The following is a 113,576-nucleotide window of genomic DNA, read 5'->3' as shown; positions in this document are numbered from 1 at the left end:
CGGAGATTGCCGCGGCCGTCGGCGAGGTTGCCGCGCTGCCCGAGGAGAAGCGGCAAGTGGCGCTGGCCGATTCAGCTCTGCAGGCGCCGCATTGGCCCCCGCCGTACGGGCGCGACGCGTCGCCGGCCGAGCAACTGCTGATCGATCAGGAGCTGGCTGCGGCCGGCGTGGAGCGTCCGGACCTGGTGATCGGCTGGTGGGCGGCGCCGACCATCCTCGAGCACGGCACGCCGGAGCAGATAGAGCGCTTCGTCCCGGCCACCTTGCGCGGTGAATTCCTTTGGTGCCAACTGTTTTCCGAGCCGGGAGCCGGTTCGGACCTGGCGTCGCTGCGCACTAAGGCCGTGCGGGCCGAGGGTGGCTGGCTGCTCACCGGACAGAAGGTGTGGACATCGGCGGCGCACAAGGCGCGATGGGGAGTCTGCCTCGCGCGCACCGACCCGGACGCACCGAAGCACAAAGGCATCACCTACTTCCTGGTGGACATGAAATCGCCCGGAATCGAAATCCGGCCGCTGCGGGAGATCACCGGCGACTCGCTGTTCAACGAGGTGTTCCTGGACAACGTGTTCGTTCCCGACGACATGGTGGTCGGCATGGTGAACGACGGCTGGCGGTTGGCCCGCACCACGCTCGCCAACGAGCGCATCGCGATGGCCACCGGCACCGCCCTGGGCAACCCGATGGAAGAGCTGCTCAAGGTGCTGGCCGAGCTGGACCTCGACGCCGCCGATCAAGACCGGCTCGGGCGGCTGATCGCCACCGCCGCCACCGGCGCACTGCTCGACCAGCGGATCGCCCAGCTGGCGCTTGGCGGTCAGGACCCGGGTGCGCAGTCCAGCGTGCGCAAGCTCATCGGCGTGCGCTACCGCCAGGCGCTGGCCGAATACGCGATGGACGTGTCCGAGGGTGGCGGCCTCGTGGAAAACCGCGCCGTACACGACTTCCTCAATACCCGCTGTCTTACGATCGCCGGCGGCACCGAGCAGATCCTGCTCACCGTCGCCGCCGAGCGGTTGCTCGAATTGCCGCGCTAGCGATCTCCACCTAGAGACATATCCATGGGCTTCGAGTGTGTACTGACGGTTTTCGGTGTGAACGTAGGGCTTTCAGCGTGAGCGTGGGGCGGGAGTCAGCGCTGGATCTGCGCCCAGGCTGCACACCCAAAGCCCACGATTCACGCCGAAAGCCAAACCCTAGGAGAAATTCGCCTGCGCGCAAGTGCTCGGCGAGGTGATGTTGACCCCCGGGTAGACGACCTGGATGTGGGTGCAGAGGAAGACGTTGATGTCGGTCTTGGGCTGGCCGGTCGACCAATCGGTCGAGTCGATGCGGCCGCTCGTCTGGTATTTGTCCGGCGGTCCGTCACCGAAGTAGACGGTGGTGATCTCGTCGCTCCCCCCCGACTTGTTGACCCGCTCGTACTGGCCGTTCGCATGGACGTCCAGGTAGGCCAGCCGGTTCGACGAGCGGACCTCTGTGGTCTGGCGCGCCCAAAGCCCGGACGGGAAGCCCGTCACACCGTCGGGGGTTTGCATGTCGGCTCCGACGGTGAAGTCGCAGCTGCCGTTCGCTTTGATGCAATTGATGAAGGCGTGCGTCTCCAGCTGGTTCGGGCCGTCCAGCGGAAACAGGGTGGTGGCGGTGTTACTCGCCGCATGAGCTGTTCCGGCAGGTGCGAACGGGAACATAAGTCCGACGACAGCAAACCCCATCACCAGCCGCTTCATCATGCTTGCCTTCCCCTGCAATCCCACTGCCGACCTCAAGGAGAACTTAACGCTTGCGGCTATTCGTCGTAGGTCACTTCCACCGAATCGGTTTCCGGGTGCGACTGACAGGCCAATATCAGCCCGTCGTCGAGGTCCTGCTGTTCCAGCACGTCGTTGACTTCCATGCTCACGTTGCCGCCGCGCAGCGTGCACGCGCAGGCACCGCAGTGGCCCTCTCGGCATGAGAACGGCGCGTCGAGGCCGGCGGCCAGCAACACGTCGAGCAGCTTGGCGTGGCGCGGCCATGACACGGTGCGGGTCTCACCGTCCAACTCCACGACCGCGGTGGCAGGGGGTTCGTCGCCGGCGTCTTCGATCTTCACCGCGGCGAACGGATCCGAATCCAGCGACTTGAACACCTCGATGTGCACTAGCTGGGCAGGAACGTCGAGCGCGGTCAACGCTTCCCTGGACGCCTGCATGAACGGGCCGGGCCCGCAAATGTATGCCGGCCGCCCGATATAGGGGGCGGCCAGCTTCGCCAGCGCGGTCGCGCTCGGCAGACCCTGCAGCGACTCCAGCCAGTGCACCACGGTGAGCCGGTCGGGATACTTGGCAGCCAGCTCACGCAGGGCGTCGCGGAAGATCACCGAGCGGTCGTCGCGGTTGGCGTAGAGCAGCGTTACGTGACCACTGCCCTCGGAAAGCGCCGATTTGCAGATCGCCATGATCGGAGTGATCCCGCTACCCGCCGCGAGCAGTAGGAAGTCGTCGTCCAGCGTTTTGGGCACGAAGTTGCCCGACGGCGCCAGGACGTGGATCCGCATGCCCTTGTGGGCGTTGTCGCACAGCCAGTTGGACGCGTATCCATCGGCGGTTCGTTTGACCGTGACGGTCAGCGCGTCGTCGGTGTAGGGCGAGCTGCACAGTGAGTAGCAGCGGGCCACCGAGCCGGTGCGGTCGCTGGGAACTCGCAGCGTCAGGAACTGGCCGGGCGCGTAGCGCAGCCGCTCCGCCGGGATATCCGGGTCGTTCGGGCCGTCCGGCACCGCGAACACCAGTGACCGCGCCTCGTCGGTCTCGGCGACGACGTCGGCGATCTGCAGTTCAAGGACGTGGTCGCCGAGTGGCTCGTCGGGAATCGCGTCGGTCACCGCCCGTCCTTTCTCCGTCACGGCCCGCTGCGATCGGCTGCGCCGATCCTGCGATCGCCACGGGTCACAACTAGAACATGTTACAGAAAACCCGATTGGTATCGCTACCAGCCGCAGGAATACCCTGCTCGACACAAATCGGAACGTGTTCTAGTCTTTCGGGTAATCCACTCGGTAGGTCTGGCCCAGGAGGCAAACGTAAGTGACGTCCATTCAACAGCGTGACGCGCAGTCGGTGTTGGCCGCCATCGATGATCTGCTTCCCAAGATTCGGGAGCGCGCCCAGGCAACGGAGGACCTGCGCCGGCTGCCCGAAGAGACGGTCCAGGAGCTCGACGAGGTCGGCTTCTTCACCCTGCTGCAGCCCGAGCAATGGGGTGGCCTGCAGTGCGATCCGACGCTGTTCTACGAGGCGACGCGACGTATTGCGAGCGCGTGCGGCTCGACCGGCTGGGTGAGCTCGATCGTCGGCGTGCACAACTGGCATCTGGCGCTGTTCGACCAGCAGGCCCAGGAGGAGGTGTGGGGCGAGGACCCCAAGACCCGCATCTCGTCCTCGTACGCCCCGATGGGTGCCGGCGTCGTGGTCGACGGCGGATACCTGGTCAACGGATCGTGGAACTGGTCGTCTGGTTGCGACCACGCCTCCTGGACGTTCGTGGGCGGCCCGGTGATCAAGGACGGCCGCCCGGTGGATTTCGGCAGCTTCCTGATTCCGCGCACCGAATACCGCATCGACGACGTGTGGCATGTCGTCGGTTTGCGCGGAACCGGCAGCAACACGCTGGTGGTCAAGGATGTCTTCGTGCCGCGGCACCGGTTCCTGTCCTACAAGGCGATGAACGACGGCACCGCCGGAGGATACCGGACCAACACCGCCCCGGTATACAAGATGCCTTGGGGCACGATGCATCCCACGACCATCTCGGCCCCGATCGTAGGTATGGCCTACGGCGCATACGACGCGCACGTCGAGCACCAGGGCAAGCGGGTGCGCGCGGCATTCGCCGGTGAGAAGGCGAAGGACGACCCGTTCGCGAAGGTGCGAATCGCCGAGGCGGCCAGCGACATCGACGCCGCATGGCGACAGCTGATCGGAAACGTCGGTGACGAGTATGCGCTGTTGGCGGCCGGCAAGGAGATTCCGTTCGATCTGCGGGCCCGCGCTCGTCGTGACCAGGTGCGGGCGACCGGGCGAGCGATCGCTTCGATCGACCGGTTGTTCGAGGCGTCGGGCGCCACGGCGCTGGCCAATGACCAACCGGTGCAACGCTTCTGGCGCGACGCGCACGCCGGCCGGGTGCACGCGGCCAACGACCCCGAACGGGCATACGTGATCTTCGGAAACCACGAGTTCGGGTTGCCGCCCGGCGACACCATGGTGTAGCCCGCCGGCGACGATGCAGAACGAAGTGATGAGGAGGAGCGGCGCATAGTGACTGTCGGCACCGAGGAATTGACGTTCGAATCCACCTCGCGCTTCGCCGAAGTGGAGGTTGACGGACCGCTGAAGCTGCACTACCACGAAGCGGGTGTCGGCAATGACCAGACGGTCGTCCTGCTGCACGGCGGTGGCCCCGGCGCGTCGAGCTGGACGAACTTTTCCCGCAACATCGCGGTGCTAGCTCGTCATTTCCACGTGCTGGCCGTCGACCAGCCGGGCTACGGTCACTCCGACAAGCGGGCCGAGCACGGCCAGTTCAACCGGTACGCAGCGCGGGCGCTCAAGGGGCTCTTCGACCAGCTGCAGCTGGGTCGCGTTCCGCTGGTTGGCAATTCGCTGGGCGGTGGCACCGCGGTCCGCTTCGCGCTGGACTATCCGGACCGGGCCGGGCGGCTGGTGCTGATGGGCCCGGGCGGGTTGAGCGTCAACCTGTTCGCGCCCGACCCGACCGAGGGCGTGAAGCGGCTCGGCAAGTTCTCCGTGGAGCCCACCCGCGAGAATTTGGAGGCGTTCCTGCGAGTGATGGTCTACGACCAGAAGCTGATCACCCCCGAGCTGGTGGATCAGCGTTTCGAGTTGGCCAGCACGCCGGAATCACTGACCGCCACCCGGGCGATGGGAATGTCGTTCGGCGGGGCCGATTTCGAGCTCGGCATGATGTGGCGCGAGGTGTACAAGCTGCGCCAGCCGGTGCTGCTGATCTGGGGCCGTGAGGATCGGGTCAATCCGCTGGATGGAGCGCTGGTGGCGCTGAAGACCATTCCGCGTGCGCAACTGCACGTCTTCGGGCAATGTGGACACTGGGCGCAGGTGGAGAAGTTCGACGAGTTCAACAAGCTCACGATCGATTTCCTGGGAGGTGCGTGATGAGCATTCGCTCGCTGGGCTGGCTGCGCATCGAGGCCACCGACATGGCGGCGTGGCGCGAGTACGGCTTGAAAGTTCTCGGCATGGTCGAGGGGAAGGGCGCCACCGAGGGCGCTCTCTATCTGCGGATGGACGACTTTCCGGCTCGGCTCGTGATCGTGCCCGGCGAGCAGGACCGTCTTGCGGAGGCAGGCTGGGAATGCGCGAATGCCGAAGGCCTGCAAGAGATCCGGAACCGGCTCGACGTCGAGGGCACGCCGTACAAGGAGGCCACCGCCGCCGAGCTCGCCGAACGGCGAGTGGACGAGATGATCCTGTTCTCCGACCCGTCGGGCAATCCGCTTGCGGTGTTTCACGGTGCGGCTCTGGAACACCGCCGGGTGGTCAGCCCGTACGGCCACAAGTTCGTCACCGGCGAGCAGGGCCTGGGGCACGTGGTGCTCACCACCCGCGACGACGCCGAGGCGCTGCACTTCTATCGGGATGTACTGGGATTCAAGCTGCGTGACTCGATGCGGATGCCACCGCAGATGGTGGGACGCCCCGCCGACGGCGCGCCGGCGTGGCTGCGCTTCTTCGGCTGCAACCCGCGTCACCACAGCCTGGCCTTCCTGCCGCTGCCGACGCCCAGCGGGATCGTGCACCTGATGGTCGAGGTGGAGAACGCCGACGACGTGGGCCTGTGCCTGGACCGCGCGCTGCGCCGCAAGGTGCCGATGTCGGCTACCCTCGGCCGCCACGTCAACGACCTGATGCTGTCGTTCTACATGAAGACGCCCGGTGGGTTTGACGTCGAATTCGGTTGCGAGGGCAGGCAAGTCGAGGACCACGACTGGATCGCCCGGGAGAGCACCGCCGTCAGTCTGTGGGGCCACGACTTCACCGTCGGCGCGCGCGGCTAACTTGAAGCGAAATGGCTGCCGCGCCGATTGACCCGCGCACGTTCCGCAGCGTGCTCGGTCAGTTCTGCACCGGAATCACGATCATCACCACGGTGCACGACGACGTCCCGATCGGCTTTGCGTGCCAGTCCTTCGCGGCGCTGTCACTTGACCCGCCGCTGGTGCTGTTCTGCCCGACCAAGGTGTCGCGATCCTGGAAGGCCATCGAGGCCAGCGGGCGGTTCTGCGTCAACGTGCTGACCGAGCAGCAGAAGGACGTCTCGGCCCGGTTTGGGTCCAAGGAACCCGACAAGTTCGCCGGAATCGATTGGCGCGCTTCGCCACTGGGTTCGCCGATCATCGATGGCTCGCTGGCGTACATCGACTGCACGGTGGCCTCGGTGCACGACGGCGGGGACCACTTCGTGGTGTTCGGCGCGGTTGCTTCGCTATCCGAGGTTCCTAAGATCAAGCCGCGGCCGCTGCTGTTCTATCGCGGCGACTACACCGGCATCGAGCCGGACAAGACCACGCCCGCTCAGTGGCGTGACGACCTGGAAGCCTTTCTCACCACTACCACGCAGGACACCTGGCTTTAGTCAGCCGATGATGCGCGGCGTGAGCGCTGCGTGTTTCATGAGTCTCATCCGTCACAGAATTCCGGGCGGGTGTGTTTTGTCCAACTCGCAGCGACAGTCGTTGCGCGGCAAGCCAATTTGTCGCGCTGAGGTGGACAAAAGACATAGTCCTCTTCTCCGGTGACGGGAGTGACCGGTGTGTCCAGGCCAATCGGCCGGGCCGTCGCGAGCGTCGTATGTTTGCGAGCCCGCGATTCGGCAATGCTTCGACACATGCAGGCCACACGAGCGCTTGCCGGCTACCTGAATACCCAGATCGATCAGATAATGGCCGGGGACCTCGGCCTGCGTCGTGGGCAGGACCCCATTCACGACACGCGAGTGGCGATCCGGCGGTTGCGAAGCACGCTGCGTGTATTCGGCAAAGCTTTGGATGAGGCAGCGGTCGGCGACCTCGACACCGAACTGATGTGGTGCGCCGGTCTGCTCGGCGAAGTCCGCGATTGCCAAGTGCAGCAACGCCGGTTCACCGACGCGCTCGACAAGATGCCCGACGAACTGATCCTCGGTCCCGTCACCGCACGGATCCGCAACCATCTGCAAGGCATCGAGCTGCCGGCGCGCACTCGGGTAAGTGAGGCGATGGAGACCGAGCGCTACGCGAGCATCATAGCGGCGTTGCGCCAATTGCGCGTCGAACCGCCCGTCAACCGCGGCATCAGCTCCAAGGACCTGCGAAAAAGAGCTTGGCGTGCACAGCGGAAAGCGGATCGCCGCCTCGCAGAGGCCCTTCAAACAAGGGACGGCGCCTTGCTGCACCGCGCACGGAAAGCCGCCAAGCGTGCCCGCTACGCCGCCGAGCTGTATAGGCCGCTGGACAAGTCCGCGAAACGAACAGTCAAGCGTTACAAGCACATTCAAACTGTGCTCGGCGATCATCAGGACACTGTGGTCGCCGCTGAGATACTCCGGCAGCTGGGGATCACCGCGGGGACTGCCGACGGCGAGAACGGCTTTACCTACGGCCTGCTGTATGCGCGCGAGCAAGAGATCGCTCGCCGCTGCCGTCAAGAGGTCCGACGTTATAGCCCGGGGTCGTGAAGCTACTGCGAAATATCAAAGGGGGAAATTTCGCAGTAGCCTCACGCGCAGAGCCAAGCTCAGGTGGATGGGGCGCGATGGTCGTGCCCGCCCGCCTCCGCATCGGTCGTCGGTTCGTATGATTCGTCGCCCGGCACCTCGTGGCGGCCCGGCACCGACCGATCCCGGTCTTCACGCGCTTCCTTCTTGACCTTCGGGTCGATGCTGTCCGCGCGATTCCACTGCTCGTCAAGTTGTTCACGCGACGCGGCGGTTTCGGTTTGATGCTTGGCCGCCCGTTCCTGCAGCCTGGCGGCTTCGGCGGCCTTGACCTCGGCTTCTGCTTGCGCGGCACGCGCCTTGGCGGCTGTCTCGTCGGCCAGCGCCTCACGACGTTCGAGCTTGGCCGTCTCGAGCCTGGCCTGTTCGCGGATTTGTTCGGCCTGCCGCTGACGGCGGCTTCTGGATGCCCGGCTGGCCGCGAAGACCAGGGCCGCGATGACCAAGATGGCCACTACCGCGGCAATCACGATCCAGACGGTATTGCTGGTATGCATATTGAGCTCCGTTGACGGACGGTTTTGGTTGCTGGCTGCAGCCGTCCATACCGGATCCCCATATTCGACATAACTAAAACTAGGAATGCCGACAGTGCAAAGAGCTTGCCAAAAGCTACATGAAGTCCAACGCTTCGACGGTCGCGATCGGGCCTTCATGTGATGGCCGGTTTGCTCCGCCGATGACGTAGACCGTATTGCCAACCGTTGCGACCACCTCCGCATGACGCGAGGTGGGCATGGGGGCGAGGGTGCTCCACTTGTTGTCGGCAATGTCGTACATCTCGACCACGTTCACGACCTGAGTGGGCAATTCGCCGCCGACCGCTACGATCCGGCCGTCGATATACGTCGCGCCGTAGCTGCCCCGCGGGGTCGGCATGCCCACCAGTTTGGTCCATGAGCCCGACGCCGGATCAAACCGCTCCAGCGCCGCGGTGTTCTTGGAGGCGGACAGGAACCTCCCGCCAACCGCGTAGACGTAGGTGCCGTCCGAGACCGCCGCCAGGTGCTCACGCGGGGTCGGCATGTCGGCGGCATCCTTCCACGAACTGCCGTCGAAGACCTCGGTCTGCGGGACGAGTTGCTTGGCGCTCTGCCCGCCGACGGCCACTAGTTTGTCCCCGACCACTGCTGCCGCCGGCGCCACGCGGGCATGCTTCAGGCTCGCCAGCTCCACCCAACTGTTGCCACGCAGCGCGAACACCTTGTTGGTCCCGTTGCCGATGTTCTTTTCGCTTTCGCCCCCGATTACCACGACCTCGCCGCGGTAGGTCGCGGCTGCGGCGTGATGCAAGGGGATGGGCAAGGGCGGCCCAGGTTGCCAGACCCCCGTCTTCGGGTCGTAACTCTCGACCGTCTGCAGTGGCACGCCGTTGCGCAGGCCACCCATGATCCAGATCTTGTCGTTGAGCACGGCCCAGGCCATCATCAGCCTGGCGGTCGGCGCGTCCGGAAGCGAACGCCACTGCGACGCGGGCTGAATCTTGCGAGGCGGCAAAGTCAGCACCTCTGCCGTGGCGACCACCTGGCCATCTCCGGCAGCGGACGACCCGCCGACCGCGTACACGGACTTGTCCACCGCATCGACCGCCATGCCGTGCCTGGGGCTCGCCATGTCCGGCAACGCGTCCCAGGTCTTCGTCATCAGATCCAGCACCGAAACGCTCTTGAGGACTTCTCCATTTGACACACCGCCGACGGCCACCACGCGCCCATCGGCGAATGCCACGCCGAGGTCACTGCGCGGCTGCGGAAGCCCGGCCAGCGCCGTCCAAGATTTCGCGGCGGGGTCATACGCCTCGACGGTCGACAGGTCCGCGGTTCCGTTGTTGCCGCCAACGGTGTACATCAGCTTTCCGTCCGACGCTGCGCCCAGCATCTGCCGCGGGGTCGGAATCGGAGCGCCGAGCGTCCACGAGGTGCCGTCGAAGATTTCGGTCGTATTCAGCGGCGCGCCGTTCGCGTCCACGCCGCCGGTCACGATGATGCGTTCGGCAGGGGTGTTCGGGGCGCCGACCGTTGCGGCCGCGCCCGCGGCCCGTGGCTGCAATAGATGTGGCAACTCCACCCATTGACCGTTGACTACTCGCCAAACCTTGTCGGTGGCGACTTTCTTGCCGCTTTCCGTCTTCAAGCCGCCGAGCACAATCGGGTTGTCCTGCCACGTCACCGCCATGGCGCGCTGGACGGGGGCCGGTAGGTCTGCGCCGGCCTTCCACGCGTCCACCACCGGGTCGTAACCCTCGTGCACAGCGGTGACAGCGCCGTCGCTCCGGATGCCGCCGAAGATCCAAATCGTGCCGTCGGTCTGGGTGGTTGCCGCCGCGTCGCGCGCGATCGGCGCATTGGTAATCGGTTTCCACACAACCGGCGCTTGGGTGCTGGGCTGGCTGGCGACTTTGTGGTCGTTCTTGTTGTTTCCCGTCAGCAGATAGATACCGCCGACGACCAACAGGACGACCACGAGGGCCGCCGCGCCGGCCATAGCCATCCGATTCCGTTTCTTTCCCGGCTCCGCGAACCACCCCGCCAGACCCGTTTTCCTGCCGCGGGGCGGGACGGGACTCGATGGACCCGGTGACGGTGGGACGCTGGGCGGCGCCGAGGGCGGTGGTGATGGGGGGCCCGATGGCGTTGAGATGCTGGTGGGGTCGGCGTATGGCGGGATTACGTGAGTTGCGCCCGTCGGGGGCGGTGGCGGTTGGGAGCCGCCCCCGCCACGCAATACGTTGGTCGCTTGCGAGAACTCATCGCGACCGGCAGGTCCTGCCTCCGGACCCATTGGCTGCCGGACGGAGGAGGTGGCGCCGATCGGATCCGCAAGATGTTGTGTCGACCCATGCATGCTCGACCCAGCAGAGGTCGCAGAGTGCGCAGCTGTCTGCGCGCTGGTCTGCCCGGTGGGCGGTCGAGTGGCACCTGCCGGCGTGACTACTGTGTGGCTCGAACCGGTAGGGGTGTTGGTGATTGCCATCGAATCGGGTTTGAAGCCGCTGCTGCGCTGCGCGGCCTGCAGTTCGCGGCCGAACTGCGCCGCAGATTCCGGCCGTCCCGCAGGATCGATCGACATCGCCTTCTCGATCGCCGAGCACACCGCATCCGGGATTCCCTCCGGACGCATGTCCGGCACCCGGTTGGTGCTGATCCGCAGGTACTGAGCGATGAGATCTTCACCGCTCTTACGCTCGTGCGCTGCACCGCCCGCAATGAGCGCATAAATAGTTGCGCCAAGTGAGTAAAGATCGGATGCGACCGTTGCCGGATTCCCGGTCATCACCTCGGGCGCGGTGTAGTCAATTGTGCCGGAGAAAAAACCGGTGGCGGTTTCATAGCCGCCTTCGATATGGGCGATTCCGAAATCACTCAGAAGCGGTTCGCCGTAATCGTTTATAAGCACGTTTGCGGGCTTGATATCGCGATGCAGCGTGCCGGTCTTATGTGCGGTTTCCAATGCACCGCAGAGCTTTACGCCGACCCGCAAAGCCTCGGGCCACGGCAGCGGGCCTTCCTGGCGCAACCGCACCGCCAGCGAATCCGCGGCGTGGTAAGGCATCACGATGTACGGTTTGCCACTCGGGGTCACCCCGACGCGCAGGATGTGGACGATGTTCGGATGCCCGGAGAGCCCGCCCATCGCGTAGCCCTCTCGCAGAAAACGTTCCCGGCTCTCCTCGTCGAAATGTGACGGCAGGACTTTTACTGCGACGTTTCGGCCGAGCGCCGTTTCGAAACAGCGGTAGATCACTCCCGCGCCGCCCCGCGCCACCTGTTGTGCATTCTCGAATCCGGCCTCGGCCAGCTCTTCGGCGAGCCCGCTCGACGGGCGTGCTGGGCCGGTTGTGGGTCCGTCAGCCATATCTTGGCCTCACCCTCCAATGCGATAGGTCGTTCGCGAGGTCAAGACTAGCGAAACGTCAACTCAGCGGGACCGGTTTGGCGAACGTTTCAGGGCGCCCTGCGAAATACAAATTTCGCCCGGGCCAGAATGGCCGTATGGCACTCGATCTGACCCGATACTTCGACCGCGTCGACTATCAAGGCGCCGTCGAGCCGAGCCTGGAAGTACTGCAGAGTCTCGTCACCGCTCACACCAAATCCATTCCGTTCGAAAACCTGGATCCGCTGCTGGGCGTGCCGGTCGACGACCTGAGTCGCGAGGCGCTGTTCGACAAGCTGGTGCAACGGCATCGGGGCGGCTACTGCTACGAGCAAAACGGCCTGATGGGTTACGTGCTGGAGGAAATCGGCTTTGGGGTGCGCAGATTGGCCGGCCGCGTGGTCTGGATGATGCCGCCCGGCTCCCCGTTGCCGGCGCAGACCCACACCGTGCTGGCGGTCACCTTCCCCGGTTCGCAAGGGTCGTTTCTCGTCGACGTCGGTTTCGGCGGGCAGTCGCCCACGTCGCCGATTCGGCTGGAAACGGGCAGCGTCCAGCAGACCACGCTCGAACCGTTTCGCCTCGAGGACCGCCGCGACGGGCTGGTGTTGCAGGCGCAGCTGCGCGACCAATGGCAGCCGCTGTATGAATTCACCACGAGGACGGCGCCGATGATCGATCTGAAGGTGGGGAGCTGGTACGTCTCGACCCACCCGTCGTCGCATTTCGTGACCAACCTGATGGTGGCGAGGGTCACCGACGACGCCCGCTGCAACCTGGCCGACCGCAACCTGACCATTCACCGAAAGGGCGAGACCGAGAAGATCCGACTGGAAGATGCGGCAGGGGTGATTGAGGTGCTCACTGACCGGTTCGGGATCAACGTTGCGGATGTCGGCGAGCGCAGTGTGCTTGAAGCCCGCATCGACCGGCTACTGGACGCTCAACCAGCGCCCGATTCGTCGTAGGCCTTCTTCGATGTCGCTCGTCGGCCCGGCGAACGACAGCCGGACAAATTGATTGCCGCGCGCCGGATCGAAGTCGATACCCGGTGCGATCGCAACGCCGGTGTCACCCAACAGCTTTGAGCAGAACGACAGCGAGTCATCGGTGAAGTCCGAGACGTCGGCGTACACGTAGAAGGCCCCGTCGGTGGGTGCCAGCCGGTCGATCCCGATCGCGCGCAGCCCGTCGAGCACCAGCGAGCGGTTGCTCGTGTAGTGCTGTAGGTTGCCGTCGGCCTCGGCGGTCGATTCCGGGGTGAACGCGGAAACCGCGGCGAATTGCGACAGCACCGGTGGGCAGATGGTGAAGTTGCCCGTCAGGCAGTCCACGGCACGACGCAGCCCGACCGGAACCAGCAGCCAGCCCAGCCGCCAGCCGGTCATCGCGTAATACTTGGAAAAGCTGTTGACTACGACAGCATTTCGCGAGGTCTGCCATGCGCAGCTGGTCGGGGGCGCCCCGGGGTAGACCAGGCCGTGGTAGACCTCATCGCTGATCAGTCGCACCCCGGAGGCGTCACACCACGACGCGATCGCGGACAACTCGTCGGGTGGGATGACCGTCCCGGTGGGATTGGCCGGGCTGGCGACGACGACGCCCTGCACCGGCGGGTCGAGTTCAGCGAGCTTCTGGGCGGTGGGCTGAAACCTGGTCTCTGGGCCGCATGGGATCTCTACGACCTCACATCCCAACGCCGACAGGATGTTTCGGTAGCAGGGATAGCCGGGGCTGGCCAACGCCACCCGATCCCCGACGTCAAAGCAGGCCAGAAAGGCGAGCAGGAAACCACCCGACGATCCGGTGGTGACAATCACCGCGTCGGGCTCGACCGCGATTCCGTACTGGCGCTGGTAATCCGTCGCGATCGCAGACCGCAGTTCTGGAATGCCAAGTGCGACAGTGTAACCCAGTTGGTTGAGATGCAGCGCGGCGGCGGCCGCGGCGCGAACAGGCTCAGGGGCGCCCGCGCTGGGCTGGCCCGCCGACAGGTTCACCAGATCGCCGTGGGTGCGCTGTCGCTCGGCGGCCGCCAGCCAGACATCCATCACATAAAACGGCGGAATGCCGGCACGCAGGGCCACCCGGTCGTTCACGGGGTGGGTACCGCCGTAAAGACTTCTGCTTCCAGTCGGCGCAGCAGTTCCTGTGGGGTGGCAAGCAGCTGCGAACTGCCGTGCGCGCGTTTGAAATACAGATGCATGTCGTGTTCCCAGGTGATCGCAATGCCGCCGTGTAGCTGAATGGCCTCGGCGGCCACGGTGGACAGCGTCTCGCTGGCGGCCAGCCGCGCAGTCGCCGCGTTGGTGGGCGTGGGCTCGTTGCACGCGTCGTCGACGACCGCCCGGGCCGCGGCGACTTTGACATACAGGTCGGCCATCCGGTGTTTGAGGGCCTGAAAGCTGCCGATCGGCCGGCCGAACTGCACTCGGCTCTTGGCGTATTCGACGGTGAGCTCCAGGCACCGTTCGGCGGCGCCGATTTGTTCGGCGGCCAGCAGAATGGCCGCGGTGTCGGCCAAGCCCGGGTCGGCTCCCAGCACTTCGGTGTCGTCGGGCCGCACCTTGGCCAGCCTGCGAGTGGGGTCCATGGTGGCGACGGGCTGGGCGGTGAACCGCGTCCACCTGCTCAGCTGGCCGTCCGTGGCGGCGACAACGACGTCGGCGATATCACCGTTGACCACGTAGTCGGGGTCGAGCACCAGTGCTCCGACCGAGGTTCCGCCGGCCAGCGCTTCCAACGTCTCGGCGTCTGGTTCTGGCGTTGCGAGCAGGGCCAGTTCGGCGAGCGTGGTGCCCAGCAACGGGGAGGGCACCAGTGCCCGTCCCAGCTCCTGCAAAACCGTTGCGGCATCGGCCAGTTCGCCACCAGCGCCGCCCAGCTCCTCGGGTATCACCAGCGCGGCTGCCCCGACCTGCTCGCAGAGCAGCTGCCACAGCGACTCATCGTAGCCGCGGTCGGACTCCATTGCCGCACGCACGGCCGACGGATTCGCATGCTTGGCTACCAGATTCGCGACGGTGTCGCGCAGCATCTCCCGTTCTTCAGTCATTAGAACGCCTCCAGCACTCGCCGCCGGTGCTCCTGCGGCGTACCCCACGCCGACCGCAAAGCCTGCACCCGCAGCAGCCATAGTGACAGGTCATGTTCCTGGGTGAATCCGATGGCGCCATGAGTCTGTAGTGCAGAGCGCGCGGCCAGCAGGCCCGCGTCCGACGCCGCGACTTTCGCGGCACTCACGTCACGAGGTGTCAACGACAAAGCGGCGCCGTAGACCAGCGGGCTAGCCAGCTCGATGGCGATGTGCACGTCGGCGAGCTTGTGCTTGATCGCCTGATACGAGCCGATCGCCCGGCCGAACTGAGAGCGCTGCTTGGCGTAGTCGACGGCCGCGTCAAGTAGCGACTGTGCTGCACCGACGAGCTGGGCCGCGGTGGCCAGCACGCCCAACTCGTAGGCACGTTCGACTTGTTCCTTCGGGGCCCGCCAGCTCTTACCCGTTGCCGCGACGTCGTAGAGGCGGCGGCTGGGGTCGACGGACTCATGCTCCGTATCGGCTTCGGCTTCGGCCTCGGCGATTGTGCTGCCGTCGGCCAGTAGCACCAATCCGGCGGTATCGGCGTCGACAGCGCGCGGCACCTGCGGTGGCATTGCGACGGTGGCGATCAACTCCCCGGAAGCCAGCTCGGCGCAGCGTTCGTCTTCAGCGAGCAAAACCGGTGCCACGGCGAGGGATTCGGCGACCGGGCCGGGCACGCACCAGCGGCCGAGACGTTCGAGGGCCACCACCAGGTCGACCGGATGAGCCTCGATACCGTCGAACTTCTGCGGTACCAGCAGGGCGGTGACGCCAAGGTTGGCCAGCTGTTCCCAAACCTTGCGGCCGGGTGTGACGTCACCCGCCGACCACGCCCGCACCGCGCCGGGCAGGTCCGCGGCGCCGAGCGCGGCGTCGATGCTGGCCGCGAAGTCGCGTTGCTGTTCGTCGAGTGCGAATTCCATCAGCGTTTCTACCCCTTCTTTTCTCGAGGCAGACCCAGCAGCCGTTCCGAAATGATATTGCGCTGGATTTCGTTGGTGCCGGCATAGATGGGGCCGCCCAGTGCGAACAGCAGGCCTTCGGTCCACCGGTCGGCGAGCTCCCCGTGGGCGCCGAGGAGGTCGAGCGCGGTCTGATGAAGTTCGACGTCGAGGTCGGACCAGAACACTTTGGTCACCGACGATTCGGCGCCCAACTCTCCGCCGCGGGCCAGCCTGGTCACCGTGCCGAAGGTTTGCAGCCGGTAGGCCTGCGCCTTGATCCACCCGTCGGCAACCCGCTCGGCGAACTCCGGGGGCGAGCCACGGTCCTTCCACAGCTGCACCAGCCGTTCTGCCACGGCGAGAAAGCGGGCCGGGCTGCGCAGCGACATGCCGCGCTCGTTGCTCGACGTGGACATGGCCGCGCGCCAGCCGTCGTTCGGGGTGCCGATGACGTCCTCGTCGGGAACGAAGACGTCGTCGAGGAAGATTTCACCGAATCCGGTGTCGCCGCCCAGCTGCACGATCGGGCGCACCGTGATGCCCTTGGCCTTGAGGTCGAACATGAAATATGTCAGCCCATTGTGTCTTTCGGCTGCGGGGTCGGACCGGAAGAGCCCGAAACCCATCTCGGCGAAGGGGGCTCGGGAACTCCAGATCTTCTGCCCGTTGAGCAGCCAGCCGCCGCCCGTCCTGGTCGCGGTGGACCGCAGCGACGCCAGGTCGCTGCCGGATTCGGGCTCCGACCAGGCCTGGGCCCAAATCTGTTCGCCGCTGGCCATTTTGGGCAGGATGCGGTCTCGCTGTTCCTCAGTGCCGTGCGCGAACAGCGTGGGTGCCAGCATCGAAGTGCCATTGGCGCTGGCCCGGCCCGGTGCGCAGGCGTGGAAGTACTCCTCCTCGAACACCACCCAGTGCAACAGCGGGGCGTCGCGGCCGCCGTACTTCTTCGGCCAGGTGATGACCGATAGGCCGGCGTCGAAAAGTATCCGGTCCCAACGGCGGTGCTGGGCAAAGCCTTCCGCGTTGTCGTAGGACTTGGTGGGGATCGACTCCCGGTTTGCGGAGAGGAAGTCGCGGACCTCGGCCTGAAAGGCCAGGGTCTCGTCGTCGAATGCCAGGTCCATTTCGTCCGTTTCAGTCCAGTTCTCGCAGTTGGGGTTTGACCACTTTGCCACCGGCATTGCGGGGCAACTCGTCGAGGAACCGCACCGACCGCGGAGCCTTGAAGTTCGCCAAATGCTCACGGGTGTAAGCGATTACCGACTCCTCGTCGAGGGCGGCGCCTGGATGGGCGACCACGAACGCACGGCCGACTTCGCCCAGTCGGTCGTCGTGAACTCCGATCACCGCGGCGTCGGCCACGCCGTCCATCCGAGCCAGCACCTGCTCGACCTCGGCGGGGTAGACGTTGAACCCGCCGCAGATGTACATGTCCTTGAGCCGGTCGGTGATTCGCAGGTTGCCGGCTTCGTCGACGGTCCCGATATCGCCGGTGTGCAGCCATCCGTCGGCGTCGATGGCCGCGGCGGTCGCCTCCGGGTCGTCCAGGTAGCCCAGCATCACGTTCGGTCCGCGCAGCAGGACTTCGCCTGTTTCCCCGATGCGCAATTCGAAGTCTGCGAAGGGCCGCCCGCACGTCGTGGCGACGGTCACCGCGTCGTCGTCGGCGCGGCACATGGTTCCCATGCCGTTGGCCTCGGTCAGTCCGTAGGCCGTCAGCACGATGTCGATGTCGAGTTCGGACTGCATGCGTTCCACCAGCACGACGGGCACGGTGGCGGCGCCGGTGACAGCGAAGCGCAGCGAGCTGAGGTCGTAGTCGTGACGCGCCGGGTGGTCGAGCAGCGTCTGATAGATGGTCGGCGGCCCGGGCAGCACGGTGATGCGATGTCGCTCGATGGCCTGCAGCGTGCGCAGCGGATCGAACGTGAGGTGCGGGATCAGCGTCGCCCCGGTTTGCAGGCAGGCCAGAATGCCGGCCTTGTAGCCGAAGTTGTGGAAGAACGGGTTGATGCACAGGTAGCGGTCGTCGCTGGTGATTTTGCCGTTGGCCGCCCAGGACGCCGAGCCGGCCAGCGACTGCCGGTGGGCGCACAGCACACCTTTGCTGCGCCCGGTGGTGCCGGAGGTGAAGAGAATGTCGCTGATGTCGTCGGGTGAGACGGTAGCGGCTCGGGTGGTTACCTCGTCCAGGTCGACAGCGTTGGCCATGAAGTCGTCCCAGGTCCCGTCGTTGTCCTCGATGGGAATCCGCACAATGTGCCGCAGCGCGGGCAGGGCACCGCGGTCCAGGTCGCCCGTCCGGTCGGAGCCCAGGAACCGGCCCGCCGCGAACAGCACCGGCGCACCGGTCCGGGCCAGGATGTCGGCGGCTTCCCCGGCCGTATAACGCGTGTTCAAGGGCACCATGGCGGCTCCGGCATGGTGGATCGCCAGGCAGGCCACCACCCAGTGCCAGGTGTTCGGCGACCAGATAGCCACCCGGTCTGCCGGCTGCACACCGAGGGCGATCAGTGCAGCGGCCGCTCGGTAGACCTCATCGCGCAGGTCTGCGGCGATGAAGCTGCGATCGTCGGTGATCAGCGCGTCGTGGTCGGGTAACCGGCGCGCCAAACGATCAAGCGCCGCGGGCACGGTGCGGGGATCGCTCGACATTGGTGACGCTCCTGGGCTAACAAAGCAAGTGCTTGGTAGGTTAGCCTACAGGGCATGCAGGACGTCGAGGAGTTCCGGGCGGAGGTCCGTCATTGGCTGGCCGACAATCTCGTCGGCGAATTCGCAGCTCTCAAGGGTCTCGGCGGGCCTGGGCGGGAACACGAGGTTTTCGAAGAACGGCGGGCGTGGAACCAGCATCTGGCCAAAGCCGGACTGACCTGCCTGGGCTGGCCGGTCGAACACGGCGGACGCGGACTGTCGACCGCGCACCGGGTGGCCTTCTACGAGGAGTACGCCCGCGCCGACGCGCCCGACAAGGTCAACCACTTCGGCGAGGAATTGCTGGGGCCAACCCTGATCGCGTTCGGCACCCCCGAGCAGCAGCAGCGATTTCTGCCGCGCATCCTCGATGTCACCGAGCTGTGGTGTCAGGGGTATTCGGAGCCGGGAGCCGGTAGCGACCTGGCCAACGTGTCGACCACCGCGGAACTCGACGGCGACCAATGGGTGATCAACGGCCAGAAGGTGTGGACCTCGCTGGCACACCTGTCGCAGTGGTGTTTCGTGGTCGCCCGCACGGAGAAAGGCTCCAAGAGGCATGCGGGGCTGTCGTATCTGCTGGTGCCACTAGACCAGCCCGGTGTCCAGGTCCGCCCGATCGTCCAGATCACCGGCACCGCGGAATTCAACGAGGTGTTCTTCGACGATGCGCGCACCGACGCCTCGTTGGTGGTCGGGCAGCCCGGCGACGGGTGGCGGGTCGCGATGGGAACGCTGACGTTCGAGCGCGGCGTCTCGACGCTGGGCCAGCAGATCGTCTATGCCCGTGAGCTTTCCAATCTGGCCGAGCTGGCGCAGCGTAACGGCGCGGCCGAAGATCCGTTCATCCGGCAGCGGCTGACGCGGGCGTGGACCGGGCTGCGCGCGATGCGCTCCTATGCCCTGGCGACCATGGACGTTGAGCAGCCGGGCCAGGACAATGTGTCGAAGTTGTTGTGGGCCAACTGGCATCGTGATCTGGGCGAGCTGGCGATGGACGTGGTCGGTAAACCGGGGATGACCCTGGCCGATGGCGAATTCGACGAATGGCAGCGGCTGTATCTGTTCACCCGAGCCGACACCATCTACGGCGGATCCAACGAGATCCAGCGCAACATCATTGCCGAGCGGGTGCTCGGCCTGCCGAGGGAGGTCAAGGGTTGAGTTTGTCGGAGGCGCCCAAAGAGATTGCCGGACATGGCCTTTTGGAAGGCAAGGTGGTGGTGGTGACCGCGGCCGCGGGCACCGGCATCGGTTCGGCGACCGCGCGCCGCGCCCTGACCGAGGGTGCCGACGTGGTGATCTCCGATCATCACGAACGGCGGCTGGGGCAGACGGCCGAAGGGCTTGCCGCGATGGGGTTGGGCCGCGTCGAAAGCGTGCTGTGCGACGTGACATCCACCGCCCAGGTTGACGCGCTCCTCGAATCGACCACCGCTCGCATGGGCCGCCTCGACGTGCTGGTCAACAACGCCGGGCTGGGCGGGCAGACTCCGGTGGCCGATATGACCGACGAAGAATGGGACCGCGTCCTTGATGTGACCCTGACATCGGTGTTTCGAGCCACGCGTGCGGCGCTGCGCTACTTCCGCCAGGCGAAGCATGGCGGTGTGATCGTCAACAATGCCAGCGTGCTCGGCTGGCGCGCGCAGCACTCGCAAGCGCACTATGCGGCCGCCAAGGCCGGCGTCATGGCGCTGACCCGTTGCAGCGCAATCGAAGCCGCCGAGTACGGCGTTCGAATCAACGCGGTGTCGCCCAGCATCGCGCGGCACAAGTTCCTGGACAAGACCACGTCGGCGGAGTTGCTTGACCGGCTGTCGGCCGGCGAGGCCTTCGGGCGCGCCGCGGAGCCGTGGGAAGTCGCGGCCACCATTGCGTTTCTGGCCAGTGACTACTCCAGCTATCTCACTGGCGAGGTGATCTCGGTATCGAGCCAACATCCATGACCGCTCGTAGGTGGCCAAGCAAGCGCTTGGTTGATACCCTGATCGGATGGACCGAGTGACCGGTTCGGCCAACAGCCGACGAGACGAGTTGCTGGAACTCGCCGCGTCGATGTTCGCCGAACGCGGGTTGCGGGCCACCACCGTACGCGACATCGCCGATGGTGCCGGCATCCTGTCCGGCAGCTTGTACCACCACTTCTCCTCCAAAGAGGAGATGGTCGACGAGTTGCTGCGCGGATTCCTGGACTGGTTGTTCGCCCGCTATCGGGAGATCGTCGACGGCGAACCCAATCCGCTCGAGCGGCTCAAGGGGTTGTTCATGGCGTCGTTCGAGGCTATCGAGCATCGGCATGCGCAGGTCGTCATCTATCAGGACGAGGCCCAGCGGCTGTTGGCGCAGCCCCGGTTCTCCTACATCGAGGACATGAACCGGCAGCAACGCAAGATGTGGGTCGAGGTGCTCAATCAGGGCATCGACGAGGGGTACTTCCGGTCCGATCTCGACGTCGACCTCGTCTACCGTTTCATCCGCGACACCACCTGGGTGTCGGTGCGCTGGTATCAACCCGGCGGACCGCTCACCGCCAAACAGGTAGGGCGGCAATACCTCGCCATCGTGCTAGGCGGGATCACGAAAGAAGGAGTCTGTAAAGATGCCTGAGGCGTACGTCATCGACGCTGTACGTACCGCGGTTGGTAAGCGGGGCGGCGCACTGGCCGGGGTACATCCCGTCGACCTCGGTGCCCTAGCCTGGCGCGGTCTTTTCGATCGGGCGGACGTGGACCCAGCGGCAGTCGACGATGTGATCGCCGGTTGTGTCGACGCCATCGGAGGCCAAGCAGGCAACATCGCCCGGCTGTCATGGCTGGCCGCGGGATATCCCGAGGAGGTCCCGGGAGTTACGGTGGACCGGCAGTGCGGCTCTAGCCAACAGGCGATTTCCTTTGGGGCACAAGCGATCATGTCCGGCACCGCCGACGTCATCGTGGCCGGTGGCGTACAGAACATGAGCCAGATCCCGATCTCGTCGGCGATGACGGTCGGCGAGCAATTCGGCTTCACCTCGCCGACGAGCGAATCCAAGCAGTGGCTGCATCGCTACGGCGATCAGGAGATCTCTCAGTTCCGCGGCTCGGAATTGATCGCGGAAAAGTGGAATCTGTCCCGCGAAGAGATGGAGCGCTACTCGCTCACCAGTCACGAGCGCGCGTTCGCGGCGATCCGGGGCGGCCACTTCGACAACGAAATCCTCACTGTCGAAACGGGTTCCGGGCCGTTCCGGGTGGACGAGGGTCCCCGCGAGTCGTCGCTGGAAAAGATGGCCGGTCTCAAGCCGCTGGTCGAGGGGGGCCGGCTGACGGCGGCGATGGCCAGTCAGATCTCCGACGGCGCCAGTGCTGTACTGCTGGCGTCCGAGCAGGCCGTCAAAACCCACGGGCTGACACCGCGGGCTCGCATCCACCACATCAGTGCCCGCGCCGCCGACCCGGTGTTCATGCTGACCGGGCCCATCCCCGCCACCCGCTATGCGCTGGAAAAGACCGGCCTGTCCATCGACGACATCGACACCGTCGAGATCAACGAGGCCTTCGCACCGGTAGTTCTGGCCTGGCTCAAGGAGATCAAGGCCGATCCGGAGAAAGTCAACCCCAACGGCGGCGCCATCGCCCTCGGACATCCCCTGGGCGCCACCGGGGCGAAGCTGTTCACCACGATGCTCAACGAGCTCGAGCGTACCGGCGGTCGGTACGGGCTGCAGACGATGTGCGAGGGTGGCGGCACCGCCAACGTGACCATCATCGAGCGCCTCTAGTACAGCCGCGAGCCGACGTAAAATCCCCTCAAAACCCTTGGTTTGAAGGGATTTTGCGTCTGCTCGCGCTTCACGTCCGCCCTGCCGATTCCCGCGGATGTTTCCTTTTCCGTGCCGCGGCTATGTGTGCGGTATGACTTCACGCAGCAAGGATAAAAGTGCCCCGCAGCTAGCAGGCTGGCTGCCGTCGGACCAAGAGGATTTGGAATCGTGGCTGGAGGGGCACGGTGAGCGGACGGAGCGCCGCGGCGAGGACGTTGCGTTGCATCCGGTACTTACCGAGTTTCAGGAGTTGATCGACACCGATCCGGTGGTACGGCTCTACCTCAATGAGATGATCGCCGAGGTTCCTCAGCGCAAGCCTTACCAGAAGCGTCACCTGCACGACGTGCCGCAGCTCCTGCGCATGATCAACGAGGTGCTGACCATGGCGCCCGAGTTCGGTGATAGCGCGGTGACCCTGCCGCTCAACGCGATCCTGGACTGGACGATGGGCACAGTCACCGGATTCGCCGCCTACCGCGATCCGCGGATCAACGCAATGTTGAAGAAGATCCTCAATGCGTGGTGTGAGTTCCTCAGCAGTGCGGACTCGCTGTATGTGCTCAACGATTCGCCGTCAGGCTGGAAGAGCGAGGCCGCAAGACGTGCGGTGGGCATCGAGGAGTTCGTGCACGATCCGACTGACGAGCATTGGGGCTTCAAGTCGTGGAATGACTTCTTCACCCGACGCTTCACCGAAGACGCCCGTCCGGTCGCATCCCCCGAGGACGACAAGGTGATCGTCAGCGCCTGCGAGTCCACGCCGTACCGCATCAGCACCGGTGTGCAACGTCAGGACCGCTTCTGGATCAAACGCCAGCCCTATTCACTCAACGACCTGCTGGCGAACGACGACGCTGTGGATCAGTTCGTCGACGGCACGGTGTATCAAGCATTTTTGAGCGCGACTAACTACCACCGCTGGCATAGCCCGGTCGCCGGCACCGTCGTGCGGGCGTTCGTCAAGGAAGGTACGTACTACTCCGAGGACGACTCGGAGGGTACCGAGGCGTTAGACCCCACGACTTCCCAGTCCTACCTGGCCCATGTCGCTGCACGCGCCATCATCCTGATCGAGGCAGACGATCCGGGCATCGGCTTGGTCGCCTTTCTGGGCCTGGGCATGTCCGAGGTGTCCTCCTGCATCATCAGTCCGGGAGCCCAACCCGGCTGTCACGTCGCGAAGGGTGATGAACTGGGATACTTCCAGTTCGGCGGCTCTACGGAGTGCCTCATCTTTCGCCCCGGCGTGATCGCCGACTTCAATCTGGCCGCCATTCCCCAACCACAGAACCCCAACCCGCCGCTGGTGCGCGTTCGATCCAGACTCGCGGTGGCCGCTACTACCTAGGACCCGCCCTACCTACTCCACCAGCGCCGACGCCGCCTGCAGATGCTGTATCGCGTCCTGCACGATCGACTCGATCAGCTCAGCGCACGACGGCAGGTCTTCGATGATGCCGGCCACCTGTCCGGAGGCCAGCACGCCGGCGTCGGTATTGCCCTCGACCAGCCCGGCCTTCAGCAACATCGGGGTGTTGGCCGCCATTACCACCTGCGACCAGCTCAGGTCCTTGCCGTGCCGCATGGCCAGGCCGTCCTGGATCATCGACCGCCAGGTCATCTGCGACATCCGCTTGAACTTCGCGGCATTGCGCACCGCGGCCGTGAAACCCCGTGCCCGCGAACCGCTTTCCAACTTCTCGACCAGCCCGGTGCGCAGCACCCGGTGCGGCATCCCGTCGACCCGCGTGGTGACCACGGTGCCGTCCAGCGCCGCCTCCAGATACCGTCGCTTGATCGCCTCGGGCACAGTGGAATCCGAGGTCAGCAGAAATCGGGTGCCCATCGCAACCCCGGCAGCACCGTACGACAGCGCCGCGGCCAGGCCGCGCCCGTCGAAGAAGCCACCCGCGGCGACTACCGGAATTCCGTTGCCCTGTACAGCATCCAATACCGATGGCAACAACAGCGTCGTTGCAACGGGGCCGGTGTGCCCGCCCCCTTCGCCGCCCTGCACGATCATCGCGTCGGCACCCCAGCCCGCGACCTTGCGCGCATGCTTGGCCGCGCCGATGGACGGAATCACCACCGCCCCGGCTTCTTTCAGCCTGGCTATCAATTCCTGCTTGGGCGCAAGCGCAAACGACGCCACCTTCACGCCTTCGCGGATCATCAGCTCGACGCGGTCGCCCGCATCGGCCGCGTCGGCGCGAATGTTCACCCCGAACGGCTTGTCGGTGGACGCCTTGACCTTGCCGATAGCCGTCGCCAGCTCGTCCAGCGTCATCGTGGCCGACGCCAAAATGCCCAGCCCGCCGGCATTGGCCGTGGCCGACACCAGCCGGGCGCCGGCCACCCAACCCATCCCGGTTTGCACCACGGGATGCTCGATGCCGACCAGCTCGGTCAGGGGTGTTCTGAGCCTCACATCCACCGCCGACGATGCAGTGGGGGCGCCCCCAGCCGCGCAGCGGCGAGGGGGACGAAGCGATGAGGAGGAGGTGGAACAATCATTGGCGGATCTCTCTGTCCCGCAGTGCTTTCGGATCGATCACTTCGCGGATCAGCCGCAGCTCGTCGTCGGTGGGCAGCCTGGATTCCTCGGCCTCGTCGAGACCATGGATGTCGAACGACGTCGCTTCGCGCACGTCGTCGGGCGACACACCCGGGTGCCGGCTCAGCGCGCGCATGGTGTGGCCTGGGCCGCCGAAGTCGAACACCCCGAGGTTGGACACCACCCGGTAGACGTTGACGAATCGGAAGGCCGGGTTGTCCGGGTCCACCTTGTCGTAGCCGATTCCGGAAACGATGTCGACGGCGTTGGTGAACACCCGCTTGGAATGGTTGCCCACCCAATAGCTGGTCGCATGGTTGATGGTGTTGCCCGGTGAGCCGCGGACACCGAACATCTGCCGGGTCGGCTGCTGCAGTGGTCCGAACGCCGAGATGTTCTGATTCCCGTGGCGGTCAACCTGATTGGCGCCCATCACCACATGTCGGCGCCCCCACGCAAGGGTTTCGAACACGCGGCCGAACGGCATCCAGCCCTCGACGGCTCCCGTCTTACCCAGGGCCGGAGTATCAGCCAGGAGTTGGGCTTCGCCGTCGGTCAGCAGGATGTCAGGGGAGAAAGTCAACCGCGCCAGACGGGCGCCGACGGACGCCATGTTGGTCATCGGGCTGATCATGATCTCGCCTGCGCCCCTGAAAAGTTCGGCGCACGCGACCGCGCATACTTCGGCCCTGGTGGTCACTTCCGCCGTCATGCAGAATCCTCCTCACCGAATGCGCGCACGGCTGCTTGATAGTCGTCTTCGCTGCCTGACAGATAGGTTTGTACGAACCGCTGCCAGCCCTCTTCCGTCGAAGCGGCCTCGGCGTAATGGCGTTGGAACTTCTCGTCGCGGCCGTAATCCGGTGCCGCGGTGGTGAAGTGGGCACCACCGGGAGCTTCCACCACAGCGTCGACCATCATCCGGTTGATCAGCAACGCCTGCGGCGGCACCGCTTTGACCAGCTCCTCGGTAGAGACGATGCGTTCCACCGACAAGAAGCGTTTTTCGGCGGCCATCAGGAACAGGTCGTCGAAGTAGGGATCGATACCGGTGTAGGCCGCATTTCCTTGACTGTCACCAAGATTCAAGTGGGCAAACGCCGCGTCCAGCCGCAGCGCGGGCATGGCGATCAGCGTCTCGTGTCCGCCCTCGGGCGCGGGGTACGGGCTGGTGACCGTCTGCAGTTCGCCCTCCCAGAAGTCGGGCACCGAACTGCCCAGCCCTGCGCGGATCGGCAGGAAAGGCAGCCGCTGTGCCGCTGCCTGCAGTCCGCAGCGCAGCATCCCCTCATCCATCTCCCGGGCTTCGACGGCTCCGCTGGTGCGGGCCTTGGCGAACCACGGGTCGTAGAAGGGCGGCGAGTCCAGGGAGACGAACCCGTAGTAGACGCGCTTCACCTTGCCCGCCGAGCACAGCAGGCCCAGATCGGGTCCGCCATAGGTGACCACAGTCAGGTCGGTGAGGTCGGTGCGCAGGAGAGCCCGCACGAACGCCATGGGCTTGCGGCGCGATCCCCATCCGGCGATGCCGATGGTCATGCCGCTTTGCAACTGCGCGACCACGTCGTCGAGAGTCGTTCGCTTGTCGCTCATGACTTCTTCACAAACGCGTCGCGGTGCTCGTCGGAAACACCGGCCAGGTTGAGCTCGAACGTAAAGCCTTGCTCCATGCGGTAACTCGCGTTGACCCGTTGCACGTCGATGAAGTTGAGCGCTTCCTTGGCCGCCCGGATGACGCGGGTGTCCTTGGCGGCGATGTCCCGGGCAACGCGTAATGCGGCCTCGTCGAGTTCGTCGCGGGGCACCACCTCGTGTACCGAGCCGAAGTGATGCAGGGTTGCGGCGTCCACGGTGGCCGCGGTGAAGAACAGCCGTCGCATCAGGTGCTGTGGTACCAGCCGGGACAGATGGGTGGCCGCGCCGAGCGCGCCGCGTTCCACCTCCGGCAGGCCGAAGGTGGCGTCGTCGGAGGCGACGATGACGTCGGAGTTGCCCACCAGTCCGATGCCGCCGCCGACGCAGAATCCGTTCACCGCGGCGACGACGGGCACGGCGCACTCGTAAACCGCGCGGAACGCGGCGAAGCAGCCGCGGTTGGCGTCGATCAGCGCGGTATAGCCTTCGGCGCGCTGCATCTCCTTGATGTCCACGCCGGCGTTGAAGCCGCGGCCCTCGGCGCGCAGGATCACCGCGTGGGTTTCCAGGTCGTCGCCAGCCGCGGTTATGGCATCGGCCAACTCGAACCACCCGCGCGATGGGATGGCGTTGACGGGCGGGTAGTCGACGGTGACCGCGACTATGCCCGGTTCGGTTTGAGTGGTTGTGATGGTCATGGCACTTCCTGTGGGACCCAGCTACCTAAGCAAGCACTTGCTTGGTACGCTAGCACAGTGACACGCGCCGAAGGAGGCCCCCTTGCTGGAGAGGCCATCAAGCTAGGGCTGGCCGGGCGGGTGGTTCTGGTAACTGGCGGGGTGCGGGGCGTAGGTGCCGGCATCAGTTCGGTTTTCGCCGGGCAGGGCGCGACCGTGATCGCCTGTGCGCGACGAGCCGTCGAGAATTTTCCGTACGAGTTCCATGCCTGCGACATCCGCGACGAGGATGCGGTGGCCCGGCTGATCGCGGCCATCCGCGAACGCCACGGCCGCCTCGACGTGCTGGTCAACAACGCCGGCGGATCGCCCTACGCCCTGGCCGCCGAGGCCACACACAACTTTCACCGCAAGATAGTCGAGCTCAATGTGCTTGCCCCGCTGCTCGTTTCGCAGCACGCGAACGCGCTCATGCAAAAGCAGGACAACGGCGGGTCGATCGTCAACATCTGCAGTGTCAGTGGCCGCCGGCCTACCCCTGGAACGGCTGCCTACGGTGTGGCCAAGGCGGGTTTCGAAAACCTCACCACCACATTGGCGGTGGAATGGGCTCCGAAGGTCCGGGTCAATGCGGTGGTGGTCGGCATGGTCGAGACCGAGCAGTCCGAGCTGTTTTACGGCGACGCCGAGTCGATCGCCCGGATCTCAGCCACCGTGCCACTCGGCCGATTGGCCAAACCCAGCGATATCGGCTGGGCCGCAGCATTTCTCGCGTGCGATGTGGCCTCGTATGTCAGCGGGGCCACCCTAGAGGTGCACGGCGGCGGCGAGCCGCCGCAATATCTGGCCACCTCGAGCGCCAACAAATAACGAGTAAGGAGCAATCAGTATGGGCCTGGTTGACGGCCGAGTAGTCATCGTCACGGGAGCGGGCGGCGGTATCGGCCGCGCGCATGCGCTTGCCTTCGCCGCCGAAGGGGCGCGCGTCGTGGTGAATGACATCGGGGTGGGCCTGGACGGGTCGCGGGCAAGCGGAGGCAGCGCCGCGCAGAGCGTCGTCGACGAGATCACCGCGGCCGGCGGCGAAGCCGTCGCCAACGGATCCGACATCTCCGACTGGAATCAGGCGGCCGGACTCATTCAGAGCGCTGTCGACACCTTCGGCGGCCTGGATGTTCTTGTCAACAACGCCGGGATCGTTCGGGACCGCATGATGGCCAACACCAGCGAAGAGGAGTTCGACGCCGTCATCGCCGTACACCTCAAGGGCCACTTCGCCACCATGCGGCACGCCGCAGCGTATTGGCGTGGACTCTCCAAAGAGGGCAAATCGGTTGACGCGAGGATCATCAACACCAGTTCCGGCGCGGGCTTGCAGGGCAGCGTCGGACAGGGCAACTACAGCGCCGCCAAGGCCGGCATTGCAGCCATGACATTGGTGGGCGCCGCCGAAATGGGCCGTTACGGTGTCACCGTCAACGCCATCGCCCCGTCAGCACGTACCCGGATGACCGAAACCGTCTTCGCCGAGATGATGGCAACGCAGGGCCAAGACTTCGATTTCATGGCGCCGGAGAACATCTCGCCGCTGGTGGTCTGGCTGGGCAGCGCCGAATCCCGCGACGTCACAGGGAAGGTATTCGAAGTCGAGGGTGGCAAGATTCGGGTCGCCGAAGGCTGGGCGCACGGCCCGGAGATTGACAAGGGCTCGCGATGGGATCCCGCCGAGTTGGGGCCGGTCGTCGCGGACCTGCTCGCCAAGTCGCGTCCGCCGGTGCCTGTCTACGGCTCCTGACCTTCAGTTGACGCGAAATCAACGCCGTCAGGGCTCGCAAATGACGATCGGGATCTTGCGCTCAGTCCAGGACTGGTAATCCTCGTAGGAGGAATACATCTTCACCAACTGCGGCCAGTACTTCGCGCGCTCGTCGTCGCTGGCGTCGCGCGCCTTGAGCTGCAGCACCTCGTCTTTGATCTGGACCGAAACGTTGGGATTGGCCTTGAGATTGAGATACCACAGGGGGTTCGTTTCCCGTCCGCCGTGGGAGGCCACCACGATCACACGGTCGCCGTCACGCATATACAGCAGCGGACTTACCCGTGGCTCCCCGGTCTTGCGGCCGGTTGTGGTCAACAGTGCGACTGGCGCGCCCTGCAGGAATTTGCCGCCGAGCTTGCCGCCGGTCCTCTTGTAGACCCATGTGTTGATGCGCGACATCCATTTGATGATGACGGCGGTGCGGGCGGAATTAAGTGCGCGTGGGGGATTAGCCATGAGAGACCTGAGCCACTAGATCCGTTCGATGATGGTGCCGGTGGACAGCGCACCGCCCGCGCACATGGTGATCAGCGCGGTGCTCTGGTCGGTGCGCTCCAGCTCGTGCAGCGCGGTGGTGATCAGGCGGCTGCCGGTCGAGCCGACGGGGTGTCCCAGCGCGATGGCCCCGCCGTTGACGTTGACCCGCTCCATGTCAGGCTCGTGCACCCGCGCCCAGGACAGCACCACCGAGGCGAACGCCTCGTTGATCTCGACGATGTCGATGTCGCCGATCTTCATGCCGGCCTTTTCCAGCACCTTCGCCGTCGACTGCACCGGCCCGTCCAGGTGGTAGTAGGGCTCCGCGCCTACCAGGGCCTGGCTGACGATCCGCGCGCGCGGCCGCAAACCCAACGCCTTGGCTTTGTCCTCGTCCATCCACAGCACGGCCGCCGCGCCGTCGGAGATCTGTGAAGAGGTGCCCGCGGTGTGGATCCCGCCTTCGAGGACCGGCTTGAGCTGGCTCAGTCCTTCCAGGGTGGTTTCGCGCAAGCCCTGGTCGCGGGACACCATGTGGCGTTCGGCGGTGGGCTGCTTCTGCTCGTCGAGCACGGGCGCCTCGATCGGCGAGATTTCCCGGTCGAAGCGATGCTCGTCCCAGGCCCGCTTGGCGCGTAGCTGGGACTGGAATCCGAAGGCGTCGATGTCTTCGCGGGTGATGCCCCGTCGCTTTGCGATCCGCTCGGCCGCGGTGAACTGGTCGGGCAGGTCGATGTCCCACGACGCGGGCCGCAAGATGCTGCGGTCGGGACCCGCGTTGGCGCCGAGACCCACCCGGCTCATGGCCTCGATGCCGCACGCGATACCGATGTCGATGGCGCCTGCCGCGATCAGGCCCGCGACCAGGCCGTTGGCCTGCTGGCCACTGCCGCACTGGCAATCCACGGTCATGGCGCCGACGTGCTCGGGCAGCCCGGCGACGAGCCAGCTCACCCGGGTGATGTTGTTGGACTGCTCGCCGAACTGCGTCACGCAGCCGCCGACGATCTGTTCGACGTCGCCCGCGTCGATACCGGCCTTTTCCACCAGAGCCTTCTGCACCGCGCCCAGCAGCTCGGTGGCATGCAGCCCCGACAGCCATCCGTTGCGTTTGCCGATCGGGCTGCGAGTGGCTTCGACGATTACCGGGTTACCCATGGGGCCAGGCTAGAACACGTTTCATTACTATGACAAGCGAGGATGCGCCGTCGGCCTGCTAGGTCTTTTGTCCTGCGGTTACGGCATGTTTTACTGGCAGCAGAGCGCAACTAGTACAGCTAGTGCCAACCAATTCGCGAGTCGGCGGAGCCAGCAGTAAGGAGAAGTAGCGTGCCCAGCCCTAATCTTGCACCCGGGTTCGATTTCACCGACCCGGACATCTATGCCGAGCGGATTCCGGTCGAAGAGTTTGCCGAAGTGCGCTCGACGGCGCCGATCTGGTGGAACGAGCAGGCTCCAGGCGATGGAGGCGGTTTCCACGACGGCGGGTTCTGGGCCATCACCAAGCTCAACGACGTCAAGGAGGTGTCACGGCGCAGCGATGTCTTCTCCAGCTACGAGAACGGGGTGATCCCGCGGTTCAACAACGACATCGCCCGCGAAGACATCGAGGTCCAGCGGTTCGTCATGCTGAACATGGACGCGCCGCACCACACCCGGCTACGCAAGATCATCTCCCGCGGTTTCACCCCGCGCGCCGTCGAGCGACTCCGCGACGAGCTCAGCGAACGCGCGCAGAAGATCGCCGAAACCGCTGCCGCCGCAGGCTCCGGCGACTTTGTGGAGCAAGTCTCGTGCGAGTTGCCGCTTCAGGCGATCGCGGGTTTGCTGGGCGTGCCCCAGGAGGACCGCGGCAAAATTTTCGAATGGTCCAACGAGATGACCGGGAACGATGACCCGGAGTACGCCCACATCGACCCGAAGATGTCGTCCGCGGAGTTGATCGGCTACGCGATGAAGATGGCCGAGGAGCGGGCCAAGAATCCGGGCGACGACATCGTGACTCAGCTGATCCAGGCCGACATCGACGGTGAGAAGCTTTCCGATGACGAATTCGGCTTCTTCGTGGTGATGCTCGCGGTGGCCGGGAACGAGACCACCCGCAACTCGATCACGCAGGGGATGATGGCGTTCGCCGACTTCCCCGAGCAGTGGGAGCTGTACAAGAAGGAGCGTCCGGAGACTGCCGCCGACGAGATCGTCCGCTGGGCCACCCCGGTGACCTGCTTCCAGCGCACCGCGCTCGAGGACTACGAACTGTCCGGCGTGCAGATCAAGAAGGGCCAGCGGGTACTGATGTTCTATCGGTCGGCCAACTTCGACGAGGAAGTCTTCGAAAACCCCTACAGCTTCGACATCATGCGTAATCCCAATCCGCACGTCGGGTTCGGCGGTACCGGTGCGCACTACTGCATCGGCGCCAACCTGGCCCGCATGACGATCAACCTGATCTTCAACGCCGTGGCCGACCACATGCCGGACCTCAAGCCGATCTCGGCGCCGGAGCGGCTGCGGTCGGGCTGGCTCAACGGAATCAAGCACTGGCAGGTCGACTACACCGGAAAGTGCCCGGTGAATCACTGATGGATTTCGAGCCGACGGCGACGCAGCAAGCCGTCGCCGACGTAGTCACGTCGGCACTGGATCGGGACGATTCGTGGCAGGCGTTTGTCGACGGCGGCATAACCGCGTTGCCGGTTCCCGAACGTCTTGGCGGTGACGGTGTCGGGCTGGCCGAGGTGGGCACGATGCTATGCGAAGTGGGGCGCCATGGTGCCATCACGCCGGCGCTGGCCACGCTGGGCCTCGGCGCGGTGCCGCTGCTGGACCTGGGTTCAGATGAGCAACAGGACCGGTTCCTGGCCGGAGTCGCCAAGGGCGGGGTGCTGACCGCCGCGCTCAACGAGCCCGGTGCGGCCCTGCCCGACCGGCCTGCAACCACCTTCACCGGCGGCCGGTTGTCCGGGACGAAAGTCGGCGTCGGGTACGCCGAACAAGCCGACTGGATGTTGGTGACGGCCGACACCGCTGTCATCGTGGTGTCGCCGAAAACTGATGGGGTGCAGCTGGTTCGGACGCCGACATCGAATGGTTCCGAGGAGTACGCGGTGACCTTCAGTGACGTGGCTGTGCCGGACTCCGACGTCCTGGCGGACGGGACGGCGCACCGGGTCAACCGGTTGGCGTTGGCGGCCATCGGGGCCTACGCCAATGGGCTGGTGGCCGGCGCGCTGCGGCTGACCGCTGACTATGTCGCCAACCGAAAGCAGTTCGGCAAGCCGTTGTCGACCTTCCAGACCGTCGCCGCGCAGCTCGCGGAGGTCTACATCGCTTCGCGCACCATCGATTTGGCGTCGAGGTCGGTGAGTTGGCGGCTTAGTGAAGGCCGGGACGCCGAAGACGACCTGGACGTGCTCGGGTATTGGGTGGCTTCGCAGGCACCGCCGGTGATGCAGATCTGCCACCACCTGCACGGTGGAATGGGGATGGACGTCACCTATCCGATGCACCGGTACTACTCCACGATCAAAGACCTGACCCGGCTGCTGGGCGGACCTTCGCACCGTCTCGACCTCGTGGCGATCGCAAGCGCGGCGAAGCCGGGCGCCGCGGGTCGCCACGCAGACGACTCCGTGGCGATCGCAACCGCGGCGAAGCCGGGCGCCGCGGGTCGCCACGCAGACCAGCCCGTGGGAGCGCAATGTTCATCGACCTGACGCCGGAGCAGCGCCAGCTGCAAGCCGAGCTACGCCAATACTTTTCGAGCCTGATCTCCTCGGACGAAATGAAGGCGATGGAGCAGGATCGCCACAACGCGGCATACCGCGCGGTGATCCGGCGCATGGGCCAGGACGGCAAGCTCGGGGTCGGATGGCCAAAGGAGTTCGGCGGCCTTGGTTTCGGTCCGATCGAGCAGCAGATCTTCGTCAACGAGGCGCATCGGGCCGACGTGCCGCTGCCCGCGGTGACGCTGCAAACCGTCGGACCCACCCTGCAGGTGTATGGCAGCGAAATGCAGAAGAAGAAATTTTTGCCCGCGATTCTCGCCGGCGAGGTGCACTTCGCGATCGGCTACACCGAGCCGGAAGCCGGCACCGACCTGGCGTCGTTGCGTACCACCGCAGTCCGCGACGGCGACCACTACATCGTCAACGGCCAAAAGATCTTCACCACCGGCGCGCATGATGCCGACTACATCTGGCTGGCCTGCCGTACCGACCCGGATGCCGTGAAACACAAAGGCATTTCGATACTGATCGTCGACACCAAGGACCCGGGTTATTCCTGGACTCCGATCATCCTGTCCGACGGTGCGCACCACACCAATGCCACGTACTACAACGACGTACGGGTGCCGGCCGACATGCTGGTCGGTGAGGAGAACGGCGGCTGGCGGCTGATCACCACTCAGCTCAACAACGAGCGGGTGATGTTGGGCCCGGCGGGTCGTATCGCCGGTATCTACGACCGGCTGCATGCCTGGGCTTCCAAGCCGGGTGGCAACGGCGTTACGCCGATCGACCACCACGACGTAAAGCGCGCGCTTGGTGAGATTCATGCCATGTGGCGGATCAACGAGTTGCTGAACTGGCAGGTCGCCGCCGCGGGCGAAGACATCAACGTGGCTGATGCCGCGTCTACCAAAGTCTTTGGCACGGAGCGGATTCAGTACATCGGCCGGCTTGCCGAGGAGATCGTCGGCAAGTACGGCAACCCTGCCGAACCGGCTACCGCGGGACTGCTCAACTGGCTCGACTCCCAAACCAAGCGCAATCTGGTGATCACTTTCGGCGGGGGAGTGAACGAAGTCATGCGGGAGATGATCGCCGCTTCCGGTCTCAAGGTGCCGAGGGTGCCGAGATGAGCGGGGTCGCAGGCATTCAGGACGCCGTCGCGGAGATTAAAGCGGCGGGTGCCGCTAAGCCGCGGGCGGGCCGGGATCCGGTGAACCAACCGATGATCAACAACTGGGTCGAGGCGATCGGCGACCGTAACCCGATCTATGTAAACGAGGACGCCGCGCGCGCTGTCGGTCATCCGGGAATTGTGGCTCCTCCGGCGATGATTCAAGTCTGGACCATGTTCGGGCTGGGTGGCTCCCGCCCGGACGACGATCCCATGGGTCCGATGATGAAGCTGTTCGACGACGCTGGGTATATCGGTGTGGTCGCCACCAACTGCGAACAGACCTACCACCGGTACCTGCAGCCCGGTGAGGAGGTCAGCATCACCGCCGAGATGGGTGACGTAATCGGGCCCAAGCAGACTGCGCTCGGCGAGGGCTATTTCATCAACCAGCACATCATCTGGCGGGTCGGCGACGAAGACGTGGCCGAGATGAACTGGCGTATCTTGAAATTCAAGCCCGCCGACAGTGCCGCGCAGAGTTCGGTGCCTGAGGGTCTCGACCCCGACGCTCTGATGCGGCCGTCGTCGTCGCGCGACACCGCCTTCTTTTGGGACGGGGTCAAGGCACACGAACTGCGGATCCAGCGGCTCGCGGACGGGAGTCTGCGACACCCGCCGGTACCGGCGGTGTGGCAGGACGCATCCGCGCCGATCGACTACGTAGTGTCCGGCGGGCGCGGCACAGTGTTCAGCTTCGTGGTGCATCACGCGCCGAAAGTGCCCGGCCGCACACTGCCGTTCGTCATCGCACTGGTCGAGCTGGAGGAAGGCGTCCGGATGCTTGGCGAGCTGCGTAACGTCGACCACGGCCAGGTGCAGATCGGAATGCCGGTTCGCGCAACTTATATCGACTTCCCGGCCGGAGACAATGGCCCCGAATGGACACTCTACGCTTGGGAGCCCGACGCATGAGCGCGTCAGTTATGGAAGTGGGCACTACTCTTCCCGAGTTGAAGCTGTATGGGGACCCCACGTTCATCATCTCAACCGCGTTGGCCACCCGTGACTTTCAGGACGTTCATCATGATCGGGACAAGGCTGTGGCGAAGGGCTCGAAAGATATCTTCGTCAACATCCTCACCGACACCGGGCTGGTACAGCGTTACGTCACCGACTGGGCCGGGCCGTCGGCGTTGATCAAGTCGATCGGATTGCGGCTCGGGGTGCCGTGGTACGCCGACGACACAGTGACCTTCACCGGCGAGGTGACCGAGGTGGACGACGGCCTGATCACGGTAAAAGTGCTGGGCGCCAACAGCCTTGGCAATCATGTCATCGCGACGGTAACGCTGACGATTGGGGACGCCTAGATGTTGTCCGGTAAGGCGGCCATCGTCGGGATCGGGGCCACCGACTTCTCCAAGGACTCCGGCCGCAGCGAGCTGCGACTGGCGGCCGAGGCGGTGCTGGACGCTCTCGACGACGCAGGGTTGAGTCCCGCCGACGTCGACGGACTGACCACGTTCACGATGGACACCAACACCGAAATCGCTGTCGCGCGGGCGGCTGGCATCGGCGAGTTGAAGTTCTTCTCCAAGATCCACTATGGCGGCGGTGCGGCATGTGCGACCGTGCAGCACGCGGCGATGGCTGTTGCCACCGGTGTCGCCGACGTGGTGGTGGCCTACCGGGCTTTCAACGAGCGCTCCGGTATGCGCTTCGGCCAGGTACAGACCCGCCTCGTGGGAGATGCTGGCAGCCAAGCAGATTCGACGGCGGCCGACAACTCCTTCTCCTACCCGCACGGGCTTTCCACGCCCGCGGCACAGGTGGCCATGATCGCTCGGCGATACATGCACCTCTCCGGTGCGACCAGCCGGGATTTCGGCGCCATCTCGGTGGCCGATCGCAAACACGCCGCCAACAACCCGAAGGCGTATTTCTACGAAAAGCCGATAACCATTGAGGACCATCAGAACTCGCGGTGGATCGCTGAACCGCTGCGACTGCTGGACTGCTGCCAGGAGACGGACGGCGCGGTGGCCATCGTGGTCACGTCGGTCGAGCGGGCACGCGACCTCAAGCAGCGTCCCGCCGTCATCGAGGCCGCGTCGCAGGGCTCCAGCCCTGACCAGTACACGATGGTCAGCTACTACCGGCCTGAACTGGGTCTGCCGGAGATGGGCTTGGTGGGCCGGCAGCTGTGGCAGCAGTCCGGACTTTCGCCGGCCGACATCCAGACCGCGGTGCTCTATGACCACTTCACGCCCTTCACGCTGATTCAGTTGGAGGAGTTAGGATTTTGCGAGCGGGGCGAGGCGAAGAACTTCATCGCCGACGGCGCCATCGAGGTGGGCGGCCGGCTTCCCGTCAACACCCACGGCGGCCAACTCGGCGAGGCCTACATCCACGGCATGAACGGCATCGCCGAAGGAGTCCGGCAACTACGCGGCACGTCAGTGAACCCGGTGCCAGACGTCGAGCATGTGCTCGTCACCGCCGGTACGGGTGTGCCGACATCCGGTTTGATCCTGAGTTAACCTGCCGAGCAGACGTAAAAGTCCCCAAAATCGACTGATTTCGGGGGCTTTTACGTCTGCTCACCCTAGTTGGCGAATCTGCGCACCAGCTGGTTCTCCCCGAAGGTGCTGGTATGTTGCAAACCCTGGTCATCACGGCCGAAGAACGTCCATTGCCTCGGAATCTTCTGCGGCGCACCGATGAGCTTGACCGTATAGCGCAGCTGGCTGGGTCCCGTCGTGGCGATGACGTCACCGACCTTGATCTCCGACGGATGAATTTCGGGTACATCCCAGTTCTGTACGGCCATGTCACTCATCCTCACGTCGGTTACCGCCACAGTACCCTTGATTCTCAAGATCTTCGGCACGGCGTATCCGGGGTCGTGATCGTGAACTACATTGCCGGACGCAATTTCGAGCGCCCCAATGTGTGCGTCCTGCTCGCCGCGCCGGCGCCGATGAACCGAAGTCCACTGGCCGCCAAACCGCACGCGGCGTAGGGTGAGACCCGAGCTGTTTCGTTGTCAGCGGTGGTCACGTGCTGTTCCGCGAATGACACCCACGGGCAATGTGATTCCTCCGTCCGTCTCGCAGTGGGGCGTTCGATGCCAACCGCGAAGGAACCGCCCGTGAATTGTCCAGACCTCACCTTGTCGCGACCACCCGACGTACTAAGTTCGGCTTCTGCTCGCGACAGGCACACCATCGTCGCGTGCCGTGGCCCACGACACCGCCAGCGACAACGGTGATGACCTATCTACTCGCGGGCCGACGTCGTGCCACCGCCATCCGCCTATCGGTGGCCCGCGACCTCGGCCGTGATATTGACGGCGCCTGGTGGCCACGGGTGCATAGCATCTCCAACGAATTGCCCGGCCTTGTCACGGTGCTGACCCCCCTCCTCGGAATCGTCAGTTCCATCAACGTCAACTGGTCATCTATACAGGCTCCGCCCGACTTCAACTGCCCGGGGTGGGAAGGCAAACGCCAGCACGTCATGACGGTCACGGGCGCGGAGGCCGCTGCCAACCTACTGATCATTCCGTACGCGACCTATAGCGCGCTGGCCCTTATGGTGTTGCGCTGCGCTGCCGACCTGCCGATCGATGCTGTCGACCGGAACAAGCCTGCATTCCTGACCGCTGATTGCATACTCCGAGCCGCCCACCAGCAACGCGCTCTGGGTTAACCTGCTCGCCCTATGCGGGGACCAGCTCTACGCCGGACAGCACGACGGCGTTGTCGCGCGAAGGCGCGACAACGCTTGCCGCGAAACGGCCTTCGCCCTTCCAGATGTTGACTTGCAGCGTCTCGCCGGGGAACGCGACGCCCGCGAAGCGGGCGCCGTAGGCGGCGACAGCCGTCGCGTCCCCGTCGAGCAGGGTGTCGGTGATTGCCTTGCACGCCATGCCGTAAGTACACAGGCCGTGCAGGATGGGCTGGTGAAAGCCTGCGGCAGCGGCAAATTGGGGATCCGAATGCAACGGATTGCGATCGCCACACAGTCGATACAGCAGCGCCTGCTGCGGCAGGATCGGCATCGCAACCTCAAGATCCGGGGCGCGCTCCGGTGCGGAGTCCGACGACCCTGACGGCCCGCGGTCGCCGCCGAATCCGCCCTCGCCGCGGGCGTAGATCGATCGCTTCTGTGTCCACAGCAGGATGCCGTCGGGTGCGGTCACTTTGGTCTCGCTCCAGATCACCGCGGCCTTGCCCTTGTCCCAGATGTCGGTGAAGCGGGTCACTGCCCGGCCTGATCCCGAAGGCGGCAGTGGCGCAGGCACTTCCACTCGCTCGCTGGCGTGCAGCACCTTGCTCAGCTCGATGTCGATGCCGGGAAACTGTACGGTAGGCGGTGTGGTCTGGTGGAAGGTAGCAGCGACATTGCCGAACGTGGGCAGCACCTGCGGGGTGTCGTCCACCAGATAGCGCAACTCGCTTGGATCCATCGGATCCGAGCCGGCGCCCAGTGCCAAGTGGTAGAGCTGCACATCACTACTGACCCAAGAGAACTCGATCGGCTCCAGCTCGGCGGCCAGCGCGACGTCCACATCGATCGGCATGTCAGGCCTTCCCGGACTCGGCGATGTGCAACGCAGCCAGGTAACCGAATGTCATCGCCGGACCGATGGTGCCGCCGGGTCCGGGGTATGTGTGTCCCATCACCGGAGCACTGACATTGCCTGCGGCATAAAGGCCTTCGATGATGCTGCCGTCGTCGCGCAGCGCACGTGCGTGGATATCGGTGCGAATACCGCCTTTGGTACCCAGATCGCCCGGCACCATCTTGGCCGCATAGTAAGGCGGGTGACTGATCTCGCCGAGATTGGGATTGGGCTTGTTCGTCGGGTCGCCGTAGTACCTGTCGTATGCGCTTTCACCGCGGTGGTAGTCCTCGTCGACCCCGGACCGGGCAAAGCCGTTGAAACGCTCAACGGTCGAAGCCAGTTCGGCGGCCGGCAGGCCGGCCTTCGCAGCCAGCTCCTCCAGGGTGCCGGCCGTCACGATCACGCCGGACTCCATCCACTTGCGCGGAATTCGCTGGCCGGGTTGCAGTCCCGCGAAGATATAGCGGTCGCGGTACCGCTGGTCGAACACCAGCCACGCCGGTATGTTCTCACCGGGTCCGGGCCCCTGGCCGTATTCCCCGCCGTACATGTGGTGACAGGCTTCCACGTAGGGCATCGATTCGTTCATGAACCGCTTGCCGGACATGTTGACGATGATCGAACCTGGCGAGTTGCGCTCCGACAGTGCGAACCACGGGGCACCCACCAGCGGCACCGTCGGTCCCCACCAGGCGTCCTCCATCAGATCCAGTGCAGCGCCCAGCTTTTCGCCGGCGATGATGCCGTCACCGGTGTTGGCCGTGGCGCCGACGGTCCACTCGGTGGTGATGGGCGCGCGCTGGTACTTCACCCGCATCTGTTCGTTGTGCTCGAAACCACCGGAAGCCAGGATCACGCCGCGCCGTGCCCGGATCAGCTGTGGCTCAGCCGATTCCGATGCTGAAGTGTCGCGGACATAGACGCCCCTGACCGCACCGTCCTCGACGTAGAGGTCAGTCAGCGCGGTGTTGAGCTCCACCGGAACACCGGCCCGCTGGAGGCCGATCCGCAGCGGGCCGATCAGCGCTCGACCCATTCCGACCAAGTTCTTGCCGGTCGCCTTGGCCCACATCGTCCGGGCGCCGACCCGCAGGCTGCGCAGCACTCCGCGGGGATGTCGCTTGAGCTGGTTGAGCCGCATGTAATCCTGTTGCATCACAACCACATTGAGGGGCACTTTGCCGTAAGCAGGTTCGAGGCCGGCTTCGTCGACACCGAGCTTGCGGGCATTGAACGGTTTCGGCTCGATCGAACGGCCGCCCGCGCGACCCCCGGGTGCCTCGGGGTAGTAATCGGAATAGCCCGGCACCCAGCACATCTTGAGCGGTGTGTGCTCGAGGACGAAGGACAGCATCTCGGGTCCGCGCTCGAGGTAGGTGTCGATGCGTTCGGGTTCGACCCCGCTGACCGACCGGTCGCCGATGATGCCGTGCAGGTAGGTGCGGGCCGCCTCGGGGGTGTCCTTGACCCGGTCGTGCTTGAGGACCTGGTTGTTGGGAATCCAGACGCCGCCGCCCGAGCGCGCGGTCGAGCCGCCGAAGTGAGAGGCTTTCTCGATGACCACTGTCGAGAGGCCTCGGTGTGCGGCAGCCAGCGCAGCCACCATGCCGGCGCCGCCGCTTCCGACCACGACGACGTCGTACTCCTGTGCTGTCATGTAGAACACGTTATAGAATTGCCCAGGCTGGGCGCTACTGACCCGGTCACCATCAATCCGGTAAGACGAGGGGACTTCGGTAAATGCTCTCTGTTGCGGTTCGCGACGAGCTTGCCGCCGACCTGGCCCAAGCCGAGCGGAGCCGGGAACCGATAGCCCCCCTGACAGCCGGCTACCCCGATATCGACGTCGTCGACGCCTACGAGATTCAGCTGATCAACATCCGCCAGCGGGTGGCCGAGGGAGCCCGGGTGGTGGGCCACAAGGTGGGGCTGTCCTCCTTGGCGATGCAGCAGATGATGGGCGTCGACGAGCCCGACTACGGGCACCTGCTCGACGAGATGGAGGTCTTCGAGGACGTCTCGGTCAAGGCCGCGCGCTACCTGTATCCGCGGGTCGAGGTGGAGGTCGGGTTCATCCTGGCGGCCGACCTGCCGGGGGCCGGATGCACCGAGGAGGACGTGCTGGCGGCAACGGAGGCCCTGGTCCCGTCCATCGAGCTGATCGACACCAGGATCACGGACTGGAAGATCGCGCTGTGCGACACCATCGCCGATAACGCGTCGTCAGCCGGATTTGTGCTGGGCAAAGCTCGGGTATCGCCGGCCGACATCGACGTCAAGACCATCGACGCGACCCTGACCTGCAACGGCGACGTCGTCGCGGAGGGTCGCAGTGATGCGGTGCTGGGCAATCCGGTCACGGCGGTGGCATGGCTGTCCCGCAAGGTGGAAAGCTTCGGGGTGCGGCTGCGCAAAGGTGACATCGTGTTACCCGGATCGTGCACACGAGCGATCGACGCCTGCGCCGGCGACCAATTCATCGCCGAGTTCGCCGGCTTGGGTGCGGTTCGTTTGTCGTTTGAATAAGCAGTAAGGAGCATCATGCCTGCTAAGGCGAGTGTTGCGATTGTGGGTTCGGGAAACATCAGCACCGACCTGCTGTACAAATTGCTTCGATCGGAGTGGTTGGAACCGCGCTGGATGGTGGGGATCGATCCGGAGAGCGAAGGCCTGGCCCGCGCCCGCAAGCTGGGGTTGGAGACGACCCACGAAGGGGTCGACTGGCTGTTGGCCCAGCCCGAGAAGCCCGACCTGGTCTTCGAGGCCACCAGCGCTTACGTGCACAAGGATGCGGCGCCGAAGTATGCGGCCGCGGGCATCCGCGCTGTCGATCTGACGCCGGCAGCGGTGGGTCCGGCGGTGATCCCGCCGGCCAACCTGCGCGAACATCTCGACGCCCCGAATGTGAACATGATCACCTGCGGCGGACAGGCGACCATTCCGATCGTGTACGCGGTGAACCGCGCGGTCACTGACCTGGGCGGGGTCCCGTACGCCGAGATTGTCGCCTCGGTCGCCTCGGTGTCAGCGGGGCCGGGCACCCGCGCCAACATCGACGAGTTCACCAAGACAACCAGCAAGGGCGTCGAAACGATCGGCGGCGCCAAGCGTGGCAAGGCGATCATCATCCTGAACCCGGCCGACCCGCCGATGATCATGCGCGACACGATCTTCTGCGCGATCCCCGAGGATGCCGACCGCGACGCGATCGCTGCCTCCATCCACGATGTGGTGGCCGAGGTGCAGAGCTACGTGCCCGGCTACCGGCTGCTCAACGAGCCGCAGTTCGACGAGCCGTCGATCAACTCCGGGGGTCGTGCGGTGGTGACCACATTCGTCGAGGTCGAGGGTGCGGGAGACTATCTGCCGCCGTATGCCGGCAACCTCGACATCATGACTGCGGCGGCCACCAAAGTGGGCGAAGAGATCGCCAAAGAGACCTTGTCCGCCACGGCAGGAGGGGTGCAGAGATGAGTCGCGCCGATGACGATGATGCCGGCGTAGCCGGGATGGAGGAGTGGCGCAAATGACTACGGACATCTTCTTCAACCCGGTGTGGGACGTCCGGATGACCGACACGTCCCTGCGGGACGGATCGCACCACAAACGTCACCAGTTCACCAAGGACGAGGTGGGCGCAATCGTGGCCGCCTTGGATACCGCCGGTGTACCGGTTATCGAGGTCACGCACGGCGACGGCCTCGGCGGCTCGAGCTTCAACTACGGGTTCTCCAAGACCCCCGAGCAGGAGCTCATCAAGCTCGCCGCCGAAACCGCCAAAGAGGCCAAGGTCGCCTTCTTGATGTTGCCCGGGGTGGGCACCAAGGAGGACATCAAGGAGGCCCAGGACAACGGCGGTTCGATCTGCCGGATCGCAACCCACTGCACCGAAGCGGACGTGTCGATCCAGCACTTCGGCTTCGCCCGCGACCTGGGCCTGGAGACGGTCGGCTTCCTGATGATGGCCCACACCATTGCGCCGGAGAAACTGGCCGCCCAAGCCCGGATCATGGCCGACGCCGGCTGCCAATGCGTCTATGTCGTCGACTCAGCCGGGGCGCTGGTGCTCGAAGGGGTGCGCGACCGGGTCGCGGCGCTGGTGGCCGAACTCGGCGACGACGCCCAGGTCGGGTTCCACGGGCACGAAAACCTGGGATTGGGCGTGGCGAACTCCGTCGAGGCCGTCCGCGCGGGCGCCAAGCAGATCGACGGATCCTGCCGACGGTTCGGCGCCGGTGCGGGCAACGCGCCCGTCGAGGCGCTGATCGGGGTGTTCGACAAGATCGGCGTCAAGACCGGCATCGACTTCTTCGACATCGCCGACGCCGCCGAAGATGTGGTGCGCCCGGCCATGCCGGCCGAATGCCTGCTTGACCGCAACGCGCTGATCATGGGGTACTCCGGGGTCTACTCGAGTTTCCTCAAGCACGCCGTCCGCCAATCGGAACGGTATGGGGTGCCCGCCCACCAGTTGCTGCACCGGGCGGGCCAGCGCAAGCTCATCGGCGGCCAAGAGGACCAGCTCATCGACATCGCGCTGGAGATCAAACGAGAGCAAGAAAGCGGCGCCACAGCTAGTCACTAGCGCACAGGTGGCGCAAAGGTACCGCGGGTAACCTGACGCGCATGCGCACGACAACCACGACACGCGGCCCGCGTCGCCGCGGACTGTTCGGTCTGCTCGGAGGCGGGCTACTGGCAGCTACCGCCTCGGTGGTCATCGCGTTGCCGGTTGCCAGCGCGGATCCGCCCTGCAACAAGACCGTGGGTGAATCGATCGATTCGTACTTGCAGCGGCACCCTGACCTCCACGCGCAGCTGCAGGCCAAGTCTCAGGCCGAGGGTGGCAACGGCAACGTCATCGACTACCTGAACCGGCATCCGGATGTGCGGCAGCATCTGATCGACCTGTCCCAGCAATGCGCGCCGTAGTGAGTCGGCCTCGTATTTGAACGCCGCGCCCGACGCGCGGGAATGTTCGCCATTGACGAAAAAGTAGAACACGTTCTAGCGTCTAGGCGTGTTCTCTGATCCCCTTACCGCTGCGATCGCGGAGGCCGAGCAATTGGTGGCCGCGGCGCCGCACATCGAGACCGAAGCCGACCTGCTCGAAGGCCTGCAGTACCTGGCGGGCTGCGTGGCGGCCTGTATGCATCTGGCGTTCGACTACGAACGCGACCACCCTTTCCTGCAGTCAGGCACCGGGCCGTTCACCAAGATGGGCCTGGACAACCCGGACACCCTTTACTTCGGCACCCGGGTACACGCCGACCGTGACTATGTGGTCACCGGTAGGCGCGGAACCACCACCGACCTGAGCTTCCAGTTGCTCGGCGGCGAGTACACCGACGACAACGTGCCCGCGAGCCAGGCCGCGTTCGACGACCGGGAGCTCGATATCGCCGAGGACGGCAGCTTCGAGTGGCGGTTGCGTCCCACCAGTCCCGGGCAACTGGTGATGCGCGAGGTGTACGGCGACTGGTCCGCTCAGCGCGGCACGCTGACGGTCTCGCGGTTGGACACCATCGGCACCGCGCCGCCGCCACTGACCCGCGAAACCATCGAAAAGCGTTACGCCACAGCGGGAAAGCAACTCGTCAACCGGGTGAAGACGTGGCTGCAGTTCCCGCAGTGGTTCTACCTCAAGATCCCGGTCAACACCATGGTCGCGCCACGGCTGACTCCGGGCGGGCTGGCTACGCAATACTCGTCGGTGGGGCATTTCGAGCTGCGGCCCGATCAGGCGCTGGTGATCACGGTGCCGGTCAGCGACGCCCCCTATCTGGGTTTCCAGCTGGGTAGCATGTGGTACATCTCACTGGACTACATCAACCACCAGACGTCGCTGAACAACACTCAGGCCCAAGCGGATCCGGACGGTAAGGTCCGCATCGTCGTAGCGGACCAGAATCCGGGTGTCACCAACTGGGTGGAAACGCTAGGTCACCGGCGTGGCTTCCTGCAGTTCCGCTGGCAGCGGGTCTCGCGTGAGCTCACCGAGGCCGACGGGCCGACCGTCGAGCTGGTCGACTTCGACGCCGTTCCGGCCGCGCTGCCGTATCTGGAGCACAACAAGATTTCCGAGGACGATTTGCGGGCGCGAATCGCACTGCGCCAACAGCAAATTGCGGCCAGGATGCTGGGGTGAGGATGACCGGAATGCTCGCAAACAAAGTGGTCGTGATCAGCGGCGTCGGCCCCGGGCTGGGGACCACGCTGGCGCACCGGTGCGCGCGTGACGGCGCGGACCTGGTGCTGGCGGCCCGCAGCGCGGAGCGTCTCGATGACGTCGCCAAGCAGATCGTCGACACCGGACGGAGGGCGGTGGCGGTGCCCACCGACATCACCGACGACGACCAGGTGAACAACCTCGTCGACGCCACACTGGAGGCCTACGGCAAGGCCGACGTGCTGATCAACAACGCATTCCGGGTACCGTCGATGAAGCCGTTGGCGGGCACCACGTTTCAGCACATCAGGGACGCCATCGAGCTCAGCGCACTCGGGGCGCTGCGCCTGATTCAGGGCTTCACGCCTGCGCTTGCCGAGTCGCATGGCTCGATCGTCAACGTCAACTCCATGGTGCTGCGGCACTCTCAGGCCAAATACGGCGCGTACAAGATGGCCAAATCAGCGCTGCTGGCCATGTCGCAATCGCTGGCCACGGAGCTTGGCGAGCAGGGTATCCGGGTCAATTCCGTTGCGCCCGGGTATATCTGGGGCGACACCTTGCAGAGCTACTTCAACCATCAGGCCGGCAAGTACGGTACCACGGTCGACCAGATCTACCAGGCCACCGCGGCCAACTCCGACCTCAAGCGGCTGCCCACCGAGGACGAGGTGGCGTCGGCGATTCTGTTCATGGCCAGCGACCTGTCCAGCGGCATCACCGGGCAAACCCTGGACGTCAACTGCGGGGAGTACCACAACTGATGAGCGATCGCACCGATATCGGCACGGTCGACGAACTACACGCCTCGGCCACCAAGCTCACCGGGCTCGACGATTTCGGCACCGACGACGACAACTACCGCGAGGCACTGGGAGTGCTGCTGGACTCCTACCGCCGGGAAGCCGGGCTAACCCCGTTGGGCAGCAAGATGAACCGATTCTTCCTGCGCGGCGCGCTGGTGGCCAGGCTGCTGTCCGAGTCCGCCTGGAAGCAGTATCCGCAGTATGCCGACGTCGTCATCGAACGACCCATCTTCGTCACAGGCCTGGTGCGCACCGGCACGACGGCGCTGCACCGGCTGCTCGGCGCGGACCCGGCGCATCAGGGCCTGCACATGTGGTTGGCCGAGTTTCCGCAACCGCGCCCGCCGCGCGAAACGTGGGAATCGAACCCGCTGTATCGCGAACTCGACGCGCAATTCACCCGCCATCACGCCGAGAATCCGGGATACACCGGCCTGCACTTCATGGCGGCATACGAGCTCGAGGAATGCTGGCAGCTGCTGCGACAGTCACTGCATTCGGTCTCCTACGAGACGCTTTCGCATCTACCCAGCTACGCGCAGTGGCTGTCTCGGCAGGACTGGACGCCGTCCTATCAGCGGCACCGCAAGAACCTCCAGCTGATCGGGCTGAACGACGCCGAAAAGCGTTGGGTGCTCAAGAATCCCAGCCATCTGTTCGCGCTGGACGCCTTGATGGCGACCTATCCCGACGCGCTGGTGATTCAGACCCACCGGCCAGTCGAGACGATTATGGCGTCCATGTGCTCGCTGGCCCAGCACACCGCCGACGGCTGGTCCACGATGTTCGTCGGCACTCAGATCGGCGCTGACGCTATGGATACCTGGTCGCGGGGGTTGGAGCGGTTCAATACCGCGCGCGCCAAATACGATCCGGCGCAGTTCTACGACGTCGACTATCGCGACCTGATCTCCGATCCACTCGGCACGGTGGCCGACATCTATCGGCATTTCGGCCTGACGCTGACCGAGGAGGCCAGACAAGCCATGGCGGACAGCCATGCTCAGAGCCAAGCCGGTGACCGCGCGCCGAAGCATACGTATTCACTTGCTGATTACGGCCTTTCGGTCGAGACAGTCAAGGAACGCTTCGCCGGGCTGTGACACGCTCGCGGTGCCCACGCATTACGCCTCGATTCGTTGCGGCCCGAACCAGACACCGTCGGGATCCCCGACCGCACCGGCCCGCTCGCGTGCCGCGGCCAGCTCCGATGACGCCGCAAACTGTTGCGCCGCGACGAAGCTCTGCATGTGCATGACAACGATGACGACGTTCGGATCGCTGCCGTCGACATAGGTGCCGGTCACCACCAAGCCGTGTCGTCGCCGAACGTCATCGAGTCCGGGATCGCGGAACACGGCATTCCAGCGATCGATGCTGGCGACCCGTTGTTTGACTAGCATCACTCCGGTCACGGCCACCTCCCTGATCGAACTGTTATGTCTACATTCGTAGACATATCCTCTAGACTAGCGCGCTTGCGGTGACCATGTCTACAGTTGTGGACATGCGCCAGAGCAGGAATGCCGCCGATGTGCCGCCGCGTCGCCGCGATGCCGCTGCCACTAGAACCCGGTTGCTGGAAGCCGCTCGCGAACTGTTCCTCCGCCATGGGTATGACGCAGTTGGTCTGCGCGAGGTGGCGGCTCGAGCCGGCGTGGACGTCACCCTGGTCCGCCGCTACTTCGGATCCAAGCAAAGCCTGTTCATCCAGGCGACTGACGTCTCCGACAACGTGGATGGGATCCGAAAAGCCACTGATGATGCACTGGGCAGGCAGCTGATTGACCGCGTGCTGGCCGCACGTCGGGACGTCGACGCCCCGTTGTTCGCGTTGCTACGGTCCAGCGGGGATCCGGCGGTGGTGGCCCGACTCAATTCCCAACTCGATGCGGGCCTTACCCGCAACCTGACCAAACGAATCACCGCGGACCACCGCAGGATTCGCGCCGACATGGTCACGGCGCTGCTCCTGGGCATCGGCGTACAACGTGTGCTGCTGCAAAAGAAGCCGATGGCCAGCGCTCACGATGGCGACATCGCCGCGGTATTCCTCGAGGCGTTTGAAGCGATAACCAAACTGCCTCAGGGCAGTTGACTCAGCCGTCGTCAGCGACCGGGTCCAGATAGCCCTCGGCCACCGCATGTTCGATGCTGTCACTCAACCTGGGGCACGAACGGGTGCGAGCGGTGTCTTCGCCGCGGGCGCGGATTTCGGCGAAATAGGCGCAGCGCTGCGATGCTTCGGTGTCCCATTGCACCGCGGTGTGGCCCGGCCCCAATCGCTTCACAGTTACCGTGACGTGGCAGAATCGGCAATCCACTGGCCGCAGGCCGGCCGTCAGATAGCGTTCACGGTCGGCGCGGCTGGCCTCTCGAACCGCAGCGGCACGTTGCGGATCGTCACCGAAATCCCTTGACTTGGTCCAGGAATCGTCGGCACCGCCGCGGCCCGGTCGTTCCTGATGGTCCGGATGATCTGCACCGTGGTCACCGTGCAGCAGGAGCATCGACCGGGCCAGCCGATCGACGTCGGGTACATCGGACATGTCGGTCAGTGTTGCTCGGCGGGCACTTCGTCGGCGGCGGGCTCGGCATCCCGTGCCTTCAGGTTCTCCGCGACTTCGGCGTTCCAGAATTCGTTGGCCCGAGTCGTGTCGACCTCAATTTCGAAGCGCTCCACCATTTCCGGCTTGATGTCCGCTACATCCACATAAAACTGCTCATACCAGCGACGCAGCTGATAGACCGCGCCGTCCTCCTCGACCAGCAACGGGTTGTCGATCCGGGTCTTGTGCTTCCAGATCTCGACATCCTGCAGGAAGCCTTTGCTGACGCCGTCGGTGAACACCCGCGACAACTTGTCAGTCATCTTCTCGTCCATGCCTTTCGGCTTTTCGACGATGACTCCCCACTGCAGCACGAACGAGTTCTGGGTCACCGGGTAGTGGCAGTTGATCAGGATCGATTCGGCCTTGTAGTCGCCGTACTTGTTGTGCAGCCAGTTGATCATGAACGAGGGCCCGAAGTAGGACGCCTCCGAGTCCAGGTGCGCTTCGCCGTACGAGGTGCCCAGATCGTCCACGTCGGGCCGACCCACGTTGTGCAAGTACTGCGAGGCGACGTGGCCCTCGAAGACGTTCTTGAAGTACGTGGGCAAGCCGAAGTGGATGTAGAAGAAGTGCGCCATGTCGGTGACGTTGTCGATGATGTCGCGGCAGTTGGATCCCTCGATGAGGATGCTGTTCCACCGCCAGTCGGTCCATTCGTCGCTGACCGCCTCCGGAATCTCCGGGATTCTGACTGCCGGGTCCGGCGGATTGCCTTCGTGGTCGTGCCAGACGAACAGCAGGCCGCTGCGCACATCGGTGGCCCACGCGCGGGTACGCGCCATTCTGGGCGTGCGCTTGGCATACGGCACCAGCTTGCACCGGCCGTCACCGCCCCACCGCCAGTCATGGAACGGGCAGGCGACCTCATCGCCCTTGATGGTGCCCTCGGTCAGGTCGCCGCCCATGTGGCGGCAGTAGGCGTCCAGAACCTTCAGCTCGCCCTGCGAGTCGGCGAAAACCACCAGCTTGGTGCCGAACGCCTGAATCGCGTGCGGCTTTCCATCCAGGTAGTCCTTCGCTACGCCCAGGCAGTGCCAGCCGCGGGCGTACCTGGTTGGCAAGGTGCCGGAATCGATCTCCCGGACGCCGACGGTGTCGGTACTCACCTGGTCACCTCCAAGTTTCTGGTCTCTAACTAGAACACGTTACAGTTTTCGGACTGGCAAGCGCAACGAGCGCGAGTCGGGCTGCATTAGCTAGGACGTATTCCCGGCTGCGGTATATCTAGACGATGCCGCTGTTTGCTTTCGAGGGTCGCGCGCCACGGATCGACCCCACCGCCTTCGTGGCCCCGACCGCCACCCTGATCGGCGACGTGACCGTCGAAGCGGGAGCGTCGGTGTGGTTCAACGCCGTGCTGCGCGGGGACTACGGACCGATCGTGGTGCGCGAAGGCGCCAACGTGCAGGACGGCTCGGTGCTGCACGCGCCGCCCGGCATCCCCGTCGACATCGGTCCCGGAGCGACGGTGGCGCACATGTGCGTCATCCACGGGGTGCACGTCGGCTCCGAAGCGCTGATCGCCAACCACGCCACCGTGCTGGACGGCGCGGTGATCGGCGCCCGCAGCATGATCGCGGCACATTCGCTGGTGGTGGCCGGCACCCAGATTCCGAGCGGCGTACTGGCGATGGGCGCGCCGGCTCAGGTGAAGGGGCCGATCGCCGGGACGGGCGCCGAGATGTGGATCAACCTCAATCCGCAGGCCTACCGCGAGCTGGCACAGCGGCATCTGGCGGGGCTGGAACCCATCTAACCCGACGACCTGTGGCTCGAGCCGCAGCTTGTAGACGGTTCCAAGAATTAGTCAAGGATTCGCCAAGTCTGGCGCCGGATAGTTGCGACAGCGGAAGATTCGGCAACACAGCCGAACGCGAGGACGAGGTTCACGACCATGCCCAACTTAATGACCACCCAGCCACAACTAGACGAAACCTTGGCGCTCACGGACGTTGAGCTGCAGACACCGACGCTCATCACCGAACAAGAAGTCCGGTTCAGCACCGCGGTGGCGCTGGCCCCATCGACTCGGCAGCCGGCACACCGGAACCGTGTTGTCACGGCCATGCGACGCATGTTCGCGGCCCCGGCCGAGAAGCCGCGTCAGGAGCGACGCCACCAGCCGCGGCGATACGCGTTCTTGGAAAACGCCCTCATGGGACGTGAAATGGACCGACTCTGACCGATGCCCAGCTGACCGGCGCCCTATGGGCGCCGAATCAGCTTGTTGCGTAGGCAGTCGCAATCGGCGAGCCGATCTACACCTTTCGGGCGGATGCTGCGGCGCGTTCCATTTCCCAGTACGCGCGCAACGCAACCAGCTGGCCGTCGTCGTTCGCCTTATAGGTGAACACACCGTCCGCGGTGATCTGATAGTCGCCCGTCGTGATGAGGATATGCCCGACGTTGGCTTCTTCGTAGCCGCATTGGTAGGTGTCGCGGAAGACGAACTCGATCTTGTCGGTGGGCGCAATGGCTTTGTCCCAGAAGGCCGATATCGCGTCCCGCCCGCGGTGACCCTTGCCTTCCGGGTCGAAAGCCGATGGCCCAATGGGATCTTCGACGATGGCGTCGTCGGCGAACACGGCCAGCCAGGCTTTTTTGTCCCTGGCTTGCACCGCCTCGCGGGATCGACGGCCCGCCTCATGTGCGAGATGCTTCACCGCGGCCTGCTGGCTCACTTGACGTCCTTCGCCGGCTTGTCACTGCTCACTACCCACATCGAGTAATACTGCGAGCCACCACCGTAGGCATGTCCCAACGCTTTTCGCGCACCCGGCACCTGGTGATCGCCGCCTTTGCCCATCACCTGAATCGCCGCCTCGGCGAAGCGGATCAGGCCCGATGCACCGATCGGGTTCGACGACAGCACCCCGCCGGACGGGTTCACCGGAAGTCGTCCCCCGATCGCGGTCTCACCGGCTTCGGTGAGTTTCCAGCCTTCGCCTTCGGGGGCAAAGCCCAGGCTCTCCAACCACATTGGCTCGAACCACGAGAACGGAACGTAGATCTCGGCGGCGTCGATCTCGTCGATGGGGCTGGTGATGCCGGCCCCCTTCCACAGTGCGGCGGCCGCGTCGCGGCTGGCTTGGGGGCTGACCTGGTCACGGCCCGAGAATTGCAGCGGCTCGGTGCGCAGTGCGGTGGCATGGATCCATGCCACCGGATGTCCTTGCCCCAGACGCGCTTCGGCGATTTCCTCGTTGCCGATCACCACCGCGCAGGCGCCGTCGGACGACGGGCACGTCTCGTCGTAGCGGATGGGATCCCACAGCATCGGCGATTCCATCACCTTCTCGAGGGTGATGTCGGGCTGGTGCAGATGCGCCAGCGGGTTGCGGGCGCCGTTGAGCCGGTCCTTGACCGCGACCATCGCACCGATATTCGTCGGTGCACCGGAACGGCGGATGTACGACCGAACGTGCGGGGCGAAATACCCGCCCGCGCCCGCGCCGACCGGCTTGATGAAGGGGATCGGAATCGACAACGCCCACATGGCATTCGACTCCGATTGCTTCTCCCAGGCCATCGCCAGCACCCGGCGGTACTTACCGGACTGCACCAGGCTGGCCGCCACCACCCCGGTGGATCCGCCGACCGAACCCGCAGTGTGCACTCGGATCAGCGGTTTGCCGGTGGCGCCCACGGCATCGGCCATGAACAGCTCCGGCATCATGACGCCCTCGAAGAAGTCGGGTGCCTTGCCGACGACGACAGCGTCGATGTCGTCGAAAGAGGAACCGGAATCTTCCAGCGCGCGGTCGATAGCCTCGCGCACCAGGCCGTTCATCGAGACGTCTTTGCGCTTGGCCACATACTTGGTCTGTCCGGTACCGAGTACCGCGGCCAGATTTGCCCCTGCACCGGCCATCAGTTTTTCCCTTCCATGACCGCGACCAGGTTCTGTTGCAGCGCAGGACCGCTGGTCGCATGCGCCAGCACCCGCTGCGCCGAACCATTCCAGATATGTTGTGCCGCAAAGCCTATGCGTTCAAGGCCGGCGACGAACATTGGATTCGCCGCCAGCGCTCCGCCCGAAGGATTGATCTTCGTCGCCCCGGGGATGTTGATCGCCTCCGCGAGGATCAGGTGCTGGTGGGTGAACGGCGCGCAAATCTCGGCCACGTCGAGGTTGCGGGTGCTTCCCCTGGTCGCCACCCTGGCCGCCGCCTGCGTGGACGGCGACTCGGTGAGATCGCGGACGCCCAGCGACGGGGACTCGATGCGGTGTTCGATGCCGGTGATCCAGGCCGGGTTCTCGCGCAACTCCCGCGCCCGGTCGTCGGCGGCCAACACGATCGCGGCCGCGCCGTCGGTGATCGGCGCGATGTCGTGGCGCCGCAGCGGATCGGCGAAGAACGGCCGCTCGAGCAGTTCGTCGAGGCTGACCGCGGGCTCCTCGGAGTCCACCCGGCGGGCGTTTGCGAAGGATTCGAAAGCGACGCGCGCCATTTGCAATTCGGTCCACTTGCCCGAGTCGAGCCCGATTCTGGCCTGTAGTCCCGCCATCGACACCGAGTCCGGCCACAGCGGCGCGACGGTGTAGGGGTCGGTCTGCCGCGACAAGATGCGCCGGAGGACTCCCGCTGAGGACTTGCCGAAGCCGTACACCAGCGCGGTGTCGACCTCGCCGGTGAGGATCTTGATGTAGGCCTCGTAAAGTGCCCAGGCGGCGTCCATCTCGACGTGCGATTCGTTGATCGGCGGCACAGCTCCGATAGAGTCGATCGCCGAGATGAACGAAAATGCGCGTCCGGCAAGGTAATCCGAAGAGCCGGAGCACCAGAAGCCAATGTCGGCCTTGGTGATGCCCAGATCCTGGTAGAGCTGGGCGAAGCACGGCATCAACATCTCGACGCCGTTGGTGGTGCCGTCGGTGCGGCGGACATGCGGCGCGTGGGCAAAGCCGACGACCGCAACGTTGCGAGCGCTCATTGCAGATAGGCCCTTTACAGGTGGTGCTTGTAGGTGTCGTATTCGGCGTCCGGCTCACCGGTCGGCCGGAAGTACTCGATGTTGTCGATCCCGTAGCCCCACTCCTCGCGTGGCTTCCACATCGCTTCGACGCGCATGCCCATGCGCACCTCGTGCGCGTCGACGTCGGCGACCAGATGCAGGAAGGGGATGTCGGCGCCGTCGAGCAGCACATAAGCGGCGACGTAGGGCGGCTTGATGCGCTGGCCCTGGAACGGGATGTTGATGATCGCGAACGTCGTCACCGTGCCCTTGTCCGGTAGCTCGACGAAGTCAGTGGTCGGCAGTCCGGTCGCCGGGTCAGCACCGTGTGGGGGGAAGTAGACCTTCCCGGTTTCTCCGGTCTTGGCGCCGAGCAGTCTGCCCTCGGCGATCGCGCGCAGGTATGCGCTCTCCTCGTGGGAAGCGGTGTGCTGAATCGTCATCTCGATCGGCGTGACGATCATGGTGACCGGATCCTGGTCGCTGGCCGACTCCGCTGCGGGTTCGGCCTCATCGCCGAGCTCGAAGTACGCGATGTCGGTGATCGCGCCGACGGTCTCGTCGGCCCAGTGCACATGGACCCGGGTGCCGGTGCTGATCGCGCCGGGTTCGCCCGCGGCTCCGACATCAACGGCATGCATCAGCAGCGTGTCCGCGCCGTCCAGCTTGATCAGCGCCCAGGCGAACGGGTGGTCCAGCGGCTGGCCCGCCAGCGGCTCCGGCTGCCAGGTCCACGATGCGACGGTGCCGACACTGGCGACCGGTACCATTTCGCCCAGCGGTTCATAGGTGACCGGGTCGTATTCGGCCGGTGGCACATGCACTCGGCCATCCGACCCGCGTACTCCCAAAATGTGCCGGTCGCGCAGCGCGGTGAAGAACTTGCCCAGCGTGGGGCCCACTGAACGGGTGTAGTCGAAGGACAACGTAAGTGGCGCGGAGAGGGGCGGCTCATGGTGATCCATCAGGGTCGGGCCGCTCGAACTGGCTGTCACGCATTCGAGTAGAACAGGTTCTAAGAATCGTTTCAACTTGCTCTTTTAATGGGCGCTGGGAGGCCAAGGCATGAAGCTCGGACTGCAACTGGGTTATTGGGGTGCTCAACCACCGGAGAACGCCGCCGAGCTGGTCGCCGCCGCCGAGGATGCCGGATTTGACGCCGTCTTCACCGCCGAGGCGTGGGGCTCGGATGCCTACACGCCACTGGCCTGGTGGGGCTCGTCGACGCAGCGCGTGCGGCTGGGCACGTCGGTGGTCCAGCTGTCCGCACGCACCCCGACGGCCTGCGCGATGGCCGCACTCACCCTCGACCACCTCAGCGGCGGCCGGCACATCCTCGGGCTCGGCGTATCCGGCCCGCAGGTGGTCGAGGGCTGGTACGGCCAAAAGTTTCCCAAGCCGCTGGCTCGCACCCGCGAATACATCGACATCGTCCGCCAGGTGTGGGCCCGGGAAGCGCCGGTGACCAGCGACGGACCGCACTATCCGTTGCCGCTGACTGATTCTGGGACGACCGGTCTGGGCAAGGCACTGAAACCGATCACCCACCCACTGCGCGCCGACATCCCGATCATGCTGGGCGCCGAAGGCCCCAAGAACGTCGCGCTGGCGGCCGAGATTTGCGATGGCTGGCTGCCCATCTTCTACTCGCCACGAATGGCCGACACCTACAACGAATGGCTCGACGAGGGATTCGCCCGGCCGGGCGCTCGGCGCACCCGGGATGACTTCGAGATCTGCGCGACGGCGCAGATCGTCGTCACCGAGGACCGGGCAGCCGCGTTCGAGGGAATCAAGCCATTCCTCGCGCTCTACATGGGCGGCATGGGTGCCGAGGACACTAACTTCCACGCCGACGTCTACCGCCGGATGGGCTACGCCGAGGTGGTCGACGAGGTCACCAAGCTGTTCCGGTCCAACCGCAAGGACGAGGCCGCCAAGATCATCCCCGACGAGCTCGTCGACGACGCCATGATCGTCGGCGATCTGGACTACGTCCGTAAGCAGATCGCGGCCTGGGAAGCGGCCGGCGTCACGATGATGGTGGTGGCCGCCCGCAACGCCGAGCAGGTCCGCGACCTCGCCGCGCTGACGTAGGAGTTCTTGCCAGGCTATTAGAACGCGTTCTAGATTGGCCGGATGACAGCCTCGCAGCACACCATCGCGGGCACGGTACTCACGATGCCGGTACAGATCCGCAAGGCGACCCAGCACATGGCGATGTTCTCGGTGGACGCCGACGCCGCCCAACGGATGATCGACTACAGCGGTCTGCAGGTGGCCCGCTTTCTGCCCGGCCGCGCTGCCGTGGCATTGATACTGGCGCACTTCATCGACGGTGACCTCGGCGAGTATCACGAGTTGAGCACCAGCGTGATGGTCAACCAGCCCGGTTCCAGCGCGTCGGGTCTTCGTGCACTTCAGTCCGCCTTCATTCATCACATGCTGGTCGATCAAACCTTCACTCTCGAAGCGGGGCGGACAATCTGGGGATTTCCGAAAGTAATGGCGGAGTTCAGGATTCGGGACGGCCGTCACTTCGGCTTCGATCTGAGCGCCGATGGTCAGCTCGTGGTCGACATGGAATTCCGTGGCGGCCTGCCGATTCCGTCGGCGCTGACGCCTCGCGAGCAGCAGTTGCGCTCATATGCGCACCGCGAGGGACACACGTTGGAGACTGAATTCACGATGTGTGCCAGGGGTTCGCGTTACCGGCCAGGTGGTGTGCGGCTGCGACTCGGGGATCACCCCTATGCCAAAGAGCTTGCTTCGCTGGGTCTTCCGAAGCGAGCCATGCTGTCGACTTCGGCTGACAACGCACAAATGACATTCGGTGACGCTGAGGAGATCTCATGACTTTGACTAGACCGGACGTAGATCTGACCGACGGCGCGTTCTACGCCGGCGACTCCCGATCCGTCTACCGGTGGATGCGAGAGCACGAACCGGTATTCCGGGACCGCAACGGATTGGCCGCGGCGTCGACCTATCAGGCCGTCATCGACGCCGAACGCAACCCCGACATGTTCTCGAACGCGGGCGGCATCCGGCCCGACCAAGACGGCGTCGAGATGATGATCGAGATGGACGACCCGCAACATCTGTTGCGGCGCAAGCTCGTCAACTCCGGCTTCACCCGCAAGCGCGTCAAAGACCAGGAGTCCAAGATCACCGCGCTGTGCGACACGTTGATCGACGCGGTGTGCGAACGCGGGGAGTGCGACTTCGTCTGGGACCTCGCCGCGCCGCTGCCGATGGCGGTCATCGGTGACATGCTCGGTGTGCTTCCGGAGGAACGCAAGATGTTCCTCAAGTGGTCCGACGATCTGGTCAGTTTTCTGAGCAGCACTGCGGCGCAAGAGGATTTCCAGGTCACCATGGATGCCTTCGCCGCCTACAGCGAATACATGATGGGCATGATTGCGGCGCGCAAGGAGGCACCGACCGACGATCTGGTCAGCGTCCTGGTGCATGCGGAGGTGAAAGGATCCCGCCTCGAAGACCATCAGATCGTCACCGAGGTGCTGCTGCTGCTGATCGGCGGCGACGAGACCACACGTCACACGCTTTCCGGCGGAACACGGCAGCTGCTGTTGCACCCCGACCAGCATCAGCGCCTGGTCAACGACCTCGGACTGCTGCCCAACGCCATCGAAGAGATGCTGCGCTGGACCGCGCCGGTGAAGAACATGGCCCGCACGGTTACCGCCGACAACGAGTTTCACGGCACGCAGTTGCACCAGGGCGAGAAAATAATCCTGCTGTTCGAGTCGGCGAACTTCGACGAGAAGGTGTTCGAGAACCCGGAGAGCTTCGACATCGAGCGCTACCCGAACAACCACCTCGCCTTCGGATTCGGGACGCATTTCTGCCTGGGCAATCAGTTGGCCCGGCTGGAGTTGTCGATCATGCAGTCGCGGCTGCTGCAGCGTCTTCCCGACATGCGGCTGGCCTCGGATGCCGCGTTGCCGCTGCGGCCGGCGAACTTCGTCTCCGGCTTGGAGAAGATGCCGGTGGCTTTTAGCCCAACCGCGCCGCTGGGGTAGCCGCCGCCGAGCGTGTTCTCAGGGCGAGAAATCCGCGAAAATCTGTGCGTGAGTTCACGTTCGGCGTGCCCACGCCGCCGCCAGTCGTGCCAAAATGCCGCCTGTCATGTGTTGAGCCGTGACTCGGATGGTGATCCAACCCAGTTCGGGTAGCGCCTCATAGCGTTCGATGTCCTTCCGAATATCCGGCGGTCTGTGCGATGATGGTCGCCCTCGTTCGAGCGCGATTTTGACGTTCTCCCAACCCATGTCGACAACCGCGACAAGTTCTCCGTATGCGCCGTAAACCGGTATCTGGGTTTGCGGCGGCGGTACCCGGCCTCGATGACCAGCAGTCGCAGCCAGGTCTCGCGGGGTGACTCCGCGCCCGCATCGCCGAGGGTCAGCGCGCGTCTTGCACGTCTGATGTTGCGGTGACCCTTGTGGCCTTCGGCGAGTAGTTCAACATCGGCAGTCTTGAGCCTGGTAGCACGGGCCAAGGCGTCAACAGCCGCGACCGCTTTGCCGAGAGGACTACGACACGCGAGGTCGAACGCGGTACGCGCCGCGGTGGTTACGGGCACGTCGCCGATCAGTTGAATCTCGTCGTCAGCGACGGTGTCCGACCAGGTGCGAATGCCGGGCGGCGGGCGGCGGTGTCCGTAGATAAGTTGCGCGGGTTGCCCAGCATCCACCCATTTGGCGCCGTGCAGTGCCGCGGCGGATTGTCCGGCAACGATCCCGCACCTCTTCGACCACAGCCATGCGGCGTAGGCGCGCTGTACAGCGGTGAGCTTCGTGCCGACAGGGACATAGACGTCGGGATGGATCGCTTCGTGGTGGCGTTGCAGCTTGTGACGGGTCAATGCACCCGACGCATTGCTTCACTGCCGATGAGCGGTCCCGTCACGACGTAGCAGTCTGTCGTGGGGGACCGACAGTTGCGCCGAACGTGCTCTGAGGGTTGAAAAGTGGCCGCAACCGCCCTGTGAGCACGCTGGGCGACCGGGAAGGTTAGCGCATCTTGAACTGCGGCTTGCGCTTCTCCTTGAAAGCCAGCGGCCCTTCCTTGGCGTCGTCGGAGAGGAAAACCTCGATGCCGATCTTGGTGTCGATCTTGAACGCGTCGTTCTCGTGTAGGCCCTCGGTGTCGTGGATGGTCCGAAGGATGGCCTGCACGGCGAGTGGCCCGTTGTTGTTGATCACCTCGGCGATCTCGAGGGCCTTTTCCAGCGCCGAGCCGTCGGGCACGACGTAGCCGATGAGACCCATTTCTTTGGCCTCGGCGGCGGTGATATGGCGGCCGGTCAACAGCAGATCGCAGGCGACCGTATAGGGAATTTGGCGGGCCAGCCGCACTGCCGATCCGCCCATCGGGTAGAGGCTCCACTTGGCCTCGGAAATACCGAACTTGGCGCTCTCGCCGGCAATGCGGATGTCTGTGCCCTGCAGGATCTCGGTGCCGCCTGCGATGGCGGGACCTTCGACCGCGGCGATCAGCGGTTTGGTAAGCCGCCGGCCCTTGAGAAGGGCGTCGATGCGCGACGGGTCGTAGCTGCCGTCCTTGAACGAGTCGCCGGGTGGCTTGGCGGTCGCCGCCTTGAGGTCCATCCCGGCACAGAAGTAGCCGCCCGCCCCCGTCAAGATGCACGACCGGATCTCTGGATCGCCGTCGACGCGGTCCCACGCTTCGACCATGATCGAGAGCATCTCGGTCGAGAGAGCGTTGCGCGCCTCAGGGCGGTTCAGCGTCAAGATCAACGTGTGTCCGCGCTGCTCAATGAGGGCGTCGGGACCCTTTTCCGACTCGCTCACAGGTATCCGCCTTCCCGCGTCGATGCCACGAACTTGTCAAGAAATGTAACACGTTCTAATTTGGTGGCCGTGGCCCTGAATATTGCCGACCTCGCAGAGCACGCCATCGACGCTGTGCCCGACCGTGTAGCCCTCATCTGCGGCGACGAAAAACTGACCTACGCCCAACTGGAAGAGAAGGCCAATCGGCTCGCGCACTACCTGATCGACCAGGGCGTGCAGCAGGACGACAAGGTGGGGCTTTACTGCCGTAACCGCAACGAGATCGTCGTCGCGATGCTGGGCATCGTCAAGGCGGGCGCCATCCTGGTCAACGTCAACTACCGCTACGTCGAGGGCGAACTGCGCTACCTCTTCGACAACTCGGACATGGTCGCCCTGGTACATGAGCGGCAGTATTCGGACCGGGTCGCCAACGTGCTGCCGGATACCCCCAACGTCAAGACGGTCCTGGTTGTCGAGGACGGCTCAGACAGGGACTCCCAGGACTATGCGCGCTATGGGGGCGTCGAATTCTACGAAGCCCTCGCCCAGGGCTCACCCGAACGAGACTTCGGGGAACGCAGCGCCGACGCGATCTACCTGCTCTACACCGGCGGCACCACCGGCTTCCCCAAGGGCGTGATGTGGCGCCACGAGGACATCTACCGCGTGCTGTTCGGCGGAACCGACTTCGCGACGGGCGAATTCATCAAGGACGAGTACGACCTGGCGAAACAAGCTGCCGCCAATCCGCCGATGATTCGTTACCCGATCCCGCCGATGATCCACGGCGCGACCCAGTCGGCCACCTGGATGTCGATCTTCTCGGGTCAAACCACCGTTCTGGCACCGGAATTCAACGCCGACGAGGTCTGGCGCACGATTCACGAGCACAAGGTGAATTTGTTGTTCTTCACCGGTGACGCGATGGCTCGCCCCTTGCTGGACGCGCTGCAGAAGGAGAATGACTACGACCTGTCGTCGCTATTCCTGCTCGCCAGCACCGCGGCGCTGTTCTCGCCGAGCATCAAGGAGAAGCTGCTGGAACTGCTGCCCAACCGGGTCATCACCGACTCGATCGGCTCGTCGGAGACCGGCTTCGGGGGCACCAGCATTGTCGCCAAAGACGCCCCGCACAGCGGCGGCCCGCGGGTCACCATCGACCACCGCACCGTCGTCCTCGACGAGGACGGCAACGAGGTGAAGCCCGGCTCGGGGGTGCGTGGCTTCATCGCCAAGAAGGGCAACATCCCGGTCGGCTACTACAAGGACGAAAAGAAGACCGCCGAGACGTTCCGCACCATCAACGGAGTGCGCTACGCGATCCCCGGCGACTATGCCCAAGTCGAGGAAGACGGCACCGTGACGATGCTCGGCCGGGGCTCGGTGTCGATCAACAGCGGTGGCGAAAAGATCTACCCCGAAGAGGTGGAAGCCGCTTTGAAGGGCCACCCCGACGTGTTCGACGCCCTGGTTGTCGGGGTGCCCGACCCTCGGTACGGCCAGCATGTGGCCGCCGTGGTGCACGCTCGGCCGGGATGCCGGCCGTCGCTGGCGGAGCTGGACAGCTTCGTACGTTCGGAGATCGCCGGCTACAAGGTGCCGCGCAGCCTTTGGCTGGTCGACGAGGTCAAGCGGTCACCGGCAGGCAAACCGGACTACCGGTGGGCCAAGGAGCAGACCGAGGCGCGGCCCGCCGACGAGGTGCACGCCAGCCACGTCGCGACCGGCGCCTGACTCCCGCCGCTTCGCGGCGCGCATTGTCGGCGGGCTAGTGTCGAATCGCGATGGCGATCGATGTTTGGATGCAGCACCCGACTCTGCGGTTCTTGCGCAGCGACATGCTGGCGTCGCTGCGCCGCTGGACCGGCGGGGCCATGCCGGAAACCGACATCCCAATCGACGCGACCATCGTGTCGATGGACAGCGCCGGCGTCGATATCGGCCTGCTCAGCGCCTGGCGCGGTCCGAACGGCCAGGACCTGGTCTCCAACGACGAGGTCGCCGAATGGATTCGATTGCACCCCAACAGGTTCGGCGGCCTGGCGACCGTTGACCTCGATCAGCCGATGGCGGCCATCCGCGAGCTGCGGCGGCGGGTTAGTGACGGCTTCGTGGGCCTGCGGGTGGTGCCCTGGCTGTGGAACGCCCCGCCCACCGACCGCCGCTACTATCCGCTGTTCGCCGAATGCGTGCAGTTGGGTGTCCCGTTCTGCACCCAGGTCGGGCACACCGGGCCGATGCGGCCGTCGGAGACCGGACGTCCGATTCCCTACATCGACCAGGTGGCCCTGGATTTCCCGGAGTTAGTCATCGTGTGCGGTCACGTCGGCTACCCGTGGACCGAGGAGATGGTCGCCGTGGCCCGCAAACACGAAAACGTCTACATCGACACCTCCGCATATACCGTGCGGCGGTTCCCGGATGAACTCGTCCGGTTCATGAAAACCGGTACCGGACAACGCAAGGTGCTGTTCGGCACCAACTACCCGATGATCGCCCACGCACACGCGCTGGCCGGCCTCGACGAACTCGGGCTGACCGACGAAGCGCGCCGCGACTTTCTGCGCGGCAACGCAGAGCGGGTCTTCGGGCTCGCAAAACAGGAGGCAGACAGGTGAACGGCGCCCAGGCTCTGATCAACACAATGGTCGACGGCGGCGTCGATGTGTGCTTCGCCAACCCCGGCACATCGGAGATGCACTTCGTTGCGGCGCTGGACACTGTCCCGCGGATGCGCGGCGTGCTGGCCCTTTTCGAGGGTGTGGCCACCGGCGCCGCCGACGGTTACGCGCGAATGGCGGACCGGCCCGCGGCCGTACTGTTGCACCTTGGCCCCGGACTGGGCAACGGCCTGGCCAACCTGCACAACGCCCGACGCGCTCGGGTCCCAATGGTGGTCGTCGTCGGTGACCATGCCACCTATCACAAAAAGTACGATGCCCCACTGGAATCCGACATCGACGGCCTCGCCGGCACCGTGTCGGGTTGGGTGCGCCGCAGCACCAGCGTCGGCGACGTCGCAACCGACGCGGCCGAGGCGATCGCCGCCAGCCGGGCAGGCTCGCAGATCTCGACGCTGATTCTGCCGGCCGACGCGTCCTGGTCCGACGGCGGCCAAAAGGCCTCGGTACCAACGTCTTCCGCGAATGCAGCAGTGAATGTCGGACCGGTGGCGGAGGTGCTGCGGTCGGGCGAACCCACGATGATGCTGATCGGCGGGGATGCCACCCGCGCGCCGGGGCTGGCAGCGGCCGCGCGGATTGCCGAGGCGACCGGGGCCCGTTGGTTGTGCGAGACCTTCCCGACCCGGCTGGAGCGCGGCGCCGGTGTTCCCGCTGTCGATAGGCTCGCGTACTTCGCCGAAGCCGCAGCGGACCAGTTGAACGGCGCCAAGCACCTGATCCTGGCGGGTGCCAAGTCGCCGGTGTCGTTCTTCGCCTATCCAAACATGCCCAGCGATCTGGTACCGGCCGGTTGCGAGGTGCACGTGCTGGCCGAATACAGCGGTGCCGCTGACGCTTTGGCGGCACTGGCTGACGAATTGGCGCCCGGGACGGTCGCGCCCGTCGGCCCCGCGTCTCGCCCGCAGCTGCCCACCGGCGCCCTGACGTCGGCATCGGTGGCCGGCGTGGTCGGGGCGCTGTTGCCGGAACGGGCGATCGTCGTCGACGAGTCGAACACTTCCGGGGTGCTGCTTCCGCAGGCGACTGCGGGCGCTCCCGCCCATGACTGGCTGACGCTGACCGGCGGAGCGATCGGCTACGGCATCCCCACCGCGGTCGGCGCGGCGGTGGCCGCTCCCGACCGTCCGGTGCTGTGTCTGGAATCTGATGGGTCGGCGATGTACACGATTTCCGGGCTGTGGACCCAGGCGCGGGAAAACTTGAACGTGACGACCGTAATCTACGACAACAGCGCCTACGACATCCTGCGTATCGAGCTGCAACGTGTCGGTGCCGGCTCGGCTCCCGGTCCGAAAGCGCTGGACCTACTGGACTTGTCAAGACCGACAATGGATTTCGTCAAGATCGCCGAAGGCATGGGAGTTCCGGCGCGGCGGGTGAGCACTGCGGAGGAGTTCGCCGACGCACTCCGCGCGGCTTTCGCCGAGCCAGGACCGCACCTGATCGACGCGGTTGTGCCGTCACTGCTCGGATAGTTCGGGAAGGTTGTCGACGAGCCAGTCCGTCAGCCGATTGAGCACATCGATGCCGCTTTTGAAAGTCCGCGCTTCGGCCGCCACGGCTACACCAACATCACCGGATTCGCTTGCTACCAAACCGAATTGCCGCACCAGATAGTTACGTGCTGTGCTGCCCGGACCCCAACCGCCTTTGGTCGGAATGCCTGTGGCGGCAAGCCCCCAGCACTGCTTGGCAGTGAGACGGCGCATCAAATCAATCACAACGGCAGCCCTCGGAAGCGCGGGTAGTTGCGCGGCGAAGCGCGCCTGCCGGTCCAGTGGCCACTGCGTTTGGCCGAATGCCGTGAAGCCGGGGCGAACTCGCTGCGACTCGACGACGGTGGCGCCGTCCCCGGATTCCGCGATGATGGCCCGCACTCGCCGTGCGGCCTGCACCGGCTCACCGAGGCCCGCCCACAGCTGCTCCGCGGCAGCATTGTCGGAGTTGGTAATTGCCTTGATTACCAAATTCTTTAACGCAGGATCGCTGCGCAGTGCCGCAACCGCCAACGGTACTTTGATGGTCGACCATGCAACGCCGGACGACCACTCGCCAAGCGAATAGACCTCGGCAGGCCGAGCAACGGCGACACCGACCCGTGCCGGCACACTGGCGGCAAGCTCGTCGAATTTCACGATCCTGGCCAGCGAATCGGCCATACCGGATCGCCGCAGTCGACGCCCTCGGCGGACAACTGCCGCTTGAGCACCTTGAAGGTCACGGTACGCGGCAGTTCCGCACTGGTTCGGACGTAAGAAGGCCACTGCTTAGGCCCTAAATCGGGTTGCTCGGCAAGGAAGGCTCGAAATTTGTCGGCATCGAATTCCGTGCCGGCAGCCAGCACCAGCGCGGCCATCACCTGGTCGCCGACCACCGGATCGGGCACCGGATAAACCGCAACCTCGATCGCGTCGGGGTATCTCAGCAGCACCCGCTCGATGGGCGCCGCGCCCAGGTTTTCACCGTCAACCCGCATCCAATCACCAAGGCGCCCTGCGAAATACGCGTAACCATTCTCATCGCGATAGGCGAGATCACCGCTGTGGTACACACCGCCGGCCATCCGCTCGGACGAGGCCGCCTCGTCGTTGTAGTAGCCCTCGAAACGGCCTGCTCCCGTCCTGTTCACCAGTTCGCCGACTACCCCGGGCGGGGAGGGCAGGCCGGTATCCGGGTCGACGATGTCGACACCCCCGGACAACGGACCCAGCGAGCCCGGCGGAGTGTCTGGCGTGCGGGCAATCGCCACACCGCCCTCGGTCGAACCGAACCCGTCCTGAACGACGCATCCGAACCTACGGGAAAAGCGTTCGATGTCGCCGGGCACGCCCTCGTTGCCGTACACCGCCCGTAACGGGTTGTCCGCGTCGTCGGGCTGCTCGGGCGTGGCAAGCACATACGACAACGGCTTGCCCACATAGTTGGCGTAGGTGGCACCGTAACGGCGCACGTCGGGTAGAAAGTTCGACGCAGAGAACTTGCGCCGCAATGCCATTGACCCCCGGCACGCCGCCGCTACGGACCAGCCGACCAGCACCGCGTTGGAGTGGAACAACGGCATCGACACATAGCAGACATCGTCGGGTCCCAAGCTGAATCGCTCAGTCATCGTCACCCCGGCGATCGCAACCTTGCTATGGCTGCACTTCACCGCTTTCGGTTCGCCGCTGGTGCCGGACGTGAAGATCAGCATGAACAGGTCGGCGGGGTTCGCGGACTGGAAACGCAGCTCGGCATCGCGATGCACGGCCAGTTCGTCAGCCCACTCGGCGGAATCGACATTGATATGGTCGATATCGTCCAGTGCCAGAGCTGATTTCGAATCGGCCAGCACCAGTTGGCAGTCGGCCCGTTCGATGTCGCGGGCCAGTGCATCCCCACGGCGCACCGGGTTGAGTCCCACCGGCACGATCCCGGACAGACCGGCGGCAACCAGCATTGCCGAGAAGAAGGGCGTGTTTTCCAGCAGCACGCCGACATGCGGCGGCCGGCCAGGTTCGAGACGATCGCGCAACGTCGCCGCAATCGCGGCACCATGCCGGATGTGCTCGTGCCAGCTGGTAAACGAATCCTCGAAATAGACACCGCGGTCGTCGATTTCGGCCAGCGGCACGAGGAGTTCGGTGACCGTCGGGTCAGTCACGAGCCTGCACCACAACTCGAGGGTGACGCTGGCGTCACACTCGAACGCCAGCGTGACGCTAGCGTCACGTTTGCCGACATGGCCTGCTAAGCAGGGGTTTCCGCCAATTCGCGACCGATCCGGCGCAACTGCCCGGTCGCGCCGCCGAGTGCGAACTCGGTCTCCTTGGCAGCAAGGAAATACCGGTGTACCGGATGATCGGTGTCGACGCCGACGCCGCCATGCACGTGCACGATGGTGTGGGCGACCCGGTGGCCCGCGTCGGCTGCCCAAAACGCCGCCGACGCCACGTCGATCTCAGCGGGAATGTCCTCGGCCACCTTCCAGGCGGCCTGGGTGAGCGTCAACCGCAAACCCTTGACGTCGATGTACCCGTCGGCCAGCCGCTGACCAACGGCTTGGAAGCTGCCGATCGGGCGATCGAATTGTTCCCGGGTCCGGGCGTATTCGGCCGTCATCTGTAATCCACGTTCGAGGACGCCGAGCTGAAAGGCGCTGCGGCCCAAGGTGGAAATCGTGCGGAGCCAGCTCACCACCTCGCTTCCGCCGACCTTGCGGTCCGCGGCCACCGCGACGTCGTCCAGCGCCAGGTGCCCGACGCAGCCCAGGCCGGTGGTCTGCAACGGGGTGACCGCGACGCCCGGATCATCGGACGCGACCAGGAAGACGGCGGTGCCGGAATCTGTTTCGGCCGGTACCAGGAATGCGTCCGCCACCGGCCCGTAGCCGACCAGGGTGCGGGTACCGGTGAGACGGAAACCGTCACCAGTGGAGGCCGCCCGCACCGGGCCCTCACCCATCTCGCCGTCGGCGGCCACGGTCAGGATCTTTTCTCCGTTGACCGCCGCCACACCCCAGCTTTGCTGCAGCTCCTCGGACCCGAAGCGGGCCAGCGCGCCCGCAGCCAGCACCACCGACTCCAGGTAGGGCACGGCCGCAAGCTGGTGGCCCAACGCAACCAGCACCGCCGTCTGCTCGAGCACCCCGAATCCGTCGCCGCCCAGCGACGCGGGCGCGGCACTGGTCAGGATGTCGCTGTCGACGAGCTTGCCCCACAGCTCTCGGTCGAACCGCTGCTCGAGGCCGTCCAGCTCACGTTGATGCGCCGGCGTGCACACCGCGTCGACGATGGTGTCAACCAGACCACCGAGGTCGGTCGCGGCTTCGGTTGTCGTGAAATCCATGAAATCCCGTCCTCTATATAAGGGTCAGCGGTTGGCCCGGGGCAGTCCGAGCGCGACCATGCCGATAATGTCGCGCTGTACCTCATTGGTGCCGCCGCCGAAGGTCAGGATCAGGCAGGCACGGTGCATCCGCTCCACCCGGCCGCGCAGTAAGGCGCCAGGGGAGTCCTGCCGCAAGGTCGCGGCAGTACCGAGCACTTCCATCAGCAGCCGGTAGGCCTCGGTGGCCAGTTCGGTACCGAAGACCTTGGCGGCCGATGCGTCCGCCGGCGACGGGGAAGCGTCCTGCGAAGACGCGAGCTCCCAGTTGATCAGCTTGAGCACCTCGGCCTTGGCGTGCACCCGGGCCAGGTTGAGCTGCACCCATTCGGAGTCGATCAGCCGGGCACCGCTGGAGTCCTTGGTGTGCTGCGCCCATTCGCGAACTTCCCGTAGACACAGGAAGATCGGCGCAGGCGACACCAGGGCCACCCGCTCGTGATTGAGCTGGTTCGTCACCAGCTTCCAGCCGCCGTTCTCCTCGCCGACCAGGTTGGTCACCGGGACCCGCACGTCGGAGTAGTAGGTGGCGCTCGTGTCGGGACCGGCCATGGTGTGCACCGGCGTCCACGAGAAGCCCTCGGCGGTGGTCGGCACGATCAGCACAGAAATGCCGCGGTGCTTCTTGGCTTCCGGGTTGGTGCGCACCGCCAGCCAGACGTAGTCCGCGTACGCGATCAGGCTGGTCCACATCTTCTGCCCGTTGACCACGTAGTCGTCGCCGTCGCGGACCGCGGTGGTGCGCAGGTTGGCCAGGTCGGTACCGGCGCCCGGCTCGGAATAGCCGATCGAGAAGTGCAGCTCACCCGCCGCGATCTTGGGCAGAAAGAACTTCTTCTGCTCGTCGGTTCCGTACGCCATGATGGTCGGCGCCACGCTGTTGATGGTCAGGAACGGCACCGGTGCACCGGCAATCGCGGCCTCGTCGGTGAAGATCAACGAATCCATCGGGGAGCGGTCCTGGCCGCCGTACTCCTTGGGCCAGTTCAGGGTGAGCCACCCGTCTTTGCCCATCTGAGCGACGGTCTCGCGGTACACGTTGCCGACGCCGTACTCGCCTTGGACCGAGCTCAGCGCTTCACGCCGCTCCGGTGTCATCAGCGTGGCGAAGTACGACCGCAGCTCGCGACGCAGCTCCTCCTGTTCAGGGGTATAACTGATGCGCATTCCAGCCGTCCTTCGGTTGAGCGTTGGTGTCTCGCCGCCATCGAACGGGCGGCGCGAACTGACCAACGGCTACCCATTCGTCTTCCCGGTTGTAACACGTTCTAGTCTGGGAATCCAGCGACCGTTTCGTCAGACGTGGCCGGGCCTTATGGTGGAGCTATCAACTGAAGGGGCGGGTGGCAAGGTTCAAGGAGGTTGTCGTGCGGGTGATCGTGGACCGTGACCGGTGCGAAGGTAATGCGGTGTGCATGGGAATCGCGCCGGATATCTTCGACCTGGATGACGAGGACTACGCCGTCGTCAAGACCGATCCGATTCCGCCCGACCGGGAACACCTGGCCGAACAGGCGATCGCTGAGTGCCCCCGTGCTGCGCTGTTGCGCGGCGACTAGTCCGAGCCGAGCAGGGCTGACCCCTAACTAGAGGTATTCATAAATTGAGTAGCAGCACGAACGCGACCGATCTATCCGGAAAGGTTGCGGTGGTTACCGGTGCGGCCGCGGGCCTTGGGCGTGCCGAGGCGCTCGGCTTGGCCAGTCTCGGCGCCACTGTCGTGGTCAACGACCTGGCGGCCGCGTTGGATGCCTCCGACGTCGTCGACGAGATCACGGCCGCGGGCAGCAAGGCGCTCGCGGTGGCGGGTGACATCAGCCAACGCGCGACGGCCGACGAGCTCATCTCCGCTGCCGACGGGCTGGGCGGACTGGACATCGTCGTCAACAACGCGGGGATCACCCGTGACCGGATGCTGTTCAACATGTCCGACGAGGAATGGGACCTCGTCATCGCCGTGCACCTGCGCGGACATTTTCTGCTCACCCGCAACGCCGCAACTTATTGGCGCACCAGAGCAAAAGAGGCCAAGGACGGCCTCATATATGGCCGGCTGATCAACACCTCGTCTGAGGCAGGTCTGGTGGGGCCGGTGGGCCAGGCCAACTACGGCGCCGCGAAGGCGGGCATCACCGCGCTTACCCTGACCGCCTCGCGGGCACTGGGCCGATACGGAATCTGCGCCAACGCGATCTGTCCGCGGGCGCGGACCGCGATGACGGCCGACGTCTTCGGCGAGGCTCCCGAAGGCGACGAGATTGACCCCTTGTCACCGCAGCACGTGGTGACGCTGGTGCAGTTCCTGGCGTCCCCGGCCGCCGCAGAAGTCAACGGTCAGGTGTTCATTGTGTACGGTCCGCGCGTCACGCTGGTGGCGGCGCCGAGCGTGGAGCGTCAGTTCACTGCGGACGGTTCGGCGTGGGAGCCCCCGCAGCTCAGCGCCACGCTGCACGACTACTTTGCCGGCCGGGATCCGAACCTGAACTTTTCTGCGACCGGACTGATGGGTGAGTGAGGGTGTGGGAGGCCTGGGATGCCTTCCGCGAATCCCCTGGTCGGGTAGAACTTGTTTCAGATTGGTTTCCACATAATGGCCCTGACCTGCAAATATTACAGTTTGTCATCCATAAATACCGTTAGCCGTCATTCGTTGACACGGCGAACGCCTTCTGAGTTAATATGAGCCGGCTCACAGCGAGCACTGGGCAAACCCTGGCCGGGCCCGGAGGACACCGATACTTCGCCTCGAGCAGACGGGGGGGACCAAGTTGATCCAAAGGCTTGCGGTCCCGGCCAGGGCCGTCGGCGGCTTCTTCGAGATGTCGATAGAAACCTTCCGGGCGTGTTTTCGTCGGCCGTTCCAATTCCGCGAGTTTCTGGACCAGACCTGGATGGTCGCGCGCGTGTCGCTGGTTCCGACATTGCTGGTATCGATTCCGTTCACGGTCCTGGTGGCCTTCACCCTGAACATCCTGCTGCGCGAGATCGGGGCCGCCGACTTGTCCGGCGCGGGAACGGCGTTCGGCACCATCACGCAGCTGGGCCCGGTGGTGACGGTGCTGGTGGTGGCGGGAGCCGGCGCCACGGCGATCTGTGCGGACTTGGGTGCGCGCACCATCCGCGAGGAAATCGACGCGATGCGGGTGCTGGGCATCGACCCCATCCAGCGGCTCGTGGTACCCAGAGTTTTGGCGTCGACTTTGGTCGCGTTGTTGCTCAACGGCCTCGTCTGCGCCATCGGCTTGTCCGGCGGCTACGTGTTCTCCGTCTTACTGCAGGGGGTCAACCCCGGCGCATTCATCAACGGGCTGACCGTGCTCACCGGTCTCAAGGAGCTGATTCTCGCCGAGGTCAAGGCGCTGCTGTTCGGGGTGATGGCCGGACTGGTCGGGTGCTACCGCGGGCTGACCGTCAAGGGCGGGCCCAAGGGTGTCGGCAACGCGGTCAACGAGACCGTCGTCTATGCGTTCATCTGCCTGTTCGTGATCAACGTGGTGATGACCGCCATCGGCGTGCGATTGACGGCGAAGTGAGCAGGCGATGAGCTACGACCTCACTTACCGGGTACGCAACCTGTTCAACAGGACGCTGCAAGGGCCGATCGACGACTTCGGCGAGCAGGCGCTGTTCTACGGCCAAACCATGCGCTACATCCCCAACGCGCTCACCCGGTACCGCAAAGAGACGATCCGGCTGGTCGCGGAAATGACCCTGGGCGCGGGAGCCCTCATCATGATCGGCGGCACCGTCGGTGTTGCGGCCTTCCTGACCCTGGCATCCGGCGGCGTCATTGCCGTGCAGGGCTATTCGTCACTGGGCAACATCGGCATCGAGGCGCTCACCGGGTTCCTGTCCGCCTTCCTGAATGTCCGCGTCGTCGCGCCGGTGATCGCGGGTATCGCCCTGGCGGCCACCATCGGTGCCGGTGCCACTGCCCAGCTAGGGGCCATGCGAGTCGCCGAAGAGATCGACGCCGTCGAAAGCATGGCGGTGCACTCGGTTTCGTATCTGGTGTCGACCCGGTTGATCGCGGGTCTTATCGCGATCGTCCCGCTGTATTCGCTGTCGGTGCTGGCCGCGTTCTTCGCCGCTCGCTTCACCACCGTGTTCATAAACGGCCAGTCCGCGGGCCTCTACGACCACTACTTCAATACCTTCCTCATCCCGACCGACCTGTTGTGGTCATTTCTGCAGGCCATCGCGATGTCGATCGCGGTGATGCTGGTGCATACCTACTACGGCTACAACGCGACCGGCGGGTCGGTGGGCGTCGGCATCGCGGTCGGTCAGGCGGTGCGGACCTCGCTGATCGTCGTCGTCGTGATTACTTTGTTCATCTCGCTCGCCGTTTACGGCGCGTCCGGTAATTTCAACCTCTCTGGATAAGGAGACTGCTCAAAACCCATGGCAGGCGAGGGATCGCGACCCGGGACCGTCCGGCTGGCAGCAGCGCTGCTGGCCGGTTTGGTCGTGGCATTCGCCGTCCTGACTTACCTTTCCTACACGGCGGCTTTCACCGAGACCGACACCGTCACCGTCGCGGCTCCGCGCGCGGGGCTGGTGATGGAGAAAGGCGCCAAGGTCAAATACCGCGGAATCCAGGTGGGCAAGGTCGAAGACGTCAGCTACAGCGGCGATCAGGCCCGACTGAAGCTGGCCATCAACAGCGACCAGCTGGGCTTCATCCCGTCGAACGCGACGGTGCATATCGCGGGCAACACCATCTTCGGCGCCAAGTCAGTGGAGTTCCGCGTGCCGGACAATCCGTCGAAGAAGGCGCTGCGGCCGGATTCACTCGTGCAAGCCAAGGATGTGCAGCTGGAAGTCAACACCCTGTTCCAGTCGCTCATCGACCTGCTCCACAAGATCGACCCGGTCGAATTGAACGGGACGTTGAGCGCGCTGTCTGAAGGCGTGCGTGGTCACGGTGACGACTTCGGCGCGCTACTGGCCGGATTGAATACCCTTACCCAGCAATCGAACCCGAAGCTGCCCGCGCTCAAGGAAGACTTCCGCAAGGCCGGCATCGTCACCAATGTGTACGCCGACGCCGCGCCGGACCTGAACACGGTGTTCGACAGCCTGCCGACCATCAACCGGACCGTCGTAGACCAGCAGAACAATCTCAACACCACACTGTTGGCCACCATCGGCCTGGCCAACAACGCCTATGACACGCTGGCGCCGGCGGAGCAGAACTTCATCGACGCCATCAACCGGTTTCGGGCCCCGCTCAAAGTGGCCTCCGACTACTCGCCTGAGCTCGGCTGCCTGTTCGCGGGTATAGAGCGAGGCATCAAGGAGTTCGCTCCGTTGCTCGGTGTCCGCAAGGCTGGTCTGTTCACGTCGTCGAGCTTCGTGTTGGGCGCGCCGTCGTACACCTACCCGGAGAGTCTGCCGATCGTCAACGCCTCCGGCGGCCCGAACTGCCGAGGCTTGCCCGACATCCCGACCAAGCAGACCGGCGGGTCGTTCTTCAAGTCGCCGTTTTTGGTCACCGACAACGCCAACATCCCCTACGAGCCGTTCACCGAACTGCAGTTCGATGCGCCCTCAACGCTGCAGTTCCTGTTCCACGGCGCCTTTGCGGAACGGGACGACTTCTGATGGCCGAACCGAGGGGAGGCATGCCTTCGCACCGTTCGATGGTGATCAAGGTCAGCATCTTCGCGGTGGCGATGCTGCTGGTCAGCGCCGCTCTGGTGGTGGTGTTCGGCCAGTTCCGGTTCGGTCCGGAAGCCAGCTATCACGCGACCTTCATCGATGCCTCACGCCTGAAAGCCGGCCAGAAAGTCCGCATCGCCGGCGTACCGGTCGGTTCGGTGCAGGAGATCAAGCTCAACCGGGACAACACCGTCGACGTCAAGTTCGGAGTCGACAAGCACTACCAGCTGTACTCGTCCACGCGCGCGGTGGTCCGATACGAAAACCTGGTCGGCGACCGGTACATGGAGATCACGTCAGGCCCCGGAGAACTGCGCAAGCTGCCGCCGGGCGGCACCATCAACGCTCAGCACACTCAGCCCGCGCTGGACCTCGATGCGCTGCTGGGCGGGCTCAAGCCGGTGCTCAAGGGACTGGACGCAGACAAGGTCAACACCATCACCAGCGCCGTCATCGAGTTGCTGCAGGGCCAGGGTGGAGCGCTGTCGAACGTGCTGGCCGATACCAGCGCGTTCTCCTCGGCGTTGGGTCAGCGCGATCAGCTCATCGGAGACGCGATCACCAACCTCAACACCGTGCTGGGCACCATCGATGCAAAGAGCGCGCAGTTTTCCACCAGCGTCGACCAGCTGCAGCAACTGATCACCGGGCTGGCCAAGAGCAAGGACGTGATCGCCGGCGCCATCCCGCCGCTGGCGTCGACGACGACGGATCTGACCCAACTGTTGCGGAATTCGCGCCGGCCCCTGCAGGGCATCCTGGAAAACACCCGCCCGCTGGCCACCGAATTGGACGACCGCAAAGCCGAGGTGGCCAACGACATCGAGCAGCTGGGCGAGGACTACTTGCGCCTAGCCGCCCTCGGCGCCTATGGGTCGTTCTTCAACATCTACTTCTGCACCGTGACGATCAAGATCAACGGGCCGGCCGGCAGCGACATCCTGATACCGTTCGGCGGCCAGGTGGATCCCAGCAAGGGGAGGTGCGCTTTTGCCAAATAAACCCAAGGGCTACCGCGACCCACTCCGCACCGGCATCTTCGGGCTGGTCCTGGTGATCTGCGTGGTGTTGATCGCGTTCGGGTATGCCAGTCTCCCGTTCTGGCCCCAGGGCGAGACCTACACTGCGTACTTCAGCGACGCCGCGGGCATCACACCCGGCAACAGCGTTTACGTCTCGGGCTTCAAGGTCGGCAAGGTTTCGGAAGTGGCGCTGGCAGGAGACAGCGCCAAGGTCAGCTTCACCGTCGACCGCCACGTCGTGGTCGGTGACCAGTCGCTGGCCGCGATCCGCACCGACACCATCCTCGGGGAACGCTCGGTCTCGGTGAGCCCGGGCGGCCACGGCAAGGCGACCGTCATCCCGCTGAGCCGCACGACCACGCCGTACACGCTGGCCGGAGCGCTCGAAGACCTGGGCCGCAACTCCCGCGATCTGAACAGGCCGCAGTTCGAGCAGGCGCTGCGGGTGCTGACCGACACCTTCCGCGACGCGACCCCCGAATTACGGGGCGCCCTGGACGGCGTGACCTCGTTGTCGCGCACCCTCAACCGCCGCGACGAGGCGCTACAAGGCCTGCTGGCGCACGCGAAGTCGGTGACAGCGGTGCTGGCCGACCGTGCCAAACAAGTCGACAAGCTGGTCAATGACGGCAACCAGTTGTTCGCCGCGCTCGACGAGCGCAGGGCGGCGCTGGGGGAGCTGATCTCGGGAATCAGCGGTCTGTCGGCCCAGATTTCCGGCTTCGTCGCCGACAACCGCCGGGAATTCGGTCCGGCGCTGAGCAAGCTCAACCAGGTGCTGGACACGCTCAACGAACGTCGTGACTACATCACCGAAGCCCTCAAACGGCTGCCCACCTACGCCACCGAGCTGGGCGAGGTGGTGGGCTCCGGACCGGGCTTCAACGTCAACGTCTACGGCGTGATACCGGCGCCGCTGCTGGCGACGATGTTCGACTTCGTCTATCAGCCGGGCAAACTCCCGGCCAGCCTTTCCGACTATCTGCGCGGGCTGATTCAGGAACGTTGGATCATCAGGCCGAAATCGCCATGATGAAGCAAACTTTCGGCAGTCGTGGGTTGCGTACCCTCACCATCGTCGTGCTGGTCGCGGTGCTGGTGGGAGGCGCGTATGTGCTGTTCTCCGCGGGCGACAACGGCCGAAAGATCTATGCACACTTCACTTCTGCCGTTGGTCTGTATCCCGGAGATCAGGTTCGCATCCTCGGGGTTCCGGTCGGCAAGATCGAGTCGATCGAGCCAGGGCCGTCCGACGTCAAGGTCACCCTGTCGGTGTCCAAGGACATCAAGGTGCCCAGGGACGCCCAGGCCCTGATCATCTCCCCGAACCTGGTGTCGGCGCGGTTCATTCAGCTCACCCCGGCGTACACCGGCGGGGCAACGATGCCCGACGGCGCCACCATCGATCTCAAACACACCGGGGTACCGGTGGAGTGGGACGAGGTCAAGGAGTCGCTGACAAAGCTTGCTGTTCAGCTGAGTCCGGCCGCCGGGCAGATGCAAGGACCACTGGGCGAAGCGATCAACCAGGCCGCAGACACATTCGACGGCAAGGGGGAGTCGTTCCACAACGCGCTGCGCGAGCTTTCGCAAGTCGCTGGGCGGCTGGGGGATTCGCGCAGCGACATCTTCGGCACGGTCAAGAATTTGCAGATACTGGTCGATGCGCTGTCGTCGAGTAACGAACAGATTGTGCAGTTCGCCGGACACGTCGCATCGGTGTCGCAAGTGCTGGCGGACAGCTCGCGTCATCTGGACAACACGCTGGGCACCCTCAACCAAGCACTGTCAGACATCCGCGGATTCCTCGGTCAGAATAATTCGACGCTGATCGATACGGTCAACAAGCTCAACGACCTGGCGCAGACATTGAGCAATCAAAGCGACAACATCGAACAGGTACTACACGTCGCGGGTCCCGGTATCGCGAACTTCTACAACATCTATGACCCCGCCCAGGGCACGCTGAACGGTCTGTTGTCGATTCCGGAGTTCGCCAACCCGGTCCAATTCATCTGCGGTGGGTCCTTCGAAACGGCTGGCGGCGCAAGGGCGCCCGAGTACTTCAGGCGTGCCGAGATCTGCCGCGAGCGGCTGGGGCCGGTGCTGCGCCGACTCTCGGTGAACTACCCGCCCATCATGTTCCACCCGCTCAACACGATCACGGCATACAAGGGCCAGATCATCTATGACACCCCGGCCACCCAGGCCAAGGCGCAGACGCCGATTCCGCAACTCACCTGGATCCCTGCTCCCGGAACGCATCCTCCGCAGAATCCGGCGGACTTGCAGAGCCTGCTCGTCCCGCCAGCCCCGGGTGCCGCACCAGCAGCGCCGGGTCCGCCACCCGCTAGCGGGTCACCTCCCGGGTATGGCCCCGCGCCGGGGCCAGGTCCGGCCGCTGTCAGCCCAGTACCGGTTCCCGCTCCCGGACCGCCACTGCCTGCCGAGCAGGGGGGCGGCCGATGAACCGGCGGTGCTTGCGCGGTGGCGTATTAGCGGTGGGCAGTGTGCTCTTGGCTGGTTGTCAGTTCGGCGGCCTGAACACATTGCCGATGCCCGGCACCGTCGGCCATGGCAGCGGCGACTACAAGATCACCGTCGAAATGGCTGATGTGGCAACGCTTCCGCAGAACTCGCCGGTGATGGTTGACGATGTCACCCGGGGCAGCGTCGGCGATATCGTCGCCAAGCAGCGGCCCGACGGAAGCTTCTATGCCGCAGTGACATTGGCCCTGGACAAGCACGTCGACCTGCCGTGCAACGTGACCGCGAAAGTGTCTCAGACATCGCTGTTGGGCTCGATGCATGTCGACCTGGCCCGTCCAGTGGGCAAACCGCCGATCGGCAAGCTGGGAGACCGTAGTTGCCCGCCAATCCCGGAAGCCAACACGGGCCGCGCTCCGACGACCGAGGAAGTGTTCTCGGCCCTTGGCGTGGTGGTCAACAAGGGCAATGTCGGTGCGCTGGAAGAGATCACCGACGAGACCTACCAAGCCGTGGCGGGCCGCCAGGCTCAATTCCATGACCTGATACCCCGGCTCGCCGAGCTGACGTCGGGCCTCAACAAACAGGTCAACGACATCATCGACGCGGTCGACGGGCTGAACCGGTTCTCCGCGAGCCTCGCGCGGGATAAGGACAATTTGAGCCGGACGCTGGACACGCTGCCCGAGGCGCTTCGGGTGCTCAACAAGCAGCGCGACCACATCGTCGACGCGTTCAGCGCCCTCGGCAGGCTGGCGCACGTCACCTCGCACATCCTGGCCAAGACGAAAGTCGACTTCGCTGCGGACTTGAAAGACCTGTACTCAGTTGTCAAGGCCCTCAACGACAATCGGAAGAATTTCGTCACCTCGTTGCAGCTGCTGCTGACGTTCCCGTTCCCCAACTTCGGTATCAAGCAAGCGGTCCGGGGCGACTACCTCAATGTGTTCACCACGTTCGACCTCACCCTGCGCCGGCTTGGCGAGACGTTCTTCACCACCTCGTACGCGCTGGATCCGAACATGATGCACATGAGTGAGGTCCTCAACCCGCCCGACTTCCTGATCGGCGAACTGGCCAACCTGTCGGGGCAGGCGGCCGATCCGTTCAAGATTCCGCCCGGCGCGGCGTCAGGACAGTAGGGGCGGCGCTGATGATTGACAGACTCACCAAGATCCAGCTGGCCATATTCGCATTGGTCACCGTTATCACGTTGACCATCATGATCATCTTCTACCTGCGGTTGCCGGCGACCTTCGGCCTCGGGACGTACGCGGTGAGCGCCGACTTCGTCGCCGGCGGCGGACTGTACAAGAACGCCAACGTCACCTACCGCGGCGTTGAGGTCGGCCGGGTGGAGTCGGTGGGGCTGAACCCGAACGGCGTCACCGCCGAGATGCGACTCAACAGCGGCACTCCGATTCCGTCGAACGTCACCGCCACCGTCAAGAGTGTGTCGGCCATCGGCGAGCAGTACATCGACCTCGTCCCCCCGGCAAACCCCTCGCCGGGCAAGTTGCGGAACGGATTCCGGATCGAACGGCAGAACACCAGGATCGGCCAAGACGTCGCCGACTTGCTTGCAAAAGCTGAGACGCTGGTCAACAGCCTCGGCAACGCCAAACTGCGCGAACTGCTGCACCAGACCTTCCTCGCGACCAACGGTTCGGGTCCCGAACTGGCCCGGCTCGTCGAATCGGCCCGCCTGCTGGTGGACGAGGCTAACGCCGACTACCCGCAGGTTTCGCAACTGATCGACCAGGTGGACCCGTTCCTGCAAGCCCAGATTCGAGCCGGGGGTGACATCAAGTCACTCGCCGACGGGCTGGCGCGATTCACCGCTGAGCTGCGTAGGGCCGACTCGCAGCTGCGTGACACATTGGCTACCGCCCCGGGTGCGATCGACGAGGCCAATACCGCGTTCTCCGGCATCCGACCGTCGTTTCCCGCGCTGGCTGCCAGCCTGGCCAACCTCGGCCGGGTCGGGGTCATCTATCACAAGTCGATCGAGCAACTGCTGGTGGTATTGCCGGCGCTGTTCGCCGCGATCACCACCGCTGCGGGTGGCGCACCTCAAGACGAGGGCGCCAAGCTTGACTTCAAGCTCGACCTGAACGACCCGCCCCCGTGCGCTGTCGGCTTCGTGCCCCCGCCGTTGATGCGGACGCCGGCCGACGAGACGGTGCGCGAACTCCCAAGGGACATGTACTGCAAGGCTGCCCAGAACGATCCCACCACCGTGCGTGGCGCCCGCAACTACCCTTGCCAGGAGTTCCCCGGCAAACGGGCACCCACGATTCAGCTGTGCCGCGACCCGAAAGGCTATGTGCCGGTTGGCCGCAATCCCTGGCGCGGTCCACCGGTCCCGTACAACACCCCCATGACCAATGGGCTAAATGCTTTGCCGCCCAACAAGTTCCCGTATATCCCGCCCGGCGCCGATCCCGATCCCGGCACGCCCATCGTCGGCCCGCCCCCGCCAGGGGTGGTGCCAGGGCCCGGGCCGGCGCCCCACCAACCGGCGTACGACCCGCCGCCGCCCAACGACACCTTGCCGCCGCCGGGCAACCCGTCGTGGATGCCGCCGGGGGTCCCGCCGGTGCCGCCGATACTGCCGTACCCGAAGTGGCTGCCGCCGCCGGCGCCGCCGGTAGGGATCAATCCGCCACCACCGGGCCCGGGGGCCGAAAAGCCGTGGGGGCCGCCACCTGGCCAGCCACCGCAGGCCAGCGGTCCGGCATACACCACTTATGACCCGAAGACGGGCGCCTTTACCGACCTTGCGGGCGGGACTGGTATTTTCGCGCCCGGTATGAACGGCGCGTCCAGTGCCGAGAATTGGTTGGACCTTATGCGTGACCCGAGGCCACTTTAGTGGTGGACGTAGAAACCTCCTCAGTGACGAGGTCGACGACGCAGCGTGCCCGTCGGCGGGCATCCCGCGCGGCGGGCCCCGCGAAAGCCGAGTCCAGCGACGCCACCGTTGCCGCCAAGGGCGCGGTCAAGGTAGACGCGCCCCCCGAGCCGAAGCGGCCGGCCAAGAAGCCGATGGCCGTCAAGCGGCCGCCGCAACGGCAGCCGCACCGCGTTCTGGTCGGATGGATCTCGGTTGCCGCCGCGCTGCTGGCCGTCGGCGCCCTGGCCGCCTGCCTGACCATTCTGGTGATCCAGCAGCGGCATGCCGAGGCCGACCAAGCCCGCACCCAGCGGTTCATCGACACCGCCACGCAGACGGTGGTCAACATGTTCAGCTACAAGCAGGACAACATCGACGAGAGCGTGAACCGCTTCTACAACGGCACCAGCGGTCCGCTGCGCGGGATGCTCAGCGCCAACAACAACGTCGAAAACCTCAAGGGCCTGTTTCGCTCCACCAACGCGTCGTCGGAGGCCGTCATCAACGGAGCCGCGTTGGAGGGCGTCGACGCGGTCAGCGACAACGCTTCGGTGCTGGTGTCGGTGCGTGTGACGGTCGCCGATGTGGACGGAGTGAACAAGCCGTCCATGCCTTATCGGCTGCGGGTAATCGTGCATGAGGACGAGGCCGGCCGGATGACCACGTACGACCTGAAGTATCCGGACGGGGGCAACTGATGCGGATGCCGCGATGGCTGGTGACCGCCGCCGGCTCGGTGCTGGTTGCAGCCTTCGTCGGGTTGTCGGCGGCGAGCGGCTGGTACTACTGGAACCGGGTGGAGATTCGCGGCGAGCAGACAGCGCGAACGGTGTTGCCGCGCCAGGCCGCCAAGGACATACCGCTGGTGTTCGCCTACGAATACCAGACCATCGAGCGCAGCCTCACCGACGCCTATTCCTTGCTGACACCGGACTATCGCCAAGAATTCAAGAAGAGTGTCAACGCGCAGATCATCCCGGAGGCAAAGAAGCGGGAAGTCGTCGTCCAGGCCAATGTCGTTGGCGTGGGGGTGATGTCGGCGAAACGGGAATCGGCGACCGTGATGGTCTATATGAACCGGACGGTCACCGACAAGTCGCGGCAGCCCGTCTTCGACGGCAGCCGGTTGCGGGTGGAGTACAAGAAGCTCGGCGAGAAATGGCTGATCGCTTTTATTACGCCGATCTGAGCGCGGTGTCTCAGAAGCACATCGCTATGTCGTTGCAGCGCAAGGGGTAACGCTCGATCGGGCTGGGCGGGGGGCCGGTGAGAGCGAGCGAAAACGGTTGCTTGGTCATCTCCGACTGCAGGCCGCACACAGCGCCGTGCAAGCTGGTATGCGTACCGGCGAGCGTCTCGTTGTCGAAGGCGAAAGTCTCGGTGGAGGGACCGGTACCGCCGCCCGGGCACGAAACACCGTCGGCCACGTCGACTTTGAAGGTCCACAGTCCGCTCACCAGCCGGGCCCTGCCGCTGTAGTTCTGCAGCTTGTCCGCACGGGTGATCCGTTCGTTCGTAGAACTCACGACATTCAAGGCGCAGAAATCGGCCATGATGATCGGGTTGTCGTAGTCCTTGTAATAGCGGCTTCCGTTTACCTGGTCGCAGAGCGCCGTGACCGTCCACGTAACCCCGGACACGCCGGCCTGATTGAAGGCATATGTGCCGTCCGCCGGTGGTGCGACGACCGCACTGGCCGGAACGTCCGAGTCCACCGCGATTCCGATTGCCACCGCTGAGGCGACGGCGGATCCAGCGGCCAGCGCGCGACGGATGTTCACGGCGTCTTCTCCTTCGTTGGCACTTGAACGCTGCCTTCGAGTATCACAGCGATCCGACCGCTATACCACGGGTTTCGCCGCACTAAGGGTGCGCCTCGGCCAGGGCGTCGAGGAAGGACCTCGCCCACCGGTCCACGTCATGGGCGAGCACCTGGCGTCGCATTGACCGCATCCGGCGTCGGCCCTCCTCGACCGGCTGGTTGAGCGCAGCCTCGATGGCATCCTTGACGCGTTCCAGGTCGTGCGGGTTGACCAGATAGGCCTGCCGGAGTTCGGCTGCGGCACCGGTGAATTCACTCAGCACCAGCGCGCCGCCGAGATCGCTGCGACAGGCGACGTACTCCTTGGCCACCAGGTTCATCCCGTCCCGCAGCGGGGTCACCAGCATGACATCGCTGGCCACGAAGAATGCGATGAGTTCGTCGCGGGGAACGGGACGGTGCAGGTAGTGCACCACCGGGTGGCCGACCTCGCCGTATTCGCCATTGATGTGGCCCACCTGGCGTTCAATGTCGTTGCGCAGAATCTGGTAGCTCTCCACCCGTTCGCGGCTGGGTGTCGCGAGCTGGATAAATACGGTGTCGTCGCGTTTCGCGCGACCCTCCGCGAGCAGTTCGGAAAATGCCTTCAGCCGAACATTGATGCCCTTGGTGTAGTCGAGCCGGTCGACGCCGAGCAGGATCTTGCGCGGGTTGCCCAGCTCGGCGCGGATTTCGCGCGCCCTGCGCCTGACGTTGCGATCGCGTGCCGCCTCGTCGAGCGCCCTGGAGTCGATGGAGATGGGGAAGGCGCCCACCTGTACCTTGCGCGAGTCGACCTCTACCTCGCCGAATCGCGACCGCACCCCGACCGACCCGCGGGAGGTGTTCGCGCCCACCAGCCGGCGCGCCAGGAACAGGAAGTTCTGTGCCCCACCGGCGAGATGAAATCCCACCAGATCGGCTCCGAGCAGGCCTTCAATGATCTCGGTGCGCCACGGCAGCTGCATGAACAGTTCGATGGGCGGAAACGGGATGTGTAAAAAGAAGCCGATGGTCAGGTCGGGGCGCAGCTCGCGCAGCATCTTGGGCACCAGCTGCAGTTGGTAGTCCTGCACCCATACCGTGCCGCCGCGAGCCGCCGCCCGCGACGCGGCATCGGCGAACCGGCGGTTGACGTCGAGGTAGCGTTCCCACCACTCGCGGTGGTAAATCGGCTCGACGATGACGTCGTGGTAGAGCGGCCACAGGGTGGCGTTCGAGAACCCTTCGTAGTAGTCGGCGACGTCCTTGGCGCTCAGCCGTACCGGCTGCAGCCGCAACTCGTCCTGATCGATGGATTCTTCGTCGCCGTCGAGCTCGTCGCCGACCACACCCGGCCAGCCGACCCACGCCCCGCGCCGACGCCGCAGCAGCGGCTCCAGGGCCGTGACCAACCCACCGGGGCTGCGTTTCCAGGTTGTGCTGCCGTCGGGAAGCCGCTCCAGATCGACCGGCAGGCGGTTGGCGACCACCACGAAGTCGGAGTCCCCGAAGCGCCCCGCGCTCGGGTTCTTCGAGTCCTCGCCACCGCCGGGAGCCACTTAAGTCTCTATTTTCGCCGGCCCAATACCGAGCATGGACAAGAAGATTCGGCACTCGTCGGCATCGTTCGCGTACGCGGCGACGACACGCCTGGCCTGGCTCGCGGTGCTGTCGGCCAGTGGCTCGACATCGCCGATATCGCCAGGATCAGATTTGGTAGGCATGACACAACCTTAAGGGACACCATTTCGGCGGTGCAGGCGTCCGCGCAGTTAGGCCTCGTTACCCAGTACTTCTTGGGCCAGCTCGCGAAGCGTGCGGCGATCCTCGGTCAGTGCCGCACGCCCGGCCGGGGTGGCCCGGTAGACGCGGCGCATGCGGCCGTCGACCACTTGCCGGCGGGACACCAACAGCCCGTCAGCCTCGAGCCGGTGCAGGGTCGGATAGAGCGTTCCGGGGCTGACCCGGTATCCGTGGCGGCTCAGCTCGTCGGTCAGCCACGCGCCGTGAACCTCGTCCTCGGCGGCGTGGTGCAGGATGTGCAGCCGTACCGCCGCCCGTTGAAATGACCGCAATTCGCGCATCGGCACCCCTCACGAACAGCGCAGCAACATCATGAAGCCGAAGTCCATGTGGAGTTGCTGGTGGCAGTGCAACAGCGACAGGCCGGGCTGGTCGGCCAGGAAGTCGACTTCCAGGATTTGATAGCTGCCCAGCATGGCGACGTCCTTGCGGATACCGGCGGTCGGGGTACCCGCGACGTGAGTGATCTCGAAGATGTGCCGGTGCAGATGCATCGGATGGATGTCGTCGCTGGCGTTGCGGAACCGCAGCCGGTAGCGCTGCCCGCGGACGATGTCGAGGACGGGCTGGTTGGTGTCCATGGAGAACGAGGTGCCGTTGATGGTCCAGATGTTGAACCCGTTGCTGGCGGCGTTTCGCTCCTCGATGAGCATGTCGATGACGTGATCGGGCGCTGGCGCCGCGCCGCCGTTGGTGAACAAGCGGTAATCCCATTGGAACGGCGGTGGGGGCGCCCACTGTGGTTCGCCCGTGCGGCCCGCGTATTCGACGACGATGCCCATGCCGGCCTGGCGGTCCTCGTCAGAGACGTCGCCGAGGATCCAGACGCCGGGGCTGCTCATTTCCACGATGGCGGAGACGCGTTCGGCGGTTCCCAGCCACAACACCGGCACCGCGGCCGGCTTGGGCACCGGGTTGCCGTCCAGCGCAACGACGGTGAAGGAGTGGCCGGGCAGGGCGAGGCTGCGACTCTCGGTGGCGCTGCCGTTGAGCACGTGCAGCAGGACCCGCTCGCCCGTCTTCACCCGGATTGGCTCGCCGTGGCCGAGGCTGTGGCCGTTGATGGTGAAGATGTCGTAGCCGACCTCGTACCCGTGCGGGCTGCCCGCGGCCAGCGAGGCGTTCATCGCCCGCTCGCCCTGCTCGCGCAGGTCCGCGACCGGGTCGCCGGCCAGGAAGTCGGTGGGCATGTCGGCTTCCTGGCTCAGCTTGGCGCCGAATTCTTTGAGCGTCAGGAATACCTCGCGGTCGTAGGCGCCGGGCTCGCGTTTGGGTTCGATGTAGACCGGGCCTACCAGGCCGCCGTATTGGCCGCCGGTCAGATCGGGCCCCGGGGTGAGGTGGGTGTGGTAGAAGCGGAAGCCCGACGGGCCCGGCACGAACGTGATCCGGCGCATGCCGTGCGGCTGGATCGGCGGGGTGCCTTCTTCGGTGGAGCCGTCGACGTCGGCCGGGAGCCGCTGGCCGTGCCAGTGCAGCTGCTGGGGCGTGTCGGTGTCATTGTGGACATCCACTGATATCTGCTTGCCTTCGGTGAGGCGGAGCAGCGGGCCGGGGAATTGGCCGTTGTAGGTGGTGGTTTTGACGAGTTTGCCCCTCGCGACCTCGAACTCGGTTTGAGCGATGCGCAACGTGTAGTCGGCCTTGTGCTGCTGCGGACCGTGCGAGCAGCTGGCGGGGACACCACCGGCGGCGAGGGCCGCCAAGCCACCCCACTTAAGGAAGTCACGCCGGTCAACGGGCATGGGCGAGCCACGCATCCCGTAAACGCCGGCATGACATACGGGCCGAACCCAAAGCCATAAAATCGGACTCCGATATCGTGTTCCGATAGTTCGCCGCAGAGCCTACCGCAGGCTCCGAGGTCGGCGGCCGATCCGGTGGATGGAGGCGTCGCAATGGACGAAGTGCCGGTGTTCGACTTCGTCGATGTGGTCGTCGAGCGCGACAGGGTGCGGGCGTTGGACGGGTTCACCGCCGCCATTCCGGGGCGGGGCGTGACCGCCGTCTTCGGACCATCGGGATCGGGAAAGTCGACCCTGCTGCGACTGTGTAATCGACTGGAAGTGCCGACCAGTGGGCGGGTGTCGTTCTGCGGCAGGGACATCGCCGATATCGACCCGTTGCGGCTGCGTCGTCGGGTGGGCATGTGTTTCCAGCATCCGACGCCGTTTCCCGGCACCGTGGCCGACAATCTGCGGGTCGCCGAGCCGGAGGCGTCCGACGCGCAGATGCGGGAAACGCTGGAGCGGGTGGCTCTGACTGACTCGGGGACTGGATCAGGGACTCAGTCATGGCTGGACCGCGATGCGACCGCGCTGTCGGGCGGGGAGGCGCAGCGCGTCTGCCTGGCCCGCACGCTGATGGCGCAGCCGCAAGTGCTGCTCTTGGATGAGCCCACCTCCGCCGTGGACGCCGAAGCCGCCAGGGTGATCGAGCGCGCCGTACGCGAGCTGGCCGACGACGGAATTCCCGCGCTGTGGGTCACCCACGACAGGGCGCAGGCCGAGCGGGCCGCGGACCGGCTGCTGCATATCGAGCGGGGCCGGTGCACCGGGCAGGTGACGTCATGAACGGAACGGTCAGCTGGATAGGTCTGGCGACATCGCTGGTACTCGTGGTTTTCGCAGCGGCGATATCGGTGTGGCAGCGGTTAGGTCTGGAGCGGCAGGTGTTGTGGGCGGCGGCGCGTGCTCTGGTCCAGCTGCTGCTGGTGGGAGGGGCGCTGACGTTGCTGTTCGCTCCCGGCCGGTCGCTGTGGTGGTCGTGGCTGTGGACGGCGGGCATGATCGCCTACGCCGGGGACGTCGCGCGCAGACGGGCACCGGAGGTGCCTCGGCTGGCGCCGCTGACCATTGTCGCGTTCACCGCCGCGTCGGCAATCACGCTGGGTGCGCTCTTCGGGCTCCGGGTGTTTCCGTTGCAGGCCCGGACGCTGGTGCCGATCGCCGGGATGATGATCGGCAACTCGATGACCGCCATGGTGCTGGTGGCCCGGCGGCTGATCGACGAGCTACGAGACAAACGCGAGGAGGTCGAAGCCCGGCTGGCCCTCGGCCACCCGTCTCGCCAGGCCGCCGCCCCCTACTTGCGGATCGCGTTGCGGTCGGCCATCTCCCCGCAGATCGAAACGACCAAGGCCACCGGCGTGGTGTTCCTGCCGGGCGCCATGACCGGACTCATCCTCGCCGGCGTGCCGCCGGTGCAGGCCGTCCTGGTACAGGCCGTGGTGATGTTCCTCATCCTGGGCTCGGTTGCGACCACCACAGTCGTGGTAGGCCTCGGGCTCGTGCGTCTGGCCTTCACCCGCGACCATCGGTTGCTGCCGCTCGGTCACCGATCAGGCGCCAACCCGGCGGGGAATCGCTTACACACCGGCCGTAATGTGTAAACATGACACTCTCCGACAAGGCCGGCACCGAGGCTGCGTCCAACGCAGCCGGCGACAACGCTGATGGGCCGGTGGTCTACGAAACTCTCGACGACGGCCGCATCGCCCGGATCTGGCTCAACCGGCCCGACGAGCACAACGCGCAGAATCGCACCCTGCTGGTTCAGCTCGACGAGGCGTTCGGTCGCGCCGAGGCCGACGACACAGTGCGGGTGGTGATTCTCGCGGCGCGCGGGAGGAACTTCTCCGCCGGCCACGACCTCGGCTCGGAAGCGGCGTTGCTGGAGCGCAAACCCGGGCCCAATCAGCATCCGACGTTCCGGTCGCACGGGGCCACCCTGGATCCGATCATCGAGAAGCTCTATCACCAGGAATGGCATTTCTTTTTCGAAAACACCTGCCGCTGGCGCGATCTGCGCAAGATCACCATCGCGCAGGTACAGGGCAACGCGATTTCGGCGGGCCTGATGCTGATCTGGGCATGCGACCTGATCGTCGCGGCCGACAATGCCAAGTTCAGCGATGTAGTCACGGTGCGGCTGGGCATGCCGGGCGTCGAATACTATGCCCACCCTTGGGAATTCGGTCCCCGTAAAGCCAAAGAGCTGCTGCTGACCGGTGATTCGCTGGACGCGGACGAGGCTTATCGACTTGGCATGGTGTCCAAGGTCTTCCCGGTCGACGAGCTGGAGGAGAAGACTCTGGGGTTCGCCCGGCGCATCGCCGAACGGCCCACGATGGCAGCGCTATTGGTCAAGGCTTCGGTCAATGCCGCTTCCGACGCGATGGGGTTCACCGAGGCGTTACGGCACGCCTTTCACGTTCACGAGCTGGGTCATGCCCACTGGGCCGCTCATAACGAGAACAGGTTTCCGGTTGGCCTGCCTCCGGACGTCGAGGACTGGCGTACAGCCAAGCCGACCAAGGTCGCTCGCCGCGACACGCCTTAGTTGTGCCGAGCAGACGCAAAATCGCCCAATTCATGCCCGAATTAGGCGATTTTGGGTCTGCTCGCCAGGAAGAGAGGGACTCTAATGCAGCTTTCATTTGACGACCGTACGTACCTGGTCACCGGCGGTGGCAGCGGAATCGGCAAAGGGGTAGCCAGCGCACTCGTCACCGCAGGCGCGTCGGTCATGATCGTCGGCCGCAACCCGGACCGACTCGCGGCCGCCGTCAAAGACATCGAGGCCCTCGAGGCCGGCGGCGCCATTCGGTACGAGCCCGCCGACATCACCAAAGAGGAAGAGGCCGCTCGAGCCGTCGACGCCGCGACCGCCTGGCACGGGCGGCTGCACGGCGTGGTGCACTGCGCGGGCGGGTCGGAGACCATCGGGCCGATCACCCAGATCGATTCGCAGGCATGGCGACGTACGGTCGACCTGAACGTCAACGGCACCATGTATGTGCTCAAGCATGCCGCGCGTGAACTGGTACGCGGCGGCGGCGGTTCGTTCGTCGGCATCTCGTCGATCGCGGCCAGCAACACCCACCGCTGGTTCGGGGCCTACGGTGTCACCAAGTCGGCCGTCGACCACATGATGCAATTGGCCGCCGACGAGCTCGGCGCGTCGTGGGTGCGGGTCAACAGCATCCGTCCGGGTTTAATCCGCACCGAACTCGTTGCGCCCATTACCGAGTCGCCGGAGCTGAGCTCCGACTACGCCAGCTGCACGCCGCTGCCGCGGCCGGGTGAGGTGGAGGACGTTGCCAACCTGGCCCTGTTTCTGCTGAGTGACGCGGCGAGCTGGATCACCGGGCAATGCATCAACGTCGACGGTGGCCACATCCTGCGCCGCGGCCCGGACTTTTCCGCGATGCTGGAACCCGCATTCGGCGCCGACGGGCTGCGCGGAGTGGTCTAGGCGCGGCATGACGGGTGCGCCAACGTGATTGCTATGCGCGCATTTTGGATCGCCAACGTTTTTCGTCCATATCGGACTGGTTTGGTATAGCGGTGGATTGGCCTAGAACCGCATTGGCCACACGGGTCACTTCCATCACCAAGAGGCATGTATGTCTTTCTGTCTCGTAGTGACAATTCTCTTGCCGCGCAACGCTTGTCGCTTATTCGATGACGGATGGGACTCATGAGAACGAGTCTTCTCGTTGGGCCATGATTGGATCAACTGATCCATGACTTTCCGCTGGCATCTCACTCATCGGGAACAAAGGCCTGGGGAACTGCGGAGAAACTTATGATCAACGCGGTCGGGACGCTAGAGATGGATCAACCGATCCAGGGCCAGGGCGTCCCTACCACCCAACCGTCGGACCGCAGGCTGCGGTAATCGCCCAGAGCCGCGACGAGTTTGCCGCAACCGGCGTGCTTACGGCGTACGCCGAACGCACGGCCATCACCGCCGTCATCGAGGCCGGGTGGCACGAGGCGCCGGTCTCGCCGCGCACTGTCCGCGCTTCACTGTCCGTGTCGAGTCTGCGTGCGGGTGACCGATCCTGCGCTCAGAGTGTGGATTTCGAGGTGGCCGCAGGCTCGATACCGAGCGGCGGGATTGCGGCTAGCGCGTCACGATCGGCCCCGCGAACATAGCGCGTCCTGCAAGAAGCCGGTGACGAATGCCTTTGCTTCCCGCGACCAGATATAGCCGATATGCCCACCGCTGTACCAATGCACCGCGGATTGCGGCCACACCCGTGCCAACGCTGCCGCATGGGCGGTCGGAATGAACCGGTCGGCGCGACCGGCGAAGACCGCCCGCCGTTCCACCACAGGTGAAACCTCAAGCGGGGACACAACGCGGAACGCTTTGGCGGCCGTGTCGTCGCGCAGTATCCCTAGGTATTCCGGCGGCGGGTGGTGGTGCGCCATCAACCCGAGCACATCGGTGAACGGGACACCCGCCATGACGCACTCCACCGGTTCTATTCCGGACAGCAGGGTCGCGAGATAGCCGCCGAGGAAGAGGCCGTATACGCCGACCGCCGTCCCGCCGATCGAAAGTAGGTAGCGCGGCGGACCGCTGCCTTCGGGCATGGGGGTGAGTGCGTGAAGTGTGTGGGTGGGGTGGCTATCGCCCGCGCGGGTCCGGGGTGTTGGCGGATTAGATAGTGGATGGCTGTCTAATGTTGTCGGGTGTGGGTGTTACGTTGCGGACGAACGCGGATATCGCGTTCCAGTGTGCGTATCACGTGGTGTGGTGCCCGAAGTACCGCCGCAAAGTGATCGGCGGTCGGATGGAGCAACGGCTGAAGGAGATCATTGTTGCGGTGATCGACGAGAAGGGGGCGTGGTTGATCGAGTTGGAGACCATGCCGGATCACGTGCATCTGTTGGTGGAGGTGGATCCCCAGTTCGGGGTGCACAAGCTGGTGAAGGCCATCAAGGGCCGCTCTTCGCGGGTGCTGCGCGAGGAGTTCCCGTGGCTGAAATCCAGGTTGCCGTCACTGTGGACCAACTCGTACTTTGTTGCCACGGTTGGGGGTGCACCGTTGTCGGTGATCAAACGCTACGTTGAGACGCAGAAGGATCGCTGAACCATGTTGGCGGGGCGGCGGTTTCGGGTCGAGTTCAGCGCCGAACAAGCGGAGTTCGCTGGGCAGATCGGCGCGGTGTGCCGGGCGGTGTGGAACACCGGGTTGGAGCAGCGCCGCGAGTACCGCCGCCGGGAGGCGTGGATGAGCTACGGGATCCAGGCACACGAACTGGCCGCAGCCAAAGCAGAACATGAGTGGCTCAAGGACGTTCCGGGGCATTGTTTGCAGCAGACGTTGATGGATTTGGACCGGGCATGCCGCATGCACGGGACGTTTCGGGTGCACTGGCGTTCGGGGCGGCGGTGGGCACCGTCGTTCCGGTTCCCCGAGGGCAACAAGATGGTGGTGGAGAAGCTCAACCGTTGCCACGCGCGGGTGAAGCTACCGAAACTGGGCTGGGTGAAATTCCGGGCGTCCCGCTGCCTGGAGGGTGAAACCCTCCGTTCGGCCACGGTGTCGCGGCAGGGCGCGCATTGGTATTTGTCGCTGCTGGTCGACGACGGGATCGAGGCCCCGGCCGCCCATGTGGCCCCGGGCACGGCGGTGGGGGTGGATCGCGGTGTGGTGGTGGCCGCCGCTACCAGTGAGGGTGAACTGATCGACCGGACATTCGTCACTGACGGTGAACACCGGCGCGCGGTTGCCCTGCAACGCAAGCTGTCGCGTGCGGGCAGGGGTTCGGCCAACCGCGCCAAGATCCGGTCGCGATTGGCGAAGTTGCGGGCCGCTGAGCGGCACCGTCGTGCGGACTTCTGCGTGCAGACGGCTGCCCGGTTGGCGCGCACCAACGCCGTGGTGGTAGCCGAAGACCTCAAAACCCGCAACATGACTCGGCGGCCCAAGCCCGTCGAAGACCCCGACAATCCCGGCCACTACCTCGGGAATGGGGCGGCCGGCAAATCAGGCTTGAATAAAGCCATCTTGGGAAAGGGGTGGCATCGGTTTGGTCAAGCGTTGAGCTCTGTGGCCCGCTACACCGGGACACAGGTGATCAAGGTCCCGGCAGCGTTCACCTCGTTACGGTGTTCGGCGTGCGGGCAGGTGGACCCGAAGAATCGCGAGAGCCAAGCGGTTTTTCGGTGCACCAGCTGCTCCCACGGACCCGTGCACGCCGATGTGAACGCCGCCAAAAACATACTGGCCGCAGGGCTTGCGGTCATCGCCTGCCGAGAAACCACCACACCTGCGGGTGCTGTGGTGACGCCGACGCAGGAACCAGCAGGAAACCGCGAGGAATTACTGCTCCAACCCGCCTAACAGGTTGGAATCCCCCGGCTTCAGCCGTGGGGAGGACGTCAAATCTCATTCATCGGGATAGTGTCGGCGACGCTTCCGGAGACGGTTATAAAGTTGGCCGCGACATCTCGATTGCTAAGGAAATTGACGTGCAGCTGAGGAACGCTCTGGTCGGCCCCGACATGGATGCCGATTGAACATGACCAGCCAACTTGCCGACCTGTCAGGGAAAGTCGCAATCATCACCGGTGGCAGCCGCGGCCAGGGGGCTGCGGAAGCCCGGTTGTTTGCCTCGCTGGGCGCCCATGTGGTTGTCACCGACATACTCGAAGACGCGGGCCGAGAAGTCGCATCATCGATCGGTGCGGCCGCACGGTTCATCCGTCATGACGTCAGCAGTCCGGAACAGTGGACGAAGGCAGTTGCGTTCGCGCGCAATGAGTTCGGCCGCCTCGATGTGCTGGTGAACAACGCGGCGATCTGCGCTGCGACGCCTATTCTGGATCAGGGCGTCGACGAGTTCGAGCAAATGCTGCGCGTCAACCTGATCGGACCCTTCCTGGGAATCAAAGCTGTCATCGAGCCCATGAAGGCCGCAGGCGGAGGCTCCATTGTCAACATCTCCTCCCAGGCCGCCCTGCAGGGCCTCTCGGGCTACGGTGCCTATGGGTCGTCCAAATGGGGCCTTCGCGGCCTGACCAAGGTGGCGTCTATTGAGCTGGGACAGTTCGGGATACGGGTGAACACCGTGTATCCCGGGATGATCGATACACCGATGATCGAGCACCTCAACGTCCACCGGGGACCCGGCAGCCATCCGGGAGCACCGTTGGGCCGGGTCGGTGCGCCGGAGGAAGTCGCCGCGCTGGTCGCGTTCCTCGCCTCGGATAATTCGTCCTATGTCACCGGCGCCGACTTCGCCGTCGATGGTGGTGCCAGCGTCGGGCGCATTCCCGTTCAACCGCCTGCAGACCCGGCGGCCAGTCGCGAAAGCTACTGAGCCAAGGGAGATTTGGGTGTCACCTCAGGAACACCGAAACCGTCCTGCTGAACGGGAAGATGACTCTCACCGGCACCCCGATTGGGTGAGACTCTTCGTGTCCGGAATCCATTCCGGGACTGCCGAATTAGAACCATCCGCGTTGCGGTGAAGTGTGAGCGAAAACCATGCAATATGCGCCTGTGATCGTGTTCTTCCTGATCATCCTGACCCCCCTGCTGCCCGCGCTGGTACACGGGGCGCGCAGTGGCTACGAGCGTTTCCCGGTGCTAGGGCACAGACACCGCGGGGCGGGTGAATTGCCTCCGGAGGCCTCGGTGCGGCGATGAGCTCGACGATCGAGTGATGCTTGTGGACACCGCGATTGCCGTCAGATCGAGCAGCGAGAAGCCGTCAAAGACGTTGTCCTGTCGCGACGTGGGCCGCCCGAATACCTCTCCTGCGCAGGCGTTTTCAACGCGAAAGCGGGTGACGGGCCGGCCGTGACGACCGGTTTCGACGGAGGCTGTACAGTCCGGCTCGCGGTGCAATACGTTATGGACCGTGAGCTGATGGGAGATGACATGAAGAGGCTAGAAGGCAATCGGATCCTCGTGACCGGCGCTGGATCCGGTATCGGCCAGGCCACTGTGCTGCGAATGCTGGGCGAGGGCGCCGCGGTGGTGGCCGCCGACATCGCCGCGGACGGCTTGGCCAAGACGCGGGCCTGCGCCGACGAGGGGGGAACCGGTGACCGGCTCACCACGCGCGAGATGAACGTTGCCGAGGAGCAGTCGGTGATCGATGGTGTCTCCTTCGCCGTCCAAACGCTTGGCGGCCTGGATTCCGTGGTCAATGCGGCCGGCATGTTGCGGGCGATGCACACTCATCAGACCAGCATCGAGCAGTGGAACCAAATCATCGCGGTCAATTTGACCGGCACTTTTCTGGTGGTGCGCGAAGCGCTGCCAACGCTATTGGGAAATCCGCGCAGCGCGGTTGTGAACTTCAGCTCTACGTCGGCTTCTTTCGCCCATCCGTACATGGCGGCCTACGCGGCCAGCAAGGGCGGAATCCAGTCCTTCACCCATGCGTTGGCACTCGAATACGCTCGCGATGGTTTGCGGGCGGTGTGCGTGGCGCCGGGCAGCATCAAGTCCGGCATCACCGATGCCACCGGCGGATACATTCCGAAAGACGCCGACTGGTCGCTGTTTGCCAGGCTCACGCCGATACTGCCCACCACGGCGACATCCAGTGGCGCCGCCATGGCCGATCCGTCGGCCGTCGCCGGTGTGATCGCCATGCTGGTGTCCGAGGACGGCGCGTTCATCACCGGGACCGAGATCCGGATAGACGGCGGAACGCACGCCTAGCGCCTGCTCGGCACTAGTTGACGCAGGGCACGCCGCCGCCGTCGATGGGTTTTCCTCGATCGGGTGTCGGGTAGGTGCTGGTGGTATAGCCGTAAGACCCGTAGGTGCTGGACTTGGTGGTCGTGGTGGTCGTCGTCGTGGTCGTGGTCTCCTCGAGTGCGGGCAGCGAGAAGTTGGTGTCCACGACAACTTGAATGTGGCCTGGCGCCAGGGTGGGGTCGGCCTGCTTAGGAGCGTCGATGCCCAGCAGTGTCGCCACGTTGCGCGCGTCGGTGTCTGCGCCGGCGCCGTACGTGATCGTCGTCGCCGTCGGCTCGCCAGAATTGCGATCGCGGACCTGGCCCATGGTGTAGCCCTGCTTCTTGAGCGCACGCGACACCTCGCTGGCCAGGCCGGTCAGGCTGCCGGAGTTGATCACGTCGACGACGGTGGACGGGTCGGGCTTGCTGACCGTGGTCGTGGTGGCGGGTGCCGGCGGGGCGGCGCCGATCGCCGCAGCCACCTCCGCCTTGATCGCGGCCGGGTCGATGATGTTGACGTCCTGGCCGTCGATGTTGTCGTAGCGGACCACCGGCAGCGTCCGGAACTCGACGTTGTTCCCGCCCGCCAGATCGCCCATCCGGCGGAACAGGTCCTGGTCCCACCCGGCCGACAGCACGACATCCTTGCGTGCCACCGCCATCAGGCTGTTCAGCCTGTCCAGGTTGGTGAAGGTGCCCGAGTCCTGAAGCTCCCGCATGACCGACGACAAGAACGCCTGTTGCCGGTGAGTGCGGTCCAAATCGCCGTTTTCCAGGCCGTGACGCTGCCGGACGAATGCCAGCGCTTGCGAGGCGTTCAACCGTTGCCGTCCGGCGGGGAAGTTGGCTCCGGAATAGGAGTCGTAGACGTCGTGGTTCAGACAGACGTCAACGCCGCCCAGCGTCTGGGCCAAATCGTAGAAACCGGCCAGGTTGACCTCGGCGAAATAGTCGATCGGAACACCGGTCAGGCTGCGTACCGCGCGCAACGTGGCGGCCCGTCCGGCCTCGCGGCCCTTGCTCTCGAGTTCCTTACGGCTGCTGGTGCCCTGATTGGCCAGCTTCTGTGCAACGTATTGCTTGGTGAGCCCGTAGGCCTCTTTGATCTTGATGTGGTTGTACCCGGGTACGCCGTTGAACGGCACCCAGTCGTCGCGGGGGATCGAGAAGGCGACGACTTTGCCGTCGGCGCCGACATGCACCAATATCAGCGTGTTGGTGTTGTAGCCGCCGTCATCGGAATCGCCCGCATGCAGCTGCCGCAGGATCGATGACGGCAGGTCGTTGCCGTCCTGGTCTTTGCGCGAGTCCAGGCCGATCAGCAGGATGTTCATTTGGTTTCCGCTGGACCGCGGGTCGTCGGGGGTCAGAGCTTCCGAGATGGTGATGCCGCCCAGCGCCCCGTGGGCCACCCAATAGCCGGCACCGGTGGCCACCACCGCCACCAATGACACCAGGGTCATGATGCCGCGGGTCACCGCCCTCCGGAATCGGGAGGGCTGACGAACGGCACGATGGCGCTTCAGGTGGGCAGGGCGGCCCATCATAAACCTCGCCGAATTACGCGCGAACTGGGGGCACCTCCCGCTTGCGGGGGAACACAGAATCGCCCAATTTGGGGCCAAATCGGGCGATTCTGTGTCTGCTCGCCAGTGGGAAATGCCACCCGCTCGCGGCGCGCATCACCGATAACCGCATCTGCGGTTTGCGGTGATGTCGCTTGTTGCATGACGTCAAGTATGCGGCAGCTTGCTGTGAATGCCGCCATCCAGATTTTCACCCCAGGCGGAGCGAGCAGGCGGACAGCCCTTGATTTCACCGCGATTTCTGACCTCTACCTGCACATTCCCGCTCACCGGTGGCTTCCTCGCGGGTGTCCGAGTGATCCGGTCACGAATGCGTCACAGTCGGCCTCCAGCCTACCGTCGGCGCCAAGAGCGCACGACCCTTTGGCAGTGCCGGCAATGGCTGATCGCGACCGATTAGAATTTGCGGCCACGATTTTGCTACCTTAATAGAAATACGCAGCCCGGGCGGGTTATGACGAAATTGGTACGGCTCACAAAGGTAAATTCCCGGCCCTGCATGTCCCTCTATTAAGGTTCCGCCATGATGGTCGCGAAGAGTGCGCTCATTTCGTCGACTGGTCCGCCGGGCACGGTGTAGTCCGCCTCGTCGCGGATTTCCGCGAAATGGTCGCGGACATCTTCGATGGACAGCGCGGAACTGTAGAAACCTTTTGTCCTGCCGATGAAGAAGCGTGCGACGTGTCCGGCGCCGACGGTGTAGATCTCGCCAGAGACCGGGCAGTCGCGGTGCGTCAGGAAGGCCACCACCGGCGCGACCCGGGCGGGGTCCAGCCTCTGCAGGTATTGGCCCACAAGCTCGTCCAGCACGGCGCGGTCCGACGCGTCGTCGGGCTGACCGGCTACATCGATGGAGTGCGTCAACATCCGGGTGTAGGCGATCGGCGCTATCGCATTGATTTTGATGCCGCGCTCGGCGCCCTCGGCGGCCAGGACGCGGGTCAGGCCGATCAACCCGGTCTTGGCCGCGCCGTAGTTGCTCATGCCTTCGGCGCCTAGGATTCCCGCGGCCGAGCAGGTGTTGAGGATCCGGCCATAGCGCTGCTCGCGCATCACGTGCCAGGCCGGCCTGGTGACATGGAATGCGCCGCGCAGGTGCACATCCAAGACGGGTTCGAATCGCTCGGCGGTCATGTCCTCGAACGGCGAGTCGCGGACGATGCCGGCATTGTTGATCACGATGTCCACGCGCCCCCAGGCGCGGAGCGCGGCTTCGATGATCGCCTTTCCACCTTCCGGGTCGGTCACGCTGTGGGTGTCGGCAACGGCGTCACCGCCGAGTTGGCGAATCTCCGATGCGACGGCCCTCGCGGCTTCCACGTTCGAGCCGTCACCGGTGACTGACCCGCCGGTGTCGTTGACGACGATCCGCGCACCGCGCGAGGCGAGCAGCAGGGCATACTCTCGCCCCAAGCCGCCGCCCGCGCCGGTGATCACGGCAACCTGCTCGTCGAACCGCAGGTGCTCGCTCGCTGTCACTGAATCCCCAACGTCGCGTTGATTTTCCGGGCCAGAGCCGTTACCAGCTGACCGCCAGTTCCTTCATGCCGTAGATGTCGGCTTCCTTGAACTTCAGCTGATCCGCTGCGACGGCCAATTTCAGTCCGGGTAGTCGCCGCGCCAGCGTGGCGAATGCCACCTGCATCTCCACTCGCGCGAGGTTCTGCCCGATGCATTGATGCACACCGTAGCCAAAGCCCAAGTGCCCACGCGGGTTTCGGTCGGCATCGAATACCTCTGGGTTCTCGACGAATTCGGTGTCCCAGTTTCCGGAGGGCAGATTCATCAAGACCGGGTCCCCGGCTCGGATCAGTTGACCGCCCAGGGTGAGGTTTTCGGTCGCGATCCGGTCGACCTGGCTGTGCACGATGGAGAGGTAGCGCATCAGCTCTTCGACGACGTTGGCGATCACGCTCGCATCGCCGGTCTGGCCGAGCCGCTGGTAAACGCCGGGATGTTGCAGCAGCGCAACGGTTCCCAACGAAATCATGTTGGCAGTGGTTTCGTGGCCGGCCTGCATCATGATCACACTCGTCATGGCTGCGGTCTCATGGTCGAGCTGGCCCGTCGCGATGTATTCGGTTGCCAGCCGGCTGATCAGGTCGTCACCGGGTTCGCGCTCTTTGCGCCGCACCAACTCCTGGATATAGACATACATTGCTCCGAAGGCGGCCGCCTTCTCCTCGTCGGTGGACCTGGTGTCCAATCCGACCGTGGTCTGATGCTGGAAGAGCTCGAGGTCTTCGGGCGGTACGCCCAACAGCAGCGCAATCACCATGGATGGCACCGGCAAGCCGAAGTCCCGCACGAGGTCGGCGGGCGGTCCGATGCCGATCATCTCGTCGAGATAGTGGTCGACCAACGCCTGGATCTGCGGCCGCATGCCCTCGGCACGGCGGAAGGTGAAACTGCCGGTCACCATGCGCCGCAACCGATGATGCTCGGGGTCGTCGACGCGTGCGAACATCACCGGCGCGCTCTCGCCCGAGGCCGAGGGCTTGACGGTGGCGGGAATCGTGTCCGCGGACAGGCGCGGATCCACCAGCGCCGCTCGGATGTCCTGGTAGCGGCTGACCATCCAGGTCGGCTTGCCGTGGTACATCACGCGCCGAAGCCCGGCCTGGTGTCGCCAATCCGCGAATGCGGCCGGCGGTTTCAGTGGGCACTGCGGATCGCGCGGGACGGGTATGACGGGCAACTCCGCCGGTGCAGCGGAAGTTTCTGAAGTTTCGGAATTTTCGGAAGTCTCGGAAGTCTCGGAAGTCATTGTCATCAGCGGTATTTCCGGTTAAATGGCAGATGGCTGTCAATTAGTCGAGCGTAGAACTCACATGACCCGCAGTCAACTGTCAGTTAGCCTGGCAGCGTGTCCGCCGTCGCCGACCGCCCATTGCGCGCCGATGCTGCCCGCAACGCGCAGCGCATTCTGCACGCGGCGCGCGCTGTGTATGCGGAGTCAGGCGCGGAGGCATCCGTAGAGGCCGTCGCCCGTCGTGCCGGTGTCGCGGAACGAACGCTGTACCGCCGGTTCCCCACCAAGGGCGACCTCGTCCGCGCTGCCCTGGATCAGAGCATCGCCGAGGATCTCAACCCGGCGATCGAGGATGCGATGCGCAATGCGGACCCGTTGCACGGCCTGGCCCAATTGATCGAGGCCGCAATATCGCTCGGCGCCCGCGAGCACAACTTGCTGACCGCCGCGTACCGGTCCGGTTCGCTGACCCCCGACATCTCGACATCGCTGGACGAAGCGCTGGCCGAGCTTGCCCGCCGAGCCCAGCAAGCCGGCTCGGTCCGCGCCGACCTGGTCGGCGACGACCTGCCGCGTCTCATCGCGATGCTGCATAGCGTGCTCTGGACCATGGATTTGGGCAGCGAGGGGTGGCGACGCTACGTGGCCCTGATCATCGACGCGATCGCGACCGGCGAACGACGCCCACTTCCCCCCGCGGCCGCCTTCGTCTATGCGCCGGAGAGCGGCTGGCCCATGTGATGCGGAGCCCCGCCGCGGCTCTGCACCGAGATCGGTACCGGCATGTGCAGGGCCAGCTGGCCCTCGGTGGTGACGTCGAGTTGAACGGTCCTGAGCGTTTTGAGGGATCGCAGGTCGTCAGCCATCCGCCCACTACCGATTTCGAGGTCAACGTCACGAGGGAAGAGCGCACTCCCCGCTGCGAGCACATTGGTCTGACTCAGGGTCGAATGCCATGCGCGATCGATCAATGTGTACGAAGTGAGCGTTGAGACGCGCTCGCCGGCGGGGTATTTCGTCTGCTCGGGCGTGGCTACCGAAAGCGCCAGGTCCGTCTCGCCGGTGTCGTTGGCCACCCGGGCCGTGGTCTTGCTGGCGTCGATATCGACGTCAATGTCGGTGACCCACTTGGGGAAGCCGTACCCGTCGTGGCCGCGGACCTGGGCGATATCGGTGTTGACCGGTAGGGACAGCACGTACGAATGAAGATGGTCGTTCGCAAGGCCGGCGACGAAGTCGGCAAATCCGAGTCGGCCGTGGCGGGCCGGCCTGACGGCGACCCCGACGGCGGCTTCGTTGTAGAAGTCGATGTCACACACGTCGTAGCGAAAGAAAATGACCGAGACCAACCCGATACCCGGCGCGACCTCCAGCGGGGCCAACTCGTCGGGTAGCCGAGTGCGGATCTCGCGCGAACGGGCGAGCATCGTGAGCCGTGCGGTTGAGATGCGGTAGTAGAAATTCGGGGTGAGCGTGGGGCCGATTGGGGATTCGACCTTGGTTTTGGGCAACCGCCGAAAAAAGTCCACGCTGCTGACGCGGGGATCGCGGGCGACTTCGTCGAGGTTGGTGTTCATCCGATAGCGTTCGTACAGACCGCCTTTCGGAACCCTGACGACACGATCGCCGAGATCAACGTCGATCGTGTCCTGGTGGGTCGATGACATCGTTTATCTCACTTTTCGGATGCGGCATTGACGTCGGCGACGAGGCGCTCAGCCAGTTTCTCCGAGGACTGTGGGTTCTGTCCGGTGTAGAGGTTCCCGTCGACGACGACGTAGGGCCGCAGCGGAAGTAGCGCCTTGGAATACTCGACCCCGGCCTCTTTCAATTTGTCCTCTAACAGCCACGGTGCTTTCTTGGCGAAGCGATTGAGCAGTTCCTCCCGGTTGGACAAGCCAGTCATCCGACGACCCGCGAATGGTGACTTCCCGTCGGGACCGCCAGCGGCGAGGATCGCCGCCGGCGCATGGCACAGCAAAGCCAGTGGTTTGCCGGAAGAGAGTCGATTGGCCAGCAGAGCACCCGAAGTCTGGTCGTACGCAAGGTCTTCCATCGGACCGTGGCCCCCGGGATAGAAAATCAGGTCGAAGTCGTCGGGGTCGACGGCGTCCAACGGCACCGGGGTGGCCAAGGCGGTCTCGATGCTGTTGAGGTAGCGCTTGACTTTGCTGCGCTTCCACGGCATTCCGCCGGAGATGCCGAGGCTCAACTGGTCGAGTGTCGGGGCCTTCCCGCCGGGAGTCGCGATGGTGATGTCCCATCCGGCCTCGGAGAATATCCGGTGCGGCATGGCGACCTCTTCCGCCCAGTAACCCGAAGGGTGCACCGTCCCGTCATTCAGGGTCCAGCGGTCCGCCGCCGAAACCACCATCAGAACTTTTGTCATGCTCCTGCTCCTTCTGGCTTACAGCGCCGTGGACCCGAGCGCAATGTATGCAGTGCTTACATTAGCTGGCAAGGCGCTACCTGTCAACGCTGGATCGCGTTAGCCGAGTCCGACGAGATCGGCCGAGATTGTCCATAATTCGTCGATAAGCCGTCGGTCGTGCGCTTGCCGGTTCTCGGGCCCTCGGGCGCGGTGGCGGTGGAAGTAGATGCCGTTAATGGCAGGGTCGGCGCCGCGTTCGGCCAGCGCAATCAGCGGAGCGGCTCCCTGCTCGGGTGTGATCGTTCCAAGGTGGCGCAGCGGGGTGCGATATAGCAGGCCGACGAAGCGTGAGTCTCTACCGAAGCTCGACACAGCGGGGCCGGGATGCACTGCGGCCGAGACGATTCCGTCACCGGACCACCGTTCGGCGATGCCGCGGGTGAACAGGATGTTCATGAGCTTGCTTGTTCCGTATGCACGCGTCTCGAATGCATGGCGCCGGTGATAGTCCAGGTCGCCCAGATCGATCCGGCCAAAGAGGTTAGCGACACTCGAGGTGTTCAGCACGAGTGCGCTATCGGCCGCCGCGAGCCGGTCGTGCAGCAGGTTGGTGAGCAGGAACGGCGCCAGGTGGTTGATCTGGAAGTTGGGTTCGTGGCCGTCGGGCGTGCGCAGCTTCGGTGCGAATGTGCCGCCCGCGTTGTTCATCAGAACGTCGATCTTGCCGGCGTGCTCGCGGATCTGGTCGGCGAGTGCGCGGACGTCATCGAGGCGTGCGAAGTCGGCGGTCAGGGCAGTGGCCCCGGTGTCGGCGGCAACCGCCGCGAGTTTCTGGGCGGACCGCCCGACGACAACCAGGTCGACCGAGGGCCCCGCCAGGGCTCGTGCGGCTACGGCACCGATGCCGTCACTCGCACCGGTGATCACAATCGTTCGTGGGGGTCTAGTGGACATCCGTATCTCCGATGATCGTGTTGTCTGCTGGGTGCTCTGGTGAACTTAGCGCTATCCGACGACACCAACTTCGGGTGCGTTGACGTCGTAGCGTTCCTGCGACGTGAGCCATCGTGAGTAGCTGCGCAGGGCGCGACGCTGCACAAGCTGATCGGCGATCAGCGCAAAGGCCGGGCCGACACCGGGTGCGGGGTTCCTGCCGGTAGCCATCCGGCGCAGCTGGTGGCGCACCTGCGCCATGCCGGCCAGCGAGGCGAGCGCTTTGTCCGACCAGGTGATCGGCTTCAATTTCTTTGTCGCTTCCAGGTTTTCGCGCCAGCGGTTAGGCAGGTCGGGGGTTGTCGCCAGCGCTGTCCCCATGCCGATCACCGCGACGCGGTTGGCCAGCACGTGTTCAGCGGTATCCCGTTGGGAGATTCCGCCGGTCAGCATCAGGGGTATCGGACTGACCGTGGCCAGTTCCGCGGCCAGCTCCAGGAAGTACGCCTCGCGGGCGGCGGTCCGTCCATCGGCGGGACGACCGGACATGGCGGGGCTTTCGTAACTGCCGCCGGACACTTCGACGAGGTCGACGCCCAGCGGCGCGAGCATGTCGATCACTTTGCGTGCATCGTCGGCGTCAAAGCCGCCGCGCTGGAAATCCGCGGAATTGAGTTTCACCCCGACGGCGAAGCTCGGCGACACCGCAGCGCGAACGGCGCGCACGGTCTCGAGCAGCAGCCGTGCGCGGTTCTCCAGCGAGCCTCCCCATTCGTCGGTGCGGGTGTTCACCAGCGGGGAGAGGAACTGCGACAGCAAATAACCATGCGCAGCGTGGATTTCGACCCCGTCGAAACCGGCCAGCTCGGCCCGCTGGGCGGTGGTGGCGAACCGAGTGATGGTGTCGCGGATCTGGTCTTGCGTCATCGCAACCGGGCGGCCAAACCGCTTGGAATGGCGGCCCACGTCGACGGCGATATCCGAAGGTCCCCAGACAACTCCCGGCATGTTCGCCTGGACCTGCCGGCCGGGATGACTGATCTGCATCCACATGGCCGCGCCGGCGGCCTTGCCGGCGTGTGCCCAGGCGGCGAACGGCTTCAGCGGGGCGTTGGCGTCCAGCACGATGCCGCCCGGCCCGGTCAGCGCTTCAGCGTGCACCATGACGTTTCCCGTGATCAGCAGGCCGGCGCCGCCGGCGCCCCAGCGTCGGTACAGCGCGACCAGGCGCTCATCGGGCAACTGCGCCTGCCCAGCCATGCCCTCTTCCACGGCCGCCTTCGCAATCCTGTTGCGCAAGACCTGACCGGATCGCAGCTGAATCGGCGAGAACAACTCAGCGGGTGCTGGACCTTTCGACATGGAAACTTCCTTCGGTTCTGGATGTTAGCAGCGCTAACTCGGAGCGTGCTGCTAACATTAGGAATTAAATGTAAGCGGTGTCAACACATGTGAGGACTGCCACAAATGGTTACGGCGACGAGGTCGTATCACCATGGCGATCTACCGGGTGCGCTCGTGCGGGCCGCCGTGGAACTGCTCGAGGAAAGGGGTGCGGCCGAGCTGTCCCTGCGGGCCGCGGCACGGCGCGCGGGCGTTTCCACGGCGGCGCCATACCGCCATTTCGCCGATCGCACCGCCCTGCTGTCGGCGGTGGCCGCCGTGGGCTACCGCGATCTGGCCGCACACTTGGCCGCAGTGCGCACCTCGCCGCGTACGGCCGACGACCTCGCCGAAATCGCAGTCGCCTATGTCCGGTTCGCACTGGACCGGCCGGGACTCTTTCGAGTGATGTTCGCCGAGCCGTGCGATCCGACCAACCCCGAACGGGTAGCGGCGGTGGCAGCGATCACCGACTATGTGAAAACCATTGCACAGCAGTTCTTCCCAACGGCCGAAGCGGAGTCGATGGCGACCGCGTTGTGGGCGCTGGTGCACGGGCTGGCATTTCTCCACCTCGACGGCAAGTTCGACGCGTCATCGCCCGGAGCGGTGGCCGACCGGGTCCGCGCGGCAGTGCGCGCGATGCATGGTCAGATCAGTTGACTAGCGGCGCAGCTACTTTCGGCGTGGATTGGCGACCGCAGTCAAGCCGAGAGCCAGCGCGATGGCGCCGACGACGATGAGCGGATGCCACCACCTGGTGCCGAGCCAATAGACATGAGTGCCGACCAGGCCGGGATGGTCCTTATCAGTGCCGAACAGCCAGCTGCGTACCCAGTATGTGGTGAGCGCCAGGACCGCGCCGACAAGCGTGAAACACAGCAATGCGAAAAGCGTTCTGCTGGAACGTTGCCAGGTTCCCAAGACGATCAGATAGCCGCCGACTCCGGCTACGATCGTGCCGACTGCCCCGACCTGTCCCGCGGATTGAATCGCGGCCGCAGCACCCAGAACCAGTAGTACCGCGCCGGCGATGATCGTCGACCTGGCCACACCTTTGGTCCACGACACCACGCGATATCCGGCCAGCGTCAGGGTTCGCAGGGTTATCAGCGCGGGCTTCAAGACGCCGGGCAACCGTCGGATGGAACCGGCCGCCGCCGACGCCGTCGCTGCGGCTTTGGTGAGGGTCTGCGCCATCAAAGGCGAGCCTTTGTCGGTCGCAAATGTTTCACGCGCAACGGGATTGGAGTTCAACAATCTGTACTTCGCATCTCCCGCGGGCGCGGCCAGAACCTGCTCGGCCCAGCTTCGGGATTTCGTGGGGCTCCAGTCGGGCTTCTTTCCCGGCTGCGGATCGACAACCGCCTTGGCCAGCCCGTCGAGTTCGTCGTCGAGGATGCGTCGCTGCCAGGCCTGCGCCAGCCACAGCGCGGTCAGCGGAATGCTGGGCGGCAACGTGTGCCCCGAATCATCCAGAAATGCAAGCTCGTTCAGCAGCGCCGTCTCGGTGAGACCGCCTGAGCTCGGAAGGGTGAGGTTTGCAAGTGCTGCGAGCTTCCCGAGAAACCAACGCGCTGCCGGTCGCGGCTCGGTGGCATCCTGGTATTCGGCGGCGCGCGCCTGGACGATCCACTGCACCCGTCGCGGATCCAGCACCACGTGGACCAGCCAACCAGCCCCGTCGAGCCGGCCCCACATCCAGTCGTTGGCTCGCCACGACCGTTTGTAGAAAGCGCCGAAATGGTGGAATTGCATGCCGGTGAGCTTGTCCTGGGCCGTTTTCCAGTCCGGCGCGAGCAGGCTGCGTGTGTCTGCGCTGACTTGGACGAGCTCGAGGGACTGCTCGATGTCTGCCTCGGCCGGAAGCATCGCGCGCTGTGTGGCGGCCAGATCGAACAGCTTTCGCGCAACGGACTCCGGATCACGAAGCGGCTCAAAGTAATTGAGATAGGTCAGCAACGGGCTGAGTTCGGGGTCGGCCAGCGCCGTCAACGTCTCGCGACAGGTCACCAGCGCTGCGCCAAGTCCGTCCCAGGCGTCCTCCGGCACCTCGCATTCTGCGAGATAACGCTCAGCGAGCGTGCCGGCCGCGTCCGCGAGCGACCCGTTCCGAACTTCGTCGTCGGTGCATACCTGGTACACCAGCGCGGCAAGATCGACCGGTACCGGCGGCGGGCAGGCGCCATGGATATCTTCGGTGAGTTTGGCCAATGCGGTGATGTGGTCCGGAGACGTGGCGAGTCGATATGCCGCCCGCGCGACGGCGATGGCGCATGCTTTCGCGAGGTCGTACGCCGGTTGGCTGTATTGAGCAAGGTGGGCCGTGGTCTCCGGGAGTGATTGCGGCCAGTGCTGCCGGATGGATTCGGTGATCCGTCGGCGGCACACCCGTTCGGCATCACCGCCGATCGCGAGCTCGGATCGCCAGTGTTTCGGAATGCTTTCGCTCGACTCGTCCGAGGTCGGCAGCCACGTGCTGAGCTGGCGAAGCAGCGCGTCGGTGAGGGCTTGAGCGTGCCTGGTCGCCTCCCGTTTCCCGTAGTCGACCAGCAGCGACGCGTTCAGCAGTCGAGATCCCGCGACCGCCCCCAGCTCTGCGAGGTGCAGTTTGGTGTCTGTGCGTGCTTCCATCCGGTCCTGGTGGGCCCGGATCGCGCGCAGGTCCGCGGCGATCGACTGCGTCGTGACCGCCGCCAGGTCCTTGAGCAGCCCGTCGACCAGCCCAAGTGGCTGGTCGACGTCGTCCTGCGGAGCCTGCAGCGTCACGTCCGGAGCCGGTCCGGCCGAGGGTACGACGAACAGCAGCACGCGGCGCACCGCCCGTCGGGCTGGACGGTCGAAGATGCGCTTGAGTAGTACGTCGATGGGTTGGTTGTCGAGCAGCCCGCCGTCGGCGGACCAATGCGGGCGAGTGATGTTGGTGTAGGGCGCCATTGGTGGTCGGGCGGGCACATCTCCTTTCCTGGGTGTGCCTTTCGTGAAGGGGAGGAAAGAGGGCTCGAAGGCCAGCGGGAACGACGCCGAGCTACGTGCCGCCAGTGCCAGGGCTGCTGAATTGCCGTCGTCGGCGAGATCGGTTTCGGTGAAGGTGAATATGCCCCGCCGGTCCACATCTTGAACGAGCGTGCCGTAGCAGTCGGTGAACCTGCTCGTCTCTCCGCTCAGCAATGTGGTGGTGACGTACAGCGTGGTGGAGGGGAGCGCATTCGCCGAGGGTGGGAACGGACCGGTCGCGAGTTGTGGAATCTGCTGCGCCAGTTCGGCATACATGCGCTCGTCACCGTACAAGAGGGACGGTGTGTTGTTGTCTGTCGGGTCGCGCAGCAGTTCGGTCAGAGCTCCGAGATCGAGCCAAAGGTCGCGCAACCCGCCGAGGTCCGAACCCGTCGCTCGCGACGAAGCGAGCAGAGCCGCGCCGATGCCGCCCGCACTCGTCCCCGACAAGACGTCGATGTCCACGACCGTGTCGAGCAGGTCGATGAGTTCGGCGTAAAGCCGCAGCGATTCGGCCGACGCCGTAGGGAGTTGGTGGTCCGTCGGAACAGGACCGCCCCGCCTGCGCCATTGGGATGCCTGACCCAGCAGATTGATCTCTCGAGCAACCCCGGCCATCCAGATCGCCAGGCTGACACCACCTGTCATGGTCGTCGCCAGCCGGAGTTCTTGGGTCAACTCCGTCACCGGTTGCGGCTCGAACGGCATCGCGCCCCCCTCGATGTAACGGGGTCCGCCGTGCGGCTGTGGGCCCTTGGCCTAGATTGCCACGATCCGGGCACGGTTCACGTTGAAACGCCGTAGTGCACTATGCACAATCCGCCGCGCGGTGGTGACGGGGACAGAAGTCGCGCGTAGCCGGGCGCAACGGCCGTCGTCTAGCGATTGGTGTGTACTCAGGCCATTGGCTGTTAACCTACGGCTTTCATTGTGAACCTACGGTTTTCGGTGTGCACCTAGGGCGGAAATCATGGCGAATCTACGCCCAGCATTCACGCGCAACGCCCAGGATTCACGCGTAAAGGCCCAGTACCACGAATGTCGCCGCGGGTGCATTGGTGAGGCAACAGGGACTAACGTCGTGCCCGCCTACGCGCGGCAACGGCGGGTAACTCCGCTCACTTCTGCACGGCAAGCGATTTCGGGTGGGCCTTCACGCGCACCGAGTCAGGGTGCTTCGTCGAGCAGAACGGTCTTCGTTTCCAGGTAGGGCAACAAACCTTCACGGCCGCCCTCGCGTCCAATCCCCGATTGCTTGAATCCGCCGAACGCCGTCCCCATGTCCATCCGGAAGTTGTTGTGCCCCACGGTTCCTGAGCGCAGTTCAGCCGCAACCTTGCGGGCGCGAGCGGGGTCCGGGGTGAACACCGCCGCGTTGAGGCCATAGATGGTGTCGTTGGCGATGTCGATTGCCTGGCTGTCGTCGTCGGCCGGTATCACGCTGAGCACCGGGCCGAATATCTCCTCCTGCGCGATGACTTGCTTGTTGTCCACATTCGCGAACACGGTGGGCTCGATGTAGTAGCCGCGCTTCAGATGCTTCGGCCGGCCGCCGCCGGTGACCAGGGTTGCTCCTTCTTCGATGCCCTTGGCGATGTAGCCCTCGACCCGGTCTCGCTGACGTTCCATTGCCAGCGGGCCCATTTGGGTCGCGGCATCGAATGGGTCGCCCACCTGCACCGCCGAGAATGCGGCAGCCAGTGCGTCGGCGAATTCGTCGTGGCGGTTGCGGGGCACCACAATCCTGGTCAGCGATGCGCAAACCTGGCCGGACATCAGGCACTCGGCGCCTGCGAGTGTCGCTGCCGCCGTCTCGATGTCGGCGTCGTCGAGGATCACCGCCGCCGATTTGCCGCCGAGTTCGAGGGTGCACCGTGCGACCCGCTCGCCGCAGATCGCCCCGATTTTGCGGCCCGCCGCGGTGGATCCGGTGAAGGCGATCTTGTCGACCCGGTGATCGCGAACCAGCAACTCGGAGACTTCGCGGTCGGCGGTCACGACATTCAGCACACCGGGCGGCAGGCCGATGTCCTCGGCGATTTCGGCCATCAGGTAACCCGCGCCCGGCGCTTCGGGCGAGACCTTGATGATCAGGGTGCATCCGGCCAGCAGTGCCGGAGCGGCCTTGTTGACGATGAGGGTCAGGGGCGCATTCCACGGGACGATCGCACCGACCACTCCCACCGGCTCGCGGACCAGCAGACCGAATCCGCCGCGCGCCAATCCCGTTGCGGCAGGCTGGAATGGCTCCTCGAAGGGATAGTCTTCGGCCAGGTCGGCATAGAACTTGAAGACCCGGGCATCGCCGATGGCGGAGTACTTCGCCATCGAGAAGAGGGTGCCGGATTCGCGTGGCCACATCTGGCCGTAGTCGGCGGTGCGAGCCTCGAGTTGCGCGGCGATAGAACGCAAATACCCGGCGCGCTCCGCATGCGTCATGCGCGGCCACGGCCCGCGATCGAAAGCGTGCTTGGCGGCCGCAATGGCCGCGTCCATGTCGGCGGGCTGAGCCTCGGGAACCCGGAAGTACAGTTCCTCGGTACTCGAGTCGAAGACGCGGATCGCCGTGTCCGAAGTCGGCTTCACCCATTCGCCGTTGATGAAGAAACGGTCCGTATGGCGTAGCGGTACCTGATGGTCGGTGGCCAACGTCATTGTTTCGCCTCCTGCGGCATGCCTTTATTGCGCTGACTATAGGCCAGTACCACGTTCGATTGTGGGGTTGTGCCACGCGAAAGAGTCGGCCGGCGCGCATCAAGTAGCTTTTGCTGTGACCGATAACCAAATAGAGTACGAGACCTAGCGACACGAAGGAGAGCAGTGGTGAAGCGTGGCATCGTCATCGGCATAACCGCCGCAGCCGTCGTGGTTGCGGGTTGCGCCGGCTGTTCGAGCAAGAAGTCCGAGACGGGCGCCTCGAGCTCATCGGCACCCCCGGCGCCGGCCGGGCCGACCGTCATCGTCGACGGTCAGCGTCAGAACATCACCGGTCAGGTGACCTGCACGCCGGATGGCGACAACATCAAGATCGGCATCGGTGATGCTTCGAACGGCGTTGGCGCCGTGGTCAGCAACGCGGATCCGCCGATCGTGCATGCCGTCGGGCTGGGCAACATCAACGGCGTCACGCTCGGTTTCTCGGACGCCGCGCCAGGCCAGAACGACAAAGCGGGAGCCGAACGCAAGGGCAAGGCCTACGCGATCAAGGGCACCGCAAGCGGCAGCGACATCACTAACCCACAGGACCCGAAGCCGGTGTCCAAGCCATTCGAAATGACCGTGACCTGCCCGTAGCGGGGGCGAAAGAGGGGACGAGCTATGTCAAGGAAACGTGTCGCCGCCGCAGCGGCGGTTGCCGTGGGTGTCGGCTTCTCCGCCGTGATGGCCGACGCAGGGTTCGCCTATTCCGACCCGACGCCGACGCAACCACCTGGACCTACCAAGCCGCCGAGCGGTCCGACCGGCCCGACCGGTCCAGCCTCGACGCCGTCCAAGGCACCGGCCTCGACGCCGTCCAAGGCGCCCGCCTCGACACCGTCGAGCGCGCCCGCGTCGACACCGTCGAGCACTCCGGCCGCGACGCCGTCGTCGACGCCCGCATCCACCCCGTCGTCCACGCCGGCATCAACCCCGTCGTCCACGCCGGCCGCGAGTTCGTCGACCACGCCGTCTTCTACGCCGTCGTCCACGCCGGCGGCGAGTTCGTCGACTACGCCGTCATCGACGCCGTCGACCGGGCAAACCACCCCGGCGGGCTCGTCGTCGACGACACCTTCTCCGGGCATAACGGTGGTCCTCAACCCGCCGAGCACTCAACCTCCGCATCAGCCCTTCATCCCGCGCGCAACGACGAGAGCCAGCGCTCAAGTGGGTGGCCCGGTGAACATCACCTTCAACCTCGTCGGTCAGGGAGCGCCGCCTCCGCCGCCGCAGCGAGTCTGGTACTGGAACGACGGCCCGGCTCCCGGTCGTCAGCCATCCTTCTGGGAAGGCCCCCCGCCTCCGGGCGGGTGGGACGGCCCGCCGCCTCCCGGCGGCTGGAACCGTCCGTGGAGCGGGCCGCCACGCGACGTGGATTACGGGCGACGCTATTTCTCGCCGTTCAACTACAACAACTTCACCGTCCTACCGGTCTTCAACTGGCAGTACGGGGGTTGGGGTTACTGGCTCTTCGGCGTCTGGGTCCCCCTGTACTAGGGGGTACCGAGCGCACCCATGACCGTTCCGATTCCCACCGTGGATCTCGGTGACGGGCTGCACGTCAGCGCGATCGGGTTCGGCGCGATGGCGCTCACGCCGATCTACGGTGCCGTCGAAGACACCGAATCCCTTGCGACCCTTGACCATTGCCTCGATGTCGGCGTCACCTTCATCGATACCGCCGACATCTACGGCGGCGGTGAGAACGAACGGCTCATCGCCAAGCTGCTGCAGGATCGGCGTGACGAGGTAACGCTGGCAACGAAGTTCGGGATCGCGGGCGACCCGAGAGAGCGCGCTGCCGGCGGGACCCCGGTGCGTGGGGACGCGTCCTACGTCCGGCAGTGCATCGACGGAAGCCTGCGTCGGCTGAACACCGATGTAATCGATCTGTACTACCTGCACCGCCGCGACCCGAAGGTGCCGATCGAGGAGACCGTCGGTGCGATGGGCGAACTGGTGGCAGCAGGCAAGGTGCGCCATCTCGGGCTGTCCGAGGTGACCGCCGACGAATTGCGGGCCGCCGTCGCGGTGCACCCGATATCCGCCGTGCAAAGCGAGTGGTCGATCTGGAGCCGCGACGTGGAACGCAAGGTGGTGCCGACAGCGGCGGAACTGGGTGTGGGGTTCGTGCCCTACTCGCCGCTGGGACGGGGTTTTCTGACCGGGACCGTTCGCTCGGCGGCGGATCTGTCGTCGCCGACCGATTTCCGGCGCACCATGCCGCGCTTCGCCGAAGGCGCCCTGGATGCCAATCTGGCTGTCGTGGATGTGGTCAGGTCGGTCGGCGAACAGCAGGGAGCGACGGCCGCACAGGTCGCGTTGGCTTGGCTGCGGCAGCGTGGCGAGACCTTCGGCGTGCGCTGCGTGCCCATCCCAGGGACCCGGCGCGCGACCCGGGTGGACGAGAACATCGGTTCGCTGGCGGTGAGCCTGACCGCTGAACAGATGACCGCGCTTGACGAGGCGGGCTCGGCAGTCGCCGGTGATCGCTTTGCGGACCTCAGCTGGGTGTCGGCCGGGCGCGAGTAGCCTACCGAGGCTGGTTCGGCACGCCCGGGAAGTGCTGGGTGGTGGGGCCGGAGGTCACCCACCCGCCCAGCTTCGTCACCAGGTGCGGCGCGAAAACCGCGCCATAGAGCGCGTTTCCGATGACCACCACCGCGACGATGGACAGGATTGATGCCTGTAGGCGGCTGTTCGATCTCTTGTCGGCCCACATCTCGATGACATTTCGGCCTTCGGCATCGGTCCGGCCCAGCAGATAGGTGAAGACCATCATCTGCACACCCATGGCGAGCGAGTCGTAGAGGGGATATTGGTGCGGGGTCCCCTCGAATATCGCCAGGCCGGGAATCACGTAGCCGTAGTGGAAAATGCCGAGCTGTGCCCCGAGCACCGCGTTGAAGAACAGGGCCCAGCAGAACCCGACGACGAGCCCCACGGTGAGCAGGGGGATCGGCCGGCGCCAGTGGAACTTCGCGCTCAGCCATCGCCCAAAGCTGGCGCCGATGATGGCCGGTAACACGAAGTAGGCGATGTAGCCGATCGGTACCGACGACGGGAGCCCACCCCACGTCATGTTCAACGGCCACCACGACGGCATGCGGGGGAGTGCGGGCGGGAACTGCGCGTACATCGCCCAGTCGTAGGGCGCCTCGATCCATGAGAACGAGACCGCCGAGATGCACAGCAGCAGCAACGGGTGCAGGCGGCGCTGCCGGTAGCTCAGATACACCCCGATTGCGATGAACGAGATGCCGCCGACGTAGGCGAACGCAACGCCCGCCTTCAGCAGGGGCGTCATGCGTCGCGCTCCTGGCCCGGGGTGCGGCGCGCTTCGGGGTCGTAGCGCAGAACCAGGCCGAACACCAGGACGATCAGACCGAACAGCGTGCCAAGCATGATCACAGCGCCCACGTCCGCAGCCCTTTCGATGCGAGTTCTCAGTTAGGATAGTGCATACTATCCTAAAGCGGACCGAGTGCGGTTCGAGGAGTGGACACGGTGACCCAGCGACCAAGGCAGACGCCGAGCTCGGCCGAGCCGTCGGCGCCGGCCATGCGGCGACCACGTGGCGAGCCGCGCAGGCTTCTGCTGGACGCCGCCCGCAACTTGTTCGCCCGCCAGGACTACCGCAGCACCACGACGCGTGAGATCGCGCAGGCCGCCGGCGTCACCGAGCATCTGCTCTTCCGCAACTTCGGCTCGAAGGCGGCGCTGTTCCGAGAGGCCCTCGTTTTGCCCTTCACCGACTTCGTCGACGAATTCGGGCGAACGTGGCAATCGGTGATTCCGGAGGAGACCGGCGAGGAGGACTTGGCGCGGCACTTCGTCGGGCAGCTCTACGACGTGCTGGTGCAGCATCAGGGTCTGCTGCTGACCCTCATGGCGTCGGAGGCTCTCAGCGAAGAGGAAATGGCCGACGCCGGCATCGCCGACATCAGGAGTGCACTCACGGTGCTCGGTCAGATCAGCGCCGAAGGCATGAAGATGCGCGGGTTGCAGTCGGGGCAACCGGACCTGCCGGCCCACTCGACGGTGGCGATGATCGCCGGCATGGCCGCGCTGCGCTCGACGTTCTTCGGACCCGAGCAGCCGTCGAGGGAGGCGATCGTCGACGAACTCGTCCAGGCGACCCTGCACGGCTTCCTGCACCGCAACCAGTGAGGGGATGTGAGATTGACCGAGACCAGTGCGATCGAATTGTATTACGACCCTTTCGATTTCGACATCGACGACAACCCGTACCCGGTGTGGAAGCGGATGCGCGAAGAAGCGCCGCTGTATTACAACGAGAAATTCAACTTCTATGCGCTGAGTCGCTACGAGGACGTGGCGCGCGAGCTGCCGAACTGGGAAACCTACCGATCCGGTCGCGGGACCACCGCTGACATCTTGTTCAACAACATCGAAGTGCCGCCGGGCATTCTGCTGTTCGAGGATCCGCCGCTGCACGATCTGCACCGCCGGCTGCTGTCCCGGGTCTTCACGCCGCGGCGCATGCTTGCCGTCGAATCTCTGGTGCGGGGATTCTGTGTGCGCGAGCTGGATCCGCTCATCGGTGCCGGCGGTTTCGACTTCATCGCGGACCTGGGAGCGATGATGCCGATGCGCACCATCGGCTATCTGCTGGGCATCCCGGAAGCGGATCAGGCGAACATCCGTGACCGCAACGGGGCCTTCATCGAAATGGACAAGGCACGCAAGCCCGGGGAGGTCAACCCAAACCTATTCCAGGACACCATACTTCTGTTCGCGGAGTACATCGAATGGCGAGCGAACCATCCGTCCGATGATCTGATGACCGATCTGCTGCAGGCCGAGATCGAGGAACCCGACGGTACGCGAAGGCCGCTGTCGCGTACCGAGGTGCTGGCCTACACCGCCATGATTGCCGGCGCCGGCAACGAGACCACCGCCCGCTTAATCGGTTTCATGGGGCAACTGCTGTCCGAGCATCCCGATCAGCGACGCGAACTCGTCGCCGACCCGTCCCTGATTCCCGGTGCGGTCGAGGAAACATTGCGCTACGAACCACCCTCGCCGGTACAGGCCCGCTACGTCGCCCGAGACGCCCTGCACTACGGCCACGTCGTGCCGGAAGGCTCGTTCATGTTGCTGCTCAACGGATCTGCCAATCGCGACCAGCGGCGGTTCTCCGATCCCGACCGCTTCGACATCCACCGTCAAGGCAGCCACCTCAGCTTCGGGCAGGGTTTGCACTTCTGCCTCGGCTCGGCGCTGGCACGAATGGAAGCTCGGGTGGCCTTCGAGGAGGTCCTCAAGCGCTGGCCGGAATGGGACGTCGACTACGACAATGCTGAACGGGCGCATACCTCGAGCGTGCGCGGGTGGGCGCGGCTGCCCGTCGTCACCAGATGAGCCACGGTCGCCGCGCCCCTTCGCCGCCCTTGATGGCGATCTCGACGAAGTCAAGGCGTTGATGGCAGCCGGCGCTGAAATCGCCGCGCACGAAACCTTTACCATGCAACACCGCTTATGTTGCTGCACAGCACGAAATGATCTTGAAATCGTCAAGCTGGTAGTTGAAGCAGGCGCGTCCGGGCGTGTGGTTGGGCCAATTCGACCGTCGTCGCAGCCGAGTGGTCGGAACCGCATTCGTACGACGACCCTGCAGTAACTACTCCCGAATTGCGGGCTTTCTATCGCAACCTCGTCAAGGTGTTTCCGTCACCGACGAAAAGGGCGAGGGCCGGCTGTACCTGTGATGTCTCACAGGTTTTCGATCGGCACCGGCTCGATGCCTTCGCCATCAGGCAAGGTGAATCCCAGCATTTGCGCATAGAAGGAAAGCTCGGCGTCAAGCGCTCTGCGGATGTTCTCCGCGCGCCGGAAGCCGTGTTGTTCGCCCTCGAAGAGCAGGTAGGCGACGGGGACCCGCCGTTGGCGCAGCGCGTCGACAATGGTTTCGCTCTGTGCAGGGGGAACGATCGCGTCCTC

At 64.9% G+C, this 113,576-nt stretch carries 111 protein-coding genes and 2 pseudogenes (2 of these 113 running past the window's edge); 65 read left to right on the top strand and 48 right to left on the bottom strand.

The features are described from left to right. Nucleotides 1–1,037 carry the 3' end of an acyl-CoA dehydrogenase gene (locus A9W99_RS01020; RefSeq protein WP_067372024.1) on the top strand. The gene continues 1,069 nt to the left of window position 1, outside the view, so 1,037 of the gene's 2,106 nt are visible here — the last part of the coding sequence; the start codon falls outside the window, past its left edge; its stop codon occupies nt 1,035–1,037. A 159-nt stretch (nt 1,038–1,196) separates the two neighbouring features. Here the strand turns inward: A9W99_RS01020 and A9W99_RS01015 are convergent, their stop codons facing one another. Both A9W99_RS01015 and A9W99_RS01010 read right to left on the bottom strand, forming a co-directional pair. Beyond that, nucleotides 1,197–1,730, bottom strand: coding sequence for a hypothetical protein (locus A9W99_RS01015; RefSeq protein ID WP_067372401.1), 534 nt, complete (start codon nt 1,728–1,730; stop codon nt 1,197–1,199). Nucleotides 1,731–1,789: 59 nt separating this feature from the next. Further along, nucleotides 1,790–2,866 (bottom strand): ferredoxin--NADP reductase, encoded by a 1,077-nt coding sequence (locus A9W99_RS01010; RefSeq protein ID WP_156622889.1) that lies wholly within the window; start codon nt 2,864–2,866, stop codon nt 1,790–1,792. Between the two features lie 202 nt (nt 2,867–3,068). On the opposite strand from A9W99_RS01010, the gene hsaA reads away from it, so the two are divergent. The 5 genes from hsaA to A9W99_RS00985 all read left to right on the top strand — a co-directional run bounded on the left by hsaA (nt 3,069) and on the right by A9W99_RS00985 (nt 7,737). Next, a complete protein-coding gene (hsaA, locus tag A9W99_RS01005) occupies nt 3,069–4,253 on the top strand; it encodes a 3-hydroxy-9,10-secoandrosta-1,3,5(10)-triene-9,17-dione monooxygenase oxygenase subunit (protein WP_067372020.1) in 1,185 nt (394 codons plus the stop codon). A 48-nt stretch (nt 4,254–4,301) separates the two neighbouring features. Beyond that, nucleotides 4,302–5,177, top strand: a complete 876-nt coding sequence (gene hsaD, locus A9W99_RS01000) for a 4,5:9,10-diseco-3-hydroxy-5,9,17-trioxoandrosta-1(10),2-diene-4-oate hydrolase (RefSeq protein ID WP_067372019.1) — start codon at nt 4,302–4,304, stop codon at nt 5,175–5,177. Then, nucleotides 5,177–6,079, top strand: a complete 903-nt coding sequence (gene hsaC / locus A9W99_RS00995; protein ID WP_067372016.1) for an iron-dependent extradiol dioxygenase HsaC — start codon at nt 5,177–5,179, stop codon at nt 6,077–6,079. The genes hsaD and hsaC overlap by 1 nt, the downstream gene beginning before the upstream one ends. Nucleotides 6,080–6,090: 11 nt before the next feature. Next, complete coding sequence (gene hsaB / locus A9W99_RS00990) at nt 6,091–6,657, top strand: 3-hydroxy-9,10-secoandrosta-1,3,5(10)-triene-9,17-dione monooxygenase reductase subunit (protein WP_067372013.1); 567 nt, start codon at nt 6,091–6,093, stop codon at nt 6,655–6,657. A gap of 252 nt (nt 6,658–6,909) precedes the next feature. Further along, nucleotides 6,910–7,737 carry a CHAD domain-containing protein gene (locus tag A9W99_RS00985; protein WP_067372010.1) on the top strand — a complete coding sequence of 276 codons (828 nt, stop codon included), beginning with the start codon at nt 6,910–6,912 and terminating at the stop codon, nt 7,735–7,737. A gap of 59 nt (nt 7,738–7,796) precedes the next feature. On the opposite strand, the gene A9W99_RS00980 is transcribed toward A9W99_RS00985, so the two are convergent. Both A9W99_RS00980 and A9W99_RS00975 read right to left on the bottom strand, forming a co-directional pair. Next, nucleotides 7,797–8,273, bottom strand: coding sequence for a hypothetical protein (locus tag A9W99_RS00980; protein ID WP_067372007.1), 477 nt, complete (start codon nt 8,271–8,273; stop codon nt 7,797–7,799). 115 nt (nt 8,274–8,388) lie between these two features. Then, nucleotides 8,389–11,631 carry a kelch repeat-containing protein gene (locus A9W99_RS00975; protein WP_067372005.1) on the bottom strand — a complete coding sequence of 1,081 codons (3,243 nt, stop codon included), beginning with the start codon at nt 11,629–11,631 and terminating at the stop codon, nt 8,389–8,391. A 137-nt stretch (nt 11,632–11,768) separates the two neighbouring features. On the opposite strand from A9W99_RS00975, the gene A9W99_RS00970 reads away from it, so the two are divergent. Further along, the gene (locus A9W99_RS00970; RefSeq protein ID WP_067372002.1) at nt 11,769–12,620 is read left to right on the top strand and encodes an arylamine N-acetyltransferase; all 852 of its coding nucleotides are present in this window, start codon (nt 11,769–11,771) and stop codon (nt 12,618–12,620) included. Here the strand turns inward: A9W99_RS00970 and A9W99_RS00965 are convergent. Genes A9W99_RS00965 through fadD3 form a run of 5 tightly spaced genes read right to left on the bottom strand, consistent with a single transcriptional unit; the run spans nt 12,585 to nt 18,333 of the window. Continuing rightward, complete coding sequence (locus A9W99_RS00965) at nt 12,585–13,751, bottom strand: pyridoxal phosphate-dependent aminotransferase (protein WP_067371998.1); 1,167 nt, start codon at nt 13,749–13,751, stop codon at nt 12,585–12,587. The genes A9W99_RS00970 and A9W99_RS00965 overlap by 36 nt on opposite strands. Next, nucleotides 13,748–14,707, bottom strand: coding sequence for an acyl-CoA dehydrogenase family protein (locus tag A9W99_RS00960; RefSeq protein ID WP_067371994.1), 960 nt, complete (start codon nt 14,705–14,707; stop codon nt 13,748–13,750). Before A9W99_RS00960 ends, A9W99_RS00965 begins: the two co-directional genes overlap by 4 nt. Next, nucleotides 14,707–15,657 carry an acyl-CoA dehydrogenase family protein gene (locus A9W99_RS00955; RefSeq protein ID WP_067371991.1) on the bottom strand — a complete coding sequence of 317 codons (951 nt, stop codon included), beginning with the start codon at nt 15,655–15,657 and terminating at the stop codon, nt 14,707–14,709. Before A9W99_RS00955 ends, A9W99_RS00960 begins: the two co-directional genes overlap by 1 nt. 8 nt (nt 15,658–15,665) lie before the next feature. Continuing rightward, nucleotides 15,666–16,802: an acyl-CoA dehydrogenase family protein gene (locus A9W99_RS00950; RefSeq protein WP_067371988.1), complete on the bottom strand. Its 1,137-nt coding sequence runs from the start codon at nt 16,800–16,802 to the stop codon at nt 15,666–15,668. A gap of 10 nt (nt 16,803–16,812) precedes the next feature. Further along, nucleotides 16,813–18,333: a 3-((3aS,4S,7aS)-7a-methyl-1,5-dioxo-octahydro-1H-inden-4-yl)propanoate--CoA ligase FadD3 gene (gene fadD3, locus A9W99_RS00945; protein WP_067371985.1), complete on the bottom strand. Its 1,521-nt coding sequence runs from the start codon at nt 18,331–18,333 to the stop codon at nt 16,813–16,815. A 54-nt stretch (nt 18,334–18,387) separates the two neighbouring features. Between fadD3 and ipdE1 the strand changes: the two genes are divergently transcribed. From ipdE1 to A9W99_RS00920, 5 genes are all read left to right on the top strand, one after another. Next, the gene (gene ipdE1, locus A9W99_RS00940; protein ID WP_067371982.1) at nt 18,388–19,536 is read left to right on the top strand and encodes an acyl-CoA dehydrogenase IpdE1; all 1,149 of its coding nucleotides are present in this window, start codon (nt 18,388–18,390) and stop codon (nt 19,534–19,536) included. Next, a complete protein-coding gene (gene ipdF / locus A9W99_RS00935; RefSeq protein ID WP_067371979.1) occupies nt 19,533–20,321 on the top strand; it encodes a (5R,7aS)-5-hydroxy-7a-methyl-1-oxo-2,3,5,6,7,7a-hexahydro-1H-indene-carboxyl-CoA reductase in 789 nt (262 codons plus the stop codon). The genes ipdE1 and ipdF overlap by 4 nt, the downstream gene beginning before the upstream one ends. 46 nt (nt 20,322–20,367) lie before the next feature. Continuing rightward, complete coding sequence (gene kstR2, locus A9W99_RS00930; protein WP_067371976.1) at nt 20,368–20,982, top strand: TetR family transcriptional regulator KstR2; 615 nt, start codon at nt 20,368–20,370, stop codon at nt 20,980–20,982. Continuing rightward, complete coding sequence (gene fadA6 / locus A9W99_RS00925) at nt 20,975–22,135, top strand: steroid 3-ketoacyl-CoA thiolase FadA6 (RefSeq protein WP_067371974.1); 1,161 nt, start codon at nt 20,975–20,977, stop codon at nt 22,133–22,135. The genes kstR2 and fadA6 overlap by 8 nt, the downstream gene beginning before the upstream one ends. A gap of 133 nt (nt 22,136–22,268) precedes the next feature. Then, entirely contained in the window at nt 22,269–23,528 is a 1,260-nt protein-coding gene (locus A9W99_RS00920; RefSeq protein WP_067371972.1) for a phosphatidylserine decarboxylase family protein, read from the top strand. Nucleotides 23,529–23,540: 12 nt separating this feature from the next. On the opposite strand, the gene ipdC is transcribed toward A9W99_RS00920, so the two are convergent. From ipdC to echA20, 4 genes are all read right to left on the bottom strand, one after another. After that, complete coding sequence (ipdC, locus tag A9W99_RS00915; RefSeq protein WP_067372398.1) at nt 23,541–24,608, bottom strand: (3aS,4S,5R,7aS)-5-hydroxy-7a-methyl-1-oxo-octahydro-1H-indene-4-carboxyl-CoA dehydrogenase; 1,068 nt, start codon at nt 24,606–24,608, stop codon at nt 23,541–23,543. Nucleotides 24,609–24,690: 82 nt separating this feature from the next. Then, a complete protein-coding gene (gene ipdB, locus A9W99_RS00910) occupies nt 24,691–25,434 on the bottom strand; it encodes a cholesterol ring-cleaving hydrolase subunit IpdB (RefSeq protein ID WP_156622888.1) in 744 nt (247 codons plus the stop codon). Between the two features lie 8 nt (nt 25,435–25,442). Continuing rightward, nucleotides 25,443–26,327, bottom strand: coding sequence for a cholesterol ring-cleaving hydrolase subunit IpdA (ipdA, locus tag A9W99_RS00905; RefSeq protein WP_067371968.1), 885 nt, complete (start codon nt 26,325–26,327; stop codon nt 25,443–25,445). Further along, nucleotides 26,324–27,067, bottom strand: a complete 744-nt coding sequence (echA20, locus tag A9W99_RS00900) for a (7aS)-7a-methyl-1,5-dioxo-2,3,5,6,7,7a-hexahydro-1H-indene-carboxyl-CoA hydrolase (protein ID WP_067371966.1) — start codon at nt 27,065–27,067, stop codon at nt 26,324–26,326. The genes ipdA and echA20 overlap by 4 nt, the downstream gene beginning before the upstream one ends. Nucleotides 27,068–27,124: 57 nt before the next feature. Between echA20 and A9W99_RS00895 the strand changes: the two genes are divergently transcribed. Together A9W99_RS00895 and A9W99_RS00890 are read left to right on the top strand one after the other, a co-directional pair. Then, on the top strand, nt 27,125–27,916 hold the full coding sequence (locus tag A9W99_RS00895; RefSeq protein ID WP_067371962.1) for an SDR family oxidoreductase: 792 nt from the start codon (nt 27,125–27,127) through the stop codon (nt 27,914–27,916). Between the two features lie 19 nt (nt 27,917–27,935). Further along, the gene (locus tag A9W99_RS00890) at nt 27,936–28,841 is read left to right on the top strand and encodes an SDR family oxidoreductase (RefSeq protein WP_067371959.1); all 906 of its coding nucleotides are present in this window, start codon (nt 27,936–27,938) and stop codon (nt 28,839–28,841) included. A gap of 27 nt (nt 28,842–28,868) precedes the next feature. Here A9W99_RS00890 and A9W99_RS00885 read toward each other — a convergent pair whose 3' ends face one another. Together A9W99_RS00885 and A9W99_RS00880 are read right to left on the bottom strand one after the other, a co-directional pair. Continuing rightward, nucleotides 28,869–29,321 (bottom strand): nitroreductase family deazaflavin-dependent oxidoreductase, encoded by a 453-nt coding sequence (locus A9W99_RS00885; RefSeq protein ID WP_067371956.1) that lies wholly within the window; start codon nt 29,319–29,321, stop codon nt 28,869–28,871. A 15-nt stretch (nt 29,322–29,336) separates the two neighbouring features. Continuing rightward, complete coding sequence (locus A9W99_RS00880; RefSeq protein ID WP_067371953.1) at nt 29,337–30,500, bottom strand: steroid 3-ketoacyl-CoA thiolase; 1,164 nt, start codon at nt 30,498–30,500, stop codon at nt 29,337–29,339. A 171-nt stretch (nt 30,501–30,671) separates the two neighbouring features. On the opposite strand from A9W99_RS00880, the gene A9W99_RS00875 reads away from it, so the two are divergent. The 6 genes and pseudogenes from A9W99_RS00875 (at nt 30,672) to A9W99_RS00850 (ending at nt 36,730) form a co-directional block, all read left to right on the top strand. Then, nucleotides 30,672–31,925: a cytochrome P450 gene (locus A9W99_RS00875; protein ID WP_067371950.1), complete on the top strand. Its 1,254-nt coding sequence runs from the start codon at nt 30,672–30,674 to the stop codon at nt 31,923–31,925. Further along, nucleotides 31,925–32,920: pseudogene (locus tag A9W99_RS00870) on the top strand (acyl-CoA dehydrogenase family protein); the annotation flags it as partial. The gene A9W99_RS00875 and the pseudogene A9W99_RS00870, both read left to right, overlap by 1 nt. Before the next feature lie 122 nt (nt 32,921–33,042). After that, a complete protein-coding gene (gene fadE29, locus A9W99_RS00865) occupies nt 33,043–34,206 on the top strand; it encodes an acyl-CoA dehydrogenase FadE29 (protein ID WP_067371947.1) in 1,164 nt (387 codons plus the stop codon). Then, entirely contained in the window at nt 34,203–35,162 is a 960-nt protein-coding gene (locus A9W99_RS00860; RefSeq protein ID WP_067371944.1) for a bifunctional MaoC family dehydratase N-terminal/OB-fold nucleic acid binding domain-containing protein, read from the top strand. Before fadE29 ends, A9W99_RS00860 begins: the two co-directional genes overlap by 4 nt. Beyond that, on the top strand, nt 35,159–35,560 hold the full coding sequence (locus A9W99_RS00855; protein WP_067371941.1) for a MaoC family dehydratase: 402 nt from the start codon (nt 35,159–35,161) through the stop codon (nt 35,558–35,560). The genes A9W99_RS00860 and A9W99_RS00855 overlap by 4 nt, the downstream gene beginning before the upstream one ends. After that, complete coding sequence (locus A9W99_RS00850; protein WP_067371938.1) at nt 35,561–36,730, top strand: lipid-transfer protein; 1,170 nt, start codon at nt 35,561–35,563, stop codon at nt 36,728–36,730. 65 nt (nt 36,731–36,795) lie between these two features. Here A9W99_RS00850 and A9W99_RS00845 read toward each other — a convergent pair whose 3' ends face one another. Continuing rightward, nucleotides 36,796–37,020, bottom strand: coding sequence for a hypothetical protein (locus A9W99_RS00845; protein WP_067372394.1), 225 nt, complete (start codon nt 37,018–37,020; stop codon nt 36,796–36,798). A gap of 440 nt (nt 37,021–37,460) precedes the next feature. Between A9W99_RS00845 and A9W99_RS00840 the strand changes: the two genes are divergently transcribed. After that, the gene (locus tag A9W99_RS00840) at nt 37,461–37,901 is read left to right on the top strand and encodes a DUF5994 family protein (RefSeq protein WP_067372391.1); all 441 of its coding nucleotides are present in this window, start codon (nt 37,461–37,463) and stop codon (nt 37,899–37,901) included. Nucleotides 37,902–37,911: 10 nt separating this feature from the next. Here A9W99_RS00840 and A9W99_RS00835 read toward each other — a convergent pair whose 3' ends face one another. Together A9W99_RS00835 and kstD are read right to left on the bottom strand one after the other, a co-directional pair. Continuing rightward, nucleotides 37,912–38,775 (bottom strand): MaoC/PaaZ C-terminal domain-containing protein, encoded by an 864-nt coding sequence (locus A9W99_RS00835; protein ID WP_067371935.1) that lies wholly within the window; start codon nt 38,773–38,775, stop codon nt 37,912–37,914. 1 nt (nt 38,776) lies between these two features. Further along, a complete protein-coding gene (gene kstD / locus A9W99_RS00830) occupies nt 38,777–40,477 on the bottom strand; it encodes a 3-oxosteroid 1-dehydrogenase (RefSeq protein WP_067372388.1) in 1,701 nt (566 codons plus the stop codon). Nucleotides 40,478–40,560: 83 nt separating this feature from the next. Between kstD and A9W99_RS00825 the strand changes: the two genes are divergently transcribed. From A9W99_RS00825 to A9W99_RS00795, 7 genes are all read left to right on the top strand, one after another. After that, the gene (locus A9W99_RS00825) at nt 40,561–41,346 is read left to right on the top strand and encodes a 2-keto-4-pentenoate hydratase (RefSeq protein WP_067371933.1); all 786 of its coding nucleotides are present in this window, start codon (nt 40,561–40,563) and stop codon (nt 41,344–41,346) included. Between the two features lie 15 nt (nt 41,347–41,361). Next, nucleotides 41,362–42,294 carry an acetaldehyde dehydrogenase (acetylating) gene (locus A9W99_RS00820; RefSeq protein WP_067371930.1) on the top strand — a complete coding sequence of 311 codons (933 nt, stop codon included), beginning with the start codon at nt 41,362–41,364 and terminating at the stop codon, nt 42,292–42,294. A 52-nt stretch (nt 42,295–42,346) separates the two neighbouring features. Continuing rightward, nucleotides 42,347–43,405, top strand: a complete 1,059-nt coding sequence (gene dmpG / locus A9W99_RS00815; RefSeq protein WP_067371927.1) for a 4-hydroxy-2-oxovalerate aldolase — start codon at nt 42,347–42,349, stop codon at nt 43,403–43,405. 41 nt (nt 43,406–43,446) lie between these two features. Next, nucleotides 43,447–43,752, top strand: a complete 306-nt coding sequence (locus tag A9W99_RS00810) for a hypothetical protein (RefSeq protein WP_067371924.1) — start codon at nt 43,447–43,449, stop codon at nt 43,750–43,752. An 88-nt stretch (nt 43,753–43,840) separates the two neighbouring features. After that, nucleotides 43,841–44,968, top strand: coding sequence for a hypothetical protein (locus A9W99_RS00805; RefSeq protein ID WP_067371921.1), 1,128 nt, complete (start codon nt 43,841–43,843; stop codon nt 44,966–44,968). A 2-nt stretch (nt 44,969–44,970) separates the two neighbouring features. Then, nucleotides 44,971–45,753 carry an SDR family oxidoreductase gene (locus A9W99_RS00800; protein WP_067371919.1) on the top strand — a complete coding sequence of 261 codons (783 nt, stop codon included), beginning with the start codon at nt 44,971–44,973 and terminating at the stop codon, nt 45,751–45,753. Continuing rightward, on the top strand, nt 45,753–46,898 hold the full coding sequence (locus A9W99_RS00795; RefSeq protein WP_067371916.1) for a sulfotransferase: 1,146 nt from the start codon (nt 45,753–45,755) through the stop codon (nt 46,896–46,898). The genes A9W99_RS00800 and A9W99_RS00795 overlap by 1 nt, the downstream gene beginning before the upstream one ends. Nucleotides 46,899–46,919: 21 nt before the next feature. Here the strand turns inward: A9W99_RS00795 and A9W99_RS00790 are convergent, their stop codons facing one another. After that, the gene (locus A9W99_RS00790; protein WP_253869502.1) at nt 46,920–47,210 is read right to left on the bottom strand and encodes a hypothetical protein; all 291 of its coding nucleotides are present in this window, start codon (nt 47,208–47,210) and stop codon (nt 46,920–46,922) included. Nucleotides 47,211–47,302: 92 nt separating this feature from the next. Here A9W99_RS00790 and A9W99_RS00785 point away from each other — a divergent pair, with 92 nt between their 5' ends. Then, nucleotides 47,303–47,893, top strand: a complete 591-nt coding sequence (locus A9W99_RS00785; protein WP_067371913.1) for a TetR/AcrR family transcriptional regulator — start codon at nt 47,303–47,305, stop codon at nt 47,891–47,893. Nucleotide 47,894: 1 nt separating this feature from the next. Here A9W99_RS00785 and A9W99_RS00780 read toward each other — a convergent pair whose 3' ends face one another. Further along, nucleotides 47,895–48,344 (bottom strand): hypothetical protein, encoded by a 450-nt coding sequence (locus tag A9W99_RS00780; RefSeq protein ID WP_067371908.1) that lies wholly within the window; start codon nt 48,342–48,344, stop codon nt 47,895–47,897. A 5-nt stretch (nt 48,345–48,349) separates the two neighbouring features. Continuing rightward, the gene (locus tag A9W99_RS00775) at nt 48,350–49,513 is read right to left on the bottom strand and encodes a Rieske 2Fe-2S domain-containing protein (RefSeq protein WP_067371905.1); all 1,164 of its coding nucleotides are present in this window, start codon (nt 49,511–49,513) and stop codon (nt 48,350–48,352) included. A gap of 125 nt (nt 49,514–49,638) precedes the next feature. Between A9W99_RS00775 and A9W99_RS00770 the strand changes: the two genes are divergently transcribed. Together A9W99_RS00770 and A9W99_RS00765 are read left to right on the top strand one after the other, a co-directional pair. Further along, nucleotides 49,639–50,163 carry a gamma carbonic anhydrase family protein gene (locus A9W99_RS00770; RefSeq protein WP_067233316.1) on the top strand — a complete coding sequence of 175 codons (525 nt, stop codon included), beginning with the start codon at nt 49,639–49,641 and terminating at the stop codon, nt 50,161–50,163. Nucleotides 50,164–50,301: 138 nt separating this feature from the next. Beyond that, nucleotides 50,302–50,589: a hypothetical protein gene (locus tag A9W99_RS00765; RefSeq protein ID WP_067371900.1), complete on the top strand. Its 288-nt coding sequence runs from the start codon at nt 50,302–50,304 to the stop codon at nt 50,587–50,589. Between the two features lie 76 nt (nt 50,590–50,665). Here A9W99_RS00765 and A9W99_RS00760 read toward each other — a convergent pair whose 3' ends face one another. The 4 genes from A9W99_RS00760 to A9W99_RS00745 are packed head-to-tail and all read right to left on the bottom strand — an operon-like array spanning nt 50,666 to nt 54,358. Continuing rightward, a complete protein-coding gene (locus A9W99_RS00760; RefSeq protein ID WP_253869500.1) occupies nt 50,666–51,088 on the bottom strand; it encodes a nuclear transport factor 2 family protein in 423 nt (140 codons plus the stop codon). Next, nucleotides 51,085–52,278 carry a thiolase domain-containing protein gene (locus A9W99_RS00755; protein WP_067371897.1) on the bottom strand — a complete coding sequence of 398 codons (1,194 nt, stop codon included), beginning with the start codon at nt 52,276–52,278 and terminating at the stop codon, nt 51,085–51,087. Before A9W99_RS00755 ends, A9W99_RS00760 begins: the two co-directional genes overlap by 4 nt. Then, nucleotides 52,278–53,342, bottom strand: coding sequence for a thiolase domain-containing protein (locus A9W99_RS00750; protein WP_067371894.1), 1,065 nt, complete (start codon nt 53,340–53,342; stop codon nt 52,278–52,280). Before A9W99_RS00750 ends, A9W99_RS00755 begins: the two co-directional genes overlap by 1 nt. A gap of 14 nt (nt 53,343–53,356) precedes the next feature. Then, the gene (locus tag A9W99_RS00745) at nt 53,357–54,358 is read right to left on the bottom strand and encodes a Zn-ribbon domain-containing OB-fold protein (protein ID WP_216639698.1); all 1,002 of its coding nucleotides are present in this window, start codon (nt 54,356–54,358) and stop codon (nt 53,357–53,359) included. A 70-nt stretch (nt 54,359–54,428) separates the two neighbouring features. Here A9W99_RS00745 and A9W99_RS00740 point away from each other — a divergent pair, with 70 nt between their 5' ends. From A9W99_RS00740 to A9W99_RS00730, 3 genes are read left to right on the top strand one after another with little or no spacing between them, the layout of a single operon-like run. Beyond that, a complete protein-coding gene (locus tag A9W99_RS00740) occupies nt 54,429–55,460 on the top strand; it encodes an LLM class F420-dependent oxidoreductase (protein ID WP_067371888.1) in 1,032 nt (343 codons plus the stop codon). 42 nt (nt 55,461–55,502) lie between these two features. Next, on the top strand, nt 55,503–56,219 hold the full coding sequence (locus tag A9W99_RS00735) for an acetoacetate decarboxylase family protein (RefSeq protein ID WP_067371886.1): 717 nt from the start codon (nt 55,503–55,505) through the stop codon (nt 56,217–56,219). Then, nucleotides 56,216–57,409 carry a cytochrome P450 gene (locus A9W99_RS00730; protein ID WP_067371884.1) on the top strand — a complete coding sequence of 398 codons (1,194 nt, stop codon included), beginning with the start codon at nt 56,216–56,218 and terminating at the stop codon, nt 57,407–57,409. The genes A9W99_RS00735 and A9W99_RS00730 overlap by 4 nt, the downstream gene beginning before the upstream one ends. 54 nt (nt 57,410–57,463) lie before the next feature. Here A9W99_RS00730 and A9W99_RS00725 read toward each other — a convergent pair. Next, nucleotides 57,464–58,298: pseudogene (locus tag A9W99_RS00725) on the bottom strand (hypothetical protein). Nucleotides 58,299–58,402: 104 nt separating this feature from the next. Further along, nucleotides 58,403–59,203, bottom strand: a complete 801-nt coding sequence (locus A9W99_RS00720) for a crotonase/enoyl-CoA hydratase family protein (RefSeq protein ID WP_067371882.1) — start codon at nt 59,201–59,203, stop codon at nt 58,403–58,405. A gap of 63 nt (nt 59,204–59,266) precedes the next feature. Between A9W99_RS00720 and A9W99_RS00715 the strand changes: the two genes are divergently transcribed. The 3 genes from A9W99_RS00715 to A9W99_RS00705 are packed head-to-tail and all read left to right on the top strand — an operon-like array spanning nt 59,267 to nt 63,347. Further along, nucleotides 59,267–60,922, top strand: coding sequence for an acyl-CoA synthetase (locus A9W99_RS00715; RefSeq protein WP_067371878.1), 1,656 nt, complete (start codon nt 59,267–59,269; stop codon nt 60,920–60,922). Between the two features lie 50 nt (nt 60,923–60,972). Then, nucleotides 60,973–61,806, top strand: coding sequence for an amidohydrolase family protein (locus A9W99_RS00710; RefSeq protein WP_067371875.1), 834 nt, complete (start codon nt 60,973–60,975; stop codon nt 61,804–61,806). Next, nucleotides 61,803–63,347 (top strand): acetolactate synthase large subunit, encoded by a 1,545-nt coding sequence (locus A9W99_RS00705; RefSeq protein WP_067371871.1) that lies wholly within the window; start codon nt 61,803–61,805, stop codon nt 63,345–63,347. The genes A9W99_RS00710 and A9W99_RS00705 overlap by 4 nt, the downstream gene beginning before the upstream one ends. On the opposite strand, the gene A9W99_RS00700 is transcribed toward A9W99_RS00705, so the two are convergent. From A9W99_RS00700 to A9W99_RS00685, 4 genes are all read right to left on the bottom strand, one after another. After that, nucleotides 63,333–64,031, bottom strand: a complete 699-nt coding sequence (locus tag A9W99_RS00700; RefSeq protein ID WP_067371868.1) for a hypothetical protein — start codon at nt 64,029–64,031, stop codon at nt 63,333–63,335. The genes A9W99_RS00705 and A9W99_RS00700 overlap by 15 nt on opposite strands. Beyond that, nucleotides 64,004–65,515 carry a long-chain-fatty-acid--CoA ligase FadD17 gene (gene fadD17, locus A9W99_RS00695; protein WP_067371864.1) on the bottom strand — a complete coding sequence of 504 codons (1,512 nt, stop codon included), beginning with the start codon at nt 65,513–65,515 and terminating at the stop codon, nt 64,004–64,006. Before fadD17 ends, A9W99_RS00700 begins: the two co-directional genes overlap by 28 nt. A gap of 86 nt (nt 65,516–65,601) precedes the next feature. Continuing rightward, nucleotides 65,602–66,699: an acyl-CoA dehydrogenase family protein gene (locus A9W99_RS00690; RefSeq protein WP_067371861.1), complete on the bottom strand. Its 1,098-nt coding sequence runs from the start codon at nt 66,697–66,699 to the stop codon at nt 65,602–65,604. Between the two features lie 24 nt (nt 66,700–66,723). Next, entirely contained in the window at nt 66,724–67,905 is a 1,182-nt protein-coding gene (locus A9W99_RS00685; protein WP_067371858.1) for an acyl-CoA dehydrogenase, read from the bottom strand. Nucleotides 67,906–68,105: 200 nt separating this feature from the next. Here A9W99_RS00685 and A9W99_RS00680 point away from each other — a divergent pair, with 200 nt between their 5' ends. The 12 genes from A9W99_RS00680 to A9W99_RS00625 all read left to right on the top strand — a co-directional run bounded on the left by A9W99_RS00680 (nt 68,106) and on the right by A9W99_RS00625 (nt 79,996). After that, a complete protein-coding gene (locus A9W99_RS00680) occupies nt 68,106–68,297 on the top strand; it encodes a ferredoxin (RefSeq protein WP_067233504.1) in 192 nt (63 codons plus the stop codon). 44 nt (nt 68,298–68,341) lie between these two features. Next, complete coding sequence (locus A9W99_RS00675; RefSeq protein ID WP_067371855.1) at nt 68,342–69,253, top strand: 3-oxoacyl-ACP reductase; 912 nt, start codon at nt 68,342–68,344, stop codon at nt 69,251–69,253. A 253-nt stretch (nt 69,254–69,506) separates the two neighbouring features. Continuing rightward, entirely contained in the window at nt 69,507–70,271 is a 765-nt protein-coding gene (locus tag A9W99_RS00670) for an ABC transporter permease (protein WP_067371852.1), read from the top strand. Between the two features lie 7 nt (nt 70,272–70,278). Then, the gene (locus tag A9W99_RS00665) at nt 70,279–71,124 is read left to right on the top strand and encodes an ABC transporter permease (protein WP_067371849.1); all 846 of its coding nucleotides are present in this window, start codon (nt 70,279–70,281) and stop codon (nt 71,122–71,124) included. A gap of 18 nt (nt 71,125–71,142) precedes the next feature. After that, nucleotides 71,143–72,345 carry an MCE family protein gene (locus A9W99_RS00660; protein WP_067371846.1) on the top strand — a complete coding sequence of 401 codons (1,203 nt, stop codon included), beginning with the start codon at nt 71,143–71,145 and terminating at the stop codon, nt 72,343–72,345. Next, nucleotides 72,345–73,403: an MCE family protein gene (locus A9W99_RS00655; RefSeq protein WP_067371844.1), complete on the top strand. Its 1,059-nt coding sequence runs from the start codon at nt 72,345–72,347 to the stop codon at nt 73,401–73,403. Before A9W99_RS00660 ends, A9W99_RS00655 begins: the two co-directional genes overlap by 1 nt. Then, complete coding sequence (locus A9W99_RS00650) at nt 73,369–74,457, top strand: virulence factor Mce family protein (RefSeq protein ID WP_371514911.1); 1,089 nt, start codon at nt 73,369–73,371, stop codon at nt 74,455–74,457. Before A9W99_RS00655 ends, A9W99_RS00650 begins: the two co-directional genes overlap by 35 nt. After that, nucleotides 74,454–75,893: a virulence factor Mce family protein gene (locus tag A9W99_RS00645; protein WP_067371841.1), complete on the top strand. Its 1,440-nt coding sequence runs from the start codon at nt 74,454–74,456 to the stop codon at nt 75,891–75,893. The genes A9W99_RS00650 and A9W99_RS00645 overlap by 4 nt, the downstream gene beginning before the upstream one ends. Then, on the top strand, nt 75,890–77,053 hold the full coding sequence (locus A9W99_RS00640; protein ID WP_067371838.1) for a virulence factor Mce family protein: 1,164 nt from the start codon (nt 75,890–75,892) through the stop codon (nt 77,051–77,053). The genes A9W99_RS00645 and A9W99_RS00640 overlap by 4 nt, the downstream gene beginning before the upstream one ends. An 11-nt stretch (nt 77,054–77,064) precedes the next feature. Beyond that, nucleotides 77,065–78,786, top strand: a complete 1,722-nt coding sequence (locus A9W99_RS00635) for a virulence factor Mce family protein (RefSeq protein WP_067371836.1) — start codon at nt 77,065–77,067, stop codon at nt 78,784–78,786. A 23-nt stretch (nt 78,787–78,809) separates the two neighbouring features. Continuing rightward, nucleotides 78,810–79,505, top strand: a complete 696-nt coding sequence (locus A9W99_RS00630; RefSeq protein ID WP_371514907.1) for a mammalian cell entry protein — start codon at nt 78,810–78,812, stop codon at nt 79,503–79,505. Further along, entirely contained in the window at nt 79,505–79,996 is a 492-nt protein-coding gene (locus A9W99_RS00625) for a mammalian cell entry protein (protein ID WP_067371830.1), read from the top strand. Before A9W99_RS00630 ends, A9W99_RS00625 begins: the two co-directional genes overlap by 1 nt. A 10-nt stretch (nt 79,997–80,006) precedes the next feature. Here A9W99_RS00625 and A9W99_RS00620 read toward each other — a convergent pair whose 3' ends face one another. The 5 genes from A9W99_RS00620 to A9W99_RS00605 all read right to left on the bottom strand — a co-directional run bounded on the left by A9W99_RS00620 (nt 80,007) and on the right by A9W99_RS00605 (nt 84,138). Then, complete coding sequence (locus A9W99_RS00620; protein ID WP_067371827.1) at nt 80,007–80,588, bottom strand: hypothetical protein; 582 nt, start codon at nt 80,586–80,588, stop codon at nt 80,007–80,009. 82 nt (nt 80,589–80,670) lie between these two features. Further along, on the bottom strand, nt 80,671–82,149 hold the full coding sequence (locus A9W99_RS00615; protein WP_067371824.1) for a trehalose-6-phosphate synthase: 1,479 nt from the start codon (nt 82,147–82,149) through the stop codon (nt 80,671–80,673). Next, nucleotides 82,150–82,314, bottom strand: a complete 165-nt coding sequence (locus A9W99_RS26355) for a hypothetical protein (RefSeq protein WP_156622871.1) — start codon at nt 82,312–82,314, stop codon at nt 82,150–82,152. 48 nt (nt 82,315–82,362) lie between these two features. Next, complete coding sequence (locus tag A9W99_RS00610) at nt 82,363–82,665, bottom strand: PadR family transcriptional regulator (RefSeq protein ID WP_067372376.1); 303 nt, start codon at nt 82,663–82,665, stop codon at nt 82,363–82,365. 18 nt (nt 82,666–82,683) lie between these two features. Then, the gene (locus A9W99_RS00605) at nt 82,684–84,138 is read right to left on the bottom strand and encodes a multicopper oxidase family protein (RefSeq protein WP_067372374.1); all 1,455 of its coding nucleotides are present in this window, start codon (nt 84,136–84,138) and stop codon (nt 82,684–82,686) included. A gap of 153 nt (nt 84,139–84,291) precedes the next feature. On the opposite strand from A9W99_RS00605, the gene A9W99_RS00600 reads away from it, so the two are divergent. From A9W99_RS00600 to A9W99_RS00585, 4 genes are all read left to right on the top strand, one after another. After that, nucleotides 84,292–84,966 carry a phosphate ABC transporter ATP-binding protein gene (locus A9W99_RS00600; RefSeq protein WP_067371821.1) on the top strand — a complete coding sequence of 225 codons (675 nt, stop codon included), beginning with the start codon at nt 84,292–84,294 and terminating at the stop codon, nt 84,964–84,966. Continuing rightward, entirely contained in the window at nt 84,963–85,784 is an 822-nt protein-coding gene (gene fetB / locus A9W99_RS00595) for an iron export ABC transporter permease subunit FetB (protein WP_067371818.1), read from the top strand. The genes A9W99_RS00600 and fetB overlap by 4 nt, the downstream gene beginning before the upstream one ends. Before the next feature lie 2 nt (nt 85,785–85,786). Further along, a complete protein-coding gene (locus A9W99_RS00590; protein WP_067371815.1) occupies nt 85,787–86,734 on the top strand; it encodes an enoyl-CoA hydratase in 948 nt (315 codons plus the stop codon). 84 nt (nt 86,735–86,818) lie between these two features. Then, nucleotides 86,819–87,649 (top strand): SDR family oxidoreductase, encoded by an 831-nt coding sequence (locus A9W99_RS00585; protein WP_067371812.1) that lies wholly within the window; start codon nt 86,819–86,821, stop codon nt 87,647–87,649. Between the two features lie 662 nt (nt 87,650–88,311). On the opposite strand, the gene A9W99_RS00580 is transcribed toward A9W99_RS00585, so the two are convergent. Next, complete coding sequence (locus A9W99_RS00580; RefSeq protein ID WP_067371808.1) at nt 88,312–88,779, bottom strand: alpha/beta hydrolase family protein; 468 nt, start codon at nt 88,777–88,779, stop codon at nt 88,312–88,314. 101 nt (nt 88,780–88,880) lie between these two features. Here A9W99_RS00580 and tnpA point away from each other — a divergent pair, with 101 nt between their 5' ends. The 5 genes from tnpA to A9W99_RS00560 all read left to right on the top strand — a co-directional run bounded on the left by tnpA (nt 88,881) and on the right by A9W99_RS00560 (nt 92,870). After that, nucleotides 88,881–89,279, top strand: coding sequence for an IS200/IS605 family transposase (gene tnpA / locus A9W99_RS00575; RefSeq protein WP_082929760.1), 399 nt, complete (start codon nt 88,881–88,883; stop codon nt 89,277–89,279). A gap of 3 nt (nt 89,280–89,282) precedes the next feature. Next, on the top strand, nt 89,283–90,536 hold the full coding sequence (locus tag A9W99_RS00570) for an RNA-guided endonuclease TnpB family protein (protein WP_067371802.1): 1,254 nt from the start codon (nt 89,283–89,285) through the stop codon (nt 90,534–90,536). A gap of 178 nt (nt 90,537–90,714) precedes the next feature. Beyond that, nucleotides 90,715–91,515 (top strand): glucose 1-dehydrogenase, encoded by an 801-nt coding sequence (locus A9W99_RS00565; RefSeq protein ID WP_067371799.1) that lies wholly within the window; start codon nt 90,715–90,717, stop codon nt 91,513–91,515. Between the two features lie 167 nt (nt 91,516–91,682). Beyond that, nucleotides 91,683–91,844 (top strand): hypothetical protein, encoded by a 162-nt coding sequence (locus A9W99_RS26350; protein WP_156622870.1) that lies wholly within the window; start codon nt 91,683–91,685, stop codon nt 91,842–91,844. A gap of 234 nt (nt 91,845–92,078) precedes the next feature. Further along, complete coding sequence (locus A9W99_RS00560) at nt 92,079–92,870, top strand: SDR family NAD(P)-dependent oxidoreductase (protein WP_067372371.1); 792 nt, start codon at nt 92,079–92,081, stop codon at nt 92,868–92,870. 13 nt (nt 92,871–92,883) lie between these two features. On the opposite strand, the gene A9W99_RS00555 is transcribed toward A9W99_RS00560, so the two are convergent. The 3 genes from A9W99_RS00555 to A9W99_RS00545 all read right to left on the bottom strand — a co-directional run bounded on the left by A9W99_RS00555 (nt 92,884) and on the right by A9W99_RS00545 (nt 97,249). Next, entirely contained in the window at nt 92,884–94,437 is a 1,554-nt protein-coding gene (locus A9W99_RS00555; RefSeq protein ID WP_067371796.1) for an LCP family protein, read from the bottom strand. A gap of 549 nt (nt 94,438–94,986) precedes the next feature. Then, nucleotides 94,987–95,955, bottom strand: coding sequence for an SDR family NAD(P)-dependent oxidoreductase (locus tag A9W99_RS00550; protein ID WP_067371794.1), 969 nt, complete (start codon nt 95,953–95,955; stop codon nt 94,987–94,989). A 40-nt stretch (nt 95,956–95,995) separates the two neighbouring features. After that, nucleotides 95,996–97,249, bottom strand: a complete 1,254-nt coding sequence (locus tag A9W99_RS00545; RefSeq protein ID WP_082929747.1) for a cytochrome P450 — start codon at nt 97,247–97,249, stop codon at nt 95,996–95,998. Between the two features lie 93 nt (nt 97,250–97,342). Between A9W99_RS00545 and A9W99_RS00540 the strand changes: the two genes are divergently transcribed. Next, the gene (locus A9W99_RS00540) at nt 97,343–97,969 is read left to right on the top strand and encodes a TetR/AcrR family transcriptional regulator (protein ID WP_067371792.1); all 627 of its coding nucleotides are present in this window, start codon (nt 97,343–97,345) and stop codon (nt 97,967–97,969) included. On the opposite strand, the gene A9W99_RS00535 is transcribed toward A9W99_RS00540, so the two are convergent. From A9W99_RS00535 to A9W99_RS00520, 4 genes are all read right to left on the bottom strand, one after another. Next, nucleotides 97,939–98,895: an acetoacetate decarboxylase family protein gene (locus A9W99_RS00535; RefSeq protein ID WP_067371789.1), complete on the bottom strand. Its 957-nt coding sequence runs from the start codon at nt 98,893–98,895 to the stop codon at nt 97,939–97,941. The two genes, A9W99_RS00540 and A9W99_RS00535, sit on opposite strands and share 31 nt — an antisense overlap. An 8-nt stretch (nt 98,896–98,903) precedes the next feature. Next, the gene (locus tag A9W99_RS00530; protein ID WP_067371786.1) at nt 98,904–99,617 is read right to left on the bottom strand and encodes a type 1 glutamine amidotransferase domain-containing protein; all 714 of its coding nucleotides are present in this window, start codon (nt 99,615–99,617) and stop codon (nt 98,904–98,906) included. Nucleotides 99,618–99,716: 99 nt separating this feature from the next. Next, nucleotides 99,717–100,553 (bottom strand): SDR family NAD(P)-dependent oxidoreductase, encoded by an 837-nt coding sequence (locus A9W99_RS00525; protein ID WP_067371783.1) that lies wholly within the window; start codon nt 100,551–100,553, stop codon nt 99,717–99,719. Nucleotides 100,554–100,604: 51 nt separating this feature from the next. After that, nucleotides 100,605–101,894, bottom strand: a complete 1,290-nt coding sequence (locus A9W99_RS00520) for an NADH:flavin oxidoreductase/NADH oxidase family protein (RefSeq protein WP_067371781.1) — start codon at nt 101,892–101,894, stop codon at nt 100,605–100,607. A 105-nt stretch (nt 101,895–101,999) separates the two neighbouring features. On the opposite strand from A9W99_RS00520, the gene A9W99_RS00515 reads away from it, so the two are divergent. Further along, nucleotides 102,000–102,578 (top strand): TetR/AcrR family transcriptional regulator, encoded by a 579-nt coding sequence (locus A9W99_RS00515; RefSeq protein WP_067371778.1) that lies wholly within the window; start codon nt 102,000–102,002, stop codon nt 102,576–102,578. 12 nt (nt 102,579–102,590) lie between these two features. Here the strand turns inward: A9W99_RS00515 and A9W99_RS00510 are convergent, their stop codons facing one another. Then, entirely contained in the window at nt 102,591–105,620 is a 3,030-nt protein-coding gene (locus tag A9W99_RS00510; protein WP_082929746.1) for a patatin-like protein, read from the bottom strand. Nucleotides 105,621–106,079: 459 nt separating this feature from the next. Next, on the bottom strand, nt 106,080–107,567 hold the full coding sequence (locus tag A9W99_RS00505) for an aldehyde dehydrogenase (RefSeq protein ID WP_067371775.1): 1,488 nt from the start codon (nt 107,565–107,567) through the stop codon (nt 106,080–106,082). Nucleotides 107,568–107,735: 168 nt separating this feature from the next. On the opposite strand from A9W99_RS00505, the gene A9W99_RS00500 reads away from it, so the two are divergent. The 3 genes from A9W99_RS00500 to A9W99_RS00490 are packed head-to-tail and all read left to right on the top strand — an operon-like array spanning nt 107,736 to nt 110,144. Beyond that, entirely contained in the window at nt 107,736–108,206 is a 471-nt protein-coding gene (locus tag A9W99_RS00500) for a lipoprotein LpqH (protein WP_067372362.1), read from the top strand. A gap of 24 nt (nt 108,207–108,230) precedes the next feature. Further along, the gene (locus A9W99_RS27650) at nt 108,231–109,109 is read left to right on the top strand and encodes an MAP_0585 family protein (RefSeq protein WP_067371771.1); all 879 of its coding nucleotides are present in this window, start codon (nt 108,231–108,233) and stop codon (nt 109,107–109,109) included. Nucleotides 109,110–109,127: 18 nt separating this feature from the next. Next, nucleotides 109,128–110,144: an aldo/keto reductase gene (locus A9W99_RS00490; RefSeq protein WP_067371768.1), complete on the top strand. Its 1,017-nt coding sequence runs from the start codon at nt 109,128–109,130 to the stop codon at nt 110,142–110,144. Between the two features lies 1 nt (nt 110,145). Here A9W99_RS00490 and A9W99_RS00485 read toward each other — a convergent pair whose 3' ends face one another. Further along, nucleotides 110,146–110,919, bottom strand: coding sequence for a spirocyclase AveC family protein (locus tag A9W99_RS00485; protein WP_067371765.1), 774 nt, complete (start codon nt 110,917–110,919; stop codon nt 110,146–110,148). A 200-nt stretch (nt 110,920–111,119) separates the two neighbouring features. On the opposite strand from A9W99_RS00485, the gene A9W99_RS00480 reads away from it, so the two are divergent. Further along, on the top strand, nt 111,120–111,782 hold the full coding sequence (locus A9W99_RS00480) for a TetR/AcrR family transcriptional regulator (protein ID WP_371514900.1): 663 nt from the start codon (nt 111,120–111,122) through the stop codon (nt 111,780–111,782). A gap of 12 nt (nt 111,783–111,794) precedes the next feature. Continuing rightward, nucleotides 111,795–112,997: a cytochrome P450 gene (locus tag A9W99_RS00475; RefSeq protein WP_067372356.1), complete on the top strand. Its 1,203-nt coding sequence runs from the start codon at nt 111,795–111,797 to the stop codon at nt 112,995–112,997. Nucleotides 112,998–113,348: 351 nt separating this feature from the next. Here the strand turns inward: A9W99_RS00475 and A9W99_RS00470 are convergent, their stop codons facing one another. Further along, on the bottom strand, nt 113,349–113,576 hold the 3' portion of the coding sequence (locus A9W99_RS00470) for a S9 family peptidase (RefSeq protein ID WP_067371762.1). 1,710 nt of this gene lie beyond the right edge of the window; only the last 228 of its 1,938 coding nucleotides appear in the window; its start codon lies beyond the right edge, outside the window — the gene reads right to left on this strand; its stop codon occupies nt 113,349–113,351.

It is taken from the genome of Mycobacterium sp. 1164966.3 (genome assembly GCF_001665395.1).
GTDB lineage: Bacteria > Actinomycetota > Actinomycetes > Mycobacteriales > Mycobacteriaceae > Mycobacterium.
This window is presented reverse-complemented; position numbering and strand designations above follow the sequence as displayed.

Coding starts and splice junctions, on each gene's coding strand:
- A9W99_RS01015 (WP_067372401.1), bottom strand. CDS start 1,730: ATGAAGCGGCTGGTGATGGGGTTTGCTGTCGTCGGACTTATGTTCCCG.
- hsaC (WP_067372016.1), top strand. CDS start 5,177: ATGAGCATTCGCTCGCTGGGCTGGCTGCGCATCGAGGCCACCGACATG.
- hsaB (WP_067372013.1), top strand. CDS start 6,091: ATGGCTGCCGCGCCGATTGACCCGCGCACGTTCCGCAGCGTGCTCGGT.
- A9W99_RS00985 (WP_067372010.1), top strand. CDS start 6,910: ATGCAGGCCACACGAGCGCTTGCCGGCTACCTGAATACCCAGATCGAT.
- A9W99_RS00980 (WP_067372007.1), bottom strand. CDS start 8,273: ATGCATACCAGCAATACCGTCTGGATCGTGATTGCCGCGGTAGTGGCC.
- A9W99_RS00975 (WP_067372005.1), bottom strand. CDS start 11,631: ATGGCTGACGGACCCACAACCGGCCCAGCACGCCCGTCGAGCGGGCTC.
- A9W99_RS00970 (WP_067372002.1), top strand. CDS start 11,769: ATGGCACTCGATCTGACCCGATACTTCGACCGCGTCGACTATCAAGGC.
- A9W99_RS00960 (WP_067371994.1), bottom strand. CDS start 14,707: ATGACTGAAGAACGGGAGATGCTGCGCGACACCGTCGCGAATCTGGTA.
- A9W99_RS00955 (WP_067371991.1), bottom strand. CDS start 15,657: ATGGAATTCGCACTCGACGAACAGCAACGCGACTTCGCGGCCAGCATC.
- A9W99_RS00950 (WP_067371988.1), bottom strand. CDS start 16,802: ATGGACCTGGCATTCGACGACGAGACCCTGGCCTTTCAGGCCGAGGTC.
- fadD3 (WP_067371985.1), bottom strand. CDS start 18,333: ATGTCGAGCGATCCCCGCACCGTGCCCGCGGCGCTTGATCGTTTGGCG.
- ipdE1 (WP_067371982.1), top strand. CDS start 18,388: ATGCAGGACGTCGAGGAGTTCCGGGCGGAGGTCCGTCATTGGCTGGCC.
- kstR2 (WP_067371976.1), top strand. CDS start 20,368: ATGGACCGAGTGACCGGTTCGGCCAACAGCCGACGAGACGAGTTGCTG.
- fadA6 (WP_067371974.1), top strand. CDS start 20,975: ATGCCTGAGGCGTACGTCATCGACGCTGTACGTACCGCGGTTGGTAAG.
- A9W99_RS00920 (WP_067371972.1), top strand. CDS start 22,269: ATGACTTCACGCAGCAAGGATAAAAGTGCCCCGCAGCTAGCAGGCTGG.
- ipdA (WP_067371968.1), bottom strand. CDS start 26,327: ATGAGCGACAAGCGAACGACTCTCGACGACGTGGTCGCGCAGTTGCAA.
- echA20 (WP_067371966.1), bottom strand. CDS start 27,067: ATGACCATCACAACCACTCAAACCGAACCGGGCATAGTCGCGGTCACC.
- A9W99_RS00890 (WP_067371959.1), top strand. CDS start 27,936: ATGGGCCTGGTTGACGGCCGAGTAGTCATCGTCACGGGAGCGGGCGGC.
- A9W99_RS00885 (WP_067371956.1), bottom strand. CDS start 29,321: ATGGCTAATCCCCCACGCGCACTTAATTCCGCCCGCACCGCCGTCATC.
- A9W99_RS00880 (WP_067371953.1), bottom strand. CDS start 30,500: ATGGGTAACCCGGTAATCGTCGAAGCCACTCGCAGCCCGATCGGCAAA.
- fadE29 (WP_067371947.1), top strand. CDS start 33,043: ATGTTCATCGACCTGACGCCGGAGCAGCGCCAGCTGCAAGCCGAGCTA.
- A9W99_RS00860 (WP_067371944.1), top strand. CDS start 34,203: ATGAGCGGGGTCGCAGGCATTCAGGACGCCGTCGCGGAGATTAAAGCG.
- A9W99_RS00855 (WP_067371941.1), top strand. CDS start 35,159: ATGAGCGCGTCAGTTATGGAAGTGGGCACTACTCTTCCCGAGTTGAAG.
- A9W99_RS00850 (WP_067371938.1), top strand. CDS start 35,561: ATGTTGTCCGGTAAGGCGGCCATCGTCGGGATCGGGGCCACCGACTTC.
- A9W99_RS00845 (WP_067372394.1), bottom strand. CDS start 37,020: ATGGCCGTACAGAACTGGGATGTACCCGAAATTCATCCGTCGGAGATC.
- A9W99_RS00840 (WP_067372391.1), top strand. CDS start 37,461: ATGACCTATCTACTCGCGGGCCGACGTCGTGCCACCGCCATCCGCCTA.
- A9W99_RS00835 (WP_067371935.1), bottom strand. CDS start 38,775: ATGCCGATCGATGTGGACGTCGCGCTGGCCGCCGAGCTGGAGCCGATC.
- kstD (WP_067372388.1), bottom strand. CDS start 40,477: ATGACAGCACAGGAGTACGACGTCGTCGTGGTCGGAAGCGGCGGCGCC.
- A9W99_RS00825 (WP_067371933.1), top strand. CDS start 40,561: ATGCTCTCTGTTGCGGTTCGCGACGAGCTTGCCGCCGACCTGGCCCAA.
- A9W99_RS00820 (WP_067371930.1), top strand. CDS start 41,362: ATGCCTGCTAAGGCGAGTGTTGCGATTGTGGGTTCGGGAAACATCAGC.
- dmpG (WP_067371927.1), top strand. CDS start 42,347: ATGACTACGGACATCTTCTTCAACCCGGTGTGGGACGTCCGGATGACC.
- A9W99_RS00810 (WP_067371924.1), top strand. CDS start 43,447: ATGCGCACGACAACCACGACACGCGGCCCGCGTCGCCGCGGACTGTTC.
- A9W99_RS00800 (WP_067371919.1), top strand. CDS start 44,971: ATGACCGGAATGCTCGCAAACAAAGTGGTCGTGATCAGCGGCGTCGGC.
- A9W99_RS00795 (WP_067371916.1), top strand. CDS start 45,753: ATGAGCGATCGCACCGATATCGGCACGGTCGACGAACTACACGCCTCG.
- A9W99_RS00785 (WP_067371913.1), top strand. CDS start 47,303: ATGCGCCAGAGCAGGAATGCCGCCGATGTGCCGCCGCGTCGCCGCGAT.
- A9W99_RS00780 (WP_067371908.1), bottom strand. CDS start 48,344: ATGTCCGATGTACCCGACGTCGATCGGCTGGCCCGGTCGATGCTCCTG.
- A9W99_RS00770 (WP_067233316.1), top strand. CDS start 49,639: ATGCCGCTGTTTGCTTTCGAGGGTCGCGCGCCACGGATCGACCCCACC.
- A9W99_RS00765 (WP_067371900.1), top strand. CDS start 50,302: ATGCCCAACTTAATGACCACCCAGCCACAACTAGACGAAACCTTGGCG.
- A9W99_RS00755 (WP_067371897.1), bottom strand. CDS start 52,278: ATGGCCGGTGCAGGGGCAAATCTGGCCGCGGTACTCGGTACCGGACAG.
- A9W99_RS00750 (WP_067371894.1), bottom strand. CDS start 53,342: ATGAGCGCTCGCAACGTTGCGGTCGTCGGCTTTGCCCACGCGCCGCAT.
- A9W99_RS00740 (WP_067371888.1), top strand. CDS start 54,429: ATGAAGCTCGGACTGCAACTGGGTTATTGGGGTGCTCAACCACCGGAG.
- A9W99_RS00735 (WP_067371886.1), top strand. CDS start 55,503: ATGACAGCCTCGCAGCACACCATCGCGGGCACGGTACTCACGATGCCG.
- A9W99_RS00730 (WP_067371884.1), top strand. CDS start 56,216: ATGACTTTGACTAGACCGGACGTAGATCTGACCGACGGCGCGTTCTAC.
- A9W99_RS00710 (WP_067371875.1), top strand. CDS start 60,973: ATGGCGATCGATGTTTGGATGCAGCACCCGACTCTGCGGTTCTTGCGC.
- A9W99_RS00700 (WP_067371868.1), bottom strand. CDS start 64,031: ATGGCCGATTCGCTGGCCAGGATCGTGAAATTCGACGAGCTTGCCGCC.
- A9W99_RS00690 (WP_067371861.1), bottom strand. CDS start 66,699: ATGGATTTCACGACAACCGAAGCCGCGACCGACCTCGGTGGTCTGGTT.
- A9W99_RS00685 (WP_067371858.1), bottom strand. CDS start 67,905: ATGCGCATCAGTTATACCCCTGAACAGGAGGAGCTGCGTCGCGAGCTG.
- A9W99_RS00665 (WP_067371849.1), top strand. CDS start 70,279: ATGAGCTACGACCTCACTTACCGGGTACGCAACCTGTTCAACAGGACG.
- A9W99_RS00660 (WP_067371846.1), top strand. CDS start 71,143: ATGGCAGGCGAGGGATCGCGACCCGGGACCGTCCGGCTGGCAGCAGCG.
- A9W99_RS00655 (WP_067371844.1), top strand. CDS start 72,345: ATGGCCGAACCGAGGGGAGGCATGCCTTCGCACCGTTCGATGGTGATC.
- A9W99_RS00645 (WP_067371841.1), top strand. CDS start 74,454: ATGATGAAGCAAACTTTCGGCAGTCGTGGGTTGCGTACCCTCACCATC.
- A9W99_RS00640 (WP_067371838.1), top strand. CDS start 75,890: ATGAACCGGCGGTGCTTGCGCGGTGGCGTATTAGCGGTGGGCAGTGTG.
- A9W99_RS00635 (WP_067371836.1), top strand. CDS start 77,065: ATGATTGACAGACTCACCAAGATCCAGCTGGCCATATTCGCATTGGTC.
- A9W99_RS00625 (WP_067371830.1), top strand. CDS start 79,505: ATGCGGATGCCGCGATGGCTGGTGACCGCCGCCGGCTCGGTGCTGGTT.
- A9W99_RS26355 (WP_156622871.1), bottom strand. CDS start 82,314: ATGCCTACCAAATCTGATCCTGGCGATATCGGCGATGTCGAGCCACTG.
- A9W99_RS00605 (WP_067372374.1), bottom strand. CDS start 84,138: ATGCCCGTTGACCGGCGTGACTTCCTTAAGTGGGGTGGCTTGGCGGCC.
- A9W99_RS00600 (WP_067371821.1), top strand. CDS start 84,292: ATGGACGAAGTGCCGGTGTTCGACTTCGTCGATGTGGTCGTCGAGCGC.
- fetB (WP_067371818.1), top strand. CDS start 84,963: ATGAACGGAACGGTCAGCTGGATAGGTCTGGCGACATCGCTGGTACTC.
- A9W99_RS00590 (WP_067371815.1), top strand. CDS start 85,787: ATGACACTCTCCGACAAGGCCGGCACCGAGGCTGCGTCCAACGCAGCC.
- A9W99_RS00585 (WP_067371812.1), top strand. CDS start 86,819: ATGCAGCTTTCATTTGACGACCGTACGTACCTGGTCACCGGCGGTGGC.
- A9W99_RS00580 (WP_067371808.1), bottom strand. CDS start 88,779: ATGCCCGAAGGCAGCGGTCCGCCGCGCTACCTACTTTCGATCGGCGGG.
- A9W99_RS00570 (WP_067371802.1), top strand. CDS start 89,283: ATGTTGGCGGGGCGGCGGTTTCGGGTCGAGTTCAGCGCCGAACAAGCG.
- A9W99_RS00565 (WP_067371799.1), top strand. CDS start 90,715: ATGACCAGCCAACTTGCCGACCTGTCAGGGAAAGTCGCAATCATCACC.
- A9W99_RS26350 (WP_156622870.1), top strand. CDS start 91,683: ATGCAATATGCGCCTGTGATCGTGTTCTTCCTGATCATCCTGACCCCC.
- A9W99_RS00560 (WP_067372371.1), top strand. CDS start 92,079: ATGAAGAGGCTAGAAGGCAATCGGATCCTCGTGACCGGCGCTGGATCC.
- A9W99_RS00555 (WP_067371796.1), bottom strand. CDS start 94,437: ATGATGGGCCGCCCTGCCCACCTGAAGCGCCATCGTGCCGTTCGTCAG.
- A9W99_RS00545 (WP_082929747.1), bottom strand. CDS start 97,249: ATGACAATGACTTCCGAGACTTCCGAGACTTCCGAAAATTCCGAAACT.
- A9W99_RS00535 (WP_067371789.1), bottom strand. CDS start 98,895: ATGTCATCGACCCACCAGGACACGATCGACGTTGATCTCGGCGATCGT.
- A9W99_RS00530 (WP_067371786.1), bottom strand. CDS start 99,617: ATGACAAAAGTTCTGATGGTGGTTTCGGCGGCGGACCGCTGGACCCTG.
- A9W99_RS00525 (WP_067371783.1), bottom strand. CDS start 100,553: ATGTCCACTAGACCCCCACGAACGATTGTGATCACCGGTGCGAGTGAC.
- A9W99_RS00520 (WP_067371781.1), bottom strand. CDS start 101,894: ATGTCGAAAGGTCCAGCACCCGCTGAGTTGTTCTCGCCGATTCAGCTG.
- A9W99_RS00515 (WP_067371778.1), top strand. CDS start 102,000: ATGGTTACGGCGACGAGGTCGTATCACCATGGCGATCTACCGGGTGCG.
- A9W99_RS00510 (WP_082929746.1), bottom strand. CDS start 105,620: ATGCCGTTCGAGCCGCAACCGGTGACGGAGTTGACCCAAGAACTCCGG.
- A9W99_RS00505 (WP_067371775.1), bottom strand. CDS start 107,567: ATGACGTTGGCCACCGACCATCAGGTACCGCTACGCCATACGGACCGT.
- A9W99_RS27650 (WP_067371771.1), top strand. CDS start 108,231: ATGTCAAGGAAACGTGTCGCCGCCGCAGCGGCGGTTGCCGTGGGTGTC.
- A9W99_RS00490 (WP_067371768.1), top strand. CDS start 109,128: ATGACCGTTCCGATTCCCACCGTGGATCTCGGTGACGGGCTGCACGTC.
- A9W99_RS00485 (WP_067371765.1), bottom strand. CDS start 110,919: ATGACGCCCCTGCTGAAGGCGGGCGTTGCGTTCGCCTACGTCGGCGGC.